Origin of the sequence: Campylobacter concisus (assembly GCF_015230015.1) — a bacterium.
Classification (GTDB): Bacteria; Campylobacterota; Campylobacteria; order Campylobacterales; family Campylobacteraceae; genus Campylobacter_A; species Campylobacter_A concisus_AF.
Genome location: NZ_JAAKZC010000005.1, coordinates 1 through 115,343, shown reverse-complemented (window position 1 = coordinate 115,343; position 115,343 = coordinate 1). Strand labels below are relative to the sequence as shown.

General features: G+C 40.7%; 108 protein-coding genes and 1 pseudogene (1 of these 109 running past the window's edge). 88 read left to right on the top strand and 21 right to left on the bottom strand.

Going from position 1 to position 115,343, the window contains the following annotated elements:
* From G6W42_RS04245 to G6W42_RS04135, 23 genes are all read left to right on the top strand, one after another.
* Window positions 1-14, top strand: partial view of an ecotin gene (locus G6W42_RS04245; RefSeq protein ID WP_194173074.1) — the end only. It extends 430 nt beyond the left edge of the window; 14 of the gene's 444 nt are visible here — the last part of the coding sequence; its start codon lies off the left edge, out of view; its stop codon occupies window positions 12-14.
* A 128-nt stretch (window positions 15-142) separates the two neighbouring features.
* On the top strand, window positions 143-1,375 hold the full coding sequence (locus G6W42_RS04240; RefSeq protein ID WP_103571625.1) for a nucleotide sugar dehydrogenase: 1,233 nt from the start codon (window positions 143-145) through the stop codon (window positions 1,373-1,375).
* Window positions 1,376-1,492: 117 nt separating this feature from the next.
* Window positions 1,493-3,010: an MATE family efflux transporter gene (locus tag G6W42_RS04235; RefSeq protein ID WP_194173073.1), complete on the top strand. Its 1,518-nt coding sequence runs from the start codon at window positions 1,493-1,495 to the stop codon at window positions 3,008-3,010.
* Entirely contained in the window at window positions 3,011-3,772 is a 762-nt protein-coding gene (locus G6W42_RS04230; RefSeq protein WP_194173072.1) for a glycosyltransferase family 25 protein, read from the top strand.
* Window positions 3,773-4,705: a glycosyltransferase family 2 protein gene (locus tag G6W42_RS04225; protein WP_194173071.1), complete on the top strand. Its 933-nt coding sequence runs from the start codon at window positions 3,773-3,775 to the stop codon at window positions 4,703-4,705.
* The gene (locus tag G6W42_RS04220) at window positions 4,702-5,760 is read left to right on the top strand and encodes a glycosyltransferase (RefSeq protein ID WP_194173070.1); all 1,059 of its coding nucleotides are present in this window, start codon (window positions 4,702-4,704) and stop codon (window positions 5,758-5,760) included. Before G6W42_RS04225 ends, G6W42_RS04220 begins: the two co-directional genes overlap by 4 nt.
* Window positions 5,757-6,800, top strand: a complete 1,044-nt coding sequence (locus tag G6W42_RS10745) for a glycosyltransferase (RefSeq protein WP_194173069.1) — start codon at window positions 5,757-5,759, stop codon at window positions 6,798-6,800. Before G6W42_RS04220 ends, G6W42_RS10745 begins: the two co-directional genes overlap by 4 nt.
* Complete coding sequence (gene pglJ, locus G6W42_RS04210; RefSeq protein ID WP_194173068.1) at window positions 6,797-7,921, top strand: N-acetylgalactosamine-N,N'-diacetylbacillosaminyl-diphospho-undecaprenol 4-alpha-N-acetylgalactosaminyltransferase; 1,125 nt, start codon at window positions 6,797-6,799, stop codon at window positions 7,919-7,921. The genes G6W42_RS10745 and pglJ overlap by 4 nt, the downstream gene beginning before the upstream one ends.
* Window positions 7,914-10,013 carry an STT3 domain-containing protein gene (locus tag G6W42_RS04205; protein ID WP_194173067.1) on the top strand — a complete coding sequence of 700 codons (2,100 nt, stop codon included), beginning with the start codon at window positions 7,914-7,916 and terminating at the stop codon, window positions 10,011-10,013. The genes pglJ and G6W42_RS04205 overlap by 8 nt, the downstream gene beginning before the upstream one ends.
* Before the next feature lie 2 nt (window positions 10,014-10,015).
* Complete coding sequence (pglA, locus tag G6W42_RS04200; protein WP_194173066.1) at window positions 10,016-11,131, top strand: N,N'-diacetylbacillosaminyl-diphospho-undecaprenol alpha-1,3-N-acetylgalactosaminyltransferase; 1,116 nt, start codon at window positions 10,016-10,018, stop codon at window positions 11,129-11,131.
* Window positions 11,124-11,729, top strand: coding sequence for an undecaprenyl phosphate N,N'-diacetylbacillosamine 1-phosphate transferase (gene pglC / locus G6W42_RS04195; protein ID WP_194173065.1), 606 nt, complete (start codon window positions 11,124-11,126; stop codon window positions 11,727-11,729). The genes pglA and pglC overlap by 8 nt, the downstream gene beginning before the upstream one ends.
* Window positions 11,716-12,306, top strand: coding sequence for a UDP-N-acetylbacillosamine N-acetyltransferase (gene pglD, locus G6W42_RS04190; RefSeq protein WP_194173064.1), 591 nt, complete (start codon window positions 11,716-11,718; stop codon window positions 12,304-12,306). Before pglC ends, pglD begins: the two co-directional genes overlap by 14 nt.
* Before the next feature lie 49 nt (window positions 12,307-12,355).
* Entirely contained in the window at window positions 12,356-13,447 is a 1,092-nt protein-coding gene (gene pglE / locus G6W42_RS04185) for a UDP-N-acetylbacillosamine transaminase (protein ID WP_194173063.1), read from the top strand.
* Entirely contained in the window at window positions 13,448-15,229 is a 1,782-nt protein-coding gene (pglF, locus tag G6W42_RS04180; protein WP_103601582.1) for a UDP-N-acetylglucosamine 4,6-dehydratase (configuration-retaining), read from the top strand. It begins immediately after the preceding gene.
* Window positions 15,230-15,231: 2 nt separating this feature from the next.
* Window positions 15,232-16,128, top strand: coding sequence for a PDC sensor domain-containing protein (locus tag G6W42_RS04175; RefSeq protein ID WP_009294679.1), 897 nt, complete (start codon window positions 15,232-15,234; stop codon window positions 16,126-16,128).
* Complete coding sequence (gene hisH, locus G6W42_RS04170) at window positions 16,125-16,736, top strand: imidazole glycerol phosphate synthase subunit HisH (RefSeq protein WP_194173062.1); 612 nt, start codon at window positions 16,125-16,127, stop codon at window positions 16,734-16,736. The genes G6W42_RS04175 and hisH overlap by 4 nt, the downstream gene beginning before the upstream one ends.
* Window positions 16,736-17,446, top strand: coding sequence for a 1-(5-phosphoribosyl)-5-[(5-phosphoribosylamino)methylideneamino]imidazole-4-carboxamide isomerase (gene hisA, locus G6W42_RS04165; RefSeq protein WP_194173091.1), 711 nt, complete (start codon window positions 16,736-16,738; stop codon window positions 17,444-17,446). The genes hisH and hisA overlap by 1 nt, the downstream gene beginning before the upstream one ends.
* Before the next feature lie 63 nt (window positions 17,447-17,509).
* A complete protein-coding gene (locus tag G6W42_RS04160) occupies window positions 17,510-17,875 on the top strand; it encodes a chemotaxis response regulator CheY (RefSeq protein ID WP_002939933.1) in 366 nt (121 codons plus the stop codon).
* Window positions 17,875-18,708: a 50S ribosomal protein L11 methyltransferase gene (locus tag G6W42_RS04155; protein ID WP_194173061.1), complete on the top strand. Its 834-nt coding sequence runs from the start codon at window positions 17,875-17,877 to the stop codon at window positions 18,706-18,708. The genes G6W42_RS04160 and G6W42_RS04155 overlap by 1 nt, the downstream gene beginning before the upstream one ends.
* Window positions 18,701-20,626: an ATP-dependent zinc metalloprotease FtsH gene (gene ftsH / locus G6W42_RS04150; protein ID WP_194173060.1), complete on the top strand. Its 1,926-nt coding sequence runs from the start codon at window positions 18,701-18,703 to the stop codon at window positions 20,624-20,626. The genes G6W42_RS04155 and ftsH overlap by 8 nt, the downstream gene beginning before the upstream one ends.
* A 2-nt stretch (window positions 20,627-20,628) precedes the next feature.
* Window positions 20,629-21,246, top strand: a complete 618-nt coding sequence (locus tag G6W42_RS04145; RefSeq protein ID WP_194173059.1) for a phosphatidylserine decarboxylase — start codon at window positions 20,629-20,631, stop codon at window positions 21,244-21,246.
* A gap of 1 nt (window position 21,247) precedes the next feature.
* The gene (gene pssA, locus G6W42_RS04140) at window positions 21,248-21,979 is read left to right on the top strand and encodes a CDP-diacylglycerol--serine O-phosphatidyltransferase (RefSeq protein ID WP_194173058.1); all 732 of its coding nucleotides are present in this window, start codon (window positions 21,248-21,250) and stop codon (window positions 21,977-21,979) included.
* 140 nt (window positions 21,980-22,119) lie between these two features.
* The gene (locus G6W42_RS04135) at window positions 22,120-23,634 is read left to right on the top strand and encodes a 2-isopropylmalate synthase (RefSeq protein ID WP_194173057.1); all 1,515 of its coding nucleotides are present in this window, start codon (window positions 22,120-22,122) and stop codon (window positions 23,632-23,634) included.
* An 854-nt stretch (window positions 23,635-24,488) separates the two neighbouring features.
* On the opposite strand, the gene G6W42_RS04130 is transcribed toward G6W42_RS04135, so the two are convergent.
* Together G6W42_RS04130 and surE are read right to left on the bottom strand one after the other, a co-directional pair.
* The gene (locus G6W42_RS04130) at window positions 24,489-25,139 is read right to left on the bottom strand and encodes a tRNA threonylcarbamoyladenosine dehydratase (RefSeq protein WP_194173056.1); all 651 of its coding nucleotides are present in this window, start codon (window positions 25,137-25,139) and stop codon (window positions 24,489-24,491) included.
* A complete protein-coding gene (surE, locus tag G6W42_RS04125) occupies window positions 25,129-25,905 on the bottom strand; it encodes a 5'/3'-nucleotidase SurE (protein WP_194173055.1) in 777 nt (258 codons plus the stop codon). Before surE ends, G6W42_RS04130 begins: the two co-directional genes overlap by 11 nt.
* A gap of 103 nt (window positions 25,906-26,008) precedes the next feature.
* On the opposite strand from surE, the gene lpxB reads away from it, so the two are divergent.
* The 25 genes from lpxB to G6W42_RS04000 all read left to right on the top strand — a co-directional run bounded on the left by lpxB (window position 26,009) and on the right by G6W42_RS04000 (window position 52,539).
* Window positions 26,009-27,043, top strand: coding sequence for a lipid-A-disaccharide synthase (lpxB, locus tag G6W42_RS04120; protein WP_194173054.1), 1,035 nt, complete (start codon window positions 26,009-26,011; stop codon window positions 27,041-27,043).
* A 3-nt stretch (window positions 27,044-27,046) separates the two neighbouring features.
* Window positions 27,047-27,532 carry a transcription elongation factor GreA gene (greA, locus tag G6W42_RS04115; protein ID WP_012001423.1) on the top strand — a complete coding sequence of 162 codons (486 nt, stop codon included), beginning with the start codon at window positions 27,047-27,049 and terminating at the stop codon, window positions 27,530-27,532.
* Between the two features lie 63 nt (window positions 27,533-27,595).
* Window positions 27,596-28,387, top strand: a complete 792-nt coding sequence (locus G6W42_RS04110) for a UDP-2,3-diacylglucosamine diphosphatase (RefSeq protein ID WP_194173053.1) — start codon at window positions 27,596-27,598, stop codon at window positions 28,385-28,387.
* On the top strand, window positions 28,387-29,340 hold the full coding sequence (locus G6W42_RS04105) for a chemotaxis protein (RefSeq protein ID WP_087581061.1): 954 nt from the start codon (window positions 28,387-28,389) through the stop codon (window positions 29,338-29,340). Before G6W42_RS04110 ends, G6W42_RS04105 begins: the two co-directional genes overlap by 1 nt.
* A gap of 8 nt (window positions 29,341-29,348) precedes the next feature.
* Window positions 29,349-31,700, top strand: a complete 2,352-nt coding sequence (locus G6W42_RS04100) for a hybrid sensor histidine kinase/response regulator (RefSeq protein ID WP_194173052.1) — start codon at window positions 29,349-29,351, stop codon at window positions 31,698-31,700.
* A gap of 10 nt (window positions 31,701-31,710) precedes the next feature.
* Entirely contained in the window at window positions 31,711-32,208 is a 498-nt protein-coding gene (locus G6W42_RS04095) for a chemotaxis protein CheW (RefSeq protein WP_021087872.1), read from the top strand.
* An 8-nt stretch (window positions 32,209-32,216) separates the two neighbouring features.
* Window positions 32,217-32,843, top strand: a complete 627-nt coding sequence (gene serB, locus G6W42_RS04090; protein WP_194173051.1) for a phosphoserine phosphatase SerB — start codon at window positions 32,217-32,219, stop codon at window positions 32,841-32,843.
* 4 nt (window positions 32,844-32,847) lie between these two features.
* Window positions 32,848-33,840, top strand: coding sequence for a transaldolase (locus G6W42_RS04085; RefSeq protein WP_194173050.1), 993 nt, complete (start codon window positions 32,848-32,850; stop codon window positions 33,838-33,840).
* Window positions 33,840-35,000, top strand: a complete 1,161-nt coding sequence (locus G6W42_RS04080) for a type IV pilus twitching motility protein PilT (protein ID WP_194173049.1) — start codon at window positions 33,840-33,842, stop codon at window positions 34,998-35,000. The genes G6W42_RS04085 and G6W42_RS04080 overlap by 1 nt, the downstream gene beginning before the upstream one ends.
* A gap of 67 nt (window positions 35,001-35,067) precedes the next feature.
* Window positions 35,068-35,604 carry a 50S ribosomal protein L25/general stress protein Ctc gene (locus G6W42_RS04075; RefSeq protein WP_002939542.1) on the top strand — a complete coding sequence of 179 codons (537 nt, stop codon included), beginning with the start codon at window positions 35,068-35,070 and terminating at the stop codon, window positions 35,602-35,604.
* A gap of 11 nt (window positions 35,605-35,615) precedes the next feature.
* Window positions 35,616-36,164, top strand: coding sequence for an aminoacyl-tRNA hydrolase (gene pth, locus G6W42_RS04070; RefSeq protein WP_194173048.1), 549 nt, complete (start codon window positions 35,616-35,618; stop codon window positions 36,162-36,164).
* A complete protein-coding gene (locus tag G6W42_RS04065) occupies window positions 36,161-37,225 on the top strand; it encodes an LptF/LptG family permease (protein ID WP_194173047.1) in 1,065 nt (354 codons plus the stop codon). Before pth ends, G6W42_RS04065 begins: the two co-directional genes overlap by 4 nt.
* A gap of 55 nt (window positions 37,226-37,280) precedes the next feature.
* Window positions 37,281-38,504, top strand: coding sequence for a diaminopimelate decarboxylase (gene lysA, locus G6W42_RS04060; RefSeq protein ID WP_194173046.1), 1,224 nt, complete (start codon window positions 37,281-37,283; stop codon window positions 38,502-38,504).
* On the top strand, window positions 38,488-39,567 hold the full coding sequence (gene pheA / locus G6W42_RS04055; protein WP_194173045.1) for a prephenate dehydratase: 1,080 nt from the start codon (window positions 38,488-38,490) through the stop codon (window positions 39,565-39,567). The genes lysA and pheA overlap by 17 nt, the downstream gene beginning before the upstream one ends.
* Window positions 39,567-40,664 (top strand): histidinol-phosphate transaminase, encoded by a 1,098-nt coding sequence (hisC, locus tag G6W42_RS04050; protein ID WP_194173044.1) that lies wholly within the window; start codon window positions 39,567-39,569, stop codon window positions 40,662-40,664. The genes pheA and hisC overlap by 1 nt, the downstream gene beginning before the upstream one ends.
* 4 nt (window positions 40,665-40,668) lie before the next feature.
* The gene (fliF, locus tag G6W42_RS04045) at window positions 40,669-42,366 is read left to right on the top strand and encodes a flagellar basal-body MS-ring/collar protein FliF (RefSeq protein ID WP_087581053.1); all 1,698 of its coding nucleotides are present in this window, start codon (window positions 40,669-40,671) and stop codon (window positions 42,364-42,366) included.
* On the top strand, window positions 42,366-43,397 hold the full coding sequence (gene fliG, locus G6W42_RS04040) for a flagellar motor switch protein FliG (RefSeq protein ID WP_012001435.1): 1,032 nt from the start codon (window positions 42,366-42,368) through the stop codon (window positions 43,395-43,397). Before fliF ends, fliG begins: the two co-directional genes overlap by 1 nt.
* The gene (fliH, locus tag G6W42_RS04035) at window positions 43,394-44,260 is read left to right on the top strand and encodes a flagellar assembly protein FliH (protein ID WP_194173043.1); all 867 of its coding nucleotides are present in this window, start codon (window positions 43,394-43,396) and stop codon (window positions 44,258-44,260) included. Before fliG ends, fliH begins: the two co-directional genes overlap by 4 nt.
* A complete protein-coding gene (gene dxs / locus G6W42_RS04030; protein WP_194173042.1) occupies window positions 44,253-46,079 on the top strand; it encodes a 1-deoxy-D-xylulose-5-phosphate synthase in 1,827 nt (608 codons plus the stop codon). Before fliH ends, dxs begins: the two co-directional genes overlap by 8 nt.
* 71 nt (window positions 46,080-46,150) lie before the next feature.
* On the top strand, window positions 46,151-46,561 hold the full coding sequence (locus G6W42_RS04025; RefSeq protein WP_009294652.1) for a Fur family transcriptional regulator: 411 nt from the start codon (window positions 46,151-46,153) through the stop codon (window positions 46,559-46,561).
* A 134-nt stretch (window positions 46,562-46,695) separates the two neighbouring features.
* Window positions 46,696-48,102 carry a CHAD domain-containing protein gene (locus tag G6W42_RS04020; RefSeq protein ID WP_346010460.1) on the top strand — a complete coding sequence of 469 codons (1,407 nt, stop codon included), beginning with the start codon at window positions 46,696-46,698 and terminating at the stop codon, window positions 48,100-48,102.
* Window positions 48,103-48,115: 13 nt separating this feature from the next.
* Window positions 48,116-48,838, top strand: coding sequence for a bifunctional demethylmenaquinone methyltransferase/2-methoxy-6-polyprenyl-1,4-benzoquinol methylase UbiE (gene ubiE, locus G6W42_RS04015; protein ID WP_194173041.1), 723 nt, complete (start codon window positions 48,116-48,118; stop codon window positions 48,836-48,838).
* Window positions 48,831-49,997, top strand: a complete 1,167-nt coding sequence (xseA, locus tag G6W42_RS04010; protein ID WP_194173040.1) for an exodeoxyribonuclease VII large subunit — start codon at window positions 48,831-48,833, stop codon at window positions 49,995-49,997. Before ubiE ends, xseA begins: the two co-directional genes overlap by 8 nt.
* 2 nt (window positions 49,998-49,999) lie before the next feature.
* On the top strand, window positions 50,000-51,079 hold the full coding sequence (gene serC, locus G6W42_RS04005; protein WP_194173039.1) for a phosphoserine transaminase: 1,080 nt from the start codon (window positions 50,000-50,002) through the stop codon (window positions 51,077-51,079).
* Complete coding sequence (locus tag G6W42_RS04000) at window positions 51,079-52,539, top strand: class I SAM-dependent methyltransferase (protein WP_194173038.1); 1,461 nt, start codon at window positions 51,079-51,081, stop codon at window positions 52,537-52,539. Before serC ends, G6W42_RS04000 begins: the two co-directional genes overlap by 1 nt.
* A gap of 29 nt (window positions 52,540-52,568) precedes the next feature.
* On the opposite strand, the gene G6W42_RS03995 is transcribed toward G6W42_RS04000, so the two are convergent.
* Window positions 52,569-53,309, bottom strand: a complete 741-nt coding sequence (locus tag G6W42_RS03995; protein WP_194173037.1) for a sulfite exporter TauE/SafE family protein — start codon at window positions 53,307-53,309, stop codon at window positions 52,569-52,571.
* 142 nt (window positions 53,310-53,451) lie between these two features.
* Here G6W42_RS03995 and G6W42_RS03990 point away from each other — a divergent pair, with 142 nt between their 5' ends.
* From G6W42_RS03990 to G6W42_RS03980, 3 genes are all read left to right on the top strand, one after another.
* Window positions 53,452-54,723: an anthranilate synthase component I family protein gene (locus tag G6W42_RS03990; protein ID WP_194173036.1), complete on the top strand. Its 1,272-nt coding sequence runs from the start codon at window positions 53,452-53,454 to the stop codon at window positions 54,721-54,723.
* Window positions 54,724-54,945: 222 nt separating this feature from the next.
* Entirely contained in the window at window positions 54,946-55,251 is a 306-nt protein-coding gene (locus G6W42_RS03985; RefSeq protein ID WP_194173035.1) for a hypothetical protein, read from the top strand.
* Window positions 55,252-55,310: 59 nt separating this feature from the next.
* On the top strand, window positions 55,311-55,610 hold the full coding sequence (locus G6W42_RS03980) for a hypothetical protein (RefSeq protein WP_430640594.1): 300 nt from the start codon (window positions 55,311-55,313) through the stop codon (window positions 55,608-55,610).
* A gap of 336 nt (window positions 55,611-55,946) precedes the next feature.
* Here G6W42_RS03980 and ychF read toward each other — a convergent pair whose 3' ends face one another.
* The 6 genes from ychF to rpiB are packed head-to-tail and all read right to left on the bottom strand — an operon-like array spanning window position 55,947 to window position 60,430.
* Complete coding sequence (ychF, locus tag G6W42_RS03975; RefSeq protein ID WP_009294641.1) at window positions 55,947-57,050, bottom strand: redox-regulated ATPase YchF; 1,104 nt, start codon at window positions 57,048-57,050, stop codon at window positions 55,947-55,949.
* Complete coding sequence (locus G6W42_RS03970; protein WP_194173034.1) at window positions 57,050-58,501, bottom strand: leucyl aminopeptidase; 1,452 nt, start codon at window positions 58,499-58,501, stop codon at window positions 57,050-57,052. Before G6W42_RS03970 ends, ychF begins: the two co-directional genes overlap by 1 nt.
* Window positions 58,482-59,087, bottom strand: coding sequence for a DedA family protein (locus G6W42_RS03965; protein ID WP_054196332.1), 606 nt, complete (start codon window positions 59,085-59,087; stop codon window positions 58,482-58,484). Before G6W42_RS03965 ends, G6W42_RS03970 begins: the two co-directional genes overlap by 20 nt.
* A gap of 1 nt (window position 59,088) precedes the next feature.
* Window positions 59,089-59,637, bottom strand: coding sequence for an adenine phosphoribosyltransferase (gene apt / locus G6W42_RS03960; protein WP_194173033.1), 549 nt, complete (start codon window positions 59,635-59,637; stop codon window positions 59,089-59,091).
* 20 nt (window positions 59,638-59,657) lie between these two features.
* Window positions 59,658-59,990 (bottom strand): hypothetical protein, encoded by a 333-nt coding sequence (locus G6W42_RS03955; protein WP_002939538.1) that lies wholly within the window; start codon window positions 59,988-59,990, stop codon window positions 59,658-59,660.
* A complete protein-coding gene (gene rpiB / locus G6W42_RS03950; RefSeq protein ID WP_194173032.1) occupies window positions 59,987-60,430 on the bottom strand; it encodes a ribose 5-phosphate isomerase B in 444 nt (147 codons plus the stop codon). The genes G6W42_RS03955 and rpiB overlap by 4 nt, the downstream gene beginning before the upstream one ends.
* 109 nt (window positions 60,431-60,539) lie before the next feature.
* On the opposite strand from rpiB, the gene G6W42_RS10740 reads away from it, so the two are divergent.
* Window positions 60,540-61,925 (top strand): DUF4139 domain-containing protein, encoded by a 1,386-nt coding sequence (locus G6W42_RS10740; protein ID WP_194173031.1) that lies wholly within the window; start codon window positions 60,540-60,542, stop codon window positions 61,923-61,925.
* A gap of 18 nt (window positions 61,926-61,943) precedes the next feature.
* Here G6W42_RS10740 and G6W42_RS03940 read toward each other — a convergent pair whose 3' ends face one another.
* Genes G6W42_RS03940 through folD form a run of 3 tightly spaced genes read right to left on the bottom strand, consistent with a single transcriptional unit; the run spans window position 61,944 to window position 64,355 of the window.
* Complete coding sequence (locus tag G6W42_RS03940; RefSeq protein WP_103577295.1) at window positions 61,944-62,600, bottom strand: site-2 protease family protein; 657 nt, start codon at window positions 62,598-62,600, stop codon at window positions 61,944-61,946.
* On the bottom strand, window positions 62,587-63,492 hold the full coding sequence (gene lepB, locus G6W42_RS03935) for a signal peptidase I (protein WP_103639989.1): 906 nt from the start codon (window positions 63,490-63,492) through the stop codon (window positions 62,587-62,589). Before lepB ends, G6W42_RS03940 begins: the two co-directional genes overlap by 14 nt.
* 11 nt (window positions 63,493-63,503) lie before the next feature.
* Window positions 63,504-64,355 (bottom strand): bifunctional methylenetetrahydrofolate dehydrogenase/methenyltetrahydrofolate cyclohydrolase FolD, encoded by an 852-nt coding sequence (gene folD / locus G6W42_RS03930; protein WP_194173030.1) that lies wholly within the window; start codon window positions 64,353-64,355, stop codon window positions 63,504-63,506.
* A gap of 83 nt (window positions 64,356-64,438) precedes the next feature.
* Between folD and G6W42_RS10795 the strand changes: the two genes are divergently transcribed.
* The 22 genes from G6W42_RS10795 (at window position 64,439) to G6W42_RS03820 (ending at window position 88,742) form a co-directional block, all read left to right on the top strand.
* Complete coding sequence (locus tag G6W42_RS10795) at window positions 64,439-65,041, top strand: c-type cytochrome (protein WP_430640593.1); 603 nt, start codon at window positions 64,439-64,441, stop codon at window positions 65,039-65,041.
* Window positions 65,038-66,321, top strand: a complete 1,284-nt coding sequence (hemL, locus tag G6W42_RS03920; protein WP_194173029.1) for a glutamate-1-semialdehyde 2,1-aminomutase — start codon at window positions 65,038-65,040, stop codon at window positions 66,319-66,321. Before G6W42_RS10795 ends, hemL begins: the two co-directional genes overlap by 4 nt.
* Window positions 66,321-66,602, top strand: a complete 282-nt coding sequence (locus G6W42_RS03915; protein WP_087582590.1) for an AtpZ/AtpI family protein — start codon at window positions 66,321-66,323, stop codon at window positions 66,600-66,602. The genes hemL and G6W42_RS03915 overlap by 1 nt, the downstream gene beginning before the upstream one ends.
* On the top strand, window positions 66,586-67,104 hold the full coding sequence (locus G6W42_RS03910; protein ID WP_242042690.1) for a hypothetical protein: 519 nt from the start codon (window positions 66,586-66,588) through the stop codon (window positions 67,102-67,104). The genes G6W42_RS03915 and G6W42_RS03910 overlap by 17 nt, the downstream gene beginning before the upstream one ends.
* On the top strand, window positions 67,094-68,338 hold the full coding sequence (locus G6W42_RS03905; RefSeq protein WP_103620176.1) for an MFS transporter: 1,245 nt from the start codon (window positions 67,094-67,096) through the stop codon (window positions 68,336-68,338). Before G6W42_RS03910 ends, G6W42_RS03905 begins: the two co-directional genes overlap by 11 nt.
* A 3-nt stretch (window positions 68,339-68,341) precedes the next feature.
* Window positions 68,342-69,988, top strand: a complete 1,647-nt coding sequence (locus G6W42_RS03900; RefSeq protein ID WP_194173027.1) for a flagellar hook-length control protein FliK — start codon at window positions 68,342-68,344, stop codon at window positions 69,986-69,988.
* On the top strand, window positions 69,985-70,251 hold the full coding sequence (locus G6W42_RS03895) for a FlhB-like flagellar biosynthesis protein (RefSeq protein WP_223227339.1): 267 nt from the start codon (window positions 69,985-69,987) through the stop codon (window positions 70,249-70,251). Before G6W42_RS03900 ends, G6W42_RS03895 begins: the two co-directional genes overlap by 4 nt.
* A gap of 66 nt (window positions 70,252-70,317) precedes the next feature.
* Entirely contained in the window at window positions 70,318-72,018 is a 1,701-nt protein-coding gene (locus G6W42_RS03890) for a methyl-accepting chemotaxis protein (RefSeq protein WP_194173026.1), read from the top strand.
* A 34-nt stretch (window positions 72,019-72,052) separates the two neighbouring features.
* A complete protein-coding gene (locus G6W42_RS03885; RefSeq protein WP_021092891.1) occupies window positions 72,053-72,619 on the top strand; it encodes a CheB methylesterase domain-containing protein in 567 nt (188 codons plus the stop codon).
* Window positions 72,609-73,433, top strand: coding sequence for a CheR family methyltransferase (locus G6W42_RS03880; protein ID WP_194173025.1), 825 nt, complete (start codon window positions 72,609-72,611; stop codon window positions 73,431-73,433). Before G6W42_RS03885 ends, G6W42_RS03880 begins: the two co-directional genes overlap by 11 nt.
* A gap of 88 nt (window positions 73,434-73,521) precedes the next feature.
* Window positions 73,522-76,143 (top strand): DNA gyrase subunit A, encoded by a 2,622-nt coding sequence (gyrA, locus tag G6W42_RS03875; protein WP_194173024.1) that lies wholly within the window; start codon window positions 73,522-73,524, stop codon window positions 76,141-76,143.
* Between the two features lie 44 nt (window positions 76,144-76,187).
* On the top strand, window positions 76,188-76,688 hold the full coding sequence (locus tag G6W42_RS03870) for an LPP20 family lipoprotein (RefSeq protein ID WP_021090035.1): 501 nt from the start codon (window positions 76,188-76,190) through the stop codon (window positions 76,686-76,688).
* Entirely contained in the window at window positions 76,664-77,056 is a 393-nt protein-coding gene (locus G6W42_RS03865) for a hypothetical protein (protein ID WP_194173023.1), read from the top strand. The genes G6W42_RS03870 and G6W42_RS03865 overlap by 25 nt, the downstream gene beginning before the upstream one ends.
* Window positions 77,057-77,068: 12 nt before the next feature.
* Window positions 77,069-78,223: a sigma-54-dependent transcriptional regulator gene (locus G6W42_RS03860; RefSeq protein WP_194173022.1), complete on the top strand. Its 1,155-nt coding sequence runs from the start codon at window positions 77,069-77,071 to the stop codon at window positions 78,221-78,223.
* A 70-nt stretch (window positions 78,224-78,293) separates the two neighbouring features.
* Window positions 78,294-79,319, top strand: a complete 1,026-nt coding sequence (locus G6W42_RS03855; RefSeq protein ID WP_194173021.1) for an aspartate-semialdehyde dehydrogenase — start codon at window positions 78,294-78,296, stop codon at window positions 79,317-79,319.
* Between the two features lie 92 nt (window positions 79,320-79,411).
* Window positions 79,412-79,918, top strand: a complete 507-nt coding sequence (locus tag G6W42_RS03850) for a YqhA family protein (RefSeq protein ID WP_194173020.1) — start codon at window positions 79,412-79,414, stop codon at window positions 79,916-79,918.
* A gap of 92 nt (window positions 79,919-80,010) precedes the next feature.
* The gene (gene hemE, locus G6W42_RS03845) at window positions 80,011-81,033 is read left to right on the top strand and encodes a uroporphyrinogen decarboxylase (RefSeq protein WP_194173019.1); all 1,023 of its coding nucleotides are present in this window, start codon (window positions 80,011-80,013) and stop codon (window positions 81,031-81,033) included.
* Window positions 81,023-81,937, top strand: coding sequence for a radical SAM protein (locus G6W42_RS03840; protein WP_194173018.1), 915 nt, complete (start codon window positions 81,023-81,025; stop codon window positions 81,935-81,937). The genes hemE and G6W42_RS03840 overlap by 11 nt, the downstream gene beginning before the upstream one ends.
* A gap of 3 nt (window positions 81,938-81,940) precedes the next feature.
* Entirely contained in the window at window positions 81,941-82,759 is an 819-nt protein-coding gene (locus tag G6W42_RS03835) for a pyridoxamine kinase (RefSeq protein ID WP_194173017.1), read from the top strand.
* Between the two features lie 148 nt (window positions 82,760-82,907).
* Entirely contained in the window at window positions 82,908-84,872 is a 1,965-nt protein-coding gene (locus G6W42_RS03830) for a methyl-accepting chemotaxis protein (protein ID WP_194173016.1), read from the top strand.
* Window positions 84,873-85,186: 314 nt separating this feature from the next.
* Entirely contained in the window at window positions 85,187-85,903 is a 717-nt protein-coding gene (locus tag G6W42_RS03825; protein ID WP_194173015.1) for a basic amino acid ABC transporter substrate-binding protein, read from the top strand.
* Between the two features lie 100 nt (window positions 85,904-86,003).
* Entirely contained in the window at window positions 86,004-88,742 is a 2,739-nt protein-coding gene (locus G6W42_RS03820; RefSeq protein WP_194173014.1) for a M16 family metallopeptidase, read from the top strand.
* Window positions 88,743-88,974: 232 nt separating this feature from the next.
* Here G6W42_RS03820 and G6W42_RS03815 read toward each other — a convergent pair whose 3' ends face one another.
* Genes G6W42_RS03815 through G6W42_RS03805 form a run of 3 tightly spaced genes read right to left on the bottom strand, consistent with a single transcriptional unit; the run spans window position 88,975 to window position 90,478 of the window.
* Window positions 88,975-89,880, bottom strand: coding sequence for a hypothetical protein (locus G6W42_RS03815; RefSeq protein WP_194173013.1), 906 nt, complete (start codon window positions 89,878-89,880; stop codon window positions 88,975-88,977).
* Window positions 89,881-89,930: 50 nt separating this feature from the next.
* Complete coding sequence (locus G6W42_RS03810; protein ID WP_002941152.1) at window positions 89,931-90,152, bottom strand: hypothetical protein; 222 nt, start codon at window positions 90,150-90,152, stop codon at window positions 89,931-89,933.
* Window positions 90,153-90,184: 32 nt separating this feature from the next.
* Window positions 90,185-90,478: a putative quinol monooxygenase gene (locus G6W42_RS03805; RefSeq protein ID WP_194173012.1), complete on the bottom strand. Its 294-nt coding sequence runs from the start codon at window positions 90,476-90,478 to the stop codon at window positions 90,185-90,187.
* A 164-nt stretch (window positions 90,479-90,642) separates the two neighbouring features.
* On the opposite strand from G6W42_RS03805, the gene G6W42_RS03800 reads away from it, so the two are divergent.
* The 10 genes from G6W42_RS03800 to G6W42_RS03755 all read left to right on the top strand — a co-directional run bounded on the left by G6W42_RS03800 (window position 90,643) and on the right by G6W42_RS03755 (window position 105,202).
* Window positions 90,643-93,096, top strand: a complete 2,454-nt coding sequence (locus G6W42_RS03800; RefSeq protein WP_194173011.1) for a molybdopterin-dependent oxidoreductase — start codon at window positions 90,643-90,645, stop codon at window positions 93,094-93,096.
* Between the two features lie 88 nt (window positions 93,097-93,184).
* A complete protein-coding gene (locus G6W42_RS03795) occupies window positions 93,185-94,291 on the top strand; it encodes a D-TA family PLP-dependent enzyme (RefSeq protein WP_194173010.1) in 1,107 nt (368 codons plus the stop codon).
* 451 nt (window positions 94,292-94,742) lie between these two features.
* A complete protein-coding gene (locus tag G6W42_RS03790; RefSeq protein WP_194173009.1) occupies window positions 94,743-95,474 on the top strand; it encodes a phosphatidate cytidylyltransferase in 732 nt (243 codons plus the stop codon).
* On the top strand, window positions 95,456-96,565 hold the full coding sequence (gene dxr / locus G6W42_RS03785) for a 1-deoxy-D-xylulose-5-phosphate reductoisomerase (RefSeq protein WP_194173008.1): 1,110 nt from the start codon (window positions 95,456-95,458) through the stop codon (window positions 96,563-96,565). Before G6W42_RS03790 ends, dxr begins: the two co-directional genes overlap by 19 nt.
* Window positions 96,552-97,787 (top strand): uracil-xanthine permease family protein, encoded by a 1,236-nt coding sequence (locus G6W42_RS03780; protein ID WP_194173007.1) that lies wholly within the window; start codon window positions 96,552-96,554, stop codon window positions 97,785-97,787. The genes dxr and G6W42_RS03780 overlap by 14 nt, the downstream gene beginning before the upstream one ends.
* Window positions 97,787-99,085, top strand: coding sequence for a M99 family carboxypeptidase catalytic domain-containing protein (locus G6W42_RS03775; protein WP_194173006.1), 1,299 nt, complete (start codon window positions 97,787-97,789; stop codon window positions 99,083-99,085). Before G6W42_RS03780 ends, G6W42_RS03775 begins: the two co-directional genes overlap by 1 nt.
* Window positions 99,082-100,092: a tRNA (adenosine(37)-N6)-threonylcarbamoyltransferase complex transferase subunit TsaD gene (gene tsaD, locus G6W42_RS03770; protein ID WP_194173005.1), complete on the top strand. Its 1,011-nt coding sequence runs from the start codon at window positions 99,082-99,084 to the stop codon at window positions 100,090-100,092. Before G6W42_RS03775 ends, tsaD begins: the two co-directional genes overlap by 4 nt.
* Window positions 100,093-100,284: 192 nt before the next feature.
* Window positions 100,285-101,028 carry a hypothetical protein gene (locus G6W42_RS03765; RefSeq protein ID WP_194173004.1) on the top strand — a complete coding sequence of 248 codons (744 nt, stop codon included), beginning with the start codon at window positions 100,285-100,287 and terminating at the stop codon, window positions 101,026-101,028.
* A gap of 267 nt (window positions 101,029-101,295) precedes the next feature.
* Entirely contained in the window at window positions 101,296-103,377 is a 2,082-nt protein-coding gene (locus G6W42_RS03760; RefSeq protein WP_194173003.1) for a dynamin family protein, read from the top strand.
* The gene (locus G6W42_RS03755; RefSeq protein ID WP_194173002.1) at window positions 103,370-105,202 is read left to right on the top strand and encodes a dynamin family protein; all 1,833 of its coding nucleotides are present in this window, start codon (window positions 103,370-103,372) and stop codon (window positions 105,200-105,202) included. The genes G6W42_RS03760 and G6W42_RS03755 overlap by 8 nt, the downstream gene beginning before the upstream one ends.
* A gap of 58 nt (window positions 105,203-105,260) precedes the next feature.
* Here the strand turns inward: G6W42_RS03755 and G6W42_RS10640 are convergent.
* The 6 genes and pseudogenes from G6W42_RS10640 to G6W42_RS03725 all read right to left on the bottom strand — a co-directional run.
* Window positions 105,261-105,464 (bottom strand): annotated as a pseudogene (locus G6W42_RS10640) (restriction endonuclease); the annotation flags it as partial.
* A gap of 268 nt (window positions 105,465-105,732) precedes the next feature.
* Window positions 105,733-106,452: a fumarate reductase iron-sulfur subunit gene (locus tag G6W42_RS03745; RefSeq protein WP_004317555.1), complete on the bottom strand. Its 720-nt coding sequence runs from the start codon at window positions 106,450-106,452 to the stop codon at window positions 105,733-105,735.
* Window positions 106,445-108,463: a fumarate reductase flavoprotein subunit gene (locus G6W42_RS03740; RefSeq protein ID WP_103568587.1), complete on the bottom strand. Its 2,019-nt coding sequence runs from the start codon at window positions 108,461-108,463 to the stop codon at window positions 106,445-106,447. The genes G6W42_RS03745 and G6W42_RS03740 overlap by 8 nt, the downstream gene beginning before the upstream one ends.
* 14 nt (window positions 108,464-108,477) lie before the next feature.
* Entirely contained in the window at window positions 108,478-109,176 is a 699-nt protein-coding gene (locus tag G6W42_RS03735) for a fumarate reductase cytochrome b subunit (RefSeq protein WP_035160410.1), read from the bottom strand.
* A gap of 119 nt (window positions 109,177-109,295) precedes the next feature.
* Window positions 109,296-110,111, bottom strand: coding sequence for a prolipoprotein diacylglyceryl transferase (gene lgt, locus G6W42_RS03730; protein ID WP_107944467.1), 816 nt, complete (start codon window positions 110,109-110,111; stop codon window positions 109,296-109,298).
* Between the two features lie 37 nt (window positions 110,112-110,148).
* Complete coding sequence (locus G6W42_RS03725; protein WP_194173001.1) at window positions 110,149-110,784, bottom strand: IMPACT family protein; 636 nt, start codon at window positions 110,782-110,784, stop codon at window positions 110,149-110,151.
* 126 nt (window positions 110,785-110,910) lie between these two features.
* Between G6W42_RS03725 and galU the strand changes: the two genes are divergently transcribed.
* From galU to G6W42_RS03705, 4 genes are read left to right on the top strand one after another with little or no spacing between them, the layout of a single operon-like run.
* Entirely contained in the window at window positions 110,911-111,732 is an 822-nt protein-coding gene (galU, locus tag G6W42_RS03720; RefSeq protein WP_009294249.1) for a UTP--glucose-1-phosphate uridylyltransferase GalU, read from the top strand.
* The gene (locus G6W42_RS03715) at window positions 111,729-112,949 is read left to right on the top strand and encodes a glucose-6-phosphate isomerase (protein WP_194173000.1); all 1,221 of its coding nucleotides are present in this window, start codon (window positions 111,729-111,731) and stop codon (window positions 112,947-112,949) included. The genes galU and G6W42_RS03715 overlap by 4 nt, the downstream gene beginning before the upstream one ends.
* Before the next feature lie 3 nt (window positions 112,950-112,952).
* On the top strand, window positions 112,953-113,498 hold the full coding sequence (locus tag G6W42_RS03710; RefSeq protein ID WP_194172999.1) for a DUF1287 domain-containing protein: 546 nt from the start codon (window positions 112,953-112,955) through the stop codon (window positions 113,496-113,498).
* A gap of 60 nt (window positions 113,499-113,558) precedes the next feature.
* Entirely contained in the window at window positions 113,559-115,148 is a 1,590-nt protein-coding gene (locus G6W42_RS03705) for an ABC-F family ATP-binding cassette domain-containing protein (protein ID WP_194172998.1), read from the top strand.
* The last annotated feature ends 195 nt before the right edge of the window (window positions 115,149-115,343 follow it).

Here is a 115,343-nt window from a genome sequence, read left to right as displayed (position 1 = left end):
GGAAAGAGAAATGAAACACTTAAGTAAAAAATAATTATAAGGTTATTTAAAATCATGGCATTAATAGCATTATTAGTACAGAGATAAGAATTTATGAACGTATAAAAACAATAAAACCAAAAATTTTAAAAAGGAAAGAGAAATGAAAATAGCAGTAGTAGGACTTGGATATGTGGGACTTCCACTAGCAGCAGCTTTTAGTGAGAAGTACGAAGTAGTCGGCTTTGACGTAAATGCAAAACGTATAGAAGAGCTTAAAAGTGGCTATGATAGAACGCTTGAACTTAGCAACGAGCAGATGAAAAAAGCGATCGATAATGGCATGAAATTTAGCCTAAATTTAGATGACATCAGAAGCTGCAACTTCTTCATCGTAACCGTCCCAACTCCTATAGATAAGAACAAACGCCCTGATCTAACCCCAGTGGTAAAAGCGACCCAGAGCGTGGCAAAAGTGCTTAAAAAAGGCGACATCGTTGTCTATGAAAGCACCGTTTATCCAGGCGTTACAGAAGAAATTTGCGTGCCGCTTCTTGAAGAGAGCGGGCTTAAATTTAATAAAGACTTCTTCTGCGGCTACTCTCCAGAGCGCATAAACCCAGGCGATAAAGAGCACACTGTTACAAAGATCAAAAAGATCACAAGTGGCTCAACTCCAGAGATCGCTGACAAGGTCGATGAAATTTATCGCTCTATCATCACAGCTGGCACTCACAAAGCTTCAAGCATCAAAGTAGCAGAGGCTGCAAAGGTCATCGAAAACACTCAGCGCGATATCAATATCGCCTTTATAAACGAGCTTGCGATGCTGTTTGAAAAGCTTCACATCAACACCATAGACGTTTTAGAGGCGGCTGGCACTAAGTGGAATTTCTTAAATTTCCGCCCAGGACTAGTCGGCGGTCACTGCATCGGCGTAGATCCATACTACCTAACTCACAAAGCTCAAGAAGTGGGCTACAACCCTGAAATGATCCTAGCAGGTCGCCGCATCAACGATGATATGGGCAGATACGCAGCCGATCAAGTGATAAAACTAATGATAAGAAAAGGCGTGCTTATCAACAAAGCGCGCGTGCTTGTTCTTGGTATGACATTTAAAGAGAACTGCCCAGATATAAGAAACTCTCGCGTTATAGACGTGGTTGATGAGCTAAAAGACTTTGGCTGCAAGGTCGATGTGACCGACCCTTGGGCTGATAGCGCTGAGGTAAAACATGAGTACGGCTTTGATCTAGTAAAAGAGTATAACCTAGACGACTACGACTGCATCGTGATCGCCGTAGCTCACAATGAATTTAAAAAGCTCAACCTAAAAGGCCACTTGGTTTATGATATAAAAAATATCTACCCAGAGGCTGACGCTAGGCTGTAAGTGAGTATTAAATTTAAAATTTACATAGCTGCCTTGCCATCTGGCTTGGCGGCTAAATTTTTTGGTTTTTTCTTTTCAAATTTAGCTTTTGGGCTAAATTTCAAAGGTTAAAATATAATGCTAATCAATCTAATAAGCTCAATCGTCGTTTTTGTCGTCTCAATGGGCATAAATTTTTTTCTTACGCCATTTATCTTAAAGAGCCTTGGCAACGAGGCTTTTGGCTTTGTCGGCCTTAGTAACGCCATCGTTAGCTACGCCGCAGTCGTGAGCGTGGCGATAAACTCAGTGAGCGGCCGCTTTGTCGCTCATGCGTGGCACAAAAAAGATCTAAGCCTTGCAAACACATACTACTCATCGGTGCTTGTTGTAAATATCTTCTTTTGCGCCGTTGTTGTGGTGCTTAGCTCTATTTTTATACTAAATTTGCAAAGCTTTTTAAACGTCCCTGAAAATTTACTCTTTGACGTGAGAATGACCCTTGTTTTTTACTTTATAAATTTCTGCGTTGGGCTATTTAACGGTGTTTTGACGGTCTGTGCCTTTGTGACAAACAAGCTTTATTTACTCTCCATCAGAAACGCCATCTCAAGCGCGATCCTAGCAACGCTTATCGTCGCACTTTTTTACTTTTTTAAGCCATTTATCTCATATATCGCCATTTCAGCGCTAGTTGCTAGCCTTTTTGTCTTTTTTAGCACCATTTTTATGTCGGCTCGCATCACGCCAGAGCTAAAATTTAGCCTTAGTAAATTTGACTTTTCTAAGATAAAAGAGCTTTTAAGCTCTGGCATTTGGAATAGTTTTAACGCGCTAAACCGCATACTTTTAACAGGCATGGACCTATTTATCTGCAACATTTTTGTAAATGCAAACGCCACGGGTCTTCTTTCAGTCGCCAAGGCCGCCCCTATCATACTGGAGAGCTTTGTAGCGCAGCTTAGCGGTATCTTCGCGCCAAAATTTGTCGAGCTTTACTCAAAAAATTTGATCACTGACCTCATAAAAGAGGCCAAATTTTCAATGAAGGTGATCGCTTTTGTGATGAGCGCTCCGGCTGCATTTTTCGTTGTTTTTGGGCTTGATTTCTACACGCTTTGGCTGCCTTTTAAAAGTGCGGACGAGGTCAAATTTATCTACAATATCTCGATGATCACGCTTGTGCCGATCGTCTTTATAAGCTTTGTTTTTTCGCTTTTTAACCTTGATAGCGCGACAAACAAGCTTCGCCGACCAGCCATCGCCAACACTATCCTTGGCGTTAGCACGATCATAGCGCAGATCGCACTGCTTAAATTTAGTGACTACGGCGTTTATGGCATAGTTATCGTCGCAGCGGTTTTTTATAGCATAAGAATTCTTGGCTTTGACCTCATAAATGCAGCCTTAAATTTAGAGGTAAGGCTCAGCACGTTTTATGGGGTTTATTTTAAAAATTTAGCCGTTTTTGCGCTCTGCGTGCTTGCGATGTTTGCTTGCAAGGACCTTGTGAGCTTAGATAACTGGCTAAAATTTGCAATTTTTGCTGCGATATACGCCGGCGCAGCTTATATTTTGGGATATTTTTTGTTTTTTAGTGCCTTCGAGCGAGGCATAGTCTGGCGTAAAATTTTAAAAAAATTTAAAAGGTCTTAAATGGATGAAATTTATCTGATCTCTTTGGCAAAAGACACTAAAAGGCGAGAGCTTTTGCAGCAGAAATTTGGCTCTTATGACAGCTTTAAGCTAATAGACGCAGTAGACGGTAGGGAGCTAAACGCAAGGGAGTACTACAAGATCATTTCGCCCTCATTTAAAGCTTACGGCAAGATTTTAAGCCCTGCTGAGGTTGGCTGCTCGCTCTCGCACGTGAAGGCTTATGAGGCGTTTTTGGCAAGTGAAGCCAAATTTGCTCTCATCTTTGAAGATGATGTGATAGGAGATGATCAGGCTATAAAAGAGGCCTTTTTAGCAGCTAGTAAGATGCCTGAAAACAGCGTGCTGATATGTGGCATGCAAGATGGGCTAGAGGGCAGGTTTAGCGCCTTTGGCAAAAAGGTGGATAGTAGCCTAAGTAAGCCACTTTGGCAGGTTTCAAAACACTCATTTTCAAGCATTTATAGAGCAGGGGCTTACGTGCTAACTAAAAAAAGTGCTAAAAATTTGCTTCAAATCCACAAAAATGCGCTTTGCACGACCGATGTTTGGGACTATTTGCTTGGCGTTAATGATATGCAGATGTATTTTTGCGATCTTTTCGCACACCCAACTGATCTAAGTGGCTCAAATATCGAAGGTGAGCGCCTTGAGAGAGGATACAGCGCAAATTTAAAGGCCTACATAAAAACATTTAAATTTATACTTTTCTCAAGGCTTGAAAAGCTTCAGGGCTATGAGAGAATTTTTAAAAGGGGCTAGATGATGGGGCCGTTAATCAGCGTCGTAACAGCGACCTATAAGCGTCCAGAGCTTTTAAAAAAGGCCATAAAAAGTGCCCTAACTCAAAGCTATGAAAATTTAGAGATCATAGTAACTGACGACGGCGATGACGAGAGTGCGAGTGAAATTTGCAAGAGTTTTAACGATACTAGGATCAAATTTGTAAAAAACACCGCCCACAAAAAAAGTCCAAATGGCAACAAAAATAACGGCTTTGACAACGCAACAGGCGAGTTTGTTTGCTTGCTTGACGATGACGATGAGCTTTTACCTGAGGCGATCAAAGAGTGCTATGAAATTTTAAAAAGTGGCGAGTATTCGTGCGTTTTTGCAGACGCGATCTGCGAAAAAGATGGCGTGATGACCGAGATGATAGCTGGTAGAAGCCCATATAGCAAGAGTGGGGCGATGAGCAAGGTTGATTATCACTGCGGGCGGATAAATGGCGAGTATTTTAAGCTTTTTTCACGTGAATTTATAGACGGCTTTAGATTTGACGAGAGCAGTTTTGGCGGCGAGAATGAGCTTTATATCCGCTTTTTTGAAAAAAATGTCTTTTATCTTAAAAAGCCACTTTATATCTATCGCATCGCAAGAAGCGATAGTGCCACGCTAAATGCAGGCAAACACGCGTTAAGCGTCGCAAACGCCTACATAAAAACAGCAAATTTGCATTACGACATCGCTATAAAAAACGAGCCAAAATTTCTAGCCTTGCAGTATAAAAACGCCGCTTACTACGCCAAAATAGCAGGCGAATATGGCTTGATGTTAAGATGTATCTTTAAAAGTTTAAGCATTAAATTTAGCAAAGAGGCGCTTATATTTTTGCTGCTTAGTCCGCTTCCAAGTGGCATTTTACCGGCACTCTCAAAGCTACGTGTAAAGATCAAACAAAGGTTTGGCGTATGAAGATATTATTTGTCACATCAACGCTTAGAAGTGGTGGTGCGGAGCGAGTTTGCGCGGTGATCGCATCAAGATTTAGCGTGGATCACGATGTAAGCCTTGTTAAATTTGACAAGGACGAGCCATTTTACGAGCTAGCAAGTGGTGTGAAGCTCATAAATTTAGGCGTTGGGGCTGATGAGCTTGGCTTGGTTGGAAATTTAAAAAAGAGAGTTTCAAAGGTGCTTGCTTTAAGAGCACTCATACGAGAGGGCAAATTTGACGCTGTGATATCATTTTTAGACGCCGTAAATACCTTGGTTCTCTTTAGCTCGGCTGGGCTAAAAATGCCTATAATCATAAGCGAGCACACAAACTATCTTGCGCCAAAAAGAGCCATTTTTAAGGTGCTAAGACGCATAAGCTATCCATTTGCAAACGCACTTAGCGTCCTAAGCGACGAGGATCTTGGCTACTACTCAAAATTTTGCAAAAATGTGATGAAAATTTACAACCCACTCTTTGAAGAGGTGCGCAACGAGAGCTTTGATAAAGAAAATTTAGTCATCTTTGTTGGCAGGCTAAATAAGATAAAAAACTGCGAAATGTTTGTAAGAGTGGCTGCAAGCTTAAAGCAAAGCGGCTATAAATTCGCTATCGCTGGAGATGGCGGCGAGAGGGCAAATTTAGAAAATTTAGCTAAAAGCTTGGGCGCTGATGTAGAGTTTTTAGGTAACGTAAGCGACATAGCCTCGCTTTATAAAAGAGCAAAGGTGCTGCTCTCTTGCTCAAATTTCGAGGGTCTTGGAAACACCTTGATAGAGGCGATAAACTACGACTGTGTGCGGGTTGCGACAAGAACTAGCGGGGCAAAAGAGCTTATAAAAGATGGCTTTGATGGTTTGCTTTGCGAGATAAATGACGCTGATCAGATGAGCGAAAAGCTTGCAAAAATGCTGCAAGATGAGGCAAAAATGGGCGAATTTGTCAAAAACGCAAGGGCTAGACTTGATGAGTTTAGTGTGGAGCAAATTTATAAAAAATGGCTGGAGCTTTTAAGGCTTGGAGGTGTGAAGTGAAAATTCTTTTTGTCATCGCCGCACTTAGAAATGGCGGAGCTGAGCGTGTGCTAAACGTGCTTGCAAATGAGCTTTGCAAAGACAATGAGATCACTATCGCTCTTCTTGAAGAGGATCTTGGACTTTATAAATTTAATGAAAAAATAAATATCATAAATCTTAATGTGAGTGGCTCTGGGCTCGCTTTGAAATTTAAGAAAATCCTCGCTCTTAGAGCGCTTTTTAAGGAGCAAAGGGCTGATCTTATAATGAGCTTTATCGACTGGACGAACGTCGCTTGCGTGCTGGCAAATGCTGGGCTAAAGAGCAAACTAATAGCAACCGAGCATCACGAGCACAGCTACTTAAAAAGCAAAATCGCAAGCACTATGCGTGATATTAGCTACCGCTTTGTAGATGGCTTAAGCGTGCTAAGTAAAAGCGACTACGACTACTATAAATTTGCCAAAAATCGTGAGGTCATCCACAACCCACTTTTTATCGACGTGCCTGAAATTTGCGAGAAGCAAAACATCATCTTAAGCGTGGCAAGGCTGGAGGCGGTAAAGGGCTATGATATCTATTTTGAGGCGCTTAGTAAGGTAGATAAGAGCTTGCTTGATGGCTGGGAGATAAAGATCGCAGGCAGTGGCAGGCAGGAGGCCGAACTGAAGCAAATGGCGTCAAATTTAGGGCTTAATATCAAATTTTTAGGTCACATGAGCGATGTTAGTAAGCTTTATAGCGAGGCAAAAATTTTCACTCTTAGCTCAAGAAGCGAGGGGCTTTCAAATGTGCTAATAGAATCAGGCGCTTTTGGTTGCGCTAGGCTAAGTAGCGACACCGTGGGCGCAAGAGAGCTTATTAGAGAGGGCATAGACGGGCTTATCTTTAAAAATGGCGACGCAAATGATCTAAAAAATAAGCTTGAGATACTTTTAAAAGATGAAAATTTAAGGCAAAAACTAGCAAAAAACGCCAGTGAAAGTGCAAATTTATTTAGCAAAGAAAATATCATCAAACAGTGGCGAGAATTTATAAAAAAGGTTGTTAGCAAGTGAAAAAATTAGCCGTTTTTTTATACTCAATGGGGCCTGGCGGGGCTGAGCGAAATGTGGCAAATTTACTGCCATTTTTGGTAAAACGTTATGAAGTTCATCTCATCTTAATGAGCAAGGTCATCGCTTACGAGATCCCAAGCGAGGTGCAGATCCACTTTATAGAAAATAGCGATCCTTACGAGAGTGGGCTAAAGAAGCTTGCAAGGCTCTTTTTAGCGATGCCATTGCTTGCCTTTAAGTATAAAAAGCTCTGTCAAAGCTTAAACATCGACACGCAGTTTGTGCTGATGAACCGCCCATGCTATATCGCTGGGGTTGCTAGGATTTTAGGGCTAAAGACTAGGCTAGTTATCAGCGAGCGAAGCTGCCCGTCGATCCTATATAAAAATGATCTAAGCGGGCGAGTTAATAAATTTTTACTCACTCATCTTTATAAAAAAGCTGATCTAATCCTCGCAAATGCAGCTGGCAATAAAGAGGATCTGGTGCGAAATTTTGGTATGAGCGAGGCAAAGACAAAGGTGCTTTATAACGCCCTTGATCTAAAAACTATAAATTTGCTAAAAAATGAGCCGCTTGAGGATGGTTTTAAGCCATTTTTCATAAACATAGGCCGTCTTGATAGCGGTAAAAATCAAGCCATGCTAATAAAAATAATCGCTTTGATTAACGACCCTCGTGCCACGCTTGGCATTCTTGGCAAAGGGCCTTTAAAGGATGAGCTACAAAATTTGATAGATAAATTTGGCGTGGGTGAACGAGTAAAGCTTCTTGGCACTGATAAAAATCCTTTTAGGCATATAAAAAACGCCTCTTGCTTGCTTTGTGCTTCACGTTTTGAGGGCTTTTCAAATGTCCTTTTGGAGGCACTAGCATGTGAAAAAACCATCATCTCAACCGAGCATAAGAGCGGCGCAAAGGAGCTTTTGGGCGAGAGTGAGTTTGGCATCTTAGTGCCTGTTGATGACGAAAATGCGATGAAAGAGGCGATGATAAAGGTGCTTAACGAGCGTGAAATAAGGCAAAATTTTGAAAATGTTGCGTATAATCGGGCTAAATTTTTTGATAGTGAAAACATAGCGAGCAAGCTTATAAATTTTTTGGAAAATCCTAATGAATAGAAATTTATTTTTTAAAAATTACTCTTTATACCTTATGATATTTGCCGCAGTCCTCTTTGGCATGGTTTGCAGGCTTTACTGGGTCTTTTGGGCGAGCGAGTATCCAGTCTTTTTCTGGAACAACGAGCTGATGATCAGCACAAACGACGGCTACGCATTTGCTGAGGGGGCAAGGGATATGCTAGCTGGCTTTCACCAAGAAAACGACCTTAGCTACTACGGCTATCCGCTCTCGACGCTTACTTACTGGATCGTGAAATTTCTAGGTGTCAAGCTTGAGACGGCGATGATTTATATGAGCGTATTTTTCTCATCGCTTGTGGCCGTGCCTGTTATCTTGATCGCAAATGAATACAAAGCAAAAATGGCTGGCTTCATCGCTGCACTTCTTGCCGTCGTCGCAAATAGCTACTACAACCGCACAATGGCAGGCTACTACGACACCGACATGCTCATTATCACTCTTAGTGTCTTTGTCGTTTGGGGGCTTGTTAGAGTGCTTGAAAAAAAGGACGCAAAGAGCCTGATAATAGCGCCTTTAAGCGTGCTTATCTATATGTGGTGGTATATGAGCGCCTTTTCGCTTATTAGCATTTTAACTGGGCTATTTTTGCTTTATACGCTCGTTTTTGATAGGAAAAATCCACTCTTTTACCTTGAAATTTCGCTGCTTTTACTCGCTATCTCAAACCTTGATCTAACTCTTAAATTTATCGCTGTTATCGTTATTTACGCACTTTGCCTACTTAAAAAAGAGGTGATAAATTTAAAATTTGCTCTTGGCATTTTGGCGGTTATATTTATCGTCTTTGTCGTCCGTGGTGGGCTAAATCCGATAATCTTTCAGCTTAAATTTTACGTCTTTAGAGATGCACCTGAAGTTGGCGGCATGAGCTTTCACTTTTTTAATGTCAATCAAACTATCCAAGAGTCAAGCGTCGTTGATTTTACGCTATTTTGCGAGAGGATCAGCGCAAATGTCATCACATTTTTGATCTCGCTTGCTGGCGTCGCTCTTTTTTGCTACAAGCACCGCTCATTTGCCGTCTCGCTTGGCATGCTCGCACTTGGCTTTTTGGCCTTTAAAAGCGGCCTTAGATTTACCATTTATGCCGTGCCTATCATGGCGCTTGGCTTTGGCTACTTAGTAGAGTTTGTGCTTGCAAATTTAAAGCTAAAAGGAGCCGTGCTAAATCTCATAAGAGCCTTCATAGCAGCTTTAGTGCTTGCTCCAGCGCTCATTCACATCTATGGCTACAAGGCTGAGCCAGTCTTTGTAAATAAAGAGGTTGAAATTTTAAACAAGCTAAAAAGCATCGCAGGACGCGAGGACTACGTGGTTGCGTGGTGGGACTATGGATATCCGATCAGATATTACAGCGATGTTAAGACGCTAATTGACGGCGGAAAGCACCTTGGACGTGAAAATTTTGCCGTAAGCTTTGCGCTTGGAAGCGACGAGATGAGCTCAGCAAATATGGCAAGGCTTGATGTTGAGTATACGGAGCGAAATTTCAAAGAGCACTTTAATGGCAACTTGGCTCAAATTTTAAAAGATAGAAATTTAAGCGTTGATCAGTTTTTTAGCGAGATAAAAGAGGCAAATTTTAGCCTACCAGCAAAGACAAGGGAGATTTACTACTACCTGCCAGATAGGATGCTTAGCATTTTCCCAACCATTTTACAGTTTAGCAAGATCGATCTAAAAAGCGGTAAAAATTTAAACAACGGACTTTTTGTCACCACAAGAGCGATCTCGCAAAGTGAAAAAGGCATTAGGCTAAGTGGTGGATTTACACTAACAAGCGATGTCACAAGTTTGATCTATGATGGCAATGTCTTACCGCTAAGATCTTTCATAGAGACCGACTACAACGAGGCTGGCAAGCTAAATGTAAAAGAGTATAAAAATAACGAAATGTCAAACATTTCTGTCATTTATATGAGGGATTATGGCAGATTTATCATCCTTGATGAGAGCATTTTAAATAGCGCCTACATCCAGCTTTTCGTGCTAGAAAGATATGATCCAAAAGTCTTTGAACCAGTCATACTTGACGGGGCGGCAAAAGTTTATAGGCTAAAGAGGTAGAGATGGCAAGGATAGGATTTTTAAGCCACGCTGATATGAGCATACACTTTTTTAGACGTCCTATTATGCAGGCTTTAAAAGATATGGGGCATGAAGTTTTTGCTATCGCTCCAAAAGGAAATTTCACTAATGAGCTTGCTAAAAGCTTTCACACCGTCACCTACGAGCTTGATAAGGCGAGCCTAAATCCGCTAACTGTGATAAATAACTCAAAAAAACTATCTCAAATTTTAGGTGAGCTAAATTTAGACCTGCTTCAAACTGGTGCCCACAAGTCAAATGTCTTTGGCACGTTTGCCGCTAAAAACGCTGGCATAAAGCACGTGATAAATTTGGTTGAAGGGCTTGGTAGCTTTTATATCGATGATGATATTAAGACAAAGGCTGTGCGTTTTGTCATGGAGAGCCTTTATAAGCTCTCTTTTGCAAAGGCTGATGCTTGCATCTTCGTAAATGACGCAGATCCAGACTATCTGATCTCAAGAAATTTGATAGATAAAAGCAAGGTGTACCGCATAAAAAGTGTCGGCGTGGATACTGCTAAATTTGACCCGGCCATCACGCAAGCAGCTGACCTTGGTGAAAAAAAAGTGGTTCTCATGATCGCAAGAGCTATGTGGCATAAGGGTGTTCGTGAATTTTACGAGGCAGCTGAAATTTTAAATGGTTACAAAAACTGCGAATTTGTCTTTGTTGGCGAGGGCTTTAGTGGCAATAAATCAACCGCAGACGAGGCCTTTTTAAAAGGTGGTAAAGTGCGCTATTTAGGAGCAAGAAACGACATACCGCAGCTTTTAAAGGCTTCTTATTTACTGGCACTTCCTAGTTATAAAGAGGGGTTTCCAAGAACGGTTTTAGAGGCGATGAGTATGGCAAAAGCAGTCGTTGCAAGCGACGTGACAGGCTGCAATGAAGCCGTAAAAGATGGCTATAACGGACTTTTATGTAAGGTAAAAGACGCAAACGACCTAGCAGAAAAGATCAAAATTTTGCTTGATGACGAGGAGCTTTGCGCTAAGCTTGGGCAAAATGGCAGGGACTGGGCAGTAAGCGAGTTTGACGAGAAGCAAATCGCAAAAAGATATATAGAAATTTATAGGAAATTTATAGATGTATAGAAATTTTTTAAAAAGGGTGATTGACATTTTGGGAGCTTTGTTTTTGCTCATTTTAACGTCGCCTATCATAATAGCAACGGCGATTTTTATCTATTTTAAGGTAAGCCGTGATGTTATTTTTACGCAGGCAAGACCAGGGCTAAATGAGAAAATTTTTAAAATTTATAAATTTAAGACGATGAGTGACGAGCGTGACGCAGATGGCGAGCTCTTGCCAGATGAACAGCGTCTTGGTAAATTTGGCAAACTGATCCGCTCACTTAGCCTTGATGAGCTACCACAACTCTTTAACGTGCTAAAAGGCGATATGAGCTTCATAGGTCCAAGGCCGCTTTTGGTTGAATATCTACCCATTTATAACGAAACGCAAAAGCATCGCCACGATGTGCGCCCTGGTATCACGGGCTTAGCGCAGGTAAATGGCAGAAACGCCATAAGCTGGGAGAAAAAATTTGAGTACGACGTCTATTACGCTCAAAATCTAAGCTTTATGCTTGATGTAAAGATCGCTTTGCAGACGGTGGAGAAGGTGCTAAAGCGAAGTGGCGTTAGCAAAGAGGGACAGGCGACGACGGAGAAATTTAATGGCAAAAACTAATAAAATTTACATCTACGGAGCGAGTGGGCATGGCCTTGTAGTCGCTGACATCGCTATAAATAATGGCTATGATGAGATAGTTTTTTTAGATGATGCTAGCGAGCGTAAATTTAGCCCAGAGCTTGAAAAAGCTGACATCATAATAGCCATAGGCGATAATAAAACTAGGCAAAAGATCAGCCAAAAAGTAGAGGATGTTGGCTTTGAGATAGTAAATTTGATCCATAAAAGCGCGGTTGTGAGCCAGAGTGCCGTGATAGAAAAAGGTGCGGTTGTCATGCCAAATGCCGTGATAAACGCAAAAGCCCATATAAAAGAGGGCGCTATCATAAACTCTGGAGCGGTTATCGAGCATGAGTGCGTGATAGGCAAATTTGCTCACATTAGCCCAAATGCAGCCCTTGCTGGAAACGTAAGTGTTGGCGAATTTACACATATTGGCATTGGCTCAAGCGTCATTCAAGGTATAAAGATAGGCGACAACTGTATCATCGGTGCTGGAAGCGTCGTCGTTAGAGATATAAAAGATGGCATAAAGGCGTATGGCGTGCCTGCGTGCGAGCGTGCTAAGATATAAATTTAAAAATAAGTGCTAAAATCGCCAAAAAATCACGAAAGGTATGAAAATGGATAGGGTTTTTTTATCTCCACCAAATATGAGTGGAAAAGAGCAAGAATATATAAAAAAAGTTTTTGAAAGCAACTACATAGCGCCACTTGGCGAATATGTCAATAAATTTGAAGATAGCATAAAAAGCTACACTGGCGCTAAAGATGCGCTTGCGCTATGCGCTGGAACTGCGGCACTTCACCTAGCACTGCGCGTCCTTGGCGTAAAAGAGGGCGATCTTGTGCTAGCTTCTAGCTTTACTTTTATGGCTTCGGTCTCGCCGATACTTTATGAAAAGGCAACTCCAGTCTTTATAGATAGCGACGAGAGCTGGAATTTAAGCCCAGAACTACTTAAAAAAGCGATCTCAAATTTACCTAAAAAGCCAAAAGCGCTAGTCGTCACTCATCTTTATGGACAAGCTTCAAAGATGAAAGAAATTTGCGAAATTTGCCAAAACGAGGGCATCGCTTTGGTCGAGGACGCAGCTGAAGCACTTGGTGGATTTTACGGTGGCAAGGCACTTGGCACATTTGGCGTGATGGGCGGATATAGCTTTAATGGCAACAAGATCATCACCACTTCAGGTGGCGGCATGCTAGTTGGAGATAACGAATTTGTAGAAAAAGCTAGATTTTACAGCACACAAGCAAGAGAGCCGCTGCTTCACTACGAGCACAAAGACTATGGCTACAACTACCGCTTAAGCAACGTCCTAGGTGCTATTGGCGTGGCTCAGATGGAGGTTTTAGAAAAGAGAGTCGAGCAAAAGAGAAAAGTCTTTGAAATTTATGAAAAAGAGCTTGGCGACGTTTTAGAATTTATGCCAGAGCTGCCAAATTCTCGTGGCAACAGATGGCTCACAACTGGCGTTTTTGCTAAAAAAGATGCACATTTAAAAGTTATAAAAGCACTAGCTGATGCAAACATCGAGAGCCGCCCACTTTGGAAGCCTATGCACTTACAGCCAGTATTTAAAGGCGCGCTAAGTTTTGTTGATGGATATAGCGAAGATCTATTTTCAAGAGGAATTTGCTTGCCAAGCGGCAGTGATATGAGCGAGGAGACGCAAGAAAGAGTGATAAAAATAGTCAAGGAAAATGCGTAAATGTTTCATGCAACGAAGTTAAAAAGGCTCGTATTTTTCCTTCTTGGCGATGTTTTTATATTTGTTTTTTCGATATATGCAGCATATCTTTTAAGGTTTAACGCCGACATCCCGGATATCTACGTGCAAGGACTTTTTGTAACGGCTGGATTTTTGATCGTATTTAAGCTTTTTTTCATGTGGATGTTTAAAATTTACAAGGTGCCGTGGAGATTTTTTGGCTTAAATGAAGCACGTAAAATTTTCCTAGCTCACGTTTGTGCAGCGATCTTATTTACAATCGTATTTTTCATCATACAAGATTTTTTAAATCCTTATCCAAGAAGTGTCATCTTTATCGACCTTCTCATCTCGTGCTTGCTTATCGGGCTTTTGAGAATTTCAAAGCGTATGGTACTTGACTTTTCAAACAGACCTCACAAAGGCGAGCCTTGTATCGTTATAGGTGCAACCTCAAAGGCGCTTCACGTCTTACGTGGCTTAAAGCAGGGCTATCTTGACTACTATGCAGTTGGTGTGGTAGATGGTAGAAGCGATCTTGTTGGCACATATTGTGATGGATTTTTAGTTCAAGATAAAAAAGATATACCAAGCCTTATAAAAGACTACGACGCAAAGACTGCTATCATCGCACTAGCGCTCGATCAAGACGAGCTTCAAGCTTTAGTTGATGAGCTAACTGGATATGGCATAAGAGATATGAAACTCTTTTCGCTTATCGAAAATGAGCCGATCAAAGATATCTCGATCGAAGATCTGCTCGCTAGAAAGCCAAAAGACCTAAATCCAGAGGCTATTTCAAATTTCTTAAAAGATAAAAGAGTGCTTGTTACTGGAGCTGGCGGTAGTATAGGAAGCGAAATTTGTAAGCAGTGCTTGAAATATGGCGTAAGTGAGCTTATAATGGTTGAACACAGCGAGTTTAACCTTTATAAAATAGGCGAAGATACAAGAGATAAAAGAACTGTTAGCAAGCTCGTAAATATCACAAATTTAAAAGACTTTGAAGAGGTTTTTGAAGAATTTAGACCAGAGATCGTTATCCACGCGGCAGCTTATAAGCACGTGCCACTTTGCGAGCTAAACCCTCGCTCAGCAGTTGAAAACAACATCCTTGGCACAAAAAATGCAGTCGATCTTTCGAAAAAATATGGTGCTAAGAAATTTGTCATGATCTCATCAGACAAGGCTGTGCGTCCAACAAACATAATGGGCACAACCAAGCGTGTTTGCGAGCTTTATGCGCTAAATTCAAACGAAGCAGGTGTCTGCGAGATAGTTTGTGTGCGCTTTGGTAACGTCCTTGGTTCAAGTGGCTCAGTCATACCTAAATTTAAGGCGCAGATCGCTGCAAACAAGCCTTTAAGCGTCACGCACCCAGAGATCACAAGGTACTTTATGCTTACATCTGAAGCGTGTCAGCTAGTCCTTCAAGCAGCCTCTATCGCAAAAGGCGGAGAGCTTTTCGTGCTTGACATGGGCGAGCCAGTTAAGATCGTCGATCTTGCTAAAAAGATGCTTCTGCTTTCAAACAAAGAGCATCTGGGTATCGAATTTGTGGGGCTTAGACCTGGCGAGAAGCTTTATGAGGAGCTACTTATCAACAAAGATGACGTTCAAACTAAGTATGAGTCGATCTTCGTGACACACTCACAGCCTTATGATCTGACCCTTTTAAATTCACAGATAAATGGGCTTTTGCAGCTTGAAGATGACGAGGTAGCACCTGCTCTTAAGGTAATAGTGCCAGAGTTTAATCATGCATTAAATTTAAAAGGCTAATTTTGGTTATAAAAGATATTAAGAGATTTAGTGACACGAGATATAAGGCAAGGGCGTATATCTGCTATTTGTTTAGTAGAAATTTGCCAAATAGACTGCCTGGAGTGTGCTTAGAAAACATAAAAGCTGGCTTTGATAAGATCAGCCACGAGATAGAAAATTTTGACGCACTATACATTTTGGACGAAAATGGCATACAGATCGAAGACTCGATCAGCCTAAATGAAAAGTATAAAATTCCAAAAGGCGAAAACCGCGCAAACAAAGCCTACTACTACACCGCTGTGCGCGAGAAAAGGTGCGTTTTAAGTGACCCATATCCATCAAGCCTAAATGGAGGTTTATGCGTTACTGCAAGCGTGCCTATCTATAATGAAAAAAATGAGCTTAAATTTATCGCCTGCATCGACATAAGCCTAGAAAATATCCTAAATATGGTCGATAGTGGCTTTGTCGAGGAGCACTTTGGTAGATTTTTAAAGACAGTTTATGCGCTCTTTTGTGCATCGCTTTTTATGATCTGCGCGTTTTTATTTTGGCACGGCGTAAAGAGCTTTATCTCAAAGAGTATCGAGCATATAAATGTCGAAGAAATTTTTGAATCAACCATTATTTTAACGCTGGCCCTTGCCATTTTTGACCTTGTTAAGACGATATTTGAAGAAGAGGTTTTGGGCAAAAATCACGAAGAAAATAGCGTTATTTATAAGACGATGGTTAGATTTATCGGCTCTATCATCATCGCACTTGCCATCGAAGCGCTCATGTTGGTCTTTAAATTTGCTATCACCGCACCTGAAAATATCATAAACGCTATCTATCTAATAGGCGGCGTGGCTATGCTAATGGCGGCACTTAGCTTTTATCTCTTTAGCGTAAAAAGACAAGAGAACAGATGATCGCTATTATTGATTATGGCGCGGGCAACATCAAAAGCGTGATAAATGCTTTTAAATTTCTTGGGCATGAGTGCGTTTTAGTAAGTGAGCCCAAGAGTTTAAAAGACCACTCACACATCGTTTTACCAGGCGTTGGAGCTTTTGGTGAGGCGATGAAAAAGCTTAAATTTAACGGCATGGATGAAGCGATAAAAGAGGCTGTAAAAAGTGGAAAAGCCTTTATGGGAATTTGCCTTGGTATGCAGCTTTTGTTTGAAAAGAGCTTTGAATTTGGCGAGCATGAGGGGCTTTCTCTTTTGCCAGGAGAGGTTGTTAAATTTGATGAAGCTAAATTTGACAGACCACTAAAGATCCCACACGTTGGCTGGAACGCGCTTAGCTTTAAACAAAATGGTCCTTTAAATTTAGGGCTTAAAGAGCTTGAGTATTTATATTTTGTGCATAGCTATCACGTGGTTTGCGATGATAAATTTGCACTTGCAAAGACGGGCTATGGCTATGAATTTACAAGCGCGGTGCAGCATGAAAATCTCTTTGGCTTTCAGCCCCATCCGGAAAAAAGCCACGAGGTTGGGCTTAAAATTTTAGAAAATTTTGCGAGGTTGTGATGGAAATTTTCCCAGCGATAGATCTAAAAGAGGGGCAAGCAGTTAGGCTTAGCAAAGGGCTCATGCAAAGCGCTAAAATTTACAGCAACGAGCCAAGCGAGCTTGCTAAGAGGTTTGAAGGCTACGGTGCAAAATGGCTGCATGTGGTTGATCTTGACGGAGCATTTGCAGGAGAAACTATAAATTTTAACACGATCGAAAAGATAGTAAAAGCTACAAATTTAAAGGTGCAAGTTGGCGGTGGCATAAGGGATGAAGAGCGTATAAAGCGCTATTTGGACCTTGGAGTTAGTAGAGTGATCCTTGGCTCGGTTGCCCTTCGTGATCCAGAATTTACAGCAAAAATGGCTGGAATTTACAGGGTCGTAGTTGGCATTGATGCCAAAGATGGCTATGTGGCAGTGCAAGGCTGGGGCGAGGTTTCAAATATAAAAGCGGTCGATCTTGCAAAAAAATTTGCAGATGTGGGTGTAGAAGCTGTGATTTGCACCGATATTAACAAAGATGGAATGCTTGACGGAGTTAATGTTGATTTTAGCTTGCAAATAGCTAGAAGCAGCAAGCTTGAGACCATAGCAAGTGGCGGTGTGAGCGATATAAACGACATTTTAGCACTTAAAAAGACAAATGAGATAGCTGGCGTGATCGTTGGTAAAGCTTACTATGAGGGACGACTTGATTTAAAAGATGCTTTCAAACAAGTTGGCTAGCGTTAAAGCTTTTATAAATTTTAATTAGCTAGAATAGGGCAATTTTTACTAAAAGGATATTATGTGAAGATTTTGGTTGTAGATGACAGCTCAACAATGAGAAGGATCATAAAAAATACTTTGCAGAGGTTAGGACATCAAGAAATTCTCGAGGCTGAGCACGGGCTTGAAGCTTGGAATATCTTGACACAAAACGAGGGTATTGAGGTTCTTATTACTGACTGGAACATGCCTGAGATGAACGGTCTTGAGCTTGTTAAAAAAGTAAGAGCTGAGCAAAAATATGTTGATATGCCTATCATAATGGTAACAACAGAGGGCGGAAAAGCCGAGGTTATAACAGCTTTAAAAGCAGGTGTTAATAACTACATCGTTAAACCTTTTACGCCACAAGTTTTAAAAGAGAAGCTTGAAGACGTTCTTGGTTAATGAAAGATAAATTTTACGAATTAAGCATCAAAACATCAAATTTTTATGATGAAATTTTAGAGTTAGTTTTCTCTTTTGGGGTTACCTGTGTAGAAGAGCTAGATCATGAGATCATCATCAGGGAAGAGTATGATCTAAAAGATATAGCTTGGGGTGTCGAAGAGTATGCAAAAGGGCTCTCTAGCGTTCGTAAAATTCCAAATGATTTAAAAATTTCTCTTAATTTAAAAGAAAATAAAGACTGGCTAGGCGAATATAAAAAGGCAGTTAAGCCTATTTTGGTTGATAAAATTTATATTAGACCTAGCTGGGAAGAGCCACTTAATGGCGTAACAAATATCATAATCGACCCAGCGCTAGCCTTTGGCTCAGGGCACCACGAAAGCACAAATTCTTGCTTGCAACTTTTACAAAAATATGCAAAAAGTGGCGATAGCGCTTTAGATGTGGGATGTGGAAGCGGGATATTAAGCATAGCTTTAGCAAAGCTTGGCTGCAAGGTCGATGCTTGCGATACAGACGAGCAGGCCACGCAAAGTTCGCTAAGTAACGCCCAGCTAAATGAGGTTAAATTTAATAAAATTTGGACAGGTTCTATTGCAAATTTAGAGCAAAAATATGATATCGTTGTAGCAAATATTATTGCTGATGTCATTTTTATGCTCTCAAATGACTTGAAAAAATCGCTTAAAAAAGGCGGCTATTTAGTATTGTCTGGAATTTTGAACAAATACGAAGATAGGATTAAAGATACGTTTAAGGATTTGGAACTAATTGAGATAAAACATGCTAATGATTGGGTTAGCTTTGTTTATAAGGAAATGGATGAATAATCAAAATAATAACCAAAATAATGGCGATAATAACGGATTTTTCAACAAAAATCCCATCTTTATCTTTGCTATTTTTGCGATAGTTATAGTTCTAGCTTTTAGAAGCTTTAGCGGCGACGGACTAGGTGGTACTTTTGGGCTTGGTAGCAACGCTCAAAGCAAGATGATAGCTTATTCTGAATTTAAGGATATGCTAAAGAATAAGCAATTAAATGAAGTTGCGATATCTGAAACAACGATAAAAGGCGTTGGTAACGATAAAACCATCTATCTTGCAAAGCGCATAAGTGATCCAACACTCATTGGCATACTTGAGCAAAACGGCATAACTTACAGTGTTTATAGCGAAAATAACTGGTTTGGAGATCTTATATTTTCATGGATCATACCGGTATTTATATTTTTTGCTATTTGGATGTTTATCGCTAGTCGTATGCAAAAGAATATCGGCGGTGGCATACTTGGCATAGGAAGTGCGAAAAAGCTTATAAATTCTGAAAAGCCAAAAGTTAAATTTGATGACGTCGCAGGCGTTGAAGAGGCAAAAGAAGAGGTTCAAGAGATAGTTGATTATCTAAAGAGCCCAGATAAATACCTAAGACTTGGAGCTAAAATTCCAAAAGGTATTTTGCTAGTTGGCCCTCCAGGCACTGGTAAAACGCTTCTTGCAAGAGCTGTTGCGGGCGAGGCTAGCGTGCCATTTTTCTCTATGTCGGCATCAAGCTTCATTGAGATGTTTGTTGGCGTTGGTGCAAGTAGAGTTAGAGATCTTTTTGAAAATGCAAAAAAAGAGGCTCCAGCGATTGTATTTATAGATGAGATCGATGCGATCGGTAAGAGCAGAAATTCTGGTCCGATGGGTGGTAATGACGAGAGAGAGCAGACGCTAAATCAGCTTCTTTCTGAGATGGACGGCTTTGATGCGGATAAGTCGCCAGTCATCGTTATAGCAGCTACAAACAGACCTGAAGTTTTAGATGCTGCACTTTTAAGACCGGGTAGATTTGATAGGCAAGTGCTTGTTGATAAGCCTGATTTTAAAGGACGTTGCGACATCTTAAAAGTCCATATGAAAGATGTTAAAATCGGCAAAGATGTAAATATCGAGGATATCGCAAGGCTTACTACTGGTTTAGCAGGTGCTGATCTTGAAAATATCATAAATGAGGCGGCACTTCTTGCAGGTCGTAAGTCAAAGACTTTTGTTGAGCAGGCTGATCTAGTGGAGGCTGTCGAGAGATCGATAGCTGGTTTAGAGAAAAAATCACGTCGCGTAAATCCAAAAGAGAAAAAGATAGTCACTTACCATGAAAGCGGCCATGCCTTGGTAGCTGAGCTAACAAAAGGTGCAAAAAGAGTGACAAAAGTCTCAGTCGTACCACGCGGTCTTGCAGCGCTTGGCTATACGCTAAATACACCTGAAGAGAATAAATTTATGATGCAAAAGCATGAACTACTTGCAGAAGTGGATGTGCTTTTGGCTGGTAGGGCTGCTGAAGAGGTATTTATAAAAGAGATATCAACTGGAGCTAGCAACGATCTAGAGCGTGCAACTGATATCATAAAAGCTATGGTTAGCATGTATGGTATGAGCGATGTCGCCGGTCTTATGGTACTTGAAAAGCAACGTGCGACATTTTTAAATGGCGGACAAAGCATAAAAGACTATAGCGACAAGATGGCTGAAAAGGTTGATGAGTTTGTAAAAGCACTTCTTCATGAGAGATATACAGCTGTGCTTGGTCTTCTTGAAATTTATAAAGGTGCCATTGAAAACATGGTCTCAGCACTTTATGAAGAAGAGACTATCGAGGGAAAAAGAGTTAGAGAGATCATCAAAAACTACGAAGAAGAAAATGGTCTTGAAAGCAGGCTTGTAGAGCTTGAAGAAGAGGAAAAAGGTAAAAAAGAGGAATAAAAATGAGTGGCTACATCACAAAGGCAGGGTATAAATATATATTATTCTTTTTGATTTTACTTGTTATATCTGTGTTATTTGGGTTTGTGCCACTATTTTTTCTAGCGTTACTTCTTTTAACTCTATATTTTTTTAGAGACCCTGAAAGAGAGCCTTTTACTGACGATAAACTAGCTTTACTTTCGCCTATAGATGGCAAGATAAAAGAGATCAGTGTTTCAAATTTTGATGACAAAGAAGTAGCTAAGATAGTTATCTCAAAGCCTTTTTTTGGCGTTGGCACGCTAAGGGTAGTTAGTGACGCTAGGGTCGTTGATATCAAAAGAAGGCACGGACTATTTTTGTGTCAGGCTATGAAAATTTCAGAGATGCTAAATGAAAGAGCGATAATTCGTTTTGAAAAAGGAAATATCAAATTTGCTATGAAGATCATAGCTGGAGTTTTTAGTAGAAGTTTGGAAATTTATAACATTGCTAGTCTAAAAGCCTCTAGAAAATTTGGCTTTTTAGGAAGCGGCGAAGTGATTTTATACTTGCCAAGAGATACTAAAATTTGCGTAAGTGTTGGCGAGAGCGTTAAAGCTGCTTCACTTCTTGGATACTTTGAAGAGGAAAAATAAAATGAATAGCTTACAAAAAATGCAGTTAATGTATATCTTGCCAAATTTATTTACCGCAGCAAGCGCTTTTTTGGGAGTTATAAGCATTATTTCATCTATTCAGGGGAACTATTTTAAAGCTATTATTTACATCATTCTTTCACTGATTTTAGACGGACTTGATGGACGTGTGGCAAGACTTACAAAGACTACAAGTAAATTTGGAGTAGAGTTTGATAGCCTTGCAGACCTTGTAGCATTTGGCGTTGCTCCAGCGATTTTATTTTATCTAACAGTTGGTGCAAAATTTGGCAGATTTGGTGCGTTAATAGCAGCTATGTTTGTAGTCTTTGGAGCAATTAGGCTTGCTCGCTTTAATGTCACCACAGGCACCTATGAGCCAAATGTATTTATTGGACTTCCTATACCATCAGCAGCTATCATTGGAGTACTTTGGGTTGGAGTTTATTTAAAGTATGAGTTTTTGTATGGCTTTGAGTGGTGTTTGATATTGCTTGAAGCGGTTTTGGCTATCTTGATGGTTAGCAACATCCGCTACCCAAGCTTTAAAAAGATGAATTTAAAACAAACTCATGTTATACGAATTTTAGTAGCGCTTGTGGTTGCATTTTCTATGCTTTATCTATATCCTTACGAGAGTGCGACCTTTTTGATGAGCGTTTATATGCTTTATGGTATTATTAGAGCGGCGATAATGTTTAGCAAAAATCACAAAAAAAAGGAGAGCGAATGAGCGAAAACGGCATAATAAAATTACGCAAATTTTTACCAAAAATCGAAATCAAAAACTCTCTACTGCTGCTACTTAGGTAGCAAATTCTTCTTTACTTAACTCATTAAATTTAAATATAAAAAATAATAAAAGGACAAAAAATGGATAAAAATAAAATTATAATCTTTGATACGACTTTAAGAGATGGCGAACAAAGCCCAGGAGCCTCTATGAACACAGCTGAAAAGCTACAGATCGCACTTCAGCTTGAAAGGCTTGGTGTTGATGTGATGGAGGCTGGATTTGCAGCGGCTAGCCCAGGGGATTTTGACGCGGTAAATCAGATCGCAAAGCAAGCTTCAAACATCACTGTCTGCTCGCTTGCACGTGCAGTTGAGCGTGATATTAAGGCAGCTGGCGAGGCACTAGCTCCAGCAAAAAACAAAAGAATTCACACCTTCATAGCAACAAGCCCGATACACATGGAGTATAAGTTAAAAATGAGCCCAGACGAGGTGATCAGGCGTGCGGTTGAGGCGGTACAATACTCAAAAACATTTTGCGATGACGTAGAGTTTAGCTGCGAGGATGCATGCAGAAGTGAGATGAGCTTTTTAAAAGAAATTTGTGACGCAGCGATAAACGCAGGGGCAAAAACCATAAACATCCCAGATACGGTTGGCTACTTGTATCCAGAGGAGATCGCAGCTCGCATTAGCGAAATAGTAAAATTTATAGGCGATAGAGCGGTAGTTTCGGTGCATAACCACAACGATCTAGGCATGGCTACGGCAAATTCGCTAGCCGCCATAAAAGCTGGTGCAAGGCAGGTTGAGGGCACGATAAATGGCATAGGTGAGCGTGCTGGAAATGCTGCGCTTGAAGAGATCGTGATGGCTATCAAAACTCGCCAAGACGTCTTTGCGCCGCTTTACACTGGCATCATCTCAAAAGAAATTTATCCAACTTCAAGGCTGATCGCTAGTATCACAGGCATCGAGCCACAGCCAAATAAGGCGATCGTTGGCAAAAACGCCTTTGCACACGAGAGTGGCATCCACCAAGACGGCGTGCTAAAACACAAAGAGACCTACGAGATCATCAGCGCTGAGAGTATCGGCCTAGAGAAAAATTCGCTCGTTCTTGGCAAGCACAGCGGCCGCCATGCGTTTAAGGATAAGCTCGCAACTCTTGGATTTGACCTTGATAGCGAGGCGTTAAATAAGGCGTTTGAGAAATTTAAAGAGTTGGCGGACAAGAAAAAAGAGATATTTGACGATGATATCAGGGCGCTTGTAGCAGAAGAGATCACTAAGATCCCACAAGCTTACGAGATCACAGACTTGCTTCAAAGTAGCGGCGGCAGCTTAGCAAGTGCTTCTATGAGCATCAGGCACAACGACGAGATTGTTAGCGACTCAGCCCTTGGCAATGGCACTGCTGATGCGATATTTAAGGTAGTTGATCGCATTAGTGGCATTAGTGGCACGCTAAAAGACTACAAGGTTACAGCTGTCTCTCAGGGTAAGGACGCTCTTGCAAAGGTCGATGTAAAAGTTGAGTTTGAGGGCAAAACGGCCGTAATGGGTCACGGACTTGATATTGACACAATGATGGCAAGCGCTAAGGCCTATGTTGGCGCATTAAATAGCTACCTTCGCATACATAAAAACTAAATTTTTGGCTGGCTGCTGAATTTGCAGCTGGCTACTTTAAATTTAACTCTCTTTGAATAAAGGTCTAAATTTATTGGTTTTTTAATTTTTAAAGCTTTACCAATTTGAAAATTTAATCAAGCTATTTTTACAAATTTTAAAACTTTACTCACTCGCCTTAGCAACTTACTAAATTTAGGGCTCATAGTCATTTGCCACTAAATTTAGAAGCGTGATATGCTCGTTCATAAATTTTAAAATTTGAGGGAGACTTTCTAGAATAGAACGCATGCAGTGCGAAGCACTGAGGCATGCACTTTGAACGTGCGAGGGGATTGTGGGATCTAAAGGGAGATAAGGGGACGGCTTCGTAACTCAAGTCCCCTTGTCTCCCTTTTGAATAAAAGAGTTTTTAAAATTAAGGTCTGTATTTTAAAAATAGAAATTTATTATTTTACAAATTTTAAAATTCCATTCACTCGCAAGAATTGACTACTAAAATTTGGCTTCGCTTACCGCTTAGCCCAAATTTTAGAGCCGAAATTACTCGTTCATGAAATTTTAAAATTTGCTGACACTTATCTGACTTGATAAAGCTATTTTGCAAATTTTAAAACTTTACTCACTCGCCTTAGCAGACTACTAAATTTAGGCTACACTTCGTTTAGCACTAAATTTAGAGCCGTGATATGTCGCTTGCAAATTTTAAAATTTGACAGAAGTTTTTAATTGCATGCAGTGTTTTAGCCCACTTTAATGTCGTCTGAGCCGGGATTAGGTAGAGAGAAGGGTAGCTCTTTTGCTTCGTAGGCTCGCCATTAAATTTAAAACCGCGATAGCCAGCTCGAATTTCAAAATTTGTTATAAATTTAGACTTACTGCTCAACTATCTTTTTAACAGCTAGTGAGGCTAAATTTAGTCCAAAGCAGGCAGTCACGCCCATGAAGCTGCCAAGTGGTTTGCAGATGGGCTCTTCTGTTGAAAAAACCACGTCAAATTTACCACTAAAGCCCGATCTTTTTAGCTCATATCTATATTTTCTAGCTAGTGGATCGACCGAAGTTTTCCAAACGCTAGCCACCTTTATCTTGGTTGGATCAACCCTTTTTGCCCCACCCATTGAGGCTATAAATTTGCTAGGATCTACTGCGTTTGCAAGGGCGATTTTGGCGGTGATATCATCGATAGCATCGATTACCACGTCAAATTTACTAAAGTCAAATCCAGCGACAAACTCAGGCGTGATTAGCGTCTGCATAGGCGTGACGCAAGGATAAATTTTGGCAAACTCCTCCACCTTTACGCCGCCTACATTTTCGCTGTAAATTTGGCGGTTTTGATTTGTCACGTCAAAGATGTCTTTATCGATCAGTGTGATGCTCCCGACCCCGCTTCTAGCGAGCGCATCCACGCACATCCCGCCAACGCCTCCAGCTCCGCAAACTAGCACTTTTGCGCTTTGAAGCTTGCTAAAACCATCCTCGCCAAATAGCCATCTTATCCTTGTAAATCTATCATTTTGCATCAAATTTCCCTTTTAAACTCTCCAAGCTCTCGTATGAGGTCATATTTAGTTTTATGGGCGTTATCGTGGCAAAGCCCTCATTTACCTTGCTGATGTCGCTTGGCTCGCCTTTTTCGTATTCAAGTGCGGCGTTTCCAAGCCAGTAGTACTCGATGCCTCTTGGATTGCGATTAAGCGTGGCATGCGTGGCGTAAGTGCGTCTGCCAGCTGGCACGACGGTGTAACCTTTGAAATTTTTGCTAGTTCTAGCTGGGATATTTACGTTTAGAAATTCCCTTGGATTTAGAGAAATTTCATCATTTAGCACCTTTGGAGTGATAAATTTCACCACCTCTTTTGCTAGCTCAAAGCCAAGTTCGTTTAGTGAGTTGTTTTCATAAAACTGCGAAAAAGCGATGCTTCTAATGCCCTGCAAAACGCCCTCCATCGCCGCTCCACACGTGCCAGAGTAGGTGATGTCCTCGCCTAAATTTGCCCCGTGATTTATGCCACTTATCACTAGATCTGGCTTTTTGTTATAAAGTGCGTGAAGTGCGAGATATACGCAGTCGCTGGGCGTTGCGTCGTCAAGTTTAAAAAAGTTATCATCAAGTTTTATAAATCTAAGTGGCCTTGTGAGAGTTAGCGAGTGAGCGCAGGCTGATTTTTCAGAGCTTGGAGCTACGATCGTGACATTTACGCCATCTAACTCGCTTAAAGCTTCTTTTAAGGCAAACAACCCAGTCGCCTCAAATCCATCGTCATTTGTTATCAAAATTTCTTTCAAATTTTATCCTTTAAAGGGTTGGATTTTAGCACAGCTTTCTTAAAATTTTAAAGAATTTTTGCGTATAATGCCCCCCAAAAAAAGACCTGATGAAAGTGTGTAAATGAAAATTTTAGTCTCCGCTCTTGAGCCATCGGCAAATTTGCATTTAAAAGAAATTTTGAAAAATTTCGAGGGCGAATTTGAGCTAATGGGAATTTTTAGCGAAGAGCTTGGCACGCCATATATGAAAAGCAGCGAGTTTTCAGCGATGGGCTTTGTCGAGGTTTTGCCACTCATTTTTAAAGCAAAAAAGGCGATGAAGGCGATGAGCCAGATGGCAAAAGAGGCTGATGCAGTGCTGCTAATAGATAGTCCAGCCTTTAACCTGCTGCTTGCAAAGGCGATAAAAGAGGCCGGTGCAAAAGCAGCCGTGACATACTATATCTTGCCGCAAGTTTGGGCGTGGAAGCCAAAAAGAGTGAGCGTTGTGGAGAGATACTGTGACAACCTAGCTTCGATCCTGCCATTTGATGCGAAATTTTATAGCCGCTCGACCTACGTGGGCCATCCTTTGATGGATGAGATAAAGCTTAAGAAAACTAGCCTAAGTAGCAGTGGTAAAGTGGCGTTTTTGCCGGGATCAAGAAGGTCAGAGATTTCAAGGCTGATGCCAGTTTATAGAGAGCTTGCTAAAAAGATAGAGGCAAAAAGGCTGCTTGTCGTGCCGCCATTTTTGCTTGATAAAGTGGGTGAAATTTATGGCGATGTGAGCAACTTTGAGATCATCTCAAACACACCTGAAGCCTTGTATGAGAGCGATTTTGCCTTTGTTTGCTCTGGTACTGCTACGCTTGAGGCAGCGCTCATTGGCACGCCATTTGTGCTAGCATATAAAGCAAAAGCGATAGATGTTTTTATCGCTAGGAAATTTGTAAAGATCAAGCACGCGGGACTTGCAAATATAATGTTTGACTTCATGGGCAAAGAGCCACTTCATGAGGAGTTTATACAAGAGTTTGCAACGGCTGAAAATTTGCTAAGAGCTTACAAGAGCTGTGATAGGCAAAAATTCTTAAAAGGCTGCGATGAGCTAAGGGCCTACTTAGGGCATGGCAGCAGTAAAAATGTAGTAAAAATTTTAAAAAATATGGAGTAAAAAATGAGTGAACCAATGACAATGCACGGATACGAGAAGATAGAAGCTGAGCTAAAGGATCTAAGGCTAGTGCAGCGCCCTCAAATCGTAACAGAGATCGACATCGCAAGAAGCCACGGCGATCTAAAAGAAAATGCCGAGTATCACGCTGCAAAAGAAAAACAAGCCTTTATAGACGCTAGGATCGCAGAGCTTAGCGCGCTTTTAGCAAACGCAGAGGTGATCGATCCAAGTAGCTACGAGCATGATAGGGTGAGATTTGGCTCAAGTGTAACGATAATGGACGAAGAGACTGAGGTTGAGCACACTTACACGATAGTTGGTGTTAGCGAAAGTGATCTAGACAAGGGCTACATCTCGATAAACTCGCCACTTGCAAAGCAACTTTTAGGCAAGGCTGAAGGTGATGAGGTCGCGCTAAATTTACCAAAAGGCAGAAGCGATGTTGAGATCGTTAAGATCTGCTACAAGCCTATAAAATTTGACTAAAAAGATGAGACAAAGAGCTAAAAACTGCTTTTTGGCTCTGCTAATTTTTAATTAAGGCAAAATTTGAGCGAATATCTATATGCCCCCGTTATAAAAGAAGGCGCAATCTTTTTAGCTGATGCGCATGAAAACATAAACCGCGATGGATTTTTGAAATTTTTACGCGCCGTTGATAGTGGAGAGATCAAAGAGCCACCGCAAATTTTCTTGCTTGGCGATATATTTGATTTTTTAACGGGCGAGGGCGAATATACAAGAGAATTTTACGCTGAGCACTTAAGGCTTATAAATAAAATTTCACAAAAGGTTGAAATTTTTTACTTTGAGGGCAACCACGATTTTAGGCTATCAAATTTATTTAATAAAACTAGAGATTTTTGGGACGGAGGCGAGAGACTAAGCTTTGAGGGGGTAAAGGTTTATGATATTTGCGCTCAGCCAGTCAAATTTAGAACCATAAGCGGTGAGTGCGTCCAGATCGCACACGGAGATATATTTTTACCTTTCATAGATAAGTATGCGCTTAGGTTTTTAAGGCTTAGATGGTTTTTGAAATTTATGAATGCGCTTGATAAAATTTTGGATTTTAAAATTTCAAAAGCGATACTAACCAAACTTACTAAGAAAAATCTACACTATAAAATTTCAAACTTCAAGGAGCTAATGAGCAAGCATTTGCAGGGCTTTGACGCAAGTATAGTGATAGAGGGACACTATCATCAAGGTGAGCTATTTGATATTTACGATAGATTTTATATAAATTTACCTTGTTTTGCATGCGAGCAAAGTTTTTTTGTTGTAGAATACGCCCAGCAAAAGTTGAATTTGCTCAAAATGAGTTTGAAAGGACATTGATGTTTGGAGACAACGTACTAAAAACGGGCTCAAACGAGATGGAACTTGTTGATTTTCGTATCTTTAAAAAGGCCGAAAACAAAGTATATGAAGGAATATACGGAGTCAATGTCGCAAAGGTGCGGGAGATCATTAAGATGCCAAATCTTACCGAGCTTCCTGGCGTTCCTGAGTATATCGAGGGAATTTTTGATTTAAGAGGTGTGGTTATCCCTGTTATAAATTTGGCAAGATGGATGAATATCGTCGAGCCAACTGAGGGTGTAGTCATAAAGCCACGTGTTATTATCGCTGAATTTAGCGGTATATTAATCGGTTTTATCGTCCATGAGGCCAAGAGGATCAGACGTATAAACTGGAAAGATATAGAGCCTGCAAATTTTGCTGCTGGAGCTGGCACTCTGGATAAAGGCAAGATCACAGGCGTAACAAGAATAGAAAATGACGAAGTACTTTTAATTCTTGATCTTGAAAGCATCGTTGAAGAGCTAGGAATTTACTCACCAAAGATCGAATTTGACGTAACAGAAGATCAAAAGATCAAAGGTGCTGCTTTAGTTCTAGATGATAGCTCTACTGCTAGAAAGCTAGTAAAAGACGCACTTGAGAAGATGGGTCTTAGCGTAGTTGAAGCTAAAAACGGCGTTGAGGGATTAGAGAGAATGGAAGAGCTTTATCAAAGATATGGAGATAACTTAACAAAAGAGCTTAGAGTTATCTTAAGTGATATCGAAATGCCACAAATGGATGGATACCGCTTTGCTTCAACTATTAAAAATGATGATAGATTTAAAGATGTTCCGATTGTGTTTAACTCTTCATTAAGCAACGAATTTAGTGAGGTTAAGAGTAAAGAAGCCGGTGGTGCTGCGTATCTTACAAAATTTGATGCTGGTGTATTTTATCAAGAGGTGCTAAAAGTGATTGAAGCACATTCTAAATCTGCGAAGTGAGGTGAAGTATGGATGATATGAAAGAAATAATGGAAGACTTTTTAATAGAGGCTTTCGAACTTATTGAGCAGATAGACCATGATCTTGTTGAACTAGAGGCAAACCCTGAAGACTTGGAGCTTTTAAATAGAATTTTCCGTGTTGCTCACACAGTAAAAGGTAGCTCAAGCTTTTTAAATTTTGACGTTTTAACAGAGCTTACTCACCACATGGAGGATGTTTTAAACAAAGCTAGAAAAGGCGAGCTAAAAATCACTCCAGACATCATGGACGTTGTTCTTGAGTCAGTTGATATGATGAAGGGACTACTTGAGAGCATTAGAGATAACGGTAGTGACGCAGCCGCTGGCATTGATATCAAAAATATTTGTGTAAGACTTACTCAAATTTCTGAAGGTGAAGCACCAAGCGCAGCCGCAGAAGCTCCAGCCGCACCAGCACCTGAGCCAGTAAAAGAGCCAGAACCTGTCGCACCAGCCGAAGAAGCAGCTCCTGAAGTAAGTGATGCCGAGCTTTCAAAGCTAAGTGACTCTGAGGTTGAAGCTGAGATAGAAAGACTTTTAAAAGTTAGAAAGGCTGAAGATCAAGCAAGACGTGCTTCAAAAGGCATAGCTCCAAAATCTCCTGAAGAGATAGCTCCAGCCACAAGCGCTGCGCCAGCACCTGCACCTAAGCCAGCTCCTAGTAGAGAAAGAGATGCAGATAAAAAAGTGCCTGCAGCTAGCAGTAGCAGTGCAGTAGCACAAGAGCAAACAATACGTGTTGAAGTAAAAAGACTTGATCACTTGATGAATTTAATCGGCGAGCTTGTCCTTGGTAAAAACCGTTTGTTAAAAATTTATGATGACGTAGAAGAGAGATATGAGGGCGAGAAATTTCTTGAAGAGCTAAATCAAGTAGTCTCAAGTCTAAGTCTAGTTACGACTGATATCCAGCTTGCAGTTATGAAGACAAGGATGCTTCCAATAGCTAAAGTATTTAATAAATTCCCACGTATGATACGCGACCTTAGCCGCGAGCTTGGTAAGCAGATCGACCTTGAAATTTCAGGTGAAGAGACTGAGCTTGATAAGTCAATCGTTGAAGAGATCGGCGATCCGCTAGTTCACATCATCAGAAACTCATGCGATCATGGTATCGAAGATCCTGAGACAAGAAAGGCAATGGGCAAACCTGAAAAAGGCCTTGTTCAGCTAAAAGCTTACAATGAGGGCAATCATATCGTTGTTGAGATAGTTGATGACGGTAAGGGCTTAGATGCTGATATGCTTAAAGCCAAGTCGATAGAAAAAGGCATCATCACTGAGCGAGAAGCTGATGCGATGAGTGAGAAAGAGGCTTTTGGTCTTATATTTAAGCCAGGATTTTCAACTGCAGCCAAGGTTACAAACGTATCTGGTCGTGGTGTTGGTATGGACGTTGTTAAGACAAATATCGAAAAGCTAAATGGTATCATTGATATTGAGAGCGAAGTTGGAAAAGGCACAGTTATGAAGCTTAAAATTCCACTTACACTTGCGATCATTCAATCACTTCTTGTCGGAACACAAGAGGAATTTTATGCGATACCACTTGCGAGCGTTCTTGAAACTGTTCGTGTGCCTATTGATGATATTTACACGATCGATGGCAAAAACGTTCTAAGACTAAGAGATGAGGTCTTATCTCTTGTTAGACTTTCAGATGTCTTTGGTGTCAATAAAGTCTTTGATGGCGGAGATCAAACTTATGTCGTAATTATTGGCGTTGCCGAGGCAAAACTGGGCATCATAGTAGATACATTAGTTGGTCAAGAAGAGATCGTTATTAAGTCAATGGGCGATTATTTACAAAATATCCCAGGCATCGCTGGAGCTACTATAAGAGGTGATGGCCGCGTAACTCTTATCATAGACGTTGGCGCTATGATGGAGATGGCAAAGGATATTAAGGTAAATATTAGAGCCGAAATGGAAGATAGTGCTAAAGCAAAAGAGAAACCAAGCGATTATAAGGTCCTAATAGTTGATGACTCTAAGATGGATAGAACCATCATGCAAAAATCGCTTGAGCCAATCGGCGTCACAATAATAGAAGCAACTAATGGAGTAGAAGCACTCAATATAATTAAATCAGGCGAGCATGCCTTTGATGCAGTGCTCATTGATATTGAGATGCCAAGGATGGACGGATATACTCTAGCTGGTGAAATTCGCAAATACTCTAAGTATCGCACTTTACCGCTAATAGCAGTAACATCAAGAACGTCTAAAACTGATAGATTGCGCGGAGTAGAGGTAGGTATGACTGAATATATCACAAAACCATATTCGTCAGAGTACCTTGAAAACGTTGTTAGAAAAAATATTAAATTAGGTTAGGGGTTAGGCGATGAATGATAAACTAAACCAAGTTTTAAGCAAACAAAAACAGCAAATTGACGAGCCTGAGATAAAAAACAATGAAGATATAGTCCAACTTGTAGGCTTTGTTGTTGGCGAGGAAGAGTATGCGATACCTATTTTAAATATCCAAGAGATAATCAAACCTATCGAATACACCCGTGTTCCTAGCGTGCCTGACTATGTCCTTGGTGTATTTAACTTGCGTGGAAACGTTATCCCTCTTATTGATTTGCGAAAACGTTTTTCACTAAATGTTACAAAGCAAAGCTCAAATACAAGATATATCGTCATGAAAGATGAGGATAACATCGCAGGCTTCGTGATAGACCGCTTGACGGAGGCTATCAGGATAGACCGTAACAGGATCGATCCGCCGCCAGAGACTTTGGTAAAAGACAAAGGCATGATCTATGGTATCGGCAAACGCGATCAAAATATCCTTACGATTTTAAAGGTTGAAAGCCTATTAAAGCGTGATTTTTAGGGCATAGCTTGATAAAACTTTGCGTTTTTGACTTTGACTCTACTATAATGGACGGCGAGACGATTGATATCCTCGCCGCCGCTAATAATGCCAGCGATGAGGTGGCTAGCATAACTAAGCGTTCGATGAACGGCGAACTTGATTTTTTTGAAAGTCTTACAGCAAGAGTAAAATTTTTAAAAGGAATGCCACTCTCAAAGGCAGATGAAATTTGTAAAAATTTACCCATCATGCCGGGAGCTAGCGAGCTTATAGACGCTCTAAAGCAAAAAGGCATAAAGGTCGTGGTCTTTAGTGGAGGTTTTCATGTCGCAACTGATAAGATGCAAGAAAAACTTAAATTTGACGCAAATTTTGCAAATATCTTGCACCACAAAGATGGAATTTTAACAGGTGAAGTTGGCGGAGAGATGATGTTTGGTAGCTCAAAAGGTGAGATGATAGATCGCTTAAAGGGGCTATTAAATTTAGATAAAAGTGAGATCATGTGCGTTGGCGACGGAGCCAATGACGTGTCTATGTTTAGAAAATGTAATCTAAAAATTGCCTTTTGTGCGAAAGAAATTTTAAAAAAAGAGGCGACGCATTGCGTGGATGTCAAGGATCTGCGTGAAATTTTAAAATATATAAGGTGAAAAAATGTATGACAATGAAGCTAAATTTTCTCTTTGGTGTGACTTTATAGAGAGAGATTTTTTACAAAACGAATTCAACTCTTTGCTAGAAAAAGGCGTTATAAACGGAGCTACAAGCAACCCAGCTATCTTTAAAACAGCTTTTGCATCACCTGCTTACAAACAGATCATACAAAATAGCAACAAGCGTCACCCAAAAGACCTCTATGAAATTTTAGCGACTCAAGATATAAAGATCGCTGCATGTAAGATGCTAAAAAACTACGCAAATGGCGATGATGGCTTTGTTAGCATCGAGGTCGATCCAAATTTAAGTGGTGATACGGCTGCTACGATAGAAGAGGGCATCAGGCTTCATAGCCTCATCTCAATGCCAAATGTCATGATAAAAATCCCAGCCACAAAAGAGGGTTATGAAGCGATGAGTGCGCTCATGGCAAGAGGTATCAGCGTAAATGCGACGCTCATTTTCTCGCCAGATCAGGCTAAAAACTGCCTAGAGGCTTTTAAAGAGGGTAGCAAAGCTTATGCAAGCCGCTTTGTGGATACCACTATGCCAAAAGGCGTTATCAGCGTTTTTGTTAGTAGATTTGATAGAAAGCTTGATGAGACAATGTCTGCAAAGAGCTTGCCAACAGGACAGATTGGTATAATGAACGCTGCAAATATCTATCATATCATTGAGGATTTTGGTTTAGAAAACGTAAGGACGCTTTTTGCAAGCACTGGCGTAAAAGGCGGTGGCTTAAGAGGGGATTATTACGTTAGGGAGCTAATGTATAAAAACTCTATAAACACAGCCCCGATAGATACGATAAAAGAATTTATAAAAGAAAAAGCTGAGGCAAAAAATGCCCCTAGTAAAGAAAATATCTCAAGCTTTTTCCACATCATAAAAAATAATGATATCGATATAAATGCTACTTATAAAGAGCTTTTAAATGACGGCTTGAAGCAGTTTGTTGCAGCATTTGATGATATTATGAAATCACTTTAATGACCAAACAAGACCTAGACTCATATCTGTGCTCTTTAGTGGATAAAGGTGGTAGCGATCTTCATCTAAAGTCTGCAAGCCTAGTTTATGGCAGATTTAATGGCGAGATCATGCCACTTAGCGAAGAAAATTTAGACCCAAGTGATGCGGTAGCTATAGCAAATGAGCTTTTGGGGGCTAAATTTGATGAGTTTATGGATAAAAAAGATATCGATTTTTCATATAAATTAAACGATGAGTACTGCTTTCGTGTAAATATGTTTTTGCAGATAAATGGAATTTCTGCTGTTTTTAGGGTCACTCCAACTAAAATTCCAACCATAAAAGATCTAAATTTACCAAGCGTGATAGAAAAAATTTGCGCCGAGACCACTCGTGGCATCATCCTAGTGACTGGACCAACTGGAAGTGGCAAGACAACGACGCTTGCAAGTATGATAAATTTAATAAATCAGACAAAAAGATCACACATCGTGACTATCGAAGATCCGATTGAGTATGTATTTAACGACGATAAAAGCATAATCAACCAACGCTCTATAGGCTCAGATGCGCTAAATTTCTCAGATGCGCTAAGAGCTTCACTAAGAGAAGATCCTGACATCATCTTGGTGGGCGAAATGAGAGATCTTGAGACTATTGAGACTGCCATTAGGGCTGCAGAGACTGGACACTTGGTGCTTTCGACACTTCACACGCTTGATGCAAAAGAGAGCGTAAATAGGATAGTAAATAGCTTCCCGCAAGGCGAGCGAGATAAGGTCAGTCTTATGTTCTCTTCAGTCCTTGCTTGCGTCATCTCACAAAGGCTAGTTAAGACGCTTTTTGGCACAAGACGCCCAGCAGTCGAGATCATGAGAAAAAATACCCGCATAAAAGAGCTCATAGCTGAAGAGAAATTTGATGAGATCGATCTTGCCATAGCTGAGTCAAAAAATACTTACGGCATGCAAACTTTTGATCAGCACTTGCTTGAGCTTTATGAAAATAAGATAATTAGTGCCGAAGTAGCGCTTGATAATGCTAGCAACAGGGGCGATTTGCAGCTTAAGATAAAAAGCTCAAATGTGGCAGGTTTTAGCTTTGAAAATGGTGTAAATTTTGGCAAACCTCAAAGCAAACAAGATCAACCTGAAGTGATCGCACTTAAAGAAATTTAGTAAGCTTTATCTGAAATTTATAAAGCATTAGATAAAATCAGCACCTATTTTTTATGAAAGGAAAACGATGTTAGAAGGAATCGTTAGAGAGAGTATCGGTAAGAAGTCTGCGAAGGCTTTGAGAAGAGATGGTTATCTAATCGCCAACATTTATGGCAAGGGATTAGAGAATGTTGCAGCAGCTTTTAAAGTAAATGACTTTATTAAAGAAGCACGCAAAAAAGAGAGCCTTGCTTTTGATGTAAAAGTAGGCGGAAAAGTTTATAATGTCGTTATTGTTGATTACCAAAGAGATGTTGTTACAAGCGATCTTAAACACGTGGATCTAAAAGTAGCACTTCCTGGCGTTTTATCAAAATATATGATCCCGGTTAAGCCAGTTGGAACACCTATTGGTCTTAAAAATAAGGGCGTTTTGATCCAGTCAAAAAGACGTCTTTGCGTAAAATGCACGGCTGAAAATTTACCAAATTCATTTGACGTTGATGTAAGCAAACTTGACATTGATGATACGATTTTGGTTCGCGATATCACAGCTCCTAAAGGCGTTACTATCATTGACGCTGACCGTGTTGCGGTACTTGGAGTTATTAAAGCTAAATAAAAAGGGCTTTTGTGACACTAATAGCGGGGCTGGGCAATCCTGGCCCCAAATACGAAAATACTAGACATAACATAGGCTTTATGCTTATAGACCTCCTAAAAGACTCAAATTTTAAAGATGTTAGCTCAGCTAAATTTCAAGGCGAAGTTTTTAAATTTAACGACATTATCTTGCTAAAACCAACGACATTTATGAACCTCTCAGGTCAAAGTGTTAAGTCGGTAAAAGACTTTTATAAGCCAGATAGGATCATCGTCATCCACGACGATCTTGATCTTAGTTTTGGCGCGGTTAAATTTAAAAAAGGCGGCAGTAGCGGCGGACATAACGGCATAAAATCGATCGATAATCTAATAGGCAACGACTACGAAAGAGTGCGCGTTGGTATAGGGCATGAGGGCGATGCTAAAAATTTCGTCCTTGGAGAGTTTAGCGATGAAGAAAAAAAGGCTTTAGATGAAATTTTAGCCTATACAAAAAATGCGGTTTGTGAGTTGCTAAAGAGTGACATCAACGAAATTTCACAAAAATTTACGGTAAAAAAAGGTCTTATCAAATGAAACTATACGCCAGATACGTTGGCTGGGTCTATATAAAATCTTTTCTTATCGTATTTTTAGCGCTTGAGCTATTTTATGTTGGCATCGATCTGCTTACAAATTTAAAAGATCTGCCGCCATCTGCAAACCTTCAGCTACTCTATGTGGGTCTTACATCACTAAGTGCGATCAGCTATGTTTTGCCACTCTCAATCATCTTTGCGCTAATAATTTTACATGTAAATATGGTTCGCTCAAACGAGTTAATTAGCTTTTATGCGCTTGGCATCAGTAAAAATAAGCTAATTTTGCCACCATTTCTCATCGCACTTTTTGTGACGATCTTTTACGTCGGGCTAAATTTTACACCATTTGCTTATGCACATGATTATCAAAAAAGCATTGCAAAAAACACCGCTTTTTCAAAGAGTACAAACGACTCATTTTTGAAATTTGAAGGCAAATTTATCTATATAAAAGAGCTAAACTCGGCCAAACAAAGGGCAAATGACGTGAGGATCTTTGAGATAAATGGTACAAATTTGATCTCGACAACCTTTGCTAATCACGCTAAATTTAAAGATAACGAGTGGGTTTTAGAGGATGTTAATCAAACTAGCCTACCGCAAATTTTAGAGCTTGGTGAGGCTGGATTTGTCAAAAAAGAGAGTGTGAGTATGGACGCACTAAAAGGCTTTAAGCCAAAGAGCATCGAGAGTGCTGCAAGCGTTGAAAACTCGAAATTTAACATACCTGATGCGATAAATTTTATAAAGACATTTAAAAACGAAGGCATAGGGCTTGATAGCGCAAAAACTGCCTTTTATAACCTTGCTATCACGCCATTTTTTGCGCCATTTTTACTACTTATTTTCTACTATCACTTGCCAGTAACTGGCAGGTTTTTTAACCTAGCACTCTCAACATTTATTTTTGTTGTGATAACTCTCGTAGTTTGGGGACTTCTCTTTATCTTAACCAAATTTGCTCAAACCTCAGTCATCTTGCCAGAGATCGGCATGGTGCTCCCTGTTATTTTGCTTTTTGCATACGCCATTTATCTCATAAAATCGCATCGTTAAGCCAAATTTTGGCAACTTTTTTGTAAAATCAAGCCATTTTAAAAAAGGCTATTTTATGGATTTTAAAGAGCTTGCAAGCAAATACAAAACCCCACTTTACGTTTATGATTTTAACTACATTAAAGAGCGCTATGAAGCGCTAAAAAACGCATTTTACGCTAGAAAATCTCTGGTTTGCTACGCTGTAAAAGCAAACTCAAATTTAAGTGTTTTAAAATTTCTGGCTGATCTTGGAGCAGGATTTGACTGCGTGAGCATCGGCGAGGTCAAAAGAGCGCTGTTAGCAGGAGCTAAGAGATATCAGATCATCTTTAGCGGCGTTGGCAAGAGCGATGAAGAGCTAAAAGAGGCTTTAGAAAATGAAATTTTGCTGATAAATGTCGAGAGTTTTGCCGAGCTTTTAAGGCTTGAAGCGATAGCAAAAGGACTAAATTTAAAGGCAAGGATCAGCATCAGGGTAAATCCAGGCGTTGATGCAAAAACTCACCCATATATCTCGACAGGGCTAAATGAAAACAAATTTGGCGTCGATGCGCAGACGGCTAAAAAGATGTATATCCACGCTAAAGCATCAGAGTTTCTTGAACCAACTGGCATACATTTTCACATCGGCTCGCAGCTAACTTCACTAAGCCCGATAATAGATGCTGCAAAGATCGTTAGCGAGCTTTTAAGAGAGCTAAGAGCGCTTGAGATCGATATCAAATTCTTTGATGTTGGCGGCGGACTTGGCATCATCTACAACGATGAAAAAGAGATAAATTTATACGACTACGCACAAGGAATTTTAGGCGCACTAAAAGGTCAAGATGTGACCGTCGTTTGCGAGCCAGGACGCTTTATCGTGGGCAATGCTGGCTACTTTGTAGCAAGCGTTTTATATGAGAAATTTAACGGCAAAAAGAGATTTGTCATCACTGATGGAGCGATGAATGATCTCATAAGACCAAGCCTTTATGGCGCGCATCACAAAATTTTTGCTTACGGCAAGGATGAAAATTTGGGCACTTGTGATGTGGTCGGTCCAGTTTGTGAAAGCGGTGACTTTTTAGCAAAAGATATCAAGCTACCAGAGTGTGAAAGTGGCGATATCATCGTGGTTAAAGGGGCTGGGGCTTATGGATTTAGCATGAGCTCAAACTACAACACAAGAAACAGAGCCGCTGAAATTTGCCTGCTTGATGGCAAAGATAGGCTGATAAGAAGACGTGAGAGCTTCGAGGACGTCGTGGCACCTGAGATTGAGTTTTTGGAGAGCGCTGATGCAAGAGCTAAATGAGCTTAGAAAAGATATCGATAGTATCGATGATCTCATCTTAAATAAATTAAACGAAAGAATGAAGCTTGTCGAGCAGATCGGCAAGCTAAAGCAAACGACTGGGACGCCTATATATCGCCCTGAGCGTGAGCGAGCTATCATAAACCGCTTAACTAGCCTTAGCAAAGATAAAGCCTTAAATAAGGCTGCTATCGAGGCCATTTACCTTGAAATTTTTGCCGTAAGTAGAAATTTAGAGATGCCTCAAAAGATCGTCTATCTTGGGCCTGAGGGCACTTACACGCATCAAGCGGCGCAAAGTAGATTTGGTGCGATGAGTGCATATTTACCACTTGCTACGATCGAGGCAGTTTTTACGAAGCTAGCTCAAAAAGAGGCAAAATACGGCGTCGTGCCTATCGAAAACAACACTGAAGGCGCTGTTGGAGCTACGCTTGATTGTTTGAGTAAATTTGATGATATAAAGATAGTAGCAGAGCTCTACGTAGATATCCACCATAGCTTTGTTAGTATAAATGAAAATTTAAAAGAGATCAAGCGAATTTACTCGCATCCGCAAGGCTACAACCAGTGCCGTAAATTTTTAGAAGATCATATGCTAAATGAGGTCGAATTTGTCCCAGCCAAATCAACTGCAGCAGCTGCATATATGGCATCTATGGATAGAGAATCAGCCGCCATTTGCTCAAAAATCGCAGCTAAAATTTACAACGTGCCAATCGTATATGAAACGATTGAAGATAATATGGCAAATAGAACGAGATTTTTGATCTTAAGCGATTTTAAAAACGCCAAGGTTGAAAACTCGAAAACTTCGATCCTAGCAAAGACTGATCACAGTCCAGGACGCCTTGCTGATCTGCTTTCTATCTTTAAAAATGAAAATATCAATATCACAAAACTTGAGTCACGTCCTATAAAACAGCGCGAATTTAAGTCAATTTTTTATCTTGACTTTGAAGGGCATATCGACGATGAGAAGGTGCAAAACGCTTTTGAGCTCGCAAAAGAGAGCGGCGCTGAGATAACTTGGCTTGGAAGCTATTTAAACGGAGATGAGTAATGAAATTTAATGACTTTTTAGATGATCTAGTAAATTACGAGGCTGGAAAGCCAATCGAGCTTGTGGTTAGAGAGTTTGGCATCGATGCAAAAGATGTGATAAAACTAGCGAGCAATGAAAATCCATTTGGCACGAGCAAACGCGTAGAAGAGGCGCTAAAAGAGGTCGCTAAAAACGCACATCTATATCCAGATGATAGCTACTTTGAGCTAAAAGAGAGGCTGGCTAAGAAATTTGGCGTAACTAGCAAAAATCTAATCATCGGCTCTGGAAGCGACCAGATCATAGAGTTTGCACTTCACGCAAAGGCGAACAAGCAAAGTGGCGTTTTGATGGCTGGCGTGACATTTGCGATGTATGAAATTTATGCAAAACAAACTGGTGCTAAAATTTACCGCACAAAGAGCATGGAGCATGATCTGGGCGAGTTTTTAGAAATTTATAACGCGCACAAAGATGAAATCTCTGTCATTTTTCTTTGCTTACCAAACAACCCTTTGGGCGAATGCATCAATGCCGATGAAGTCTATAAATTTATAAAAAACATTGGTGAAAACACGCTTGTAGTGCTTGATTGTGCTTACAACGAATTTGCTAAATTTAAAGATAGCAAAAAAGAGATAAAGCCAAGCGAAGTGGTGAAATTTAAAAACGCCATCTATCTTGGCACTTTCTCAAAGGCCTACGCACTTGGCGGCATGCGCGTTGGATACGGCATGGCAAATGAAGAGATCATAGGCGCTCTTTCAAAGCTAAGAGCTCCATTTAACATCACAACTCCAAGCCTAAGAGCGGCGATTGTAGCGCTTGGAGATGATGAATTTGTGCAAAAAACTATGCAAAACAACTTCGAGCAGATGAAGAGATATGAGGAGTTTGCAAAGCAAAATGGCATCGAGTTTATCCCAAGCTACACAAATTTCATAACTTTTAAATTTAACGAGCCAAAATCAAGCCAGATATGCGAAAAGATGCTAAAAAAAGGTATAATTTTACGAGATTTAAAAAGCTACGCCTTAAATGCGGTGAGAATCACTATCGGTCAGGCATGGCAAAACGATAGAGTTTTTGAAGAGTTAGAGCAAATTTTAAAGTAGGGATATGGATTTTAAGGCATTACTTCATCAAATAAGTCAAATTTATCAAAAGCTTTCACTAAAACAAAAGATCGTCGCAGGCAGCTCGATCGTCTTAGTAGTGGCTTTTTTGGTATTTTTAACGCTTTACAAAAGCAAAAGTGATAGCTTTGCAGGATATAGCGTCCTTTTTGAAAACATCAGCCCAAGCGACTCAGCCTTAATAGTCGATCAGCTAAACAAAGATGGCATAAAGTATAAACTAGCAAATGAAGGCACTATCCTTGTGCCAACTAGCGATGTATATAAAGAGCGTATCGCTGTTGCAACGCTTGGCATACCAAAAGAGAGTAAGATCGGTTTTGAAATTTTTGACAAGCAAGAATTTGGAGCTACTGATGCCGAGCAGAGAGTTAAATTTCAAAGAGCGCTTGAGGGCGAGCTAGCTAGAACGATCGAGAGCCTCTCATCTATCCAAAAAGCAACCGTAAGAATAGCCATACCAAAAGAGAGCGTCTTTACTGAAAGACAAGCACTGCCAACGGCCTCGATCGTGGTTGAGCTAAAGCCAGGCGTTAGTCTAAATGCGAAGCAAATTTTTGGCATTAAAAACCTAGTTGCTGCCTCTGTTACAAATTTAAGCACCGAAAATGTCAAGATCGTCAATCAAGATGGCGTCGCACTTGGCGATGAAGACGGCGAGTTTGATAGTGATGCCATAGCTCAGCAGATCCGCTATAAGCGCGAGTTTGAAAACAACTACGAGCAAAAGATAGTAAATGTCCTAGCTCCTATCGTGGGCGGGGCAGATAAGGTCGTAGCGAAGGTAAATATCGACTTTGACTTTGACAAAAAAGATACAAAAAGCGAGGTTTATGACCCAAATAACGTCGTAAGAAGCGAGAGCAACATCGAAGAAAAGCGTCAAGGCTCAGCTCCAAATGAAGTAGGCGGCGTGCCAGGTGCGGTTAGTAACATAGGTCCTGTTCAAGGTCTTGATGATAGCACTTTAAAAGAGCAGTACAACAAAAGCTCGCAGCAGACAAACTACGAAATTTCAAAGAAAGTGACAAATGTCAAAGGGCAGTTTGCTAGCATAAACAGAGTGAGCGCAGCTGTCGTTATAGACGGACTTTATCAAAGCAAAAAGGATAAAGACGGCAAACCAACTGGTGAGCTTGAATTTGCCCCGCTTACCAAAGAGCAAAGAGAATCAATCACAAATTTAATCAAGCAATCAATCGGCTACAATCAAAATAGAGGTGATGAGGTAAGCTTAGATAACTTCGAGTTTAAAACTGGCAAAGATGTCAGCACTGGCGAGAAGATGGATGGCTTTATGAACAACTACGTGATGCCTTTCTTGCCGCTACTAAAATACATCTTTGCAGCACTGCTACTTTACATCTTCTACAAAAAAGTCATCGTGCCATTTATGCAAAAGATGCTTGAAGAGACGAAAGAAGAAGAGGAGCAAGTCCAAGACGATCTTGAAGATATCGAGATGGATGCAGAAGATACGCTTGAGAAATTTAAAGCCGCTCGCAAGAAGGTCGAGGAGCAGCTTGGTCTTAGCGGTGAATTTAACGAAGATGAGCTAAAATACGACGTCCTTCTTGAAAAGATGAAGATAATAGTCACTGAGCGAAGCGAGGAAATTTCAAATTTACTCCAAGATATGGTTAAAAATGATAGTGACTTTAACATGCGTAAGGAAATTTGATGTCTATAAAACTAACCGATAAGCAAAAGATGATATATGACGATCTTTCGATGCCAGAAAAGATCGCTATTTTACTAATACAGCTTGGCGAAGAGGCGACGGCTCTTATATTTTCTCACATGGATGTTGATGTCATCACTGAAATTTCAGGCTACATAGCAACTGCAAAAAACATAGACAAGCAAGTAGCAGGCGCCATTTTAGAAGAATTTTACGCTCTCATGCAGTCAAATCAATATATGAGAAGTGGCGGCTTAGAGTATGCAAAAGAAATTTTATACCGCACATTTGGCCCAGAGGCTGCTCAGAAAATTTTAGACAAGCTTGCTAAAAGCATGGAAAACTCAAAGAGCTTTGGCTATCTTGATAAGATAAAGCCACAACAGCTCGCAGACTTCATCGTAAAAGAGCACCCTCAAACTATCGCGCTAATCCTAGCCCACATGGACTCAACAAGTGCCGCCGAGACGCTAAGCTTTTTCTCAGATGAGCTAAGAAGCGAGGTTGTGATCAGGATGGCAAACCTTGGTGAGATCAGCCCATCAGTCATCAAGCGTGTCTCAACAGTGCTTGAGGGCAAACTTGAAAGCCTCACATCTTACAAGGTCGAGGTTGGTGGCCCAAGAGCTGTGGCGGAAGTACTTAACAGACTTGGTCAAAAAGCTAGCAAAAGCACGATCGAGCGCATCGAACAAAGCGACGATAAGCTTGCTACAACGATTAAAGAGCTTATGTTTACATTTGAAGATATTATCAATCTTAACGCAACTGCGATTAGGGAAATTCTTAAAAATGTCGATAAAAAGGACCTTATGGTTGCATTTAAGGGCTCAAGTGATGGCATTAAGGATAAATTTTTATCAAATATGTCTCAGCGTGCAGCCGAAGCATTCAAAGAGGAGATGCAATACCTTGGCGCTGTGCGTGTAAAAGACGTTGAAGAGGCGCAAAGACGCATCGTTGAGGTCGTTCAAGGTCTAGCTGATCAAGGTGTCTTCCAAGTTGGCGAAGCAGATGAGATGATAGAATGAAAAGTAGCGTAATAACAAGTGAGACCTCACCGGCTCACTTTATAGAAAATTATAGATTTAAGGTGCTTGGAAGTAACGAAAGAGCCCAAGATAGCGCACCTGTTTTGATAGAAGAAAATAATCTTAGTGAAGAGCTAAATGAACAAAGCTTAGAGCAAGGTGGTGAAAATTTCGTACCTCAGATGTCGCACCCAGTGCAACCAAATATGCAAAATCACTTTGCGCCTCAGTCTCAAAATAGCCAAGCTCACCAGCCTGGATTTGACTCTAGCTTTGTCGAGGAGCTGCTTAAAAAGACAGATGAGCTAAGCAGCAACATCATCAAGCTTCAAATGCAAATAGAAAATCAAGAGAGTGAATTTGCAAAGCGACTTGAAGCTGAGATCGCCCGTGCAAAAGAGGATGGCAAAAACGAAGGCATCACTCAAACAAATGCTGCAAATGAGGCAAAGATAAAAGAGCTTGAGGCTAAATTTAGCGCTTCAGCTGCAAAGCTTGATGAGCAGTACGTTAAATTTGATGAGTTTTTAAAAAAGAGCGAGGAAGAACTTGGGCAAACTGCGATAAAGATCGCAAAAGAGGTGATAGAAAAAGAGGTCTCAACGGCTTCTAGTCAGATCGCTCATCACCTAGCAAATTCGCTTATAAAAGAGCTAAGCGACGTAAAAAATATAGAAATTCGCGTCAATCCTGAAGATAGCGAGTATCTAAAAGAGCAGTTTAGTAAAAACGAACGCGTAAAAGTAAGCGCTGATGATGCCATAAGTAAAGGCGGCGTGGTGATAATAAGCGAGGGCGGAAATATCGATGCGACGATGCAAACAAGGCTTGAAAAGCTAAAAATGCTGGTAAATAATGAATAAAGACGTTAAAAGCCTAAATGTCGATGAGCTAAACGCACTTTGCCACGACATCAGAGACAAAATTTTAGCCACCGTTAGCAAAAATGGCGGCCATCTTAGCTCAAATATCGGTGCAGTCGAGATCATCGTTGCGATGCATAAAATTTTTGACGTTACAAAAGATCCGTTTATATTTGATGTAAGCCACCAAAGCTACGCACACAAGCTACTAACTGGGCGCTGGGATAGCTTTGATACGCTTAGAAAATTTAACGGTATCAGCGGCTATACAAAGCCAAGCGAGAGTAAATTTGACTACTTTGTAGCAGGACATAGCTCAACGTCCATATCGCTTGCGGTTGGCGCTGCAAAGGCGATCAAGCTAAAAAATGAAGACCGCTTGCCAGTAGCTGTCATAGGTGATGGCTCGCTAAGTGGTGGCATGGCGTACGAGGCGTTAAATGAGCTGGGGGACAGAAAATATCCTTGCGTCATCATCCTAAACGACAACGAGATGAGCATAAGTAAGCCAATAGGCGCACTCAGCAAGTATCTAAGTCAGATGATGGCTGGGCAGTTTTACCAAAAATTTAAAGGCAGGGTTGAGCGCTTTTTAAGCTATATGCCAGACTCCGCAGCCTACATGGCTAGACGCATGGAGGAGGGCATCAGGCTCATCACCCCCGGCATGTTTTTTGAAGAGCTTGGGCTTGAGTACATTGGCCCAGTTGATGGACACGACATCTCAGCGCTTCTTAGCACATTTGAAACCGCTAAAAATATGAAAAAACCAGTCATTGTGCACGTGCAGACGCTAAAGGGCAAAGGGTATGAATTTGCCGAGGGTTACTATGAAAATTGGCACGGAGTTGGGCCATTTGATCTAAAAAGTGGAGAATTTATCAAAAGGCAGTCAAACAAGTCAGCCACGGCTATCTTTAGCGAGCAGCTTTTAAAGATGGCAAGAGAGCACAGCGACATCGTTGGCGTAACGGCTGCGATGCCAACAGGCACTGGTATGGACGCGCTCATACATGAGTTTCCAGACCGCTTTTGGGACGTAGCGATAGCCGAGCAGCACGCTGTCACCTCGATGTCAGCCATGGCAAAAGAGGGCTTTAAGCCATTTGTCGCGATATATTCGACCTTTATGCAAAGAGCATATGATCAGGTCATTCACGACGCTTCTATTTTAAATTTAAACATAACCTTTGCGATGGATAGGGCAGGCATCGTGGGTGAGGACGGTGAAACGCACCAGGGTGCTTTTGATATCAGCTTTTTAAATGCCGTGCCAAATATGGTTCTTTTTGCCCCAAGATGCGAAGAGAGCATGAAAAATGTTATGGAATTTGCCTACTCTTACAAGGGCGTTAGCGCGTTTAGATATCCGCGTGGGGCGTTTATTTTAAGAGATGAATTTAAAGCTAAACCGCTAGAGTTTGGCAAGGGTGAAATTTTGGCTGATGCAGAGAGCGACATCACGTTTTTAGGCTATGGCAACGGCGTTGGCAAGGCAAATTTGGTTAGAAATTTACTAGCTGGCAAACTTGAAGCTATCCTTGTTGATCTAGTCTTTGTAAAACCGCTTGATAGAGAGCTTTTGCTGGGTCTTGCAAAACGCACCAAAAAGTGGTACATCTTTAGTGATAGCGCTAAAAAAGGCGGTGTTGGCGAGATCGTAAGTGCGTTTTTACAAGAAAATGGCATATCAAATGTAAGCGTTGTTAGCTTTGAATATGATGATAAATTTATCCAGCATGGCTCAACAGCAGAGGTTGAAAAGAGCCTTGGCATAAGCGCAGAGCAGATAGCCCAAAAATTACTAGAGAATAATTAATATCATTTAATAAAGAAATGTTTAATATTACTTTTGTTAGCATAAGGCAAAAATTTGTATAGGGGAAAATTATGCAATATGTATCGTTGCTAAAACAGTCTGGGCTTAAAGTAACGCCGCAGCGTCTTAGCGTTTTGAGAATTCTTGATCGTCACACACATCCAACGATCGATGAGCTTTATGATGAAATTTTGAAAGAAAATCCATCAGTTTCGCTCGCAACTGTTTATAAAAACCTAAACACTCTAAAAGATGAGGGTCTAGTGGTTGAAGTAAATATCGTAAATCAAAAGGCGAGATACGACATTTACGAGCATCCGCACATCCACGTGGTTTGCGAAAACTGCGGTAGCGTCGAGGATATGAGCTATGATGACTCAGAGCTTGGCAAATACCAAGAGGCGCTTGAAAAAAAGATCGGAAATATCATCGAGCGCCTAAATATCGTTGCTAGCGTAAAAAGCTGTAAACACTGCCGATAAGGCAAAATTTATGTTGCACTACGCAACATAAATTTTTATTCATAAAACACTTTCAAACAAGCCTAAAATTAGCATTTTTCTCATTATTTTAAGCACTAACTTGCTAAAATAAACAAAAAATTTCGGAGAAAAATGTGGGTTTGGAGATAGAGCGTAAATTTTTACTCAAAAATTCTCAAATTCTAGATTTTCTAAAAGAGGCTGGAGTAAGCTTTAAGCACCTTGAAATTTCTCAGTTTTATACCAAGATCACGCAAAATGAAGAGATCCGCTTCAGAAGCGAAGAGGGTAAATTTATAAGAACGATCAAGATCGGCAAAGATCTTATAAGAGAAGAAAATGAGGAATTTTGCGAAAAGACGGAGTTTAAAAAGGCCCTTAAAAACCGCATCGGCCACGTCATCACAAAAGATAGATATATCTTTAGGCTAAACAATAATCCCTGCAACATCGATGTTTTTAAAGACGGCTTAAATGGGCTTTGCACATTTGAGATCGAATTTAGTGACGAAAACGAGGCTGTATATTTTAAACTGCCAGCCTTTTTGGAGCAGTTTTGCCAAGCTGATGTCACCTGCGATAAAAGATATAAAAACAAATTTCTAGCCATCCATGCAAACGAAAATGAACAAATCGACTACAAAAGAGCTTACTTAGTCTTTAAAAACAAAGAAATTTCGCCAAATTTTACTGCGAATTTAAAAAGTGGCGAGACACTTAGAGCTTTGTTTTTAAGCATATTTAAAGAGACAAAGAGGTTAAAAAGCGACTATCTGCAAGATCACGACGAGGAAATTTTACACAGCCTGCGAGTAAATTTAAGAAAAGTTAGGTCGCTACTTAAAATTTTTAACGGTGTTTTTGATGAGAAAGTGACGCTTTTTTTTGGAGAGAATTTTAAAATTTTGGCAAATTCAACCAACAAAAAGCGTGACCTTGACATATTTCTAGGCTTTTTAAGCGAGCAAAAGCACGCAAATGAGCTTATATATTTTGTGCAAAAGGCTCTAAATTTAGAGTATGAAAACGTTAAAAGCTACCTAGGTGACGAGGAAAACTACGCATTTTTAAAAGAGTGGGAGATATTTTTAAACGAGGGCGAGTTTTACAGGTCGAAGCTCTTTGATGTGAGCCTTTCGCGTCTTGGCTCGTTTAAGCTAAGAACACTTCTAGTCCTAGCTCAAAAAAGACTAAAAAGCCTAGATCAAGACTGCCCAAACGATAGCTTTCACAAGATCAGGATCGAGCTTAAAAAGGTGAGATATGTTTACGAGTTTTTGAGTGAGATCTTTTATTTTGACGGGCTTAAAAAGTATGAAGAGCGGCTAAAAAATATGCAAGATATCTTTGGTGCGCTTCAGGACTATGACGTCTGGCTGGGCATATTGGAGCGCTTGCCAGAGGCTGCTGGCAAGGAAAAGCTTGAGAGTAAAATTTACAAACAAATTTACAAAACCAGAGAAGAGATACTAAAAAAGCGGCTTAAATTTATAAAAGCAACTCGCAAGATCTCGCGAAATTTAAAAATTTACTACATATAAAGGTCTAAAATTTATGCAAAAACAAGAAAAAATAGTTGATATGTTTAACCAGATCGCCCCGACTTATGACGTCGCAAACAGGGTGCTAAGCCTTGGCGTGGATGTGAGCTGGAGGAAATTTGCCTGCAGATATATGCTAGAAATTTTTAAAAAAAGAAGCATAAATATCGTGGATGTGGCTTGCGGCACTGGCGATATGATGGGGCTTTGGAGTGAAATGGCAAAAGAATTTGGCGTTGAGGTTAAAAGCCTTACTGGTATCGACCCTTCAAGTGGTATGCTAAAAGAGGCAAGAGCGAAATTTCCAAATTTTAAATTTATAGAGGCATATGCTGATAATACGACGCTTGCAGGCGGTGAAGCTCAAATTTTAAGTATAAGCTACGGCATCAGAAACGTGGTCGAGCGAAAGGCTGCACTAAGAGAGTTTAATAGAGTGCTTGCTTTAGATGGTTACGTCGTCGTGCTTGAATTTACAAAGCGCCAGAAAAATGGTTTTATAACCTCACTAAGAGATTTTTATCTAAGTAAAATTTTGCCAAGTATCGGCGGATTTATCTCAAAAAACAAAGAGGCGTACGAGTACCTGCCAAGCTCGATCGAAAATTTCCTCGATGCAAAGAGCTTTTGCGATGAGCTTGTGGAGGCTGGCTTTGAGATAGAGCTTTGCAAGGGCTTTAGCATGGAGATCTCGACGTTATTTATCGCTAAAAAGGTCAGAGAAATCAATGCTTAGCGTATCTGAGCTAAACGAAAAAGCAAAGGCGCTGCTTGAAGCGACACTTGACTATGTCGAGGTAAGTGGCGAAATTTCGCGCCTTACTAAGCACGCCTCTGGGCACTGGTACTTCACGCTAAAGGACGAAAAGTCAAGCATCTCGGCTGTGATGTATCGTATGAATAACCAAAAGGTGAAATTCCTGCCAAAAGAGGGCTTGAAGGTCAAAATTTATGGCAAAGTGACCATTTATTCGCCAAGTGGGTCGTATCAGCTAGTGGCTAGTGCTATGCTGCCTGATGGCGAGGGCGAGCTTGAGCTTGCATTTAGACAGCTTAAAGAAAAGCTCGAAAACGAGGGGCTTTTTGACGTCGCTGCGAAAAAAGAGATACCAAATTTACCTAAAAAAATAGCCCTTGTCACAAGCGCCACTTCAGCTGCACTTCAGGATATGCTAAAAGTCGTCACGAGTCGCTGGAGGCTAAGTGAAATTTATATATTTGACGCTTTAACTCAGGGCGAAAGCGCCCCAAGCTCGCTCATAAAAGCTTTGCAAAAAGCCGATAAATACGGCGTTGATGTGATCGTTTTAGCGCGCGGAGGCGGCAGCAAAGAAGACCTTTGGTGCTTTAACGACGAGGGTTTGGCACGTGAAATTTACGCTACCAAAACGCCTGTCATAAGCGCTATCGGCCACGAGATCGACTACGTTATAAGCGACTTTGTGGCGGACCGCAGGTCGCTCACGCCAAGTGCAGCCATGCTTGATCTACTGCCTGATGAAGAGGCGTTTTTTCAGTATCTTGATAGGCTCAGCGACGATCTTGACAGTGCTTTAAATTTAAAGATCACAAAGAAGCAAAATTTACTAAATTTGCTCCTTTCTAAATTCTCATCAAATGCCCTAAAAGCTAGGATCGAGCTAAAATTTAGCGAGGTAGCAAACAAGCAAAACGCCCTAACAAACGTCGTGCAAAGAAAGATCTTGCTTCTTAGCTCAGCTCTTGGCTCGCTTGAGAAGGCTTATGAGATGAGGGAGCTCTTTTTTGAGAGCACAAAGGGGCTTATAGAGGTTAGAAAAGATGGCAAGAGAGCCGATCTTAGGGATTTAAAAATAGATGATGAGATCGAGCTTATCTCGCAAAACACACATAAAAAAGCAATTATCAAGGAGTAAAAATGAGTAGAAAAATCAACTTTAGCGCAGGCCCAAGTGCGATACCATTAGATGTTTTAGAGCACGCAAAGGCTGAATTTACCGACTACAGGGGCGAGGGCTACTCGATCATGGAGATCAGCCACAGAAGCAAGACCTTTGAGGAGATCCATTTTGGCGCGATGGAGAAGATAAGAAAGCTTTACGGCATCGGCGATGAGTATGAAATTTTATTTTTACAAGGTGGCGCACACTTGCAATTTAGCATGATACCGATGAATCTATACCAAGGCGGCAAGGCGCAGTACGCAAACACTGGCGTTTGGACAAATAAAGCGATCAAAGAGGCCAAAGTGCTTGGCGTAAATGTAGATGTCGTCGCAAGCAGCGAGGATGAAAATTTCTCTTACATCCCTGAGTTTAAATTTAGTGATGACGCCGACTACGCCTACATCTGCTCAAATAATACGATTTATGGCACGCAGTATAAGGCTATGCCAAAGACCAAATCGCCCCTTGTTGTCGATGCTTCGAGCGATTTTTTCGCTAGACCGCTTGATTTTAGCAGTATCGGCTTGCTTTATGGTGGCGCTCAGAAAAATGCAGGCCCAAGCGGCGTCACCATCGTCATTTTAAGAAAAGACCTAGTTGATCGCGTGAGCAGCCAAAACGTCCCTATGTTTTTGCGCTACAAAACGCACGTAGAGGCAAACTCACTTTACAACACACCGCCAACTTTTGGAATTTATCTTTTAAATTTAACCATGCAGCACCTGCTAGATCTTGGCGGACTTGCCGAGGTTGAGAAGATAAATGCCAAAAAAGCAAGCACGCTTTATAGCATCATAGACAGCTCAAATGGCTTTTACGTGGGTCACGCTAAAAAATCAAGCAGGTCAGACATGAACGTGAGCTTTACGATACCAAAAGATCATGCGCTTGAGCCAGTTTTCGTCGAAGAAGCGCTAAAAGAGGGCATGCTAGGGCTAAAGGGCCACAGACATCTTGGCGGCATAAGAGCCTCTATCTATAACGCTGTTAGCCAAAGCGACGTTGAGAAACTTGGCGAGTTCATGAGAGAATTTGCCAGAAAGCACGGCTGATGAACAAGGCAAAAAAAGCTTACGACGAGATTCCTTATTTCTCAGCTGCATTTAGCGACTGCTCGCCCGTTAGGATAGAGGCGGTGGCTAAATTTCTAGGGCTAAAGGCGGCAAATTTAAAAGATGCCAGAGTGCTTGAGCTTGGCTCGTCATACGGCGGCAATATCTTGCCATTTGCAGCTTCGCACAAAGAGGCAAAGGTCGTTGGCATCGACATCTCAAGCCACCAAGTAGAAGAGGGCAACAAGATAGCAAAGAAGATGAAATTAGAAAATTTCACCCTTCTTGAGCGTGACTTTTTGCACATGAATGAGCATGACATCAAGGAGCTTGGTGAGTTTGACTACATCATCGCTCACGGCGTTTATAGCTGGGTGAGCCCAAACGTAAGAGACGCGCTACTTGCTACGATCAAGGCACTACTTAGCAAAGATGGCATCGCCTACGTCTCTTATAACACCTACCCAGGTTGGAAGAGCCTTGATATCTTAAGGGACTTCATGCTCTTTGCGAGCGCAAACAGGGGCGATAAAGACTCACTTCCTCACGTCAAAGAGGAGCTAAATTTTTTGCAGGATTATTTGAAATTTAGCCTGCAAAACCAAAGCGATGTCGTCTATAAAGACAGCATGAAGCTACTTTTGACGCAGCTAAATTTCTTGCAAGGCATCATCGCAAAGGGGAGTGATTATTACATTTTGCACGACTTTTTGGAGGCTAGCAACGAGCCAACATACTTTCATAAATTTGCCAAACACATCGATAAACACGGGCTTTGCTACGTCATAGACGCCTCGCTAAATGATATCTTTGCAAGCTCAACCGGGATCTACCGCTTTGACGCGCACATCGAGCAAAGCTACAACACTCGCATCAAAAAAGAGCAGCTAAACGACTTTTTGTTCAATAGATCCTTTAGAAAGAGCCTCATCGCGCACAAAGAAAGGCTTGAGGGCGCTGATGACTTTGACGCGGTGCTTGGCGAGAGCGAGCTAAATAGCTTACATTTTGCCTACTTTAGTGAGCAGCCAAGGACAAAAACGCAAGAAATTTTAAGCAAAGCCTATCCGCAAAGCCTAAATTTAAGTGAAGTAAAGGCTGCACTTGGTGAGAGCGAGAGTGAAGCATTTATGGGGCTACTTGAAATTTTAAATGATCAAAATACTAAAATTTCATCATCAAAGCTTATTGCGCTTGCTTATGAGCCTAAAAAAACTAGGCTAAAACCTATGGTAGCGGCATATCTGAAGTATTTTTTGGAGGCTAGCTCGCCAGTTATTTCTTTGGCAAACGAGCTAAATGGCAAGCTAAACTTAAGCGCCCAAGAGATCAAAGCCGCCTTGAAATTTGACGGCAAGGCTAGCTTTAAAGAGATCGCAAAGAGCATAAATTTAAGCGAAAATGAGCTAAAAGAGCTTGCTTTTAAACTAAGCGAAGCCTACTTTTTTGAAGAAATTTAAAAAAGAGCGTGGCAAATTTAGCCATGCTCTTACTCAAAAAACATATCTTTTAAGATCAAGATGATCATCAATATATAAAATAGTAAAAACCATTTTTTAAGCGTCTTTTTGTCGGTATTTTGCGTCTTTTTGGTGCCAAAGTATGCGCCTATTAGCGAGCCAAGGCCTAAAAATGTGCCCTCAAGATATGAGATATGGCCATTTAGTGAGAGCGAGATGAAGCCAGCGATGGCTGCAAACATAACGAAAAATACGCCCATTGAGACCGCCTTTTTCAGCTCATATCGTAAAAAGCCCACCAAGATAGGCGCTATAAAGACGCCTCCGCCGATGCCGATGCTAATGGCAAAAACACCAACAAAAACACCAACTAAAAATAGCAAAAAGACCGAGTTATTGGCGTTTGAGCCGTCGCTGTTTGGCGAAAAGTATAGCTTTATAAGTGAAAAGATAAAGGTTGCTAGAAGCATAGACTCAAGCAATAGTGCTGGCGCGTGCGATACGATAATGCCACTAAAACTTGCCCCCACAAGACCGCCAAGCCCCAAAAATACGCCACGATTTAGCTTTAAAAGTCCAGCTTTGTAGTTTAGATACGAGCCAAACGTCGCACTAAAGATCATCTGCATGACGCTTATGCCAATGGCCGTTTTCACGTCGTATCCGAAGGCGACCATGATAGGAACGACGACCGTGCCGCCACCTATGCCAAAAAATCCAGCTATGTATCCAACGCCGATACCTAATATGAAAAGTTCTACAAAAAGCATTTTTTCTCCCTTGAGCGGTGCAAATTTTAGCCAAGTGTGCTTGAAAAAATAGTAAAAAGGCGTAAATTTATAAATTTAGCCAAAATTTCAAAAACTAAAAGCGAACTTTTTTTATAATGATTAAAAATTTAAAAGGAAAAATATGCTTTTAGAACAACCGCTCTTTTATTACGAAAAGATCAAAGAGAAATTTAAAAATAGCTACCTTGCCGAGGACAAGATACAAACAATAATCGGCATCGACTGCGAATATATCGACGAAAAGGATATGGACTTTTACGGGCTTAGAAGCTACTTTGATACTAATCGTAACAAGTCGCTAGCACCTTTTGCGGGACTATTTGGCGTTTTTGCTTATGATGGTGTGAGATACTTCGAGTATATCGGCGAGGAGAAGGCTAAAAAGTACGAATTTCCAAAATTTATCTACGCTGATGCAAAGGCATATCTGCACTTTGATAAGATGAGTAAAATTTACACTTTTTATGGAGATAAAGAGAGGTATTACGACTTTTTGCTAAATTTAAAGGCAGATGAAGGTGGCAAAAGAGAGTGTGAATTTAGCGTAAAAACTGATCTTAGCGAAGAAAAGAAACACTTTGAAAATATGGTTGAAGTGGCAAAAGAGTACATAAGAAGCGGCGATGTTTTCCAAGTGGTGCTTGGCGAGTTGCTTGAAATTTCAACGAATATGGATAGTCTATACTTTTACAAAAAGCTAGCCGTGGCAAATCCAAGTCCATATATGTTTCATTTTCCTACACCTTATGGCGATGTAGTCGGCTCGTCGCCTGAGCTAGTTTTTGAGATGAAAGGGGAGCAAATTTTTGTAGCACCGATCGCTGGCACAAGGCCAAGAGGCGGTGATGCAAATGCTGACGTGGCGCTTGAAAATGAGCTTTTAAGTGACGAAAAGGAGCTAGCTGAGCATAAGATGCTAATCGATCTTGCCAGAAATGACATCGGCAGGGTCTCAGAGCCAAAGAGCGTGGCGGTAAAAAATGCGATGCATATCCAGAAATTTGAAAAAGTGATGCACATCGTTAGCGACGTCTATGGCAAGTGCGCTAGGGAGCTTAATCTTTTTGACGTGCTAGCTAGCATCTTCCCAGCTGGCACGTTAAGCGGTGCGCCAAAGATTAGGGCTATGCAGATAATCAATGAGCTTGAAATTTTTGAGCGAAATATCTATGGCGGGGGCATTGGATTTTTGCATTTTAACGGCGACGCACAAGTGGCTATCCTCATCCGCTCAGCCATCTTTGTGCCAGATAAAAATGGCTTTAGTGACGTCTTTGTCGGAGCTGGAGCTGGTATAGTCTATGACTCAAAGAGCGAAAAAGAGTATGCTGAAATTTGCCACAAACGAGCCAGCGTGGTAAATGTCTTTAAAAACAGCGCAAAAGAGGTTTGAATTTGAGTCGCGCAAGTGAAAACTTTAAAAATAAAAGGATAAAATAGCCAAATAAGCGATGAAAAACATAAATTTTTCATTTCCGCAAGGAAAATTTAGAAAAAAAGAGTTGTTTTTAGAGCTTAAATCTAAAAAATATAAAAGGAAAGTGTATGAAAAAAGTTTCATTATTTGCATTGAGTGGTATCGTTGCACTAGCATTACTTGGATGTGAGGGGGGGGGTGGCGCATAGCCTAAAAGAAGTATGTGACAATCCAAAAACAAAATATGAAAGTCTCGAAGCAGATGTTTATTATAAATTAATAGAATTTCCAATCGGAACAAAAAAAGATGGACCAAAAGGAAACTATATAGAATTTTATGATGCAAATGGAGATGAAAAAATACACATTCACCAAGATCCAAGCAATATAATGGGCTATGGCATTAAAAATGTAAAAAAAGAAGGTGAAGTCTTTAAACTAAAAGGAGAACTTCCAAAATGTATCGGAGACACTGTTATTCTAAAGTTAATAAGAGAAGAATAAAAAACAATAATAGTATTTCACTATCAGGCGAGTAGTAAGATACTATAAAAAGGTAGCTAATGCCAGGGCAAAATTTGATCCTAGCCGTAACGATCCTATTTTTCGTGGGTGCGCTAAACGTTGGCAAGATGAAATTTAGCTTTGATGAGCGCATCCAAACAAATGCAATGGCAAATTTCACGCAAATTTATGAGTATGAAAAAATGCACATCAAAAATGGCGAGCGTCTGGGAATTTCGAGCTTGGCTCAAACATTATCATACTTGGCGAGAAATGCAACCAAGTATAATCTCTTTGAAAATAAAGATCTGAAATTTAGAGGCGATCAGGCTTATAAAATAAATACGCTAAGCATATGAGTAATTTTTTATATATTCATTACAATATGAGTTATGGTCTTTAAAATATTATAGGTATGAAGGCTTGTAAAAGATGACGAACGTATTATTTTATCTATCGAAATTTCTCTAGGATTAAGATTTAATTGGCTCATCTATTATAAAGCTCGTATTTGTTTTACTAAGTCGATAGCTTTTACATCATTTAAATATATTAATAAGATATAAAATTATGAGTTGATATATTTTTAAAAGAATTTTATTAACTTGTTATAAAAAATTTAAATTTGCCTTGCAACCCAAGGCTTGAATATTTTATATATAAATTTTAGCTATTTAGCCCAAAAAGGGCTAAATTTAGACATTAAACCTAAAGTGCATCACGTCGCCATCTTGCACGACGTAGTCTTTACCTTCAAGTCTCATCTTGCCAGCCTCTTTGGCTCCGTTTTCGCCGCCATGTGCGATGTAGTCATCATAGCTTATCACTTCAGCTCTGATAAAGCCTCTCTCAAAGTCATTGTGTATGACGCTTGCTGCTTTTGGCGCTTTCCAGCCATTTGTGATCGTCCAAGCCCTAACTTCCACGACGCCAGCGGTGAAATAGCTTATCAAATTTAGCTTTGCAAAAGACGTTTTGATGATCTTCTCAAGACCGCTCTCGCTCGTGCCAAGAGATGCCAAAAACTCGTGAGCCTCCTCATCGCTTAGGCCTATTAGCTCCTCTTCGACCTTAGCACAAAGCTTGATCACCTCGTGATCTGAGGCTTTAGCATACTCTTTTAGTGCTTTTACAAATTTATTATCTTCGCTAAGCCCCTCTTCATCGACATTTGCGCCATAAACTACCTCTTTAGCGCTTAGAAGCCTTAGCTCTTTGTTGAGCGCTAAAAACGCCTCACTATCTCTTTGTTCAAAACTGCTTGCGCTTTTGCCATCATTTAGGTGAGCTAAAAGTAAATTTGCTATCTCAAGTGCCTCTTTAGCGCCTTTTGCATTTGCTTTCGCCTCTCTTGTGAGCTTTTCTATCTTTTTATTTAACTGCTCGATGTCAGCTAGTATCAGCTCGGTTTGGATGATCTCGATGTCTCTTACTGGATCGACGCTACCCTCGACATGGGTGATGTTTTCATCCTCAAAGCAGCGAACTATGTGAAGTATTAGCTCGGTCTCTCTGATGTTTGATAAAAATTTATTACCAAGTCCCTCGCCAGAGCTTGCCCCTTTTACAAGGCCTGCGATATCGACAAATTCGATGGTTGAGTATTGAATTTTATTTGGACTTACTATCTTTGCAAGCTCATTTAGACGCTTATCAGGCACTGGCACGATGGCTTTGTTTGGCTCGATAGTGCAAAACGGATAGTTAGCGCTCTCGGCATTTTGCGCCTTTGTAAGTGCGTTAAATGTTGTTGATTTACCCACATTTGGTAGGCCTACTATTCCAACTGAAAGTCCCATCAATTCTCCTTGCTAAGTGCTAGTAAAAAGTATAAATTCATCCTCACACCCGCTCCACTCGCACCTGCTTGGTTGTATCCCCAGGCCTTTTCTCGGTATGCTGGGCCTGCGATGTCTAGGTGTAGCCACTTATCTTTATACTCATCTTTGATAAATTTGGCTAAAAACATGCCAGCCGTGATCGCTCCGCCATATCTGCTAGATGCGCAGTTGCTAACGTCTGCGATCTGGCTTTTGATAAGCTCGCTAAGATAAGGGTTAAAATCAAGCGTAGTCGCTAGCTCGCCGCTATCTTTTATCTTGCTTTTAAACTCGTTTTTAAGGTTCTCATTGTTGCCCATTATGCCTGTTGTGTATTCGCCAAGTCCCACGACGCAAGCGCCAGTTAGGGTTGCCATGTCGATTAGGATGTCTGGCTTAAAGTCTTGTGCGTAGCTTAGGCAGTCAGCCAAGACCAAACGTCCCTCTGCATCGGTGTTTCTCACCTCTATGCTAATGCCACTTCTTGAAATTAGCACGTCATCAGGCTTGTAGGCGTTGCCGCCGATCATATTTTCAGTTGCGCCTAAAATGGCGTGAATTTCAAATGGTAAATTTAGCTCAGCCGCACCCTTTATGATGCCAAGAGCTGCTGCTGCACCGCTTTTGTCTGACTTCATAGTAAGCATATAATCAGCCGGCTTCAAGCTAAGGCCGCCACTATCGTATGTTAGCCCTTTGCCAACAAAGATGATGCGTTTTTTAGACTTTTTAGGCTTGTAGGTTAGGTGAATAAGCCTTGGTTTATGCACGCTTGCACGATTTACCGCCAAAAATGCGTTCATATTCTCTTTTGCTAGAAATTTCTCGTCATAGACCTCGCACTTTATGCTCGCGTGGCTTTTAGCTAAATTTTGTGCGTCCTGTGCCATCTTTTGTGGTGTGTAAATTTCTGGGATTTCATTTACGATATCTTTTGCAAAATTTGTAGCCTCGGCGATGATCGCTGCTTCTTTAAAGCCTTCTTCTGCAGCCTTTATATCGATTTTTTGCGCATTAAATTCCTCTGTGCTAAAGAGTATCTTTTCAAGCGAGTATTTCTCTTTTTTCTCTTTGTATTTGTTAAATTCATAGCTTCCAAGCAAAAAGCCCTCAGCTAGCGCCTCAAAGCTTAATTTTCGGCACTCCGCTACGTAAGAAGCTAGCTTTATGCTCTTGATGTTTAACGATTTTAGCGCATTATAAGCTTTAGCTGCTGCAACTCTTAGTTCGTCAAGATCAAGCTTAGAAAGTGGCACGTAAGCCCTTTTTACCTCGCTTAAGATAAGGACGCTCTCGCCTTTGTAATTGTTAAATTTAATAGCCTCTTTATCGCTTATAAATTTATGGTTTAAGTCCTTATCAACTACGAAAATTAGTTCAATATCAGCTTTTATGTCTTTTAATTTTTTATCAACTATTTGAAACTGCATGTCTTCTGTCTCTCCTTTCGTTTAAAATTTTATTTTCGATGCGTTTAAATGCATAGATCAAAAGCCCCATAAATATAGCAACCACTGGGATAGCGACGTACCAGTGCTCTTTTGCTTCTTGCAAAAGCACAAGTATATGCTCGCCAAGTATCCAAGCAGGTATGGTCGTTATCGCCGCCCAGCACCAAGCGCTGATCAAATTTATAAAGGCGTATTTTTTAGCGTCATAGCCAGTAAGTCCTATGCAAAGCGGGATGATGACACGAAAACCATACATATAGCGTTGCAAAAAGATGATCGGCCAGCCATATTTTTTCAGCATTATGTGCGCCACTGCAAATTTTCTCCGCTGCGTGTGAAGCCTTTTTGCGATGTATTTTTTATTGTAACGCCCTAAATAAAAGTAAATTTGATCCCCTACAAAGCCTCCAAGTCCAGCCACAAAGATAGCAAGCGCGATGTGCATATGTGTGGTGTGAGCAAGAATTCCAGCCATTATTAAGGCCATCTCGCCCTCCATGATACACCAGACAAAAAGTATGATGTAGCCGTACTCTTTAAGCAGCTCTATAAAAAACTCTTCCATGCTAAACCTCTAAAACGCTGTAAATTTTAGTAAGCGACTTTAACTTTTCGCTACCTTTTAGATCAACTAGATCTATAAGAAAACACGCTTCAACGCAGGTTGCGTTAGTTTGATTGATAAGCTCAACTGAAGCTTTTGCAGTGCCTCCAGTTGCTATTAGATCGTCCATCAAAAGTACTCTAGCGCCTGCTTTTTCTCCAAAAGCATCGATGTGAATTTGCACTTCATCGACGCCGTACTCTAGGCTATATTTTTGAGAAAGCGTGATATATGGCAGTTTTTTTGGCTTGCGAATAGGTACAAAAGGCAGCCTTAGCCTTGCTGCAAGCGCCGCACCAAAGATGAAGCCACGAGACTCTATACCAGCTATGTAATCAATCTTTGCATCCTCGTATCTAGCCACCAAATGATCTATCAAAAAGTTAAATGCCTCTTTGTTGTTTAGCAGCGTCGTGATGTCGCGAAAAACTATGCCAGGCTTTGGAAAATCGTTTATGCAGCGAATAGAGTTTAGTAAAAATTCTTTGCCTTTTTGATCTAAAATTTTCATAAATTTCCTTAAATTTGAGGTTATAGTAGCGCTTCGATCTTGCCTTCAAGCTCACGTATGCGTTGTCTTAGCTTGTCGTTTTCTAGGCGGTACTGGGAATTTCTTGTGCGAAGTGAGGTTACGTCGTTTTTGGTTTTGTTTAGCTCGTCTGTCAAGATGTCGATGTTGCCTAGACTTCGTTGGAGTTGGATCTGAAATTTTCTTATGACGACCTCGGTGTCTTGGAGGTTATTTTTCATAAAATCTTTTGTCGCACGCTCTTTTTTTAGAAGCGTTTTGAAGTAAAAAACCATGACGGTTAGGTAGATCGCAGCACAAACAAGAGCGGTAAAAACGATCCACTCGCCTATCATTTGCCTGCCTTAAGTTCTATTTTTTGCACGCGCCTTTCGTGTCTGCCACTTACAAACTCAGTCTTTAAAAAGGCTTCAGCCGCCGAGATAGCCACACCTGCACCGATAACCCTTGCGCCAAAAGCGATGACATTTGCGTCATTGTGCTCTCTGGCAAGCCTAGCGGTAAATTCATCGTGGCAAAGGGCACACCTTACGTTTTCATGCCTATTTGCAGCGATTGAGATGCCAATGCCTGTGCCACAAACTAGCACGCCGTAGCAGTTAGGTTCAAGCTTGCTCGCTAACAAATGCGCATAATCAGGGTAATCAACGCTATTTTTATCGTTTGTACCAAGATCAACCACTTCGTATCCAAGCCCTTTAATGGCCTCTTTAAGCTCGTTTTTTAGCTCAAAACCAGCGTGATCGCTAGCTAAGAAAACTTTGTCTATCTTCATGAAAAGTCCGTTAAATTTTTTGTTGATTATAGTCAAAGTTGCATTAAAATAAAATTTTACTCTCAGCCAAAATGAAGCTATAATTTACCAAAAATTTAAAGGAGAAAATGTGAAAAAAGTGCTCTTTTTAGTGGCTTCTACGCTAGCCTTTGCAAATGAAAATTTGATAGAGATCTACACAGATCAAACCATCATCACTCAAAAATTTAGTGACGCAAACAGCTCTTTTAGCGCCTTTGTGCCAGAGGGTGTGGAGAGTGAGAGCATCACTATAAATGGGGATTGTGACGCGAATGCTAATCTAAAAAAGATCAGCGAAGAAAATAACCAAAGTTACATAAAATGGAAGCAAGAAGTTGTAAATTTAAATAATAAACTTGAGGCGCTAAATGCAAGAGGCAGGTTTATAGAACAAGCTTTGGTAGGAGAAGATAAAAGTAACGATGTGACAAAAAGAGCTGATGAGTTTTATAAATTTAGCCTAGAAAATATCGAGAAAATTTCAGCTGCTAAAAGCGAGCTTGAAGCGCTTAAAAAAAATGAACCAAAGAGCGAGATGGCTGGATTTTTGCAGCTTGATATGAAATTTGCTTGCAGTCCAAAAGAGACGACGCTTTCATATATGGATGATGAGGCTCCAAAGACGCTAAATGAAATTTATGCAGATATGAAAAACAAAAATATCTTGATAAAACAAGAAATTTTGCTCACCAACCCTTTTGCAAGTGATGTTAAAAATTTAAAGCTCGCCATCTATCCGACCAGATATCAAAAGGCTCTTGCCCCAAGCAAGTTTTACCCTTGGTACGAGGAGAGCGAGGCAGAGGCTGATGGTTACGGCGCTTCAAAAAATATGCTAAGAGCTGCGAAAGTCGCTGCTGAGGTCGCTGATATGCGTGTGCAAAGAGATGAGAATGAGTTTGCCAAAATTTGGAAGATAGATGGGATAAATTTAGCAAAAGGCGAGAGCAAATATATAACTTACGATACACAAAAAATGGATGCAAATTTTAGCGTTTTTGCTGATTTTTATGGTTCGCTAAAGGCATATAATGTAGCTAGCTTTAAGCTAAATGACGACCTAACGCCAGCTAAAACGCAGTTTTATGTTAATGGTGTGAGTGTTGGTAGTCCAAGCGAGTTTGAGATGAAAGCAAAAGATGAGCCAGTGCAGTTATTTTTAGGACAAAACGAGCTAATCGAGCTTAAAAAAGAGCGATTAAATAAATTTAAAAAGAGCTCGCTTCTTGGCAAAGACCGCATAAGCGAAGAGGGCTATGAGATAAGTGTCAAAAATAACTCAAGTAAAAGTGTCGATGTCACTTTGGTTGATCGCGTGCCAGTATCTGCTGACGAGGCGGTAAAGGTCGAGATAAAGGGCTTTGATAAAAAAGATATCAGTAAAGATGGCAAGGTGGAGCTTAAATTTAGCCTTGCGCCAAAAGAGGAATTTAAAAAAGAGTACTCTTATAAGATCACAAAGCCAAAAATTTAGAGCAAATTTGCTCTAAATTTAGCCATTTATAAAGGCGCTTGCGATATCTAAAACGTATCTTGTTGGATAAAAGATAGTATCTTTTAAAGGCGAAATGAGGATGATGATAAGGATGACAAAGCCATATCTTGAGATACCCTCAAGCTTTTCTGCCAGTGCGTGAAAGCCAAAATTTCTAAGCGCATACTCGAGCGCGTGAAAGCCATCAAGTGGCGGAATCGGATAGAGGTTAAAGATGGCTAACATCAAATTTAAAAGCGCAAGCGTAAATAAAAACTGAAGTAAAATTTCAAAGGTTTCTATGTTTAATAAAGCTTTTAACACAAAAAGCGACAAGATGCCTAGGATGATGTTGTAGCAAATGCCAGCTAGGCTTACGTAGATAGCTGCCTTGTAGCCGCCATTTCGCACGACTGTGTAGGTATTTACAGGCACTGGTTTTGCCCAGCCAAACATCATGCCAGTGCTTAGATAAAGCACCAGTGGCACAATGATAGTGCCAACAAGATCGATGTGTTTTATAGGATTTATGCTAAGTCTGCCAAGGCTTTTTGCGGTGTTGTCGCCAAATTTATAAGCGACATATCCGTGAGCGATCTCGTGACCGACGATGGCGATTATTAAAGAGATGACGATAGTGGCGACTTTTATGGGATCAAAATTAGTGAAGTCCATCAACTTCTCCCTCTTTTAGAGCTTGTTTTGTGAAAAACTCATCATTTTCTATCGTATCTACAAAGCGTCCGATACGCTCCCAGCGCACATTGTAGTTATTGTCCCAGCTAAAATATATAAACCAAGGCTGTCCAACTATATCTTTGTAAGCCACGCTTCCCCAAAAACGGCTATCATTTGAGTGATCGCGGTTGTCGCCTATCATAAAGTACTCATCTTTTGGCACTTTGACGTAAAATGCATTAAAGTTGAAATTTGGATTTTGCGGTAGTGAGCTAATGAGCGCTGGCTTCATAAAAACGTTTGATTTATTAGTATTTAGCATGAAAACCATCTGTTCAAATAAATTTACATTTTCGTCGTAGTGGATGCCACTAAATCTATATGGCTCTTTTATAAAAAGTTTGCCATCAAGCTCGGCTATATCGTTACATGAATAGCCAAATTTACTCTCTTTGCCATTTAAATTTTCACGGCAGTTTGCCTTTATGAAGCTATCTCCCTCTTTTGGGCGCAGATAGAGGGCTTTTTCAGTAAAAACGATCTCGTCCTCGCTAGTTGCAAAGCAGCGCTTTACAAAGTGAGTTTTCTCATCGTTTGGATAGCGAAAAACGACTATATCGCCCCTTGCAGGACCATCGCCAGTTATAAGGTGACCATTGTCATTTAGCTCAGGTAAAATTTTCACCTCAAGCCAAGGAATTCTTGGTGTTGGTATGCCATAGACATATTTTTTAGCAAATAAAAAATCCCCAACCAAAAGTGTGTTTTTCATCGAACCAGACGGGATCACAAAGGCTTGAGCCACAAAGAAAATGACAAGCAAAACGATGATAACCGTGCCTGTCCAGCTCGAGCAAAAGTCATAAAATTTAGTAAAAGCTCTCTTCATTATCTCACTCTTTAGTTTTTAGCTATCTTTGCTTGTGCAGCAAGGATTGTGTTGTTTAAAAGCATGGCTATGGTCATAGGGCCAACGCCGCCAGGAACAGGCGTGATGTATGAGCATTTTGGTGCGACCTCTTCAAAATCCACATCGCCCACAAGCCTGCCATAATCAAGTCTGTTTATGCCCACATCAACGACTACTGCGCCATCTTTTACCATATCAGCCTTTAAGAAAAATGGCTTGCCGATGGCTGCAACTATGAGGTCAGCATTTTTGCAAATTTCTTTTAAATTTTTAGTCTTGCTGTGTGTCACGGTAACCGTTGCAGAGGCGTTTAGGAGTAAATTTGCCATAGGCTTGCCAACGATATTACTTCTGCCAATCACCACTGCATTTAGTCCAGCTACTTCGATGCCATACTCTTTTAAAATTTCCATCACACCAAGCGGTGTGCAAGGCACGAAGCCATCAAGTCCGCTAACAAGTTTGCCAACATTTACAGCGTGAAAGCCATCTACATCTTTTCGTGGATCGATCGCTGCGAGCACGACGTTTGTATCGATATGCTTTGGCAGCGGTAGCTGAACCAAGATGCCGTGGATGCTATCGTCTAAATTTAGCACGTTTATAAGTGCTAGAAGCTCGTTTTGGGTTGTATTTTCGCTTAGACGGTGAGCTACGCTTTTTATGCCGTATTCGTTGCAGGCTTTCTCTTTGGCTCTAACGTATGTTTGAGATGCCTTATCTTCGCCGACCAAGACGACAGCTAAGGTTGGCTCAACACCAAATTTCTTTAACTCATCAGCTCTTACTTTTACGCTTTCTTTGACCTTTAAAGATACGGCTTTTCCGTCTAAAATTTTCATATTTGATCCTTACTTAAAAGCTTTTTTAATCACAAGGGTGGTATCATACCTAAAAATAAATTAAATTTTTAAAAGAGAGGTTTATGAGGTCTGTTTTTTTGATTTTGCTTTTTTGCGTGGCGATTTTTGGTGCTGATTTTATAACAAAGACCGAGTACGCCAAGATGCTCTACCTAAATCCACGTGGCATAGGCTGCGATAAATGTCACGGCGCAAAGGGCGAGGGCAGCCTAATCTCTAAATACAAGCACTTTGACAAAAAGACAAACAAAACGGTTGATGATGAGCTTAGAGCACCAAAGATAAATGATATAGATTTTGAAAGCTTTAAAGCAGCTCTAACAAAGCCAAAGGGCGTCATGCCAAGCTACTTTTTGACAGACGAGGAGACAACTATACTTTATGAATACATCACAAATCAGATGAAATCTCCTGCAAAAGCGGCAAAATCGCAAAATTTAGCCAAGTCAGCCACGCCTGCTACTACGCAAAAACAGCCTGAACCCACTAAAACTGCGCCTGTTGCAAAGCCAGCAGAACCAGCTAAAAGCACCCCAACAAAACCAGCTGAGCCCGCAAAGCCAGCTAACACGCAGGCACCAAAGTCACCAGCAAAGCCAGCAATAAATCAAAAAGATAATCAAAAGACAAATTTAAAAACACAAAATCAAAAGGATAAAAAATGACAAATAAAGAGGCATTTAGTGAAGCTAAAAGATATATCCCAGGCGGCGTAAATTCACCTGTTCGTGCATTTGGCAGCGTTGGAGGCGAGCCTGTGATGATAGATCACGCTAGGGGAGCTTATCTATACGACGTCGAGGGCAAAAAATACCTTGACTTCATCCAAAGCTGGGGACCGCTCATCTTTGGTCACTGCGACAAAGACATAGAAGAAGCGATCATCTCTGCTGTAAAACAAGGCGTCTCTTACGGCGCTCCATCCCCAAAAGAGACCGCTCTAGCAAAACTAATATGTGATGAGTTTAAACAAATAGATAAAATTCGCTTCGTTAGCTCTGGCACAGAGGCTACTATGAGTGCTATCAGAGTGGCTAGAGGATATGCCAAAAAAGATGGACTTATCAAATTTGAGGGCTGCTACCACGGACACAGCGACGCACTTCTTATCAAGGCAGGAAGTGGCGCAACGACATACGGCAATGCTTCAAGCGGCGGCGTGCCACAAGACGTTGTGAAAAATACATTTTTAGCTATCTACAACGATATAGAGAGCGTAAAAGCCATCTTTGAAAACAATAAAGACAAAATCGGCGTCGTCATAATCGAGCCAATCGCAGGAAATATGGGGCTTGTGCCAGCTGATAAGAAATTTTTACGAGAGCTTAGAGAGCTTTGCGATAAATTTGGCGCAGTGCTTATACTTGATGAAGTTATGAGTGGTTTTAGGGCTTCTCGCCTTGGCTCATATCCATTTCACGAAGTAGATGCCGATCTTGTCACATTTGGCAAAGTTATAGGTGGAGGCATGAACGTCGCTGCATTTGGTGGCAAGGCTGAAATTATGGACTGTCTAAGCCCTGAGGGTGCAGTATATCAAGCAGGCACGCTAAGTGGCAACCCAGTGGCGATGAGCGCTGGCATAGCGGCTATTTCTAAGATAAATAGCGATGTAAATTTATACGCTAGACTTGAAAAACTAGCTAAAAAGCTAATGGACGGCTTCAAAGAGGCAGCAAAAAGCGCTGGCATCGCTATACAAACCGATGTTCGTGGCTCGATGTTTGGCTACTTTTTTACAGACCATGCCGTGAAAAACTACGATGATGCGCTAAAGAGCGACACAAAACTCTTTGCTAAATTTCACCAAGCGATGCTTAAGCGAGGAATTTATCTAGCGCCAAGTCAGTTTGAGACGGGATTTGTCTGCGATGCGATGAGCGAAGCGGATATCGACCTAGCGATAAATGCAGCTAAAGAGGCATTTTTGGAGATAAAAGCCTAATGGCAAAATTTAAGATAAAAGATATCGTTGCCGGAGCTGAGCAGCTAAGCCTTGGCATATCGATGGTCGTGGCTGTGGTGATCGGCACTGGGCTGGGGTATCTTGTAAAAAAGGCTACAAATTTCACGCCAGCGCTTTGGATAGGGCTTGCCTTTGGCATCGCAGCTGCCATTTTAAACGTTTATAAAGCCTACAAAGCGCAGGTTAAAAGCCTAGATGAGCTAAAGGATGAGGCTAGATATAAAGGCTATAAAAAAGACGATGATGACGAGGACGATTAGCAGGCTTTTTCTTTGCTACTTTGCGCTTTGGCTAGCCCTTAGCGTGGTTGGCAAATTTATATCAAATCAATTTTTTATAAGCTCGCAAATTTCATTTTTTGCCTCGCTTATCATCCTAACGGCTAGCTTTTTTGCCTATAAAAACCGCATAAACTCAAGGCTTGAAAATGCAAGAGATGAAATTTTAGCCAAGATAGAAGAAGAGGGCGAAGATGAAGAGGATAAAAATTTAGCCGAAGTGCCAAAGGAATTTAGCCTAAAAGATGAAAAAGCAAGGCTAAAAAAGCAGAAATTTTCATTTAAAGATAGAAGCTTTGTGGCGGCATTTATGCCTTATCGTTTGGTCGCTTACGCGATACTTTTTTTTGGATTTATATTTTTAAAAAATGAAAATTTACTAAACGTGCCTGGCTTTTTAGTGGGGCTTGCTCCGATGCCTATTGGAGCTTTTATCTTTGGGATAATGCAAAATAATTTAAGAAAGGACGCAGATGGCAAGTAGCTTTAGGATCATTCGCTCGATGGGACCGCTATTTTTGGGCATGAGCCTGCTTTTTATAGGCAATGGCCTAGTCATCGCATCTTGTAGTGCGCTTCTTAAGCAAAATGGCGTAGGCGAGCTTGCGATTGGACTAATTAACACTGGATTTTTCATAGGAGCGTTAATTAGCACGATCACAGCGCACAGGGTCATCTCAACCACCGGCCACATCAGAGCTTTTGCTATCTTTTCAGCTATATTTGCAGTCTCAGCCATGCTTCACGCCATAAGTGAAAATTTGATCTTTTGGGCGATACTGCGAGCCTTTTTGGGATATTGCTACTACGCACTTTTGATGGTTATAGAAAGCTGGCTAAATGCTAAGATCCCAAACAAGATAAGATCGCGCGTCATCGCCTTTTACGAGTGCGTTTTCTACACGAGCTTTGGACTTGGAATTTTGATCTTAGCACTTGATCTTAGCGCATTTGAAATTTTCATCATCAGCGCAGCCTTTATCATGCTCTCAAGCATACCTTTAAATTTAATCCGCATCAACCAGCCTCAAATCCCGCAGCGCCAACCCATAAACATCCCAAAAATTTTTGGTATCGTCCCGCTAGCACTCGTGGGAGCGCTCGTTGCAGGACTTGCGATAAATGGCTTTTTTTCTATGGCAAGCCTCTTTGTCTTGCTTCAAGGATATAGTGCAAAAGAGGCGTCATTTTTTATGACTATAGCGATGGCTGGGGGCTTTTTGGCTCAAACATTTATCGGAGGCTTTTCAGATAAATATGGCAGACGCCCAGCGCTCTTGCTTTGTAGCGTTGTATCTTTAATCAGTGCGGTTTTATTTTTGCTAAATGGCTCAAATTTGATCGTTCAATACATCCTCTCATTTTTCTTTGGTGGTGGCATTTTTTGCACATACGGACTTTCGCTTGCTAGGGCAAATGACGAGATCACAGACAAGACAAAGAGCGTCCAAGTGGCACGCGCGCTGCTTTTTAGCTACTCTTTTGCCTCGCTTTTCTCGCCGCTTCTTATGAGCTATGCGATGAAAATTTTTGGTGCATTTGGCTTTATCTATGTCTATTTGGTGCTTTATGTTGGGCTCATTTTATTTGCGCTAACGCAAAAGACCATACCGCAGCACATGAGAAAAGAGTACAACGACAGGCTCGTTGCAAGGACGGCTGGCATCGCGACTATTCAGCAAAATGGCAATTTTGCCGATAGAGAAAATAAAAAGTAGAAAATGGACGTAGCAAATTCTCTAAATATATCAAACACCTCGGTTCAAACTGGGCAAAACGCCGCCCAAAACGCACCTGTCCGTAAAAATGAAGGCTCGCTTTTTAAAAATCAGCCAGCTGGGACGCCAAGTGAGCAGACCATCTCAAATGCTCTTGATAACGTTGGTAAGCTAGTTGCAAGGGTGCTTGATGATCTAAAAAGTGCTTCAAGCCTTAGTAAAGCAGAGCAAATTTTATCTCAGGCAAAAGATACGAAGATCGCTCCAAATTTAGCAAGTGAGCTCTCAGACCTTGCAAAAAGCCTAGAGGTAGAAGCTGCGCAAAATGAAAGCCCTGAGATAAAGAGCCTTGCACTAAAACTAAAAGAATTTCTAAAACCAATAGCCGATCTTAAAGCTGGCTCGCTAAATGATCAGATCAAAAACTCAGGTGTCATGCTTGAAGCAAATTTAAAAGATGCGCTTACTCCAGAAAAACTGCCAAGCTCGATACAAAAGCTACTAAGCGATATAAAAAATCTCTCAAATCAAAATTTACTTAGTCAAATTTTAACTCTAAATGATGAGAGCTTGGATAATCAAAACTCATTTATGAAGCTTACTTCTATGCTTGAAAAAGCGAGTGGTGACGCTAAAAATCTCCTTGATAACTCAAGCATAAAAACGCTTTTAAAAGATGTGGATAAGCTTGATAATGTGGCTAAATTTCTAGATAAAAACTTCTCAAAAGATCAAAGCGCAGACGCGGTTAAAAGCCAGATCGGCAAGATGGAGAATTTCATCTCAAATTTAAGCGAGAAGGTAGCAAATTTAGCGAGTGAAAAGCTAAATCAAAGTGTGGCTTTTAGTTCAAACCACAAAGAGTTAAAATCTATCCTTGAAAACCTAAAAAACGATCTAAAAATGCTAAATAACATAGGCGATGAGGCTGGACTTGTAAAGGCATTTAACGAGGTTAGCGACGTCTCGAAAGAGGGCAGCTTGCAAGATAAGCTCCAAAGTGCGGCCAGACGCCTCGCGCACAGCCTTAGCCTAGCAGACCCAGAAGCAAGCACAGCAAAAAGCGAGCTATCTGAGAGTAAGGCGCTTTTAAAACAGCTAAAACTAGCCACTAATGATATAAACAACATCACGACAAAGAGCCAGAGTGAAATTTCAAAGGTGCTAAATCAAGATGTAAAAAGCACGCTTTTAAACATAAGTGAAAAGAGCCAAAATGCCCAGAGCGTAAATGCTGCAAACAAGATGATCTCTCAAATAGAAATGCATCAGATGGTCTCAAGCTTGCAAGGAGGCATACAAACTTATATGCCTTATATCTGGGACGGCGTGGAGGGCGGAAATGTCGCGTTTAAACAGGGCAAAAAGGATAAATTTTATGCCCAAATCGATCTAAATTTTAAGAAATTTGGCCAGATAAATGTGATGGTGGGGCTTGTGGATAAACGCTATATCGATCTATCGGTGGCAACGCAGACAAATGAGTTTAAGGAGCTCATTTTAGGAAATTCAAGCGAGCTAAAGCAAGCGATCTCAAAGCTTGGACTAATCGTTTCAAATTTTAACATCAAAACCTTGCCAAAGGTGAAGCTAAACGATAGATTTAAAAATTTTGGCGGCCTTGATGTGGGCTTTGATAAGAAAATTTGATGCAAGTAAATAAGAAAAAAGCTGTCGCTCTTGGCTACAACAGATCGCAAGATAACGCTCCAAAGGTGCTTGCAAGCGGTGCTGGTGAGATAGCAAACAAGATAATAAGCCTTGCAAAAGAGCACGATATACCGATCAAAGAGGATCCTGATCTCATTGAAATTTTAAGCAAAGTCGAGGTCGATCAAGAGATACCACCAAATTTATATAAAGCGGTGGCTGAGATATTTAGCTTTTTATATAAGATCACAAATAAAAAGTAAATATTGCACTTTAATAGTACTATAATCTCAAAATTAAGGAAATTTAAACATTAAAAAGGAGGTATTATGAAAATTTCATCAAAAGTGACGATGATGATCGTCTCGTCCCTACTGGTGCTTGGAGCTATCTTAGTCTTTCTAAACATTTACGAGCAAAACAAAGCGATAGAATTTTCCACCAAACAGCTGACTGAAACGATCTTAGCCGACAAAAGGGCAGCTTTGAGCGAGGAGATGGATATCGTTTCAAACATTTTGCTAAAAATTCAAGAGGTTTATGACGACGCAAACGAGACCATTGAAGATCAAAAAGAAGATATCATCGACTATCTCTCAAAGGCTAGATTTGGCGATGATAAAAAGGGATACTTTAGTATCTACACTACAAAAGGCGTGGTTATCTCAAGTCCTGGAGTGCCTGAGTATAACGGTCTTGATAGACTTGAAGCAACTGACGCAGATGGCTATAAATACATAAAAGATCTTATGCAAAAAGCCTCAGAAAATAGCGAGGGCGCTTTTGTAAATTTTGTAGCTAAAGCAAAAGATGGCTCAACGATTAGAAAGATAGGAAAAGGGCTAAAACTAAACCTCTTTCATGAAGATGTAGTGCTGATGTCTGTTGTTAATCTTGAGGGTATGTATAAAGAGATAGATAAAATTTCAGCTACCATGCAAAATGACGCCAAGGCAAACACTACAAATTTCATCGTCATAGCCGTCGTAGTTTTAATCATCTCACTAATAGTTGCCATGCTTTATTCTAAAATTTCTATCACAAAACCACTAAATGAGCTAATCTTGCGTGCTACAAACCTCTCAAGTGGCGATGGCGATCTAACAAGAAAACTAGAAGTTGTAGGTAAAGATGAGATAGCAAAAGCGAGCGAAGCTATAAATAAATTTATAGAAAAAGTAAGGGTTTTGATCTCGGAGGCAAAAGATATCTCAAATGAAAACAGCTCCATCGCAAACGAGCTTAGCTCAACCTCAGTCCAAACTGGCCGCGGGGTAGAAAACTCAAGCAAGATAGTTGAGGATGCTGGGAAGGATTGCACTGAGATACAATCATATATGAAAGAGTCAATCGAAGTTGCAAAAGGTGGCAAAGATGATCTTAAAAAGGCGCTAAGTTACGTTGATGAGACGCTAAATACCATCTCAAATTTATCTTCAGAGATCGCTCAGACATCAGATATTGAAAATCAAATGGCTGGCAAGATCGAGCAGCTTAGCCGAGATGCCGAGCAGGTAAAATCAGTGCTTGTGGTTATCAATGACATAGCAGATCAGACAAATTTACTAGCTCTTAATGCAGCCATCGAAGCAGCACGTGCAGGCGAGCATGGACGTGGCTTTGCAGTCGTTGCAGATGAGGTTAGAAAGCTAGCTGAGCGCACTCAAAAGAGCTTAACTGAGATAAACGCAACTATCAACGTCATCGTTCAAGCGATAAATGAAAGCAGCGAGCAAATGAGTATAAATTCTAAGCAAATAAGCGAGCTAACAGGCGTAGCAAACAACGCGCAAAAGACTATACGAGATATGAGTGATATCATGAGATCAGCCATAGGACTATCTGATAAAACTATCGAGGACTATATAAAGACTGGCAAGGATATTGACGATATAGTAAAAAGCATGGAGGGCATAAGTCAAATTTCATCTCAAAGCACAAGAAGCGTAGAAGAGATAGCATCAGCTGCTGAGCATCTAAATAAGATGACAGATACGCTAAATGCAAAACTTGGTGAATTTAGAACTTGATTTGTGCGATAAATTTTAAATTTAAAGGCAATTAGTGGCTCAAAAACTGGTCTTAATAGGGGCTTCTACAGGAGGCCCAGGTCATATAAAAAAACTATTAAAAGATATAAATTTAAATGGTGCGATGGTCGTCATCGCTCAGCATATGAATAAGATGTTTATAAACTCATTTGTCACGCAAATGGGCAGGGAGTGCAACATAAATGTTGAAATTCTAAGCGAAAAGACAAATTTAAGAGAAAATATCGTCTATATCTGTGATCAAAATTTTGAAATTTCAGCGACTTTGCCAGTTAGCGCAAAGCCACAACCTGAGATAAAAACGATATACACGCCAAATGTTGATGTACTTTTTAACTCAGGCACGCAGATCGCCAAAAATGTAAATTTACTTGCGATCTTGCTAACTGGCATCGGCGATGATGGTGCAGCTGGGCTTGATAAGCTTTATAAAGCAGGCGCAAAATGCATAGCTGAAAACGAAGAGAGCGCCATAGTTTATGGCATGCCAAAGCGTGCTAAGGAGCTAAATCAAAATTTAAAATCGTTAAATTTAATGATGATAAGAAAAGAGCTTGAGGAGTTTTTAAATGCTTTTTAACAAAGTGGATAAACAAAGCGAAGTTTTAGAGGCAAAAGCACCAAGCGATATGGATGGATTTAACGAATTTATGAGCACTATAAAGACGCTTTGCGGTGTTGATCTGGAGCCAAAGCGGGACATCACTCTGCAAAGAGTTAGTATATTTGCCAAAAACCGCCAGATAAAAAGCTTTAAAGATCTAGTTTCGATGATAAGATTTGACACGCTGCTTAGGCAAGATCTTTTAAATTTAGTCACCGTAAATGAGACATATTTTTATAGAGAGCTAGCACAGCTAAAAGACGTGATCTACTACGCAAAAGAGCTTGGGGAGGCTAGAATTTTATGCGCGCCTTGCTCAACTGGCGATGAGACCTATTCGCTTGCTATGCTTGCTTATGAATTTGGTCTTAAACAAAGTGATATCCAGCTAACTGGCATCGACATAAACTCAGAAGCCATACAAGCTTGTAGCGTTGGAAGCTATGGCGAGAGGAGCTTACATAGGCTAAGCGAGTTTCAAAAGGAGAGATTTTTTACAAAAAAAGATGACAAATTTCTCATCAAAAAGGAAATTTTGCCAAGGTGTGAGTTTAAAATTTTAAATGTCTTTGACGATGCGATGTTTAATCTTGGTAAATTTGACATCGTCCTTTCAAGAAATATGATGATATATTTTGACGACGAATTTAGACTAAAATGCGTCGAGAGGCTGCATAGGATGCTTAAACCAGAGGGCAGGCTCTACGCAGGACACGCTGATCTTGTGCCTTACACCCCACTTTACACAAAGCGTTTTTCAAACGGAGCTACATATTATGAGCGTGCTTAAGGGTTAAATTTAACCCAGGCCGCTTTGCCCTTAGAAAGTTTTTATCAATTTTTGGCTAAAATCCCACAAGCTAAATTTAAGGATAAAAATGAAAGACAATCTACTTGAATTAACTCAAGATATCGCTTCAGTTGATATCGAAGATTCTATAAAAAATAGCTATCTTGACTACTCTATGAGTGTCATCGTCGGACGTGCTTTGCCTGACGCTAGAGACGGACTAAAGCCAGTTCATAGAAGAATTTTATACGCTATGGATAACCTCGGCGTTGGCAGCAGAAGTGCCTATATGAAGTCAGCTCGTATCGTCGGTGAAGTCATCGGTAAGTACCACCCACACGGCGACATAGCGGTTTATGACGCACTTGTTCGTATGGCTCAGAAATTTTCTATGCGTTATCCAGTCGTTGATGGACAAGGAAACTTTGGCTCGATTGACGGCGACAGCGCAGCTGCGATGCGTTATACCGAAGCTAGAATGACCATGCTTACTGAAGAGCTTTTAAAAGATATCGATAAAGATACGGTTGATTTTGTACCAAACTACGACGATAGAGAGGTCGAGCCAGATGTTTTGCCTAGCCGTGTGCCAAATTTACTATTAAACGGATCAAGCGGTATTGCGGTCGGTATGGCGACAAATATCCCACCACACAGCCTTGATGAGCTGATAGACGGTCTTTTGCTACTTCTTGAAAACAAAGAGGCGACACTTGAAGAGGTGATGGAATTTATAAAAGGTCCAGACTTTCCAACCGGCGGTATCATCTTTGGTAAAAAAGGCATCATAGAGGCCTACCGCACAGGTCGTGGTAGGGTCAAACTAAGAGCCAAAACTCACATAGAAAAAAAGCCAAACAAAGACGTCATAGTAATCGACGAGCTACCTTATCAAACAAACAAAGCAAGGCTTATCGAGCAGATCGCTGAGCTTGTAAAAGATAAGCAGATAGATGGCATCAGTGAGGTTAGAGATGAGTCTGACAAGGACGGCATCCGCGTAGTCATCGAGCTAAAACGCGACGCTATGAGCGACATCGTGCTAAATAATCTCTTTAAATCAACCACGATGGAGAGCACTTTTGGCGTTATTATGCTTGCTATTAATAACAAAGAGCCAAAGGTATTTAACCTTATTGAGCTACTTAAGCTATTTTTAAATCACAGAAAAACCGTTATCATTAGAAGAACGATATTTGAGCTTGAAAAAGCGCGCGCAAGAGCCCACATCTTAGAGGGTCTAAAGATCGCACTTGATAACATCGACGAGGTGATCGAGCTTATTAGAAATAGTGCCGATACAGCGGTTGCTAGAGAAGGCTTGATGAGTAAATTTAACCTCTCAGAGCTTCAAGCAAATGCTATCCTTGATATGCGTCTAAGCAAGCTTACAGGCCTAGAGAGAGAAAAACTAGAGGCTGAACTGGCCGAGCTTATGGCTGAGATCGCAAGACTTGATGAAATTTTAAAGAGCGAGACATTGCTTGAAAATTTGATCAAAGAAGAGCTTTTAGAGATCAAAAATAAATTTAAAGTACCAAGAGTAACTGAGATCGTTGATGACTACGATGATATCGACATCGAAGATCTTATACCAAATGAAAATATGGTAGTAACCATAACTCACCGCGGCTACATCAAGCGTGTGCCAAGCAAGCAGTACGAGAAGCAAAAACGCGGTGGCAAGGGCAAAGTAGCGGTCACGACATACGATGATGACTTTATAGAGAGCTTCTTTACTTCAAATACTCACGATACGCTTATGTTTGTGACTGACCGCGGACAGCTCTACTGGCTAAAAGTATATAAGATCCCAGAGGGAAGCCGCACGGCAAAGGGCAAAGCAGTTGTAAATTTGATCCAGTTGCAGCCTGATGAGAAGATCAAAGCGATCATCCCAACGACTGACTTTGATGAGAGTAAATCGCTAGCATTCTTCACTAAAAATGGCATCGTAAAACGCACAAATTTAAGTGAGTTTAAAAACATCCGCTCAGTTGGCGTAAGAGCGATCAGCCTTGATGAGAACGACGAGCTAGTAACTGCGCTCATCGCTCAAACATATGATGATATGCCAGTCACCGATCCTGAAAACGAGCTAAGCGTTGAGACAGAGGTGCTTGAAGTTGAAGAGCTTCAAAATGAGATCGATGAAGATAATGTAAATGCCGAAGAGGACGCAAACTCAGGCGATGAGACAATGCTATTTGTCGTTACTAAAAAGGGCATGTGTCTTAAATTTAAGATCAGCAAAGTTCGCCAAATGGGAAGAACTGCACGCGGCGTAACTGGCATTAAATTTAAAGAGCAAGGCGATGAGGTCGTGGGTGCTGCAGTCATCGAAAGCAATGATCAAGAAATTTTAAGCATATCTCAAAAAGGTATCGGCAAGCGCACAACCGCTGATGAGTACCGCTTGACAAACCGCGGTGGCAAAGGCGTCATCTGCATGAAGCTAACAAGCAGAACAGGCGATCTAGTGGGCGTTGTGATGGTTGATGAAGAGCAAGATCTGATGGCTCTAACATCAAGTGGCAAGATGATAAGAGTTGATATGCAAAGCATCCGCAAAGCAGGACGTAATACAAGCGGCGTTATCGTCGTAAATGTCGATGGCGATGATGTTGTAAGTATCGCAAGATGCCCTAAGGCAGATGATGGCGAGGACGAGGACGAAGCACCAAGCGAAGATATGGGGCTTTTGGAATAAATTTTGCTATTAAATTTTAAATAAAAGCATAAAAAAGGTTGTTTATGAAGGTTAAAATTTTATCTTTTGCTTTGATGATAGCTGTTTTTGGCGGCTGCTCATTTAACGGCTTTATGGGCGAGCCAACTAGCACATCAAACCGCAACGTAGTCATCCAAAAGGTCGATAAAGACGATCTTAGAGAGGTGATGAAAAAAGAGAAGATGATATATGATAGCGCTCCAAGAGAGACCACTTTTAGAGCCACAGGCGAGGGCATAGCTCCGCTAAATTCGCTCTCATACGCTCAGTCAGTCACTCTTGCAAAAAGAGCAGCGATGGCTGATGCTTATTCTCAGCTTGCAGGCAAGCTTTACGGCGTAAAGATCAACGCTGAAGACACCGTAAGAGACGCGATGCTAAACGACTCATCTATCACTTCAAAGGTTCAAGGCCTTGTTAAAAACGCGAGGATCGTGAATGAAAATTTCAAAGACGGGCTTTATAAGGTAAATATGGAGCTTAAGATAGACGAAGATAAGTGGCGAGAAGTCTTTTCTTACTAACGATACTTTTAAATTTCGCCTTTTGCCTGGAGGAGTTTATCTTCTGGGCAAAGATCGATACGACAAATCATATCATCGCTCATGAGGAAATTTCATTTTCAAAGGCGATGACCCTTTCGCCAAATCCAAAACCAAAATTTCTTTGCCAGGTAGACGCTTTTAAAGATGAAAACTCCACAACTCTTGACTTTTTAAATTTACACAAAGATGAAATTTTTGACTGCTTTGTCTTAAAAAAAGCGATGATAAAAAATGAGCTTAATGTCAAAAATACACAGATTTCAAACGCTTCAAATTTGAAAATTTTACCAGTTAGATTTATGGTGGAATTTAAGCCAAAATCCGCTATCATCGGCACACTTCAATAAAAAAGAGATCAAATGAATATCGTCATAGTAGAAGATGACATCAATATGCGAAAGTCGCTTGAGATCGCACTTGGCGAGTACGATGAGCTAAACATCAAAAGCTATAAGAGCGCAGTTGAGGCTCTAAAAAAGCTAGGCGACGACACTGATCTAATCATCACCGACATAAACATGCCAAAAATGGACGGACTTGAGTTTATAAAAGAGCTAAACGGCAAATTTGACGTCATCATAATGACTGGCAACGCCACGCTAAATAAGGCGATCGAAAGCGTTAGGCTTGGCGTGAAGGACTTTTTAACCAAGCCATTTGACGTCTCAACCCTTTACGAGGCGATAAAAAGAGTAGAGGCGCTAAAACAAAAGACTCCAAAAAGCATAAAAAAAACTGAAGAAAAAAGCGAAAATAGTGGCTTTTTAGCTACGTCAAAGGCACTTGAAGCCACGCTAAATATCGCACTAAAAGCTGCAAGAACCGATGCTTCAGTCATGCTTAGTGGCGAAAGCGGCGTTGGCAAGGAGGTCTTTGCTAAATTTATCCACGCAAACTCACCAAGAAAAGATGCCGCTTTTATCGCTTTAAATATGGCTGCGATACCTGAAAATTTGATAGAAAGTGAGCTTTTTGGCTTTGAAAAGGGCGCATTTACTGACGCTGCGACTACCAAAAAAGGGCAGTTTGAGCTGGCAAATGGCGGAACGCTATTTTTAGATGAGATCGGCGAGATGCCAATAAATTTACAACCAAAGCTGCTTCGTGCTTTGCAGGAGCGTGAGATAACAAGACTTGGCGCCACAAAGAGCGAAAAGATAGACGTTCGCATCATCTGCGCTACAAATGCAAATTTAGAGCTTGCGATGAACGAGGGCAGGTTTAGAGAGGATCTTTTCTACCGCCTAAACACGATCCCACTTTTTATACCGCCACTTCGCGAGCGAAAAGATGAAATTTTGCCTATCGCACAAGATGCCTTAGAAAAATGCTGCAAAGAGTATGGTTTTGAGGCTAAAAATTTCTCAAAAGCAGCCAAAGAGGAGCTTTTAGGCTATGACTATCCAGGCAACATAAGAGAGCTCATCTCAGTTGTGCAGCGTGCGGCGATACTAAGCGAGGGCGATGAAATTTTGCCAAAAGATCTATTTTTGCAGGCGAGAAGTAAAAAATAGGTAAAAATTTAAGTTTTTGGCTAGTAAAATTATGCAAATTAAGAAAATTAAAAGAAACCAAGGAGAGCAGATGAGAAAATTTAACGTAGCGGTCGTTGGTGCGACAGGAGCGGTCGGCGAAGAGCTTTTTAGAGTTATGGAAGAGGTTGATTTCCCAGTTGGTGAGCTTTTGCCGCTTGCAAGTGCCAAAAGTGCTGGCAGTAAGATAGAATTTAAAGGCAAAAACTACAAAGTAAAAGAGCTAACAGAGAAAGTTTTTAGCGAGCATGAGATCGATATCGCATTTTTTAGCGCAGGCGGCTCAGTTTCAGAGAAATTTGCTAAATTTGCAGCTGATAGCGGTGCAGTAGTCATCGATAACACCAGCCATTTTAGGATGGATAAAGATATCCCGCTAGTCGTGCCTGAGTGTAACCCAAGCGACATTGCCATGTGGAAAAACCGCGGCATCATCGCTAATCCAAACTGCTCAACCATCCAAATGGTGCAAATTTTAAAACCACTAAATGACGCTTTTGGCATCAACAGGGTCGATGTTTCTACCTATCAAGCAGCAAGTGGCGCTGGCAAAGAGGGCATGGAAGAGCTTGTTGTGCAGATGCAAAAGTTTTTTGAATTTAAGCTTGATGAGTGCGAGCCAAAGGTCTTTGCGCACCGCTTAGCGCTAAACGTGATCCCTCACATCGATGTCTTTTTGGACAATGACTACACAAAAGAAGAGATGAAAATGGTCAATGAAACGCAAAAGATCCTTCACAAAGATATCGAAGTGAGCGCAACTTGCGTGCGTGTGCCAGTGCTTAGAAGCCACTCTGAGGCGATCACTATCCACTTTGACAAAGACGTGAGCGCAGATGCGGCAAGAGAGATATTAAGCAAGGCACCAAGCGTCGTTGTAGTCGATAATCCAGCTAAAAAAGAGTATCCGATGCCTACTATCTCAAGCGATACAAACGAGACTTATGTTGGTAGGATCAGGGTTGATAACTTTAGAGCAAATGTACTTCACCTTTGGTGCAGTGCCGATCAGATCCGCGTGGGAGCTGCGACAAATGCCGTTAGGATCGCACAAAAATGGATCACGATGCAGGAGTAGTATGCGCTAAAATTAATTGCGATCTTGCACCTAAAATTTAAGGAAAAAACTATAAAATACCACCTTTTTAAATTTCATAAAAAGGGTTTTTATTGCGTAAAATATTCGAGAGAATTTTGCTTGCAAGTAACAGCTTCACGCTTTTTCCGGTAGTCTTTGGACTTTTAGGTGCGATCGTGCTTTTCATCATCGCAAGTTATGATGTCGGCAAGGTGATTTTAGAGGTTTATAAATATTTCTTTGTTGCAGATTTTCACGTTGAAAATTTCCACTCAGAAGTCGTTGTCGAGATCGTTGGAGCGATCGATCTATACTTGATGGCGCTTGTTCTTTATATATTTAGCTTCGGAATTTACGAGCTTTTCATCTCAGAGATCACGCAGCTAAAGCAGTCAAAGCAGAGTAAGGTGCTTGAAGTGCATTCGCTTGATGAGCTAAAAGACAAGCTTGGCAAAGTGATCGTCATGGTCCTCATCGTAAATTTCTTCCAAAGAGTGCTTCATGCAAATTTCACAACTCCGCTTGAGATGGCCTATCTTGCGGCTTCTATCCTCGCACTTTGCCTTGGACTTTACTTCCTTCACAAGGGCGAACACTAAAATTTTAAGCGTTTTTACGCTTAAAATTTCTCCTACATCTTTTCTTTAGCTATTTTTGGATAATATCCATTTAAAAATTTAAAGGAAATTTGATGATTTTCATAGACGCTTGCCTTAAAAAACCTACGCCATACACGCCTGTTTGGATGATGCGCCAAGCTGGCAGATATCTACCAGAATATATGGCTGTAAGAGCTAAAGCAGGGGACTTTTTATCACTTTGTAAAGACTATAAAAAAGCTAGCGAGGTCACGCTTCAGCCAGTTGAAATTCTTGGTGTTGATGCGGCGATTTTGTTTAGCGACATCCTTGTCGTGCCACTTGAAATGGGTATGGATCTACGCTTTGAAAAGGGCGAGGGACCAGTTTTTACAAAGCCTTTGCGTGATGAGGCCGCACTTGATGCACTTAGCGTCGAAAGATCGGTTAAAAGCTTAGCATACGTCTATGACACGATCAAACTTACAAGAGAAAATTTAGCCAAAGATAAGGCGCTCATTGGTTTTTGCGGAGCACCTTGGACGATAGCTACATATATGATAGAGGGTGGCGGCAGCAAAAATTATGCGGTCTGCAAAAAAATGCTCTATGAAAATCCAGAATTTTTGCATCAAATTTTAGAAAAAGTGACGCAAGCGCTCATTCTTTACGTCAAAGAGCAGATAAAAGCTGGCGTAAATGCCGTACAAATTTTTGACAGCTGGGCGGCTGCGCTTGAAGAGCAGGCATATTTTGAGTTTGGATTTAGCTATATAAATAAGATAGTTGATAGCGTAAAGGCTGAATTTCCAGAGATCCCAGTCATAGTTTTCCCAAAAGGTATCAGTGGCTATTTAGATAAAATTTCAGGCAAATTTGATGTTTTTGGCGTTGATTGGAGCACGCCGATCGAACTAGCAAAAGAAAAACTTAGTCCAAGATACGTCCTTCAGGGCAATATGGAGCCAACAAGGCTATATAGCAAAAAGGCGATCGACGAGGGCGTGGATAAAATTTTAAGCACGATGAAGGGTGCGCCGCATATTTTTAACCTTGGTCATGGGATCTTACCTGATGTGCCAGTAGAGCACGCAAAATATTTCATAAAAGAGGTTCAAAGAAAAAGTGCAAGATAGCACTCTCATCTTTGGGCCCATAAATTCGCGCCGTTTTGGCATGAGCCTTGGCATCGATCTAAGCCCAAAGCAAAAATCATGCAATTTTGACTGTGTTTATTGCGAGCTAAAGGGCGCAAAGCCAGTTGAAGAGATAGAAAATCCGCCAAGCATTGATGAGATCATAAGCGCTTTAAAAGAAGCCTTAAAAGTTCATCAAAATATCGATGTCATTACGCTTACAGCAAATGGCGAGCCAACTCTTTATCCGCACTTAAAAGAGCTGATAGTAAAAGTAAATGAGATAAAGGGCAAGGTAAAAACTCTTATCCTAAGCAATGGCTCAGGCGCGAGGGATCAAAAAATTTGTGAAGCCTTGCAAGGGCTTGATATAGTGAAATTTAGCCTTGATAGCGCCGTGCAAAGCACATTTAAAAAGATAGACCGCAACAAAAGTGGCATAGAAATAAATGAACTTATAAAAGCAATGGCTAAATTTCGCAAGGAATTTAAGGGCGAGCTTGTGCTTGAAATTTTGGTCGTGGCTGAATTTAATGACAAAGAAGAGGAATTTATGGCGCTTAATGAGGCTATAAATGAGATAGCACCGCACCGAGTGGATGTGGGCACGATAGATCGCCCGCCAGCTTACAATGTAAAAGGCGTGGATGCTAGCAGGCTTGAAGAGCTAGCAAGCAAGATAAACGGCGTGCCAGTTACCATAGCTAGGGCTCACAAGATAGAGCAAAAGTATGAATTTAGCAAGAGTGAAATTTTAGCCATGCTAGAGCGCCGCCCGCAAACTACGGCAAATGTAGAAGAAAATTTCTCAGAGCACTCAAAGCAAATTTTAAACAAGCTCTTGCAAGATGGCGCGGTTTATCAAGCTGACGTTGCTGGCGTTAAATTTTATAAATTAAGATGATAGATGAAGCGAATTTTAACTATACAAGACATCTCGTGCGTGGGTAAATGTTCGCTCACTGTCGCACTTCCCATAATCAGCGCCCAAGGCATCGAGGCGTGCATCTTGCCAACGGCACTGCTCTCAACTCACACTGGCTTTAAAAATTTCACTTTTCGTGATCTAACTGATGAATTTGACGCTATAACGCAGGTTTGGCACAAAGAGGGCATCAGCTTTGATGGAATTTACACTGGATTTTTAGGTAGTTTTAGGCAGCTTGAGCTTATTAAGAAGGTCTTTGCTGAATTTGATAGCGGCTCTTTGCTAAGGCTTGTGGATCCTTGCATGGGTGATAATGGCAAGCTGTATCACGGTTTTGATGAGAAATTTGTGGAAAAGATGAGGGAGCTTTGCACAAAGGCTCACGTCATCACGCCAAACATAACTGAGGCAAGTTTTATGTGCGCTAAGCCATTTCTAAGAGAGGGATACGGCGAGGATTATATTTTGGAGTTGCTTGAGGGCTTGGCTGGTTTTGGTGCGCAAAAGGTCGTTTTAAAGGGCATTAGGTATAGGCAAAACGAGTGTGGCATCATAGCTTACGATGCAAAGACAAAAGAAAAAGTGGAGTATTTTCATGAGTATTTGCCGTTTCATGCAAGTGGCACTGGCGACATTTTCGCTTCGGTGCTTTTTGGCTCGCTGACAAATGGTGAAAGCATGCAAAATGCTATCAAAAAGGCAGCAAATTTTGTGCTTGAGAGCATTAAGATCACGCTAAAAGATGATAATCGCACATGGTATGGTGTGCAGTTTGAAAAGCTACTTAGAAATTTTTAGCACTTTAGAGTAAAGAGTGATTTAAATTTGTGTCATTATAACCCTGTAAAGTGACATAGTTAAAACAAAATTTCATATTTATTTAAATTAATTTTACTTTTATATAAAAAGTTGAATAATTACGCAAATATTGATCAAGGAGTGATTTATGAAGTCTTTAAGGATTAAAATTTCTGTTATTTTGACAGCTGTGATCGTACTGCTACTAATCGGCGTTAGCCTCATTAGTTACAACATAGCTCGCAATCTATATACAGAAAAAGTTGTGAAAGATGAGCTACCACTAGCTGTCTCAAACGTTGCAGGTGAGATCGGCTATGCCATAGACAAGATCATCAACACCTCTTATCAGATGACCAAAAACGACTATCTTCTAAAGTGGATCGACGAGGGCGAGCCAAAGGACGGATTAGCAACGCTTTTTAACTACAACACCGACCTTATGAAGGCGTTTAACCTCTCAACGGCGATGTTTGTCTCTGATAGAACACTAAATTACTACACAAACGACAAAATTTTAAAGCAGCTTAGCAAGGACAATCCACGTGATAGTTGGTATTTTGACGTTAAAAACGGCAAAGAGATAAATTCTCTAAACATCCAAGTCTCAGAAGCCACTGGCTCGCTAACACTTTATGTAAATAGCAAGGTTGAAAAAGACGGCAAATTTTATGGCGTCAGTGCGATAGGCATGAACCTTGATGACATCGTAAATTTAGTCACTTCAAAAACTATGGGTGAGGGCAGTAAATTCCTAATGGTTGATTCAAGTGGCGTTGTAAAAATAGAAAAGAGCGACAGGGTCGGCAAAGTAAATGTAAAAGACGTCCTTGGCAAAGAGAAATTTGATGTCTTGATGAATAAAAATGGCGGCGTCATCCGTCACTTTAACGGCACGAGAAATTTGATAATTGGCTCAAAATATATCCCAAGCCTTGATTGGTATCTCTTTGGCGAGATGGACGAGGATGTGCTTTTAAAAGATTTGCATACGCTATTTTACTCAGCTATCGGCGTTATCTTAGCAGCGATCATCATCTCTGTAATAGTGTCACTTCTAATGTCATCTTACCTCCTAAAAATCATCCTCAAACTAAAAACAGGCCTACTCTCTTTCTTTGATCTACTAAACCACAAGACAAACAAAGCAGAGCCTATAGATATAAGATCTAAAGACGAATTTGGTCAAATGGCAGAGCTAATAAACAAAAACACAAAAGCCATTGAAGATGGTATGAAAGATCAAAGTATCTTCATCCAAAAAGCCAACACCTTCGTAAATGAGATAAAAGATGGCAACTATGAAGCAAGCCTAGAAGCTGATACAAACAACCCAGCACTAAATCAACTAAAAAGCACATTTAAAGATCTACAACTTGCTCTTAAAAATGCAATCTCAAGTAACGGCAAAGATGTACTTGATCTACTAAACACATATAAAAACCAAGACTTTACAAAAAGACTTGATGATGATGGTAAGATAGCAAGTGGTATAAACTCACTAGGCATTGAAATCTCTAAAATGCTAAATGACAATCTAAACCAAGCACAAGTACTAGAAGAAAAAGCTAAACTTCTAGCAAGCTCAGTATCTAAAGTAGCAAGCTCAGCAAACACTCAAGCAAATAGCTTACAAGAATCTGCTGCTGCAGTAGAGCAAATGTCAAGCTCAATGAATGCCATCTCTCAAAAGACAGCTGATGTTATAAGACAAAGTGATGAGATCAAAAACATCATAACTATCATTAGAGATATAGCAGATCAAACAAACCTACTTGCTCTTAATGCTGCTATTGAAGCAGCACGTGCAGGAGAGCATGGCAGAGGATTTGCCGTCGTGGCTGATGAAGTTAGAAAGCTAGCTGAGAGAACTCAAAAATCACTTGGTGAGATAGAAGCAAATACAAATGTATTAGCTCAATCAATAAATGAGATGAGTGAATCAATCAAAGAGCAAAGTGAAGGCATAAATATGATAAATCAATCAGTTGCTCAAATAGATAATCTAACAAAAGAAAATGTTGTAATTGCCAACCAAGCAAACGAAGTAACATCAGAAGTAGATGAGATGGCTAAAGCTATAGTTGAAGAGGTTAGGAAGAAGAAATTCTAGCTTTTTTATCCAAAAGGGGACAAGGGGACTTGAATTACGAAGCCGTCCCCTTATCCCCCTTTTTAAATCCCCTAAACCCCTCGCACGTTAAAGGTGCATGCGATAGCACTATCGTGCCGCATGCATTTCAAAAGCTCTAATAAATTTTTAGATACGCTCGCTCATAAATTTTAAAATTTGATCAAAATCTTTCTAGTGTATTTACCTATACACTTTACAAGCTTGTCTAAATTTCTGTCATTGCGCTAAATTTAAACAAATTTTAATAGATAAATGCCGATAATTAGGGCTTTAAATCACTTTAAAGGATAGACATGAAAAAGATCTTTGCTCTTTTACTGACAGCGTTTGTTGCTCTTTGTGCAAACGAGCTAAAATTTGGTACTGCGGCAAACTACCCGCCATTTGAATACATCGATGAAAACAACAAAATAACAGGCTTTGACATCGACTTGATAGATGAAATTTCAAAGCGTGCTGGCTTTTCATACAAGATCATAAATATGAGCTTTGATGGTCTCATCCCAGCGCTTAAAGCTGGCAAGATAAATGGCATCATAAGTGCGATGAGTGCGACTCCTGATAGACTAAAGTCGATTGACTTTACAAAGCCATACTACCTAACTGAAAACATCTACCTAAAGAAAAAAGGCAACGACGCATTAAAAGCTAAAGAAGAGCTATCTGGCAAAAAAGTAGGCGTGCAACAAGGCACCATCCAAGAGCTAGCTGCAAATGCTATAAATGGCGCAAAAGTAGTGCCTTCAGAAGATACTGTGCCACTTATAATGGGGCTAAAAGTTGGCAAATTTGACGCAGTCATCCTTGATAGCTCGATTGGCTATGGCTTTATCAAGAAAAACCCTGAAGTAGAGGCATTTTTCAAAGAGGTTGATGGTAGCGAGGGCTTTTCAATAGCTTTTGATAAAAATAAAGAGAGCGAGCTTATCGCTAAGATAAATCAAATTTTAGATGAGATGAAAAAAGACGGCAGCTACGACGCACTGCTTAAAAAATACGAACTAAAATAACACCTCCCAACTAGCCTGCAAATTTAGCAGGCTAGCTTTATCTTGCATTTTAAAATTTATACTAAAATCCGCTTTTACATAGAAATTTAAAGGACGGATTATGAGAAAAATTCTGCTACTTTTGTGTCTAGCGCTTAGCCTAAATGCCCTGCAAAATGACAAAGATATGCTAAGTGGCGAGCTAAAAAACGGGCTTAAATACTATATAAAAGAGAATAAACTCCCGCAAAAAACGGCCATCTTTTACCTAGTCGTAAATTCAGGCTCGACTGATGAGAGAGATGGCGAGCAGGGGCTTGCGCACTTTTTGGAGCACATGGCGTTTAATGGCAGCCGTGACTTTAGCAAAAATGAGCTCATTAAACAGCTTGAGAGCCTTGGGGTCAAATTTGGCGCTGATCTAAACGCGCAAACCAGTTACGATCAGACGAGCTACACGCTAAGCATAAATGTAAATGAGAAAAATTTAAAGGATGTTTTTAAGGTCTTTTCAAACTGGATCGATGGCGTGAAGGTCGATGCAGGCGAGCTTGATAAGGAGCGTGGCGTCATAATGGAAGAGGAGCGCCAGCGAAACACGCCAGCTTATAGGCTCTATCTTGCCCAAAGTAAGGACATCTTTGCAGGTAGCATCTATCAAAAAAGAGTGCCAATAGGCGACATGAACGTGATAAAAAGTGTGGATGCTAAGCACATGCAAGAGTTTTATGAGAGGCTTTATCAGCCAAGATTTATGAGCTTTGTGGCAGTTGGCGACTTTGATAAAAACGAGATAAAAGCTCTGATAGAGAAAAATTTTAGTGCAGCGAAAAATAGCAACTCTTATGAGCATCCAGATAAAAGCATCGCCTTTAAAGATGGGCTAAACGTCTTTAACTACGACGCAAACGAGACGGCGGCTCAGTTTGTAAGACTTAGCTTTTTTGATAAATTTAAGCCAGTCTTGGATGAGGCTGATGTGAAGAGAAATTTAAAAGATGCGCTAATAGCTAGCCTTATAAATATGCTTTATGAGCAAAAAAATGCAAATAATTCATCAAATTTAAGTGTTGATTTTATGGCGCAAACGCTTCAAGCAAAGCAAAAAATTTATAGCTTTGAGGCAAATGTGATCGGAGATGATTTTAACGCTAGCCTTAAAGATATGTTAAGCGTTTTAAAGGGCATTGAGAAATTTGGCTTTAATAAAGGCGATTTTGCCGATGTGAAAAAGGCGTTTGTGGCAAATGTAGAGGCTAAATTTAAACGCTCAAAAACTAAAAAATCAAGCGTTTATGCAAGTGAAATTTTAAATATGATCGAAAATGGCGGCTTTGTGCTAAGCGATGAAGATAGCAAAAACCTTAGCCTAAAGCTCTTAAACGAGATCACGCTTGAAGATGTAAATGCGAGATTTAGGCAAATTTTAGCCATACCTGATGAGCGCGTGATGGTCTTTAGCAAAGATGGCTTTAAGCTTAGCAAAGATGCATTTTTAAAGCTAAAAGATGAGGCAAAACCTTACGATACAAATTTAGCTAGCCAGAGCCTAAATAAGAGCCTTGGCAATGAAAATTTAGAGCCAAAAGATATCCTTTCTAGTGAATTTGATCAAAAGCATGGCATATACACTTATAAGCTGCCAAATGGCTCGCAAGTCATCTTTAAGCCACTAGCTACCAAAAAAGATAGCATCTTGTTTGCGGCCATTAGCAAGGGTGGCACTTCAGATCTAGCTGATCCTAAGCTTGGTGGCTTTGCGGTTGCGCTCACAAATGAAAGTGGCGTTGGCAAATTTAACAACTACGAGCTTTCAAAGGTGCTAAACGACAAGATAGTAAGCTACGAAAAGAGCATAGAGGCGCTTACACAGGGCATTTACGGCTCTTCTAGCAGTGGCGATCTTAGCTCGCTGCTAGCTGTTATAAATTTAGAGTTTAGCTCGCCAAGAGCCGATGCAAACGTGCTTGAGAGGATAAAACAAAGAGCAAAAGATGAGCTAGCTAAAGAGCAAAATTTACCTGAATATAAATTTAGCACCGAATTTAGCAAGTTTTTTTACGAAAACAACAAGCGTGTAGCGCCCATTGAGATGGCGCAGATCGACGCGCTAAAGCTAAATGAGCTAAAAGAGATCATCAAAGATAAATTTACAAATGCAGCCTCATACACCTTCGTAATCATCGGCGACACCGACGAGCAGAGGCTTTTGCCACTTGTTAAAAAGTATATCGTCACCTTGCCAAAGCTTGGCGAGGCTGAAAATTTTAAAGATGATGGCGTGCGAAGTATCAAAGGGCAGCACACCTTTAAAAGGGAGTATCAAAGCACAAAAAGAAGCGATGTGAGCGTGGATATAGTAAATTTAGATACAAAATACAGCTTCAAAGAGGTGATCAAGCTAAGAGCACTTAGCTCGGTCCTAAAAACGGCGCTTCGTGAAAGGATCAGAGAAGACAAAGGTCAAACATACGGCTTTAGCCTAAACGCGAAGCTCGCTCGCTATCCGTATGAGCACTCAAAGGCGGTGATAGGCTTTACTTGCGACCCTGCAAACACGGACAAGATCATCGCCGAGATAAAGGAGATAATAGCTAGCATCAAGCGTGATGGGGCGCTCTTGCCAAAACATTTGGAGGATTTTAAGGCGCAGAGTGAAATTTCTATAAAGAAAGACTATGAAAAGCCTGAGTTTTGGCAAAATCTCATCATCTCAAATAAAATTTTTAACACGCCACTTTACACGGCTGATGAGTATATAGATGCGGTCAAAGCGCTCACGAATGACGATATCAAAGAGGCTGCTAGGCTATATCTTGATGAGAAAAATATGGTGATAAGCATAAATAATCCAAAGTAGAAATTTTTTTTGGGGGGTAGCTGGCTTTTTAAATTTAAACTTGAATAAAATTTAGAGAGCTAAGCTAGTCCCCAAAACTTTAAATCTAAATAAAAAAGTTGGCAAGGCTAGCTCTTTAAAATTTAAGACTAAGTAGAAAATTTAGGGTAAAGCTGGCTGGCTCTTTAAATTTGAGCCTGAATAAAATTTAACGCGCCAAGCCAGCTCCAAAATTTACCCCTAAAGCCAAAGGCTAGGCTAGGATATCCTTTGGTTTTAGCTTATTTAGCTTTTGCACCAGGTCATCAAAGCTCGCGCCATTTTCGACCTCGCGCCTGATAAATTCTTCAAAAAATTCGCGTTTTATATCCTTATCCGTGTAGGTCACGCTCTTTTTGGTAACTTGCATAGGCTTAAATTTCTCTTCTTCTATCTCTTCACCGCCATCTTCTCTAACTGGCGTAAGAGCGATATTTTGCAGCACATCAGCGATATTTTCGCCCTTTTCATAGCTTGTTTTTAAAAATTTCAAAAACTCATCTTTGCTATTTTTATCAGCGTAGCTTACACGCTGTAGCATCGCTTGACCTAGGATTTCTATGCGTTTTTTAGCCGATGTTTGCTCGTATTGCAAAGCCCCGTCTTTAAAAGAAATTTTTACATTTGCATGCTCACCAAGTATCTTTTCGGCGGTAAATTCGAGCCATTTGTCTTTAAATTCATTGATGCTTAGATCAGAGTCTAGTAAATTTGTAGCCTCACGGCTTAGACGAAGTGTGCCATTGTCGTGATTATTGATTAGAGCGCCAAGAGTATTGGTGACATTAGTAGATATTTTGTAGGTTTTGTTAAACTCATCTACGCTAAAGCCGTTTTTCTCGCTAGTTAGGATAGAATTTAACCTCCAAAGCTTCGTGCTATCAACGAAATTTTTAAGGCTAGCAACTTCATCTTTACCCATAGAGCTATCAAGCCCGTTCATCTTGCCCCAGATAGAAATTTTATCATTTGACGAGTAGCCAGAAAGTGATAGATGCTTGATGTCTAGGGCATTGGGAGAAATTTTTACTCTGTCTAAATTTGCGATAGTCGTTGGCTGCTTATTAAAAGCGTCTTGATAGTTAAAGCTTTGATTAAATCCATTTAGTGCGTTTATCATGTCAAATCCTTTAACACAATATCGGCAAATGGATTTAAATTTTAAATGGATTATTTTTTATTGCGGTATTTTTCGAAAATGGCGATCATCTGGTGCGAGTCTTGCGCGACTTTGAGCTTGTTTGGGTTTTTGCTAAGTAGCTCTTCTCTTAAAGCATCGATGAACTCCTTGTCCTTTTTGCAGGCTTCAAGGCTCACACGTCCTCTAAGTATAGCCATAAACATAATATCGGCAGTCGCGTTTATCATCTCAAGCATCTTTTCTTCGCTCATTTTTTTAAAATTTGCCCTTTTTTAAGCAAATATTATTCCTTTACGCTTACAAAATTTATTATTTTCACCTCTTGGCTCTCTTTGCAAGCCTCCAGCGCAGCCGCATTTTTCACCATGTGAGCGCTCTTCATATGTTCTTTTTGGCTCTCTAAATTTTCCCAGCTCTCCATAAAGCAGTATTCGCTTTTAGTGCCCGCAACTACGCCACACTCGTAGCTTATGCAGCCTTTATCTTTTCTTGAAGCTGGTACGATCTCTTTTAAAATTTCTTCAAATTTCGCTTCAAAGCCAGCTTTTAACTTTAAATTTACATAAAATCCCACCATTTGCCTATCCTTTAATATTTTTTGGTTACAATTACGCAACATAAGACGCAAGTTTGCGTATTACATTAACAAGGCCTTTTCATGACGAGATGATACAAAATACTAAATTTATAACTTCTAAAACCAACCAAAAATAATAAATTTAACCAAATAACGGAGAAAAAATGAAAAGACGAGACTTTTTAAAGCTTGGTGCCTTAAGCGCAGCAAGCCTTCAAGCAAAAGAACTTGACGGAGCAGCTCAGGCGCTTTTTGACAAGCAAAGCGGCCTAAGTGCAAACAAATTTGGCCCATTTTATGTAAAAACTATCGCAGGACGTGTTGTAGAGACTGAGCCATTTGAGGGTGATGCGTGCCCAAATGAGCTAAACAACGCACTTCTTGATCATATCCAAAACGAAAGCCGTGTAAAATATCCATTTGTTAGAAAGAGCTTTTTGGCTGACCCAAACAACCCAAAGCCAGAGCTTCGTGGCAAAGAGGAGTTTGTGCGCGTGAGCTGGGACGAGGCGATAAAGCTAAGTGCGAAAATTTTAAAAGAAAATTTCGATAAATACGGCTCTGAAGCGATATACGGACAGGTTTATCAGTGGGGCAGTCTTGGCAAAGTCGGTCACAGTCAAAAGACTGCAAAAAGGCTACTTAACGTGCTTGGCGGATATGTAAATGAGCTTGGTGGCTACTCATACGGCGCAGCGACTGTCATCATGCCTCATATCACTGGCTCGATCGACCCAACGCTCGCGCCTACGAAGTGGGAGGCTATCTTAAAAAATGCCAAAACGATCGTATTTTGGGGCACAAACCCAGTCGTTTCAAACAAGATCGCCATTGGCGTGCCGCTTCACAACTCATATAAATACTACGATGAGATCAGAAAAAAGGGCGAGAACGGCGAGATGAAAATTTATAGCGTCGACGTTTATCACAACGAAAGCGCAAGATATTTTGGCGCAAAGTACCTTGAAGTCGTGCCTTGCACCGATACGGCGATGATGATAGGTATGTGCAACTACCTTTTTGAAAAGGGGCTTTACAGCAAAGAATTTATAGAAAAATACACCGTTGGCTTTGATAAATTTAAAGAGTATATGCTCGGCACAAAAGACGGGGTCAATAAAAACCTAGCTTGGGCAAGCAAAATTTGTGGCGTGAGCGAGCAAGAACTGGCGAAATTTAGCGAGGATCTAGCCAAAAACGACTCAGTCATAGTTAGTGGCTACGCCATACAAAGGCAAGATCACGGCGAGATGGCCTACTGGGCGCTTGTGACGCTAAATGCGATGCTTGGACACATCGGCAAAGAGGGTTGTGGCTTTGTCACAAATGACGGCATGCACAAAAACGCCGATGAAAGCTTCATAGCGCCTAAACTAGCGGCTTTTGAGACGAAGGTGCCACAAAAATTCATTGATAGCGGCCTTGTGCCAAAGACTAAGGGCTACGAGCTGCCAAACTCAAGGCTCATAGACGCGCTTTTAAGCCCTGGCAAAGAGATAACTAGAAATGGCAAGAGCTACAAGCTACCAAAGATCAGAGTGATGTTTAACGCCAACGGCTCGACATTTACAAGGCATCCAGAGACTAATAGAGCGATAAAAGCTATGCAAAAAGTGCAAGCGATCATCACTTGCGAGCCATTTTGGACGAGCACGGCCAAATTTAGCGACATCGTCCTGCCAGCCGCGCTTGAGTGCGAGCGAACGGACATCGAGATGGCAAACTCAACAAACGAATATCTCTTTGCTATTAAGCCGCTTGTCGCGCCATTTGGAGAGAGTAAAAGTGACTTCGAGATCGCAAGGCTCATCGCAAAAGAGTGGGGCAGAGAAGAGGCATTTAGCGAGGGCAAAAGCGAGCTAGAGTGGGTCAAAGAAATTTACGAAGATGCCGTTAAAAAGGCTGCTGGGCTTGGGTATGAGAGCATGCCAAGCTTTGATGAGTTTTGGCAGAAGGGTTATTTTAGATTTGACAAGGTCGATGAGAAAAAACGCTACTTTACAAACTACAAGAAATTCCGTGACGACCCAGAGGCAAATCCGCTAAAAACGCCATCTGGCAAGATAGAAATTTACTCCGAAACGGTTGCTGGCTTTGGCTACGACGACTGCCCACCGCATGCGACTTGGCTTGAGCCATTTGAGTGGCTGGGTGCAAAAAATAAAAAATATCCTATCGCCATCAGCGGCGCGCACTCTAAATTTAGACTTCACTCGCAGCTAAATAACTCTGTGCTTCGCCATTTTAACGAGATCGCAGAGCGCGAACCAGTGCTCATAAACCCAAAAACAGCCGAGGCTAGAGGGATAAAAATGGGCGACGTGGTGAAAATTTACAACGACAGGGGCGAAATTTTGTGCGGTGCATTTGTGACCGAGGACGTGCCACAAAACGTCGTCATCGTGAGCGAGGGCGCTTGGTACGACCCAGAGTTGCCAGGCGAGAAGAGCCTTTGCTTGCACGGAAATTTAAACGTGCTCACAAAAGACGTGCCATCAAGTAAGATGAGCCAGAGCAACACCGCTCACACGAGCCTTGTCGAGGTCGAGAAATTTAAGGGCACGCCAAAACGTGTCAGGGCGTTTGACGCACCAAAGATCGGCGCAAGAAAGGCCTAAAAGTAACACTTTGAAAATTTAAAGTGCTAAAAGCTATCCTTTTTTAAATAATTAGAGTTAAAATCTAAGAAAAAAGAAAGGATAGCTCATGAAAATCACTGAAATAGACACTCCAGCACTGCTCATAGACAGGGAGATAGTGCTAAAAAACCTAGAAAAAATGCAAAAATACGCTGATAAATTTAACGTAAGCTTAAGACCACATACCAAAACGCACAAGATGCCATACTTTGCAAAACTGCAAGTAGAGTGCGGCGCAAAGGGCATCACAGTGGCAAAGGTGGGCGAGGCTGAAGTGATGGCAAAAGAGGGGCTAAGCGATATTTTCATCGCAAATGAGATCGTCACAAGGCAGAAATTTGCTCGCATTATAGCGCTTTTAAAATATGGCGCAAAAGTGAGCTTTGGCATCGATAGTGTGGGCGTTTTAAGGCTCATTGATGAGGTCTTTGGCGAGGCTGGCGAGATAGCTAGGCTGCTTGTTGAGATAGAAGTTGGCGAAAACCGCTCAGGTGTCATAGAAGAGGGCGATTTTAGAGCTTTGATGAGCGCTTTTAAAGAGTGTAAAAATGTGGAATTTTGCGGTGTTTTCTCGCATGATGGCCACTCGTACAAGGCAAAAGATAAGCGTGAATGCGAGCAAATTTTTAGGGTGGCAACCGAGAGAACGCTAAAATTTGCTGAAATCTCGCGTGAGTTTGGATATGAAAATTTTACCGTTAGTATCGGCTCTACGCCATCACTTATAAATGATTTTGAGATACCAAAAGGCGTCACGGAGCTTCGCCCTGGCACATATATATTTATGGATGCGTCGCAGGCAAATGCTTATGGTAGCTTTGATATGAACGCTGCTAGCGTGCTTAGCGTCGTGATCTCAAGGCCGACTGCGACCCGCACGATCCTTGATGCTGGGGCAAAGGCGCTAACCAAAGAGAGGCGCAGCGAGGGCTTTTGCACGACGCCTGGCATGGGTCTCATCGCGGAGCATGAGGTGTGGATAGATAGCCTATTTGACGAGCATGTGATCATCTTAAACGAGAAATTTGCAAAAAGCGTGCGCGTGGGCGATCTTGTGCGCATCTATCCAAACCACATCTGCCCGGTGGTAAATTTATATGACTACGCCTATCTTGTAAGCGGCGATGAGGTTTGCGAGAAAGTGCCAGTTTTGGCAAGAGGCAGGATAGAGTAGGGATTTACTTTGGTTTTATGTAAGAAATAAAATTTTAAAATTCAATAAAGCTTTTTTACAAATTTTAAAATTCCATTCGCTCGCAAGAATTGACTACTAAAATTTGGCTTCGCTTACAGTTTAGCTCAAATTTTAGAGCCGAAATTACTCGCTCATGAAATTTTAAAATTTGCCTGACGATCACCTGATATGACAAAGCAAATTTATAAATTTTAAAATCTTACTCACTCGCCTTAGCAGACTACTAAATTTAGAGCCGTGATATGCCAGCTCTAATTTTAAAATTTGCTGGAGTCTCAATAAAACGCATGCAATGTAAAGCTCTATTAAACATCCTTCCATGCTCGTATCAAATTTTCAAACACATTTTAAACCAAATTTCATTCTTATAAACGCCGTCTAAATTTTAAGTGTTATAATTACTGCAAAATAACGATTTTAAGGAGAGTGTATGTCTTCACGCATTATCACTGGCGTTTTGATGTTTGTTGCTATTTTGGTAGTTTTTTTTATAGATAATTATATTTTAAATTTTATTTTGCTTGGCGCTGTGCTTTACTTTGCCTTTAATGAGTCGCTCAAGCTTTATGGCATCGATCACAAACAGCTAGTTTATGCAGCGCTCGCATTTTACGTGCTTACATATTTTACAAATCCGATCTTCATCGCGATCCTTGCGATCATGCTAGTGGCATCTATCCTTGCGCACATAAAAAGCGAAAATTTAAAGCTAGTCGCCCCTTTCGTCTATCCGACAACTCCTATATTTATGATGTGGATGCTCTACTCGGAGTATGGCATGGGCTATCTTGCGTGGCTTATCTTAAGCGTCGTTGCGAGCGATAGTGGCGCATTTTTCGTTGGTAAGATGTTTGGCAAGCATCCATTTAGCCCAAGCTCACCAAACAAGACTATCGAGGGCGCAGTTGGCGGCGTGGTAGTAGGCACCATAGTTGGTTGCGTAGTTGGAAATTTCGTAACAGAAGGCTTTTTTCAAATTCTATTTTCAAGCTTTTTAGTCTGCGTCTTTGCTGTCTGGGGAGATCTCTTTGAGAGCTATCTAAAGAGACTTTGTGGCGTCAAAGACAGTGGCTCGCTGTTTCCAGGACACGGCGGTATGCTTGATAGGATAGATGGCTATTTATTTGGCGTTGTCGCCCTACTTTGGTCGCTATCGTGGTAATACTTGGCTCAACTGGTTCGATCGGCAAAAATACTCTAGCGCTCTGCGAGAAATTTGACATTAGCGTCGAGGCGCTAAGCTGCGCTAAAAACGTAGCTTTGCTAAATGAGCAAATTTTAAAATTTAAGCCAAAATTTGTCTGCGTGGGTGACGAAAAGCTAGTTAAAAATGTAAAAAATGTTGAGCACAAAAGCATATTTTTTGGCAAGGCTGGACTGCTAGAAATGCTTGAAATTTCAAGCTCAAAAAAGGTGATAAACGCCCTTGTTGGCTTTGCTGGGCTTGCTCCTAGTCTAAAGACGCAAGCACTTGGCAAAAGGCTGGCACTTGCAAACAAGGAGAGCCTTGTAGTTGGTGGCAAGTTTTTAAAAACAAGAGAAATTTTGCCCATTGATAGTGAGCATTTTGGGCTTAAATTTCTACTAGAAAACAAAACTCCAGCCAAAAAGCTCATCATCACAGCAAGTGGCGGTGCATTTTATAAAAAACCGATCAAATTTCTAAAAGATGCCACGCCGTCTGACGCTTTGAAGCATCCAAACTGGGATATGGGCGCAAAGATCACTATTGATAGCGCGACGATGACAAACAAGCTTTTTGAGGTGATGGAGGCCTACTGGCTTTACGGTATCAAAGATATCGAGGCCGTGATAGAGCCAACTTCAGCCATCCACGCCGTAGTCGAGTTTATCGACGGCTCAAGCACCTTGCACCTCTCACGCACAGATATGAAGCTAGCCATTTCGCATGCTATCTTTGAAAAAGTCGAGCAAAACATCGTCTCTCACGCAAATTTGCTTGATCTAAAAAATATCAAATTTCATAAGATCAGCCCTAAAAAATATCCAGTCTTCTCGCTAAAAGACGAAGTGCTGGCAGATCCTGATCTAGGTGTCGTCATAAACGCTGCAAACGAGGTTGGAGTATTTAGCTTTTTAGAGAAAAAGTGCTCGTTTTTGGATATATCAAGGCTCATTTTGGGCTTGGCTAAGAAATTTAAGGATATAAAAATTTCAAGCGTAGATGAAATTTATGAAGTTGATAAAGAGGTTAGAGAATACGCAAAAAGGATGCTAAATGCAAAGGTATGAGGGGTATAAATTTGATCTTAAGCAAAGCTTGATTGGTGTGCAGTTTTTATTTGTCGCCTTTGGTGCGCTCGTGCTCGTGCCTATCCTTACGGGGCTTGATGCAAACGTCGCGCTCTTTACAGCAGGTCTTGGCACACTGCTTTTTCAGCTAATAACTAGAAAAAATATCCCGCCGATCTTTCTAGCAAGCTCGTTTGCTTTCATCGCTCCGCTTCAGTACGGCATCGAAAAATGGGGCATACCAGTGACGATGGGCGGAGTTATATTTGCTGGATTTTTCTACGTCGTGCTAAGTCTTGTGGTTCGCTTTGGCGGAGAGAAAATTTTGCATAAAATTTTGCCTCCAGTCGTTGTTGGTCCAGTCATCATGACCATAGGTCTGATACTAGCTCCAAATGCCGTTAAGATGGCGACTTCAGCTACCGAAACCTACACTCAAAACGTAGCTATGATGGTAGCAGCCACCTCGCTTATAGCTACTATCGTTGTCATGATGCTAGGACGCGGGATGTTTAGGCTTATACCGATCCTACTTGGCATCATCGCTGGCTACATCGTGGCTTACTGCTTTGGCATGGTTAATTTTAGCGCCATCACAAACGCCCCTTGGTTTAGAGTGCCAAGCTTTAGCGCACCAAAATTTGAACTCGAAGCGATCATCTACATGATACCTATCGCCATCGCCCCAGCGATCGAGCACATCGGCGATATGCTCGCCATCTCAAACGTCACAAAAGAGGATTTTCTGAAAAATCCAGGGCTTAAAAACACCCTTTTAGGCGACGGCCTAGCCACCTCGCTAGCTGCTGCCTTTGGTGGTCCGCCAAACACCACCTACTCAGAGGTCACAGGCGCAGTTAGCCTTACAAAGGCCTATAACCCAGCGATCATGACCTTTGCAGCCATTACCGCCATCGTGCTGGCCTTCGTTGGTAAGCTTGGTGCGGTGCTCTCAACCATCCCAGCGCCAGTTATCGGCGGCATCATGCTGCTACTTTTTGGCATCATCGCAAGCGTTGGCATGGAGACGCTTATAAAAAATAAAGTCGATCTTGCCGACCCTAGAAATATGATAATCGTAGCCCTAATTTTCATCTTTGCCATCGGTGGCATGGTGCTTGACCTTGGAGCTGTTAAATTTTCAGGTATCGGACTTGGCGCGGTTACTGGTATAGTTTTAAATTTGCTTTTGCCAAAGACAAAGCATTACGAAGGATACTAATGCGTAAATTTAGACTTTTTCTGGCAGTTCTAGCGGCTGCAAGCCTTGCAAATGCAAGCGCACTGGACTATGCACTTATCAAAAAAGGTGAGCCAAGTAGCAATACTATGCTCTTAATCGGAGGCATACAAGGCGACGAGCCAGGCGGCTTTTTGGCGGCTTCTATCGTAGCGACTGATTATAACATCACAAAAGGCTCGCTTTGGGTCGTGCCAAATTTAAATTTCCCAAGCATCATCGAGCGAAGTCGTGGCACAAAGGGCGATATGAATAGAAAATTTGCCCACGTTGATAAGGACGATCCAGACTACAACTCAGTGATGAAGATAAAAGACGTCATCACCGACAAAAACGTCACGCTCATCTTAAATTTACACGATGGTAGCGGATATTATAGAGATAAATTTATAAGCAAGGATGAAAATCCAGACAAATGGGGCAACACCTGCATCATCGACCAAAGCACGCTACCAGGCTCAAAGTATCCAGAGCTTGAAAGTATAGCCTCAAGCGTAAAAGACGTGCTAAATAAGCACCTTATAGATCCAAAACATCAGTATCACGTCAAAAATACGCACACTGCGATGGGCGATAAAGAGATGCTAAAAAGCCTCACCTACTACGCTATCACGCAAAACAAGTCAGCCTTTGCAAATGAAGCTAGCAAAAATTTAAACGCCGAGCAAAGGACATACTATCACCTAGTAGCGATCGAGGAGTATATGAAAAAGGCTGGTATTAGCTTTACTAGACCCTTTGAGCTCGATGTTAAAAGCGTGAAAAAAGCGATCGAAAAAGAGATCAGACTAGAACTTTTTGACAGCTACGCTCTTAGTCTTAAAAATTTAAAACCAGTGATAAGCTTCGTGCCATTTAAAAAGGGCGAGCTAAGCTACCACTCACCAAATCCGCTAATCGCCGTCATAAAAGAGAACGACACTTACAAAGTGCAGTATGGTAACCGCTCTGTCACGAGACTAAAGCCGCAATACTTCGAGTTTGCAAAGCCGCTTGATAAAATTTCTCTTTTGAGCGATGGCAACGAGCTTATGCTAAAAAGTGGCGATAAATTTAGCGTCAAGAAGAGCTTTAAAGTAAAAGCGCTCAAAAACGTGCGCGTAAATGTCATAGGATATGGCACAAAAAGCGTTGATGAGAGTGAGCAAGAGGTCGATAAAAATAGCCTAAACAAAAGCTACAGCATAGATAAAGATGGCAAAATTTACAGGATCGAGTTTTACAAAAGCGAAAATGGCAAAGAGAAATTTGCTGGCATGATACTAGCGGAGTTTAGATGATACTTGGCATCGAAAGTAGTTGCGACGACAGCTCTGTTGCGCTCATAAATGAAGGCACGCTAGAGCAAATTTATTATAAAAAGATATCGCAAGAAGAGGAGCACGCTATCTTTGGTGGCGTGGTCCCAGAGCTTGCAGCGAGGCTTCACACAAAGGCACTGCCAGCGCTTTTAAATGATATCTTGCCAAATTTAAAAGATATAAAAGCGATCGCCGTGACAAACGAGCCGGGGCTAAGTGTGAGCCTGATAGGCGGCGTCAGCATGGCAAAATCGCTAAGCATCGCCCTAAATATCCCACTAATCGCCGTAAATCACCTAGTTGGCCACATATACTCGCTATTTTTAGACCACGAAGCCACCTTCCCGCTTGGCGTTTTGCTAGTAAGTGGCGGACATACTATGATACTTGAGATTGACGAAAATGGCGAGATTTTAGAGCTTGCAAGCACTGGCGATGATAGCTTTGGTGAGAGCTTTGACAAGGTGGCAAAAATGCTTGATCTTGGCTATCCAGGAGGCGCTGTGGTGCAGCAAAACGCACTTTTATGCGAGGATAAAGATAGGTTTAAATTTACCGTCCCGCTTCTTCACAATAAACGCCTTGAGTACAGCTTTTCAGGGCTTAAAAACCAAGTCAGAGTTGAAATTTCAAAGCTTGAAACTATCACACAAAAAGATATCGCCGACATCTGCTACGCCTTTGAAAACACAGCCTGCGAACACATCTTAAATAAGCTTGAAAAGGTTTTTAAACTAAGAAACTTTAAGCGCTTTGGCGTCGTTGGCGGAGCGAGTGCAAATTTAAATTTACGCAAAAGGCTTGAAACGCTTTGTCAAAAAAATGGGTGTGAGCTTTTGCTAGCCCCACTTGCGTTTTGCTCTGATAATGCGCTGATGATAGCAAGAGCTGGACGTGAGAAATACCTAAAAAAAGAGTTTATCTCGCATGATAGGCTAACTATAAATCCAAGAGTTAGTTTTAAGAAATTTGAGCTAGATCTATAATTTTCCTCAAAACCTTTTATTTAAAATCTTCTATTTTTAAAATTTAAAACAATACAAATTTACGCTATTTCAAGCTTAAATTTACAATACTTATTTTAATAAATTATATTTATGTAATTTATTTTAATAAAATCATGATAATTTAAACTTTAGTTTGATACTATTTTGTCAAATTTACAAAAAGGTAAAATGATGAAAAAGGCTCTATTTCTAGGATTTAGCGCACTTTTATTATTAGTGGGCTGCAAGGAAAGCAATATAGGCATTGTTAAAAACTATATTTTAAAAGGTAATAAATCAATAACTATAGGCTCAGCGATAGATAGCTTTAAAGGCTGCTCAAGTACCCAGTGGCAAGACATCAGTAGCGATGAAAAGAAAGTGGTTAAAGTAAGCTGTGTGGTGGGAAAAAATGTGCTTGAAGATGAGTTTAAAAGAAAAAATAACGGCTACATAAAAGCTCTAAATAATGCCAAAATTGCTCAGCAAAAAAGAGTTGATAACAGCTTGGAACTAGCTCTTGATAGCGCAAATAGCATATTAAAAAGTGGTAAAAGCATAGACAAAGAGACCATTTTATCGATCGCAAACAAGCACTGTAAATTTGATCCAACGAAAGAAAACGCTGGCTACCTAGCCTCTGTCAGCTGCGATCTTGAGTTTAAAAATGAGCTTGCTCAAATTTTAGATATCAAGCAAAAATGGGTCTTTGATAACGTTGTAGCCCAAAGTAAATATGCAGCCTACTACTCGCAAAAAGAGCCAGAAGTAATCTATTTTGGCGAAAATGCTAAAAAGATAAATGAGAGAGTTATTGAGCTTACTTTTACGATAAATAGCGATAAAAGTGTGGGCATCTCAAAGGCTACAAAGATAGATGACGGCGATACAAAAGAGATAAACCGCGGTTTGGTGGCGATGTTTTACGCAAGATAAATTTTGATACAAAAATAAATATATTTAAGTTTAAAAGTATTACATTTTAAAAGCAATGCTCTCACTTATTTGCAAGAGCAAATTAGCTATTTTAGAAATTAAAGTTGTATTTTACTTGTAACCAAAACTCGGTGCTTTTTTGATACTATTTTTTGTATCTGTGCGAAGTTCTCTTATATCCTTTTGCTTGAGCGCCATCCTCATTTTTTGATAGCTTCATAAGTAAAAATTTAATAAAATCCCAAAATATCAACAAAAAGAGTCTTTATGGATGAGTTTTTAAAACAGGCTTGGCGTGCAAATAAAATTTATACAAATTCTGCTGCTAGCGTGCCATTTTACCCAGATCTGCTAGCTCTTCTTCTAGTTTGCGACGAGAAAAATTTAGATCAGTTTATGGCGCTTGATGAGTTTAGAGCGGTGCTAAAAAGGCTTAAAATCGAGCTTGATATATTTAGCATACAAAGTGCGCAGCTTGCGACTCTTAAGGCGCTAAATGAGGCTAAAATTTCAAGCGATGAGATAGTAAGATATCTAGAAATATTGCGCGGCGAAAAGATCATAGATGATGAGAAATTTGGCTTTTTAGAAAAGATCATAAGCAAAAACAAAGGGACTAATGAGGCTAAAATTTCTCATACAAAGCCAAAAGATCACTTCCATAAAAACCTAGACTTTTTAAACGAGATAAACGAAAAAGCAAGCTTGCTTGATAACGAAAAAACATTTTTAGAGGCGCTTGTGGCAGCCAAAAAAAGATCAAACGAAACGCTTTTTAACATAGCTGCAAGTGGCATCATAAACTCTGGTAAATCAACCCTTTTAAACGCCCTTTTAAACAAATCCGTCCTTGGTGCTTCAAACGTGCCAGAGACGATAAATTTAACCATTTTAAAATACTCCAAAGATAGCTTTGCGAGGGTAAATTTTTACAGCATTGATGAGCTTTTAGCACTTGGCGTACCAAGCGAAAATTTACCAAGCAAAAGCGTAGATATCGGCATAGACGAGATAAAAAACTACACATCTTCAAGCTCAAAAACAGCAAATCTTGTAAAAAGTGTCGAGCTTTATGACGACTTGGAGCTTTTAAAGGACAATGTCTGCATCATAGACACGCCAGGCATCGATGATGCGGTGATTCTAAGAGAGCAGATCACTACAAATTTTATGAAAAAGTGTGACCTTTTAGCTCACCTCATGAACGCCTCACAAAGTGCCACGCAAAAGGACGCGCTCTTTTTGAAAAAATGTCTTGAAAACTCGCATATCGTAAGGCTTGCCGTGGTGCTAACTCACGCTGATGAGCTAAGTGACAAAGAGCTAAACGAGACGCTAAACTACACTAAAAAAGCGATCGGCGAGCAGATAAATGGCGTCGAGATCGATTATTTTGCGCTTAGTGCAAAAAGCTACTTAGAAGGCGCTGCAAATAGCGGCGTAGAGGAGTTTAAAGACTATCTTTACGAGGTGCTCTTTGGCAAAAACTCTAAAAAATCAGCCCTTATCTTAAGCTCGTATCAAAAGGAGCTAAAAAATATCCTAAATAGCAAGCTTGAAGCCACTAAGGCTAAAATTTTGTCGCTCAAAGCTTATGAAGTGGAGCTTAAAAATCTTCAAAATGAGCGGGCAAGCGTTAAAAACGCACTTAGTGAAAATTTCTCTAAACTTGAAAGTCTAACTCAAAATGAGCTTGCAAAACTTGAAAGTAGCAACACCAAAAACATCTATAAAATAGGGCTTGAGACGCTTTTGCAAAATCTAAACGACAAGGTAAAAAGTGAGATAGCTTACTGCAAAAGTAAAAAGCAAAGCTTAAATTTAGAGCGACTAGAGCAAATAGCAAAAACGACGCTTCGTGACGGTGTGATGGCACTTATGAGAGAGGCTAGAAACGAAACTTTGGTGCAAACAAAATTGTGCGAGCAAAACATCGCTTTAAATTTTGATGATTATGTGATGAGCAAAGATGAGGTTTTTAACATCAATGACTTTTTAGAGCAAATGGGTGTAAAGCTTGAATTTAAGGAGCTTTTAGCTGCATTTAGAGCGAAAATTTCAAATGATGCAAGTGAAGCACTTTTAGGCTTAAAAGAGGGCTTGCTAAAAGATAAAAATATCTCTCAATTTTGTGAAATTTTAACTGATCATGAAAAAAATCGCCTTTTAAATCTCATAAAAATCTACCAAACCGCTCAAAAAGCCACGCTTGATCAGAGGCTAAAAGAGCTAGATCATGAGCTAGAAAATCTTAGCTCGCAAAATCAAAACTCACTTTTAAAACTAAAAGAGCAAAGTGCCCTGCAAGATGAAATTTGCTCGCTTTTAGGGGAGCTAGAAAATGTTTAACGAGTTTATAAATGCCTATAAGGCGAGATATTTTAAGGTTTTTACAAGCGACTTTAAAGGCGAGCTAGCAAGGCTAGTAAATGAGCTAAATGACCCAAGCTTGCACGCAAGCGATGAGATAAAAGAGAGCCTAAATTTACTAATCGACACTCTAAATGAACCGCCTCTCATCGCCGTCATCGGGCAGTTTTCAAGTGGCAAATCAACATTTTTAAACGCTTTGCTTGGACAAAACATCTTGCCATCAGGCCTAACACCTGTAACGGCAAAGGCTGTGCGGCTAAAATTTGCAAAGATGCCGCTTCTTAGTGTGAATTTTACAAACGGCAGCGAGAGCTTGCTAGCCAGCAGCGAACTTGCCCAGCTAAACGCTATGAGCGAGCAGATAAAAAGCATGACACTTTATGCGCCAAGTGAAATTTTAAAAGAGGTAAATTTCATCGACACGCCAGGGCTAAACTCGCTAAGAGATGCCGACACAAAAGAGACCAAAAACACACTAAAAAAGGTCTGCGGCGCGATCTGGCTAAGCCTTGCAAATAACGCAGCAAAGGCTAGCGAGCTTGAAAGCGTAGAAGAAATTTTAAAGACAAACGATCTAAAGGCGCTTTGCTTCATCAACCAAAAGGATAAGCTAAGCAAGGACGAGCTTGAAAATCTGCTAAAGCATGCTAGGCAAACTTATGGCGAGCTTTTTGAAGATATCATCGCCATCTCGTCAAAGCAGGCGCTCAATGGCATTGCAAATGAAAACAAGAGCGAGCTTGAAAGCTCAAATTTTACTAAAGCACTAAGCACGGTAAAAGAGGCGTTTTTAAACGCGAACTTTAAAGAAAATTTCATAAAAGCAAGGGCGAAAAAGATAGTAAATTTTTTAATTAGCGAGCAAAAAAATCGCCTCAAAGTTTATAACGCAGCTGGTAAAATTTTAGATAAATTTAATGCCACGCTTGAAGAAAAACTAGAAGCGATAAAAGAGGAGTTTAAGCCTAAAATCGCTCTACGATACAGCGATATGAGCGAGGCTATCAAGCTTGCAAGCGATGAAGTTTTTAAGCTGCTTAAGCCATTTTCTAGGACAAAATTTAACCCAGCGAAGACGCTTTTAAACAAAGAAATTTATAAGCGTGAAAATTTTGAGATGATAAGCCTTGACACGGACGAGGTCTTTTCAAAGCTCATCTATGAAGATATCGTCTTTTCTAAATTTTTTAAACGCTACAAAAGAGATCTAAAAGAGCTTGAAAACGAGATCATATCGGCTTTTAATGAGCTTTATAAAAGCTTAGAAGATGAGCTTTTTATTTACAAATCTCGCTACGAGAGTTTTAATCCATTTGATGAGTTTGCCTCAAACTACGAGACAAAATCTATAAACACCTACGCCGGCAGAACTTATGTGAACTTCTTAAGAGAGTATGAAAATGCCAAATTTAAGGCGATACAAAAGATATCGCTCTTTTTTGAAAAGCTTGACGTAAAGGTCGCATCAAACTACGAAAATGCGCTTAAGCTTGCGGTTTATTTTCTAAAGCAAAAGATCGAAAACTCGCTAAATTCGCACCTGCAAATGGGCACACCACTTTACATCCCGAGCGCAAAAGAGGTTTTTGATCGCATGCTAAATGCCTTTAGCCTTTATGAATTTGACGATCTTATGTGCTCAAACAACTCGTTTTTAAATAAAATTTTGATCGATATAAAGGCTGAGTTTAATGAAATTTATACCCAAAAAATAGCGATGCTTGAACGCCTAAAAGCAAAACCAAAAGAGCAAATTTTAAAGCTAGAAAAACTGCAAGGGAGTTCGGTGGTATTAAAGTGAAATTTGACTTTAAACTGCGTGTGCGAGCGTCTAGCAAATTTTAAATTCGCTAGCATTTTTAAAAATTATTTTCGTCAAAAAAGTCGGTGTCGATCTTGCAAATTTCATATATCTGGCTTGTTTGAACGCCTACTTTATACTTTATTATTAGCTCAGCCAGTCTGTCTCCATCTATCAAGACTACGCTAAAGTTTTGACTATCTTTGGCAAACGTTTGGGCCTCTTTTGTAAATTTTGCTGTAGTGATAAAGACGCCTTTTTTGGTATTTTTGTTTGAGTTTCTCTGAAAATATCAACTTATTTATAAACGTAATCGCTTCATTGTTTACTATATTTTTTTGCATTAGTGCTGGCTTTGGTCTTTTGTTTTTTATTACCTTGCCGCTTGGCTATATAATGGGCATAGTCTTGTCGTTTCCACTTTTAATACTTATCTTTTTCTTATTTGCAGCGTTAGATATTTGTATCTGTATCTTGGCGTCAGTTTGCAGAGTATTTAAATAAATTTGGGGCTTTTTACAGCCCCTTTGCTACTTTATAGCAGCCATTTTTCTACGCATATAAGCTATGCGGCTTTGAAGTGGTAAGTGTTTTGGGCAGTTGTCTTCGCAGCCAAGCAAAGTCATACAACCAAATACACCATCATCATCGCCGATTAGCTCGTAAAAGTCCTCGTCAGTTCTCTTATCAAGTGCGTCTATCTTAAATCTAGCAACCCTGTTTAGACCAACAGCGCCGATGAAATCAGGTCTCATGATAGCTGTTCCACAAGATGCAACACAAATTCCGCACTCTATACAGCGATCAAGCTCGAAAACTTCTTGAGCGACTTCTGGCTCAACTTTCTCTTCAAGCTTAGAGATATCAGTCTCGTGATCTGTGTGTATCCAGCTCTCGACGCGCTTACTCATAGCGTTCATCCAGTTACCAGTATCTACGCTTAGATCTTTTAGTAGTTTAAAGACAGGTAGTGGCATAAGCTCGATGACACCGCTTTCAAAGTCTTTTGTTAGGGTTCTGCAAGCTAGGCTTGGTTTGCCATTTACTAGCATGCCGCAACTACCGCAAATTCCCGCACGACAAACAAAGTCAAAGCTGAGATCTGGATCAAATTTCTCACGAATTTGATTTAACGCGATAAATAGCGTCATACCATCAGTCTCTTCAAGCTCATAAGTCGCAAAATGAGGCTTTGAAACTTTGCTTAAAGGATTGTATTTAAAAGCTTTTATGGTTATTTTTCTACTCATTTCCTATACCTGCTCTTTCATTTGGTGCTTTATATTTTGGTTGAAGGTCATAGTGCATCAAAGCCTCTTGAATTTCTTGTCTGCTCTTGCCTTCTGCTTGCATTTTTTCGCGAATTTCATCGACCTCTTTTTGGCGGATAGCGCTGTTTGGATGCTCGATGATATTTCCTTTTGCACCATAACCTCTAAATGCTGGCGGCATCTCCATCTTCATGATATCAAGTGGCTCATAAGTGATAGTTGGCATAGTGTCGCCTTCTTTCCAGCTTGTAAGCGTTCTGTTTAGCCAGTTAAGGTCATCTCTTTTTGGATAGTCTTCACGGCAGTGAGCACCACGGCTCTCTGTTCTATCAAGCGCACCTTTTGCGATACAAAGCGCTAGTTTTAGCATCTTTGGCACGCGGTAAGCCTCTTCAAGCTCTGGGTTGCCAAATAGTGCTTTGTTGCTTACTTTTACATCAAGTGACTCTTTATAAAGTGCTTCAAGCTCTTTAACAGCAAGCTCTAGACCTTTGCCTGTTCTAAATATCGCAACGTGCTCCCACATTACCTCTTTCATCTTGTTTTTGATATCAAAGACGTTAAATTTACCCTCTTTATTGACAAGACTTAGTAGATAATCTTCTTGTTTTTTAACAAATTTCTCTATATCAGCTGTGTTTATCTCGATCTCGTGGCTAGCGCAGTAATCTGCAAAATAATCACCAACGATCATACCAGCGACAACTGTCTCAGAAACTGAGTTACCACCAAGGCGGTTAAAGCCGTGCATATCCCAGCAAGCAGCCTCGCCAGCGCTAAATAGACCTGCTAGTGTTGGGCTCTCGCCAGTTGGTTTTGTCTTGATGCCACCCATTGAGTAGTGCTGCATAGGCAGGATCGGTGCCCAGCCTTTGCCACGCTGATGTCCTGTCTCGTCGGTATATACTTCAGTGTCAGCAGGATCGATGCCGTTAAAAATTTCGCAAATTTCTTGAACGTCACGTAAATTTTTCTCAATGTGCTCGCGTCCAAGGATAGAGATATCAAGCCAAACGTGATAGCCATAAGGGCTAGGCACACCTTTGCCTGCACGGATGTGCTCCATGATACGGCGACTAACGACGTCGCGGCTAGCTAGCTCTTTTTTCTCTGGTTCATAATCAGGCATAAAGCGGTATCCATCAACATCACGTAAAATTCCGCCATCACCACGGCAACCTTCTGTTAAAAGAATACCAGATGGGACGATTGGAGTTGGGTGAAACTGAACAGCTTCCATGTTGCCAAGCTGAGCTACGCCAGTCTCAAGTGCGATCGCAGCGCCGATACCTTCGCAAACAACAGCGTTTGTAGTGTGTTTATAAACTCTGCCGTATCCGCCAGTTGCTATAAGTGTGCCTTTTGAAACATAAGCTGTGATCTCGCCATTAACTAGGTCACGAACGATTGCGCCATAACAGCGATTATTTTGGTGTATCAAAGCGATCGCCTCTTTGCGGTCGTGAATTTCTACATTGTGCTTAAGCGCTTCGTTTGCAACAGCAAAAAGCATGGTGTGACCAGTTGCGTCAGCTGTATAGCAAGTTCTCCACTTTTTTGTACCACCAAAGTCACGTGAGTGGATAAGGCCATGAACCTCTTCTTTTTCAACGATGGTTGTCTTTTGAGCGTTGATGATAGCGCTTCTTTCGCCTTTTGTGATCCTAGTCCAAGGCACACCCCAAGCTGCAAGCTCTCTAATAGCTTTTGGAGCAGTTTGACAAAACATACGTGCAACTTGTTGATCACAACCCCAGTCGCTACCTTTTACTGTGTCAGCAAAGTGTACATCTTCGTTATCGCCTTCACTCATTTTAGAGTTACCAAGGCTTGCTTGCATGCCACCTTGTGCAGCAGCAGAGTGAGAGCGTTTTACAGGGATGAGGCTCAAAACTACAGTGCTTAAACCCTTTTCTCCAGCAGCCACAGCAGCTCTAAGACCAGCTAGACCGCCACCAATTACCAATGCGTCATAATATTTTACATTCATCTTCTAGCTCCTTTTTAATGGCTGATCCACACGAAATCGGCGATTAGCGCGATCACAGCAAGTATGCCATAAATGACAAATACAACTGTCTTTGCCTTGTTTCTTTTGGCAAACATTTCGTGTTTATTTACGCCATCAATGCTTACCCATTTGACATATAAGCGGTACATGCCAACGCTAGCGTGAACGACCATGAAAACAAGTAGTGCGAAGTAGAAAATTTCTAGTTTGTGAAAAGCGGCAGCTGATTTGTCAGCAGTGATGTGTCCGCCAAAGATGATGTCGATGAGGTGGGCGCTTGCTGCAAAAAATAGAGCAAAGCCTGTTAAAAACTGAAACCACCAAAGTGTGGTATCAAGGTGCTTCATGCGGTCTTTGTGGCCTCTAAACATTAAGTATTGTCTATAATTTGCAGGAAATTTTCTCATTGCCAAGAAGGCGTGAGTTACAAAAACTACAAAGATAACAGCAGCTATAACATTTGTGATCCACCAAGTAGCCTCGCCAAATAAAAATTTAGCCTCTGCAAATCCTACGACAGCGTTAAATGCGTCTTTGCCAAGTAGTATAGTAGAAGTAAAAACCATATGGCACAATATGAAACAGGCTAGAATAAATCCTGTAATACTTTGCCATCTATCCCAAGCGGCTGGAGTGCGGCTTTTTTTGCCGTCCGACCGTTTCCCCAAAAAACCTTCTATAAGCCCGGTCATGAGCCCTCCTAAGAAATTTGAAATAAGTTATCATTTCTTAATACTAATTTAAACATTAGCATTAATTGATAAAGCTAATGCTATCAGAACTTTACTTTAATAAATTTTAAATATTGACATTAAATTTTCGTAAAACTCTTATAAAGTTTAATATAGACAAAAATTCCGAGCCCGCACATAATAAGTGATAAAATTTGCCCCATCGATAGACCAAAAATAATAAAACCAAGTCCAGAATCAGGCTCTCTGTAAAATTCGCAAATAAATCTTGCAAATGTGTATAAAATGGCATAAAGTGCTATGAGTTCGCCATTAAATTTCTTATATTTTCTATATAAAAATAAAATGACAAAAATAACTAAACCTTCTAAGAATGCCTCGTAAAGCTGGCTTGGATGTCTTGGCTGACCAAAGACATTTATCGCCCAAGGCACATCTGTGACGCGTCCAAAAAGCTCTTGATTTAAGAAATTTCCTATCCTGCCAAAGGTGTAGCCAAAAGGTATGCAGATGGCGCAAAGATCAAGTAGCTGCCAAGCGTTTTGCTTATATCTTTTGCAAAATAAAATTGTCGCTAGCAAAAAGCCAACCACGGCGCCGTGATAGCTCATGCCGCGAATTCCTATAAACTCGCCGTTGTGGATCGGATTAAAAATTTGCCAAGGCTGCGTTAGATAATAGCTTGCTTCACCTGAATAAACCAAAACCCAGCCAAGTCTAGCGCCTAAAATGACGCCTATTTCTACCCAAAAAAAGTAGTTGTCTAAAAGCTGATTTGAGATGGGGATATCATCTTTTTTAACGAGATACTTTGCCATGGCAAGCGCTAAAACAAGGGCTAAAATATACATAAGCCCATACCAATGCACGCTAAAGCCAAAGAGGCTAAAGGCGACTGGGTTAAAGTGGTTATAAATGTCGTTCCAAATTTCCATTTTTTTACTTTCTTTTTAAATTTATGCGATTTTACAATTAATAAATAAACAGCGCTTTGCTACCAAGTGGCAAGGCTAGAAATTTAAACTCGCTTGCTTCAAATTCTTTGCAAAATTTAAATAGCTCAGTAAACTCAGCCTCGTTTAAATTTACGCTCCAGATCGCTCCAAGGTCATTAAATTCTCTTTCAAATTCACTTAAATTTTTAGTGGAAAAATAGTGCTCAAAACGGCTCATCAGCGAAAAAGGGGTAAAAAATTTAACCTCATCTTTTATCTCAAATTTGATCACGCCACCATCTTTTATAGCCTCGTTTATCACCTCATTCACAGCCCCTGAATAGGCTCTTACAAGCCCTCCAGTGCCAAGCTTTATCCCGCCAAAATACCTGACTATCAAGACGCCAACATTTATAAGCCCCGCTCCTCTTAGCGCGTTTAGGCTTGGCTGGCCGCTAGTGCCCTTTGGCTCGCCATCATCACTTTGATTTTCAACGATTTGTCCGTATTTGTTTAGCTCCCTTGTCGCCCAAACTACGTGAACGGCCTTAAAATGCTCCTCTTTTAGGTGTTCGTGCAAACTTTTAAACGAGCTTATCGGGCACAAAAATGCTAAGAAATTTGACTTTTTTATATCAAGCTGGGCTTTAAAAATCCTATCAATCGTCTGCAAATTTGCTCTTTTTTAAAAATTTCAAAAATCTTATCAATTTGCTAATTAAAGCCTTGTAAATTCAGACAAATTTATATTATTAAGGAAAAGATAGTAGAATTTTGCAATTTTTCATGAAGGACTAAAATGATACAAACTTGCCTATTTCCAGCGGCTGGATATGGAACGAGGTTTTTACCAGCTACAAAATCGCTCCCAAAAGAGATGTTGCCGATCCTTACAAAACCGCTCATTCACTACGGCGTTGATGAGGCGCTTGAGGCTGGCATGGATAATATGGCCTTTGTCACAGGACGCGGAAAAAGGGCGCTTGAGGACTATTTTGATATCAGCTACGAGCTAGAAAAAGAGATCGCAGGCAGCTCAAAAGAGTCGCTACTTAGCGAAGTTAGAAATTTAATGAGCTCATGCACATTTTCATTTACTAGGCAAAATGCCATGAAAGGGCTTGGACACGCCATTTATACGGGCAAAACTCTAGTTCGCGATGAAGCTTTTGGGGTCATTTTGGCAGATGATCTATGTATAAATGAAAATGGCGAGGGCGTGCTTTCGCAAATGGTTAAAATTTATGAGAAATACCGCTGCAGCGTCGTAGCTGTGATGGAGGTGCCAAAAGAGCAGACCAAGTCTTATGGCGTCGTAAGCGGTAGGTTTATAGAAGATGATCTAATAATGGTTGATGATATGGTTGAAAAGCCTGATCCTGCTGAGGCTCCGACAAATTTAGCAATAATTGGTCGCTACATCTTAACGCCAGATATTTTTAACATCTTAGAGCGAACAAAACCAGGTAAAAACGGCGAAATCCAGATCACAGACGCGCTAAAAACGCAGGCAAAAGATGGCATGGTGCTAGCTTATAAATTTAAGGGCAAGAGGTTTGACTGCGGTAGCATCGATGGCTTTGTCGAGGCTACAAATTTCTTTTACGAGCGCAGTAAATGATAGAGACTTCATTTAAATTTAACTTTGCAAGCAGCGATGTCATCGACTCATACGCCAAACGCATAAACGACGAGTACGAAAGCGGCGAGATAGGCTACTACCACCTGCCAGCCCTTGGGCAAAATTTGCTTGGCGAGACCCGGGAGTATGAAAAGGGGCTAGCTCATATCAAAAATGTAGTACTTGTTGGCATTGGTGGCAGCAGTCTTGGCGTAAAGGCGCTAAAATCGATGCTTGAAGGCACAAAGGGGATAAAAAGAGAGCTTTTATTTTTAGATAACGTCGATCCTTGCAGCTACAAAAGCGCGCTTAGTGGGCTAAATTTTAACGAGACACTTTTTATAATAAGCTCAAAATCAGGCAACACGATCGAGACGATCACTATTTTTAAGTGCTTGCTTGATGACTTTAAGCCTCAAAATTTAGGAAAAAATTTTCTCATCATAACTGATCCAGGCACAAATTTAGAAAATTTCGCCAAAGAAAATGGCATCAAATTTTTTAACATCCCAAAAAACGTTGGCGGGAGATTTAGCGTACTAAGTGCGATCGGCCTTGTGCCTCTTGGTATCTGCGGCTACGATATAAAGGCACTTCTGGAGGGCGCGCTTGCTTGCAAGAGGCAATACATCGAGCAAAAAGATAGCTCCATAGTCGCTAAAGCCTACCACTACGCTACTAGTAGAAACGCCAGCATAAATGTCATTTTTAGCTATTGTGATAGATTTTTTGAATTTAACGACTGGTACGTGCAGCTTTGGGCTGAGAGCCTTGGCAAAAAACGAGGCTATAAAAGGGTCGGCCTTACGCCAGTTGGACTTGTCGGCAGCCGCGATCAGCACAGCTTTTTGCAGCTTATCATGGACGGCGTAAAAGATAAGAGTGTGACATTTATAAAGATAAAAGATCACGCAAGCGACAAGACTATCCCAAATTTGAGCCTAAAAGGGCTTGAAGAGTGCGACTTTGTGGCGGGTCTAAGCCTAAATGAGCTTATAAATTTGCAGTGCGACGCGACGGCTATGGCGCTGGTGCAAGAGGGCATAAGTGTCGATACGATCACGCTTGAGAGGCTTGATGAGTTTCATGCTGGCTGGCTCATTTTTTACTACGAGCTATTAACCTCGGCCACTGGTATCATGCTAGGCATCAACACCTACGATCAGCCAGGCGTTGAGATAGGAAAACGTATCTTAAAAACCATGCTTTTAAAGTAGAAAATGAAGAAATTTCTACTTTTAGCTCTTTTTGCCACGCAAATTTTTGCCTTTTCGGCGAGTAAATTTGTAAATGATGCTAGGTCGCAGATCGGTGTGACGCTAAGTTACGATCCAAGCTACGAAAGGCTCGCCTATCCTATGGGTGACGTGGATATCAAAAAGGGCGTTTGCACCGACGTTGTAGTAAGGGCTTTGCGGCATCAAGATATGGATCTGCAAAGGCTCATTTTTGAAGATATGAGTAGAAATTTCGCAAGCTATCCTAAAAAATGGGGACTTAAAAAGGCTGATAAAAACATCGATCACAGGCGTGTTTTAAACATAGCTACCTATCTAAAAAGAAAAGGTTTTGAGGTGAGTGATGATAAATTTTTGCCAGGCGATATCGTCACATGGATGCTACCAAGAAATCTACCTCACATCGGCGTGATCTCAGATAAATTTTATGCCAAAACACCGCTTGTCATTCACAATATCGGCTCTGGTGTGCAAGAAGAAAACATACTTTATAGTTACAAGATCACGGGGCATTTTAGGCTAAAGTAGCAAATGGCTTTTTAATCAAATTTTAGGCAAAATCGCAAAAAATAAATTCAAGGAAAAATAATGTTAGAAGTTAGGGGACTTACTCAAAGATTTGCAAGTAGTTTGCTATTTGAGGATGTAAATTTAAAGCTAAATCGTCACAACAGATACGGACTAATCGGTGCAAATGGCGCTGGTAAATCGACATTTTTAAAAATTTTAAGTGGAGCTATCGAGCCAACTAGCGGAGAGATCATTATAGAAAATGGACTAAAGGTTGGCGTGCTTGGGCAAGATCAGTTTGCATTTGAAAATTTCACGCTAAAAGATGCGGTGCTTTATGGCAACAAGCGCCTATATGACGCTGTAAAAGAGAAAGAGAAGCTCTATATGAGCGAGGAATTTACTGATGAGATAAATGAGCGCTTAAGCGAGCTTGAGATGATAAGCGCTGAGGAAGACCCAAGCTACGAGTATGAGACTAGGATAGAAAAAATCCTAAGCTCGCTAGGGCTAAATGAATTTGACAAGCTGATGAGCGAGGTCGAAAACTCGGATAAAGTTAAAGTTTTACTAGCTCAGGTGCTATTTCCAAAGCCAGACATCTTGTTCTTAGACGAGCCAACAAACAACCTTGATATAGACGCGATCGCATGGCTAGAAAACGAGCTAAACCGCCACGAGGGCACACTTGTGGTTATCAGCCACGACAGGCACTTTTTAAATAGAGTTTGCACAAACATTTTGGATGTGGATTTTAAGAAAATTCGCGAGTTTTCAGGCAACTACGATGATTGGTATATGGCTGCAAATTTGATTGCAAAGCAGCATGAGATGGAGCGTGACAAGAAGCTAAAAGAGAAAGAGGAGCTGGAGAAATTTATCGCGAGATTTTCAGCAAATGCGAGCAAGGCAAAGCAGGCGACTTCACGTGCAAAGCAGCTTGAAAAATTAGATATCGCTGAGATCGCAGTCTCAAGCAGGCGTGATCCAAGCATACTTTTTCGTGCAAATCGCGAGATAGGCAATGAACTAATTGAGCTAAAGAACGTAAGTAAGAAATTTGATGATAAAGTGATATTTGAAAACTTTAACTTTAAGCTTGAAAAGGGCGACAAGCTAGCCATTATCGGCCACAACGGCGTTGGTAAAAGCACACTTTGTAAGATCATAATGGGCGAGATAAAGCCTGACGCGGGCGAAGTGCATATAGGTGCGACCATTGAGCTAGGATATTTTGCGCAAGATACGGTAAATAAGATAGATGGCGAGCTAAAGCTTTATGAGTACTTGCAAGATGCCAAAAACAAGGACATCGACGAGATCAGAAAGTGCCTTGGCAGGATGCTCTTTAGCGGTGCTGAACAAGAAAAAGCAGTAGGCGCACTAAGCGGTGGCGAAAAACACCGAGTAAGACTAGCTCAGCTCATGCTTCACAGACCAAATTTACTTGTCATGGATGAGCCAAACAACCACCTCGACCTCGAGGCTATCATCGCACTTGGCGAGGCGTTTTACAACTTTAATGGCTCAGTCATCTGCGTGAGCCACGACAGGGAGCTGATAGACGCCTTTGCAAATAGAATTTTACACCTAAAAGGTAGTGGCGAATTCGTTGATTTTAAAGGCACATACGAAGAATACAGAGCAAATTTAGGCCTTGAAGCTTAAATGCTCACTTTGCCTCTAGTTTTTCTAGAGGCAGTTTAAATTTTTCCATTAAATTTACCATTCAAAGCGAACTTGTAATTTTTGGTAGAGCTGCAAATTTTAAATTTTCATCATATAAATGTGTCACGAAGTAATATTATAAAGAAAATTTAACTTAGAATTTTATTTTACTATTTTGATAACTTTGAATTTATA

Excerpts from the sequence above, each read along its gene's own strand:
- G6W42_RS03980 (WP_430640594.1), top strand. The coding sequence starts at position 55,311 with ATGCCAGGGCAAAATTTGATCCTAGCCGTAACGATCCTATTTTTCGTG.
- ychF (WP_009294641.1), bottom strand. The coding sequence starts at position 57,050 with ATGGGACTTTCAGTTGGAATAGTAGGCCTACCAAATGTGGGTAAATCA.
- dxs (WP_194173042.1), top strand. The coding sequence starts at position 44,253 with ATGAATAAAGACGTTAAAAGCCTAAATGTCGATGAGCTAAACGCACTT.
- ftsH (WP_194173060.1), top strand. The coding sequence starts at position 18,701 with ATGAATAATCAAAATAATAACCAAAATAATGGCGATAATAACGGATTT.
- G6W42_RS04025 (WP_009294652.1), top strand. The coding sequence starts at position 46,151 with ATGCAATATGTATCGTTGCTAAAACAGTCTGGGCTTAAAGTAACGCCG.
- G6W42_RS04240 (WP_103571625.1), top strand. The coding sequence starts at position 143 with ATGAAAATAGCAGTAGTAGGACTTGGATATGTGGGACTTCCACTAGCA.
- G6W42_RS03710 (WP_194172999.1), top strand. The coding sequence starts at position 112,953 with ATGAAGAAATTTCTACTTTTAGCTCTTTTTGCCACGCAAATTTTTGCC.
- rpiB (WP_194173032.1), bottom strand. The coding sequence starts at position 60,430 with ATGAAGATAGACAAAGTTTTCTTAGCTAGCGATCACGCTGGTTTTGAG.
- G6W42_RS03880 (WP_194173025.1), top strand. The coding sequence starts at position 72,609 with ATGCTTTTTAACAAAGTGGATAAACAAAGCGAAGTTTTAGAGGCAAAA.
- hemL (WP_194173029.1), top strand. The coding sequence starts at position 65,038 with ATGACAAATAAAGAGGCATTTAGTGAAGCTAAAAGATATATCCCAGGC.
- G6W42_RS03890 (WP_194173026.1), top strand. The coding sequence starts at position 70,318 with ATGAAAATTTCATCAAAAGTGACGATGATGATCGTCTCGTCCCTACTG.
- G6W42_RS04235 (WP_194173073.1), top strand. The coding sequence starts at position 1,493 with ATGCTAATCAATCTAATAAGCTCAATCGTCGTTTTTGTCGTCTCAATG.
- serC (WP_194173039.1), top strand. The coding sequence starts at position 50,000 with ATGAGTAGAAAAATCAACTTTAGCGCAGGCCCAAGTGCGATACCATTA.
- G6W42_RS03900 (WP_194173027.1), top strand. The coding sequence starts at position 68,342 with ATGGACGTAGCAAATTCTCTAAATATATCAAACACCTCGGTTCAAACT.
- G6W42_RS03765 (WP_194173004.1), top strand. The coding sequence starts at position 100,285 with ATGAAAAAGGCTCTATTTCTAGGATTTAGCGCACTTTTATTATTAGTG.
- G6W42_RS03800 (WP_194173011.1), top strand. The coding sequence starts at position 90,643 with ATGAAAAGACGAGACTTTTTAAAGCTTGGTGCCTTAAGCGCAGCAAGC.
- G6W42_RS04080 (WP_194173049.1), top strand. The coding sequence starts at position 33,840 with ATGACCAAACAAGACCTAGACTCATATCTGTGCTCTTTAGTGGATAAA.
- G6W42_RS03835 (WP_194173017.1), top strand. The coding sequence starts at position 81,941 with ATGAAGCGAATTTTAACTATACAAGACATCTCGTGCGTGGGTAAATGT.
- G6W42_RS03910 (WP_242042690.1), top strand. The coding sequence starts at position 66,586 with ATGACGAGGACGATTAGCAGGCTTTTTCTTTGCTACTTTGCGCTTTGG.
- G6W42_RS03970 (WP_194173034.1), bottom strand. The coding sequence starts at position 58,501 with ATGCAGTTTCAAATAGTTGATAAAAAATTAAAAGACATAAAAGCTGAT.
- ubiE (WP_194173041.1), top strand. The coding sequence starts at position 48,116 with ATGCAAAAACAAGAAAAAATAGTTGATATGTTTAACCAGATCGCCCCG.
- G6W42_RS03955 (WP_002939538.1), bottom strand. The coding sequence starts at position 59,990 with ATGATAGGCGAGTGGATCGTTTTTACCGCTCTTGTTTGTGCTGCGATC.
- G6W42_RS03775 (WP_194173006.1), top strand. The coding sequence starts at position 97,787 with ATGCGTAAATTTAGACTTTTTCTGGCAGTTCTAGCGGCTGCAAGCCTT.
- G6W42_RS03820 (WP_194173014.1), top strand. The coding sequence starts at position 86,004 with ATGAGAAAAATTCTGCTACTTTTGTGTCTAGCGCTTAGCCTAAATGCC.
- lepB (WP_103639989.1), bottom strand. The coding sequence starts at position 63,492 with ATGAAGAGAGCTTTTACTAAATTTTATGACTTTTGCTCGAGCTGGACA.
- G6W42_RS04075 (WP_002939542.1), top strand. The coding sequence starts at position 35,068 with ATGTTAGAAGGAATCGTTAGAGAGAGTATCGGTAAGAAGTCTGCGAAG.
- G6W42_RS04225 (WP_194173071.1), top strand. The coding sequence starts at position 3,773 with ATGATGGGGCCGTTAATCAGCGTCGTAACAGCGACCTATAAGCGTCCA.
- G6W42_RS03805 (WP_194173012.1), bottom strand. The coding sequence starts at position 90,478 with ATGGTGGGATTTTATGTAAATTTAAAGTTAAAAGCTGGCTTTGAAGCG.
- hisC (WP_194173044.1), top strand. The coding sequence starts at position 39,567 with ATGAAATTTAATGACTTTTTAGATGATCTAGTAAATTACGAGGCTGGA.
- G6W42_RS03860 (WP_194173022.1), top strand. The coding sequence starts at position 77,069 with ATGAATATCGTCATAGTAGAAGATGACATCAATATGCGAAAGTCGCTT.
- G6W42_RS04145 (WP_194173059.1), top strand. The coding sequence starts at position 20,629 with ATGAGTGGCTACATCACAAAGGCAGGGTATAAATATATATTATTCTTT.
- G6W42_RS04130 (WP_194173056.1), bottom strand. The coding sequence starts at position 25,139 with ATGCAAAATGATAGATTTACAAGGATAAGATGGCTATTTGGCGAGGAT.
- G6W42_RS03995 (WP_194173037.1), bottom strand. The coding sequence starts at position 53,309 with ATGCTTTTTGTAGAACTTTTCATATTAGGTATCGGCGTTGGATACATA.
- pssA (WP_194173058.1), top strand. The coding sequence starts at position 21,248 with ATGAATAGCTTACAAAAAATGCAGTTAATGTATATCTTGCCAAATTTA.
- G6W42_RS03760 (WP_194173003.1), top strand. The coding sequence starts at position 101,296 with ATGGATGAGTTTTTAAAACAGGCTTGGCGTGCAAATAAAATTTATACA.
- G6W42_RS04155 (WP_194173061.1), top strand. The coding sequence starts at position 17,875 with ATGAAAGATAAATTTTACGAATTAAGCATCAAAACATCAAATTTTTAT.
- G6W42_RS03745 (WP_004317555.1), bottom strand. The coding sequence starts at position 106,452 with ATGAGTAGAAAAATAACCATAAAAGCTTTTAAATACAATCCTTTAAGC.
- G6W42_RS04095 (WP_021087872.1), top strand. The coding sequence starts at position 31,711 with ATGAATGATAAACTAAACCAAGTTTTAAGCAAACAAAAACAGCAAATT.
- pheA (WP_194173045.1), top strand. The coding sequence starts at position 38,488 with ATGCAAGAGCTAAATGAGCTTAGAAAAGATATCGATAGTATCGATGAT.
- tsaD (WP_194173005.1), top strand. The coding sequence starts at position 99,082 with ATGATACTTGGCATCGAAAGTAGTTGCGACGACAGCTCTGTTGCGCTC.
- hisA (WP_194173091.1), top strand. The coding sequence starts at position 16,736 with ATGGAAATTTTCCCAGCGATAGATCTAAAAGAGGGGCAAGCAGTTAGG.
- G6W42_RS03870 (WP_021090035.1), top strand. The coding sequence starts at position 76,188 with ATGAAGGTTAAAATTTTATCTTTTGCTTTGATGATAGCTGTTTTTGGC.
- G6W42_RS03740 (WP_103568587.1), bottom strand. The coding sequence starts at position 108,463 with ATGAATGTAAAATATTATGACGCATTGGTAATTGGTGGCGGTCTAGCT.
- lpxB (WP_194173054.1), top strand. The coding sequence starts at position 26,009 with ATGAAAATTTTAGTCTCCGCTCTTGAGCCATCGGCAAATTTGCATTTA.
- G6W42_RS03855 (WP_194173021.1), top strand. The coding sequence starts at position 78,294 with ATGAGAAAATTTAACGTAGCGGTCGTTGGTGCGACAGGAGCGGTCGGC.
- G6W42_RS03825 (WP_194173015.1), top strand. The coding sequence starts at position 85,187 with ATGAAAAAGATCTTTGCTCTTTTACTGACAGCGTTTGTTGCTCTTTGT.
- G6W42_RS03915 (WP_087582590.1), top strand. The coding sequence starts at position 66,321 with ATGGCAAAATTTAAGATAAAAGATATCGTTGCCGGAGCTGAGCAGCTA.
- G6W42_RS03810 (WP_002941152.1), bottom strand. The coding sequence starts at position 90,152 with ATGAGCGAAGAAAAGATGCTTGAGATGATAAACGCGACTGCCGATATT.
- G6W42_RS03905 (WP_103620176.1), top strand. The coding sequence starts at position 67,094 with ATGGCAAGTAGCTTTAGGATCATTCGCTCGATGGGACCGCTATTTTTG.
- pglD (WP_194173064.1), top strand. The coding sequence starts at position 11,716 with ATGGCAAAAACTAATAAAATTTACATCTACGGAGCGAGTGGGCATGGC.
- G6W42_RS04220 (WP_194173070.1), top strand. The coding sequence starts at position 4,702 with ATGAAGATATTATTTGTCACATCAACGCTTAGAAGTGGTGGTGCGGAG.
- G6W42_RS03965 (WP_054196332.1), bottom strand. The coding sequence starts at position 59,087 with ATGGAAGAGTTTTTTATAGAGCTGCTTAAAGAGTACGGCTACATCATA.
- pglF (WP_103601582.1), top strand. The coding sequence starts at position 13,448 with ATGTTTCATGCAACGAAGTTAAAAAGGCTCGTATTTTTCCTTCTTGGC.
- G6W42_RS03705 (WP_194172998.1), top strand. The coding sequence starts at position 113,559 with ATGTTAGAAGTTAGGGGACTTACTCAAAGATTTGCAAGTAGTTTGCTA.
- hemE (WP_194173019.1), top strand. The coding sequence starts at position 80,011 with ATGATTTTCATAGACGCTTGCCTTAAAAAACCTACGCCATACACGCCT.
- G6W42_RS04205 (WP_194173067.1), top strand. The coding sequence starts at position 7,914 with ATGAATAGAAATTTATTTTTTAAAAATTACTCTTTATACCTTATGATA.
- G6W42_RS04105 (WP_087581061.1), top strand. The coding sequence starts at position 28,387 with ATGTTTGGAGACAACGTACTAAAAACGGGCTCAAACGAGATGGAACTT.
- pglA (WP_194173066.1), top strand. The coding sequence starts at position 10,016 with ATGGCAAGGATAGGATTTTTAAGCCACGCTGATATGAGCATACACTTT.
- hisH (WP_194173062.1), top strand. The coding sequence starts at position 16,125 with ATGATCGCTATTATTGATTATGGCGCGGGCAACATCAAAAGCGTGATA.
- apt (WP_194173033.1), bottom strand. The coding sequence starts at position 59,637 with ATGAAAATTTTAGATCAAAAAGGCAAAGAATTTTTACTAAACTCTATT.
- G6W42_RS03990 (WP_194173036.1), top strand. The coding sequence starts at position 53,452 with ATGCTTTTAGAACAACCGCTCTTTTATTACGAAAAGATCAAAGAGAAA.
- folD (WP_194173030.1), bottom strand. The coding sequence starts at position 64,355 with ATGAAAATTTTAGACGGAAAAGCCGTATCTTTAAAGGTCAAAGAAAGC.
- G6W42_RS04065 (WP_194173047.1), top strand. The coding sequence starts at position 36,161 with ATGAAACTATACGCCAGATACGTTGGCTGGGTCTATATAAAATCTTTT.
- G6W42_RS03755 (WP_194173002.1), top strand. The coding sequence starts at position 103,370 with ATGTTTAACGAGTTTATAAATGCCTATAAGGCGAGATATTTTAAGGTT.
- G6W42_RS04230 (WP_194173072.1), top strand. The coding sequence starts at position 3,011 with ATGGATGAAATTTATCTGATCTCTTTGGCAAAAGACACTAAAAGGCGA.
- G6W42_RS03790 (WP_194173009.1), top strand. The coding sequence starts at position 94,743 with ATGTCTTCACGCATTATCACTGGCGTTTTGATGTTTGTTGCTATTTTG.
- G6W42_RS03830 (WP_194173016.1), top strand. The coding sequence starts at position 82,908 with ATGAAGTCTTTAAGGATTAAAATTTCTGTTATTTTGACAGCTGTGATC.
- fliG (WP_012001435.1), top strand. The coding sequence starts at position 42,366 with ATGTCTATAAAACTAACCGATAAGCAAAAGATGATATATGACGATCTT.
- gyrA (WP_194173024.1), top strand. The coding sequence starts at position 73,522 with ATGAAAGACAATCTACTTGAATTAACTCAAGATATCGCTTCAGTTGAT.
- G6W42_RS03735 (WP_035160410.1), bottom strand. The coding sequence starts at position 109,176 with ATGACCGGGCTTATAGAAGGTTTTTTGGGGAAACGGTCGGACGGCAAA.
- pglE (WP_194173063.1), top strand. The coding sequence starts at position 12,356 with ATGGATAGGGTTTTTTTATCTCCACCAAATATGAGTGGAAAAGAGCAA.
- G6W42_RS03780 (WP_194173007.1), top strand. The coding sequence starts at position 96,552 with ATGCAAAGGTATGAGGGGTATAAATTTGATCTTAAGCAAAGCTTGATT.
- G6W42_RS04135 (WP_194173057.1), top strand. The coding sequence starts at position 22,120 with ATGGATAAAAATAAAATTATAATCTTTGATACGACTTTAAGAGATGGC.
- G6W42_RS10795 (WP_430640593.1), top strand. The coding sequence starts at position 64,439 with ATGAGGTCTGTTTTTTTGATTTTGCTTTTTTGCGTGGCGATTTTTGGT.
- G6W42_RS03815 (WP_194173013.1), bottom strand. The coding sequence starts at position 89,880 with ATGATAAACGCACTAAATGGATTTAATCAAAGCTTTAACTATCAAGAC.
- lysA (WP_194173046.1), top strand. The coding sequence starts at position 37,281 with ATGGATTTTAAAGAGCTTGCAAGCAAATACAAAACCCCACTTTACGTT.
- xseA (WP_194173040.1), top strand. The coding sequence starts at position 48,831 with ATGCTTAGCGTATCTGAGCTAAACGAAAAAGCAAAGGCGCTGCTTGAA.
- G6W42_RS03715 (WP_194173000.1), top strand. The coding sequence starts at position 111,729 with ATGATAGAGACTTCATTTAAATTTAACTTTGCAAGCAGCGATGTCATC.
- pglC (WP_194173065.1), top strand. The coding sequence starts at position 11,124 with ATGTATAGAAATTTTTTAAAAAGGGTGATTGACATTTTGGGAGCTTTG.
- galU (WP_009294249.1), top strand. The coding sequence starts at position 110,911 with ATGATACAAACTTGCCTATTTCCAGCGGCTGGATATGGAACGAGGTTT.
- G6W42_RS04085 (WP_194173050.1), top strand. The coding sequence starts at position 32,848 with ATGTATGACAATGAAGCTAAATTTTCTCTTTGGTGTGACTTTATAGAG.
- G6W42_RS04100 (WP_194173052.1), top strand. The coding sequence starts at position 29,349 with ATGGATGATATGAAAGAAATAATGGAAGACTTTTTAATAGAGGCTTTC.
- G6W42_RS03940 (WP_103577295.1), bottom strand. The coding sequence starts at position 62,600 with ATGGACTTCACTAATTTTGATCCCATAAAAGTCGCCACTATCGTCATC.
- fliH (WP_194173043.1), top strand. The coding sequence starts at position 43,394 with ATGAAAAGTAGCGTAATAACAAGTGAGACCTCACCGGCTCACTTTATA.
- lgt (WP_107944467.1), bottom strand. The coding sequence starts at position 110,111 with ATGGAAATTTGGAACGACATTTATAACCACTTTAACCCAGTCGCCTTT.
- G6W42_RS04000 (WP_194173038.1), top strand. The coding sequence starts at position 51,079 with ATGAACAAGGCAAAAAAAGCTTACGACGAGATTCCTTATTTCTCAGCT.
- fliF (WP_087581053.1), top strand. The coding sequence starts at position 40,669 with ATGGATTTTAAGGCATTACTTCATCAAATAAGTCAAATTTATCAAAAG.
- G6W42_RS03795 (WP_194173010.1), top strand. The coding sequence starts at position 93,185 with ATGAAAATCACTGAAATAGACACTCCAGCACTGCTCATAGACAGGGAG.
- greA (WP_012001423.1), top strand. The coding sequence starts at position 27,047 with ATGAGTGAACCAATGACAATGCACGGATACGAGAAGATAGAAGCTGAG.